The sequence below is a fragment of the Nocardia africana NBRC 100379 genome (assembly GCF_001612635.1).
Classification (GTDB): Bacteria; Actinomycetota; Actinomycetes; order Mycobacteriales; family Mycobacteriaceae; genus Nocardia; species Nocardia africana.
In genome coordinates, this window is record NZ_BDAV01000004.1 from 115101 (window position 1) to 230443 (window position 115343).

Consider the following 115343-nt stretch of genomic DNA (forward strand, 5'->3'; position numbering starts at 1 on the left):
CGAGCACGAACGACATGCGGACTCCTACCGGCGACGAAAACTGTAACCGGTTTCAGAATCTACACCGCACCACCGGTCAGCCACCGGGTAACGCGCTCGGCGATGTTCTCGGCCGTCAGTCCCAGCTCCTGGTGGATCTGGGCGCGCGAGCTGTGCTCGAGGAACTGCTGCGGCACCCCGAGTTCGCGGGTCGGCACGTCGAGTCCGGAATCGCGCAGCCGCGCGGAGACGGTGCAGCCGATGCCGCCGTGCAGGCCGCCGTCCTCCACGGTGACCACCATGCGATAGTTCTCGGCCAGTTTGACGACGGTGTCGGAGACCGGCAGCACCCAGCGCGGGTCCACCACCGTCACCGAAATCCCCCGATCCGCCAGCAGATCCGCCGCCGCGACCGCGGTGGCGCCGAGCGCGCCGACCGCCACGAGCAGGACGTCACCACGTACCGCCTGCGCCGAGGAGCCTTCCGGCATCCGCAGCACGTCGACACCGTCGAGCCGTTCCAGCGCCGAAACCTCCTCGACGACAGGGCCTTTCGGGAAACGCAGCGCGGTCGGGCCGTCGGCGACGGCCAACGCCTCGGCCAACTCCTCGCGCAGGGTCACCGCATCGCGCGGGGCGGCGACGCGAATGCCGGGCACGATGCCCAGCACCGACAGATCCCACATGCCATTGTGGCTGGCGCCGTCGTCGCCGGTGATGCCGGCGCGGTCCAGCACCAGCGTCACCGGCAGTTTCAGCAGCGCCACGTCCATCAGCAGCTGATCGAAGGCGCGGTTGAGGAAGGTCGAATAGATCGCGACCACCGGGTGCAGACCACCCAGCGCCAGTCCGGCGGCGGAGGTCATCGCATGCTGTTCGGCGATACCCACGTCGAACAGCCGGTCGGGGAACCGCTCACCGAACGGCGCCAGTCCCGTGGGGCCCGACATCGCGGCGGTGAGGGCGACGATGTCGTCGCGCTGTTCACCGTGGCGGATCAGTTCCTCGGAGAACACCGAGGTCCACCCGACGGTCTTGCCACCGGTCGGCTGTCCGGTCTCGGGGTCGATGGCGCCGATGGAATGCATCTGGTCGGCGACGTGGTCGACCGCGGGCTGATATCCGCGGCCCTTGAGCGTCACCGCGTGCACCACGACCGGGCCGCCGAAATCCTTGGCGCGGCGCAGCGCCGCCTCGAGCGCCACCGGATCGTGCCCGTCCACCGGGCCGACGTATTTGAGCCCGAGATCGCTGAACAGCTCCTGCGGGGCGACCGCGTCCTTGATCCCGGCCTTGAGCGCGTGCAGCATCGAATAGGCCGAGTTGCCGACGCGCGGAATGCCCTGGACGAACCGCTTGGTGGCGTCGAGCGCCTGCTCGTAGGCCGGTTGCATGCGCAGCGCGGTCAGCCGGTCGGCCAATCCGCCGATGGTCGGCGAATACGAGCGGCCGTTGTCGTTGACCACGATGATCAGCGACCGATCCGGTCCCGCGGCGATATTGTTCAACGCCTCCCAGCACATGCCGCCGGTGAGCGCGCCGTCACCGACGACCGCGACCACGTGGCGATCCTGCCCGGTCAGCGCGAATGCCTTGGCCAGACCGTCGGCGTAGGACAGCGACGCCGAGGCGTGCGAGGACTCCACCCAGTCGTGCTCGCTCTCGGCACGACTCGGGTAGCCGGACAGGCCGCCGTGCTTGCGCAGCCGATCGAATCCGTCCTTACGGCCGGTGAGGATCTTGTGCACATAAGCCTGATGGCCGGTGTCGAAGATGATCGGGTCGGCCGGGGAGTCGAAGACCCGGTGCAGGGCGATGGTCAATTCCACCACCCCCAGATTCGGACCCAGATGGCCGCCGGTGACCGCTACTTTGCGGACCAGGAACTCCCGAATCTCCTCGGCCAGCTCGCGCAGCTGCGGCACCGTCAGCCGGCGCAGGTCCTCGGGCGTATCGACCCGGGAAAGAACTCCCACCGTTCTCGCTCCCTCTCCGTGGCTCGTCTGTCTCGAACAGTCTACGGAGCCGCATCCGGGCCCGACGACGGGAACGACCGGCGAGCTGCGACATCCGATATCGGTGTGAGGCTCGACATAGATCAACCGCATTACAGTGGGTGACTGCCCGTCCCGCCCCGCAGGAAGGACGATATGACCGCTCAGCAGCAGAGAGACGCCACTGTCACCACATTCGGCCACGGCGTGGCGACGGCGACGCCCGATCGGATGCAGGTGTCGATTTCGGTCGAAACCCGGGCCGAGACGGTGGCGGCGGCCTACGGCCGGGCGGGTGAACGGACCGCCGCGGTCACCGGCGCGCTGCGCGCCGACGGTGTCGTCGCGAGCGATATCGCCACCACCGGCTTGTCCGTGCGGACCGAGACGACGTGGACCGACAACGAGGGTTCCCGCATCACCGGGTACGTGGCGACCACATCCCTGACCGTCAGCCTGCGCATCCCGAGCTCCGGCGCTACCTCCGAGGCCGCGGGCGGGTCGGCTACGGAGGTGGCCGAACCCGCGTCCGTGATCGCGCGGGCGGTCGCGGCCGGAGGCGACGACGTCCGCCTCGGCGGCCTGAACCTCACCGTGGCCGACCGGGGCGAATTGCTGGTGCGTGCGCGGGAGGCCGCCTGGGACGACGCCCTCGACCGCGCCCGCCGCTATGCCTCCCGCGCCGAGCGCACGCTCGGGCCGGTCCTGGAGATCACCGAAAACGTCGCGGCCCCACCGGAGCCCCGCGGCGGGATCGAATTCGTGGCCATGCGCTCCGCCCCGGCCGGCGCCCCGGTCCCTGTCGAGTACGGCGAGCACGAGGTCACCGCCGACCTGCGCGCCACCTGGCACTTGGATTGAGCCACATACGTTTTCACGCTGTATCGCCGTCCGGTCGAGCCCACCATCCTCCGGCGTGCCCCTTACGCCGGCTCGAGCAGGGCCAGACACTCCACATGATGCGTCGCGGGGAAGGCGTCGAAGGCTCGCAGTTCGCGCACCCGGTAGCCCGCCTCCCGGTAGAGACCTACGTCGCGGGCGAAAGCGGCTGGATCGCAACCGATATGAACGATGCGGGCGGGTGCTGCGGCAGTGAGCGGGGTGATGACCTGTTTTCCGGCGCCCGCACGGGGCGGGTCGAGGACGACGACCTCGGGCGCGCGGTTCTGGGCGGCAATCCAGCGTTCCACCCGATCGGCATCCAGGTGAACCGCGGGCAGGTCGCGCAGGGCGGCGGAGCCGTCCGCGACCGCCGAGCGGGCCGATTCGACGCCGAGCACCGTTCCGCCCGGACCTGCCTGCTCCGCCAGCCGGGCGGCGAAAACTCCTGCGCCGCAATACAAATCCCAGGCAGTGGCGCCGGGATCGAGTTCCGCCCAGCCTGCCACCACATCCGAATAGCGTTGCGCCGCGTCGCGATGCGGCTGCCAGAAGCCTGTCGCCGAAACGTCCCAGCGGCGTCCCGCCACGTATTGGACGGCTCGTCCGCTGCCGGACATCACCCGCTCGCGGCGGCGGGCATGGGCCGCGGCACGGCGCGCGGCGGTGGCGCGGCGGTCGCCTCCCCGGCGTGGCGGCGTGGCCGGCGGCGCGAGTTCCACCGTGTGCCGCATACCGTCCGCGTCCACCGCGATCACCAGTTCCGCACCGGGCGTCCACCTGCTCTCGGCGATGCCGTCCAGCGCGCCCGGAACCGGCTGCGGACAGCGCAGATCCGCGATCACGTCACTACTGCGATAGCGATGTACGCCCGCCCGGCCTTCGGCGTCGACCACCAGCCGGACCCGGGTCCGCCACCCGGTTTCGGGCGCGTCGCCGCCGGAGCCGAGCGGAAGCGGCTCCACGACGATGTCGGTGTCCCAGTGGGCGAGGCGCTGCAACTGCTCGCGGACCACGGATGCCTTCAGGCCACGCTGGGCCGCGGGGGTCGCGAAGGCGAAATCGCAGCACCCGGCGCCGCCGGGACCCGAGACCGGGCAATTCGGCGGCACGCGGTCGGAAGAAGTCTCCAGGATGTCGATCGCCTCGGCGCGGCAGAACGAGCCGCCGCGGTCCTCGGTCACCCGGGCGCGCACCAGTTCACCGGGCAGACCATGACGGACGAAGAGCACCCGGCCCTCGTGCCGGGCCACGCAGAAACCACCGTGGCCGGGTGGTCCCAGCCGCACCTGCACTGTGCGCCCGGACCAATCCGGCCCGGCACTCACGAACGATCCTCGTAACCGCGGCGAACCGAGCCCGGGGCATTGACCACTTCGGGGCGGCGTGCCTTGGCCGACGAACTCAGCTGCCACGGCACGCTCGTCACCATCACACCCGGCTCGAACAGCAACCGGCCCTTGAGCCGCAGCGCACTCTGGTTGTGCAGCAACTGTTCCCACCAGTGGCCGACCACGTATTCGGGGATGAAGACCGTCACCACATCGCGCGGCGAATCCTTGCGCACCCGCTTCACGTAATCGACCACCGGCTTGGTGATTTCGCGGTAGGGCGATTCGATCACCTTGAGCGGCACCGGAATATCGCTGTCGGCCCACTCCCGCACCAGCGCCCGGGTGTCGGGTTCGTCGACGTTGACGGTGACCGCCTCCAGCGTGTCCGGGCGGGTGGCCCGGGCGTAGGCGAGCGCGCGGCGCGTCGGCAGATGCAGTTTCGACACCAGCACGATCGAATGGGTGCGGCTGGGTAGAACGCCGGTGAACTCCTGCTCCTCGAGTTCGCGCCCGACGGTGTCGTAGTGGCGGCGGATCAGCCGCATCAGGCCGAAGATCGCGGCCATGGTGACGATCGCGATCCAGGCGCCGGCCAGGAATTTCGTGATGAGCACGATGATCAGCACGGCGCCGGTCATGGTCAGGCCGATGGCGTTGATGACGCGGGAGCGCAGCATCCGCCGGCGTACCGCCGGATCGGTTTCGGTGCGCAACAGCCGCGTCCAGTGCCGCAGCATGCCGGTCTGGCTCAGCACGAACGAGACGAACACCCCGACGATGTAGAGCTGGATCAGCCGCGTCACCTCGGCGCCGAACAGGACCACGAACGCGATCGCGGCGCCGGACAGGAACAGGATGCCGTTGCTGAACGCCAGCCGGTCGCCGCGGGTGTGCAGCTGCCGGGGCAGGAACCGGTCCTGCGCCAGGATCGAGCCGAGCACCGGGAAGCCGTTGAAGGCGGTGTTCGCGGCCAGCACCAGGATCAGGGCGGTGACGATGGTGATGTAGAAGAAGCCGAGCGGGAAACCGTCGAAGATCGTGTGCGCCAGCTGAGCGACCAGCGTCTTCTGTTCATAACCGGCCGGCGCCCCGACCAGATCGGACGAGTTCGCCGCGAAGACGACACCGAGCTTGCGCGCCATCAGGATGATGCCCATCAGCAGGGTGACGGCGATGACACCCAGCATCAGCAGCGTCGTGGCGGCATTGCGGGATTTCGGCTTGCGGAACGCGGGCACGCCGTTGCTGATCGCCTCCACGCCGGTCAGCGCCGCACATCCGGAGGAGAACGCGCGCGCGATCAGGAAGGTGAAGGCGATGCCCTGCAGATGTGACTCGTTGCCGTTGAGACCGAATCCGGAGGATTCGGCGTGCAGGTCGTCGCCGAAGACGAAGATCCGTACCGCCCCCCAGCCCAGCATCAGGAAGATCCCGATCATGAAGCCGTAGGTGGGAATCGAGAACGTGGTCCCCGATTCGCGCACCCCGCGCAGATTCATGGCGGTCAGCAGAACGATCGCCGCCACCGCGAACAGCACCTTGTGGGTGGACACGAACGGCACGGCGGACCCGATGTTCGACGCCGCCGAGGAGATCGACACCGCGACGGTGAGGACGTAGTCGACCATCAACGCACTGCCGACGGTGAGCCCGGCCATCGGGCCGAGATTGACCGTCGCGACCTCGTAGTCACCGCCACCGGACGGATAGGCGTGCACATTCTGCCGATAACTGGCGACCACGACCGCCATCACGGTCGCGACCGCCAGCCCGATCCACGGCGTGTAGACGTAGGCGGACAAACCCGCCGTGGAGAGCACGAGGAAGATCTCCTCGGGCGCGTACGCCACCGACGACAGGGCATCGGAGGCGAAGACGGGCAGCGCGATCCGCTTGGGCAGCAGGGTATGTCCCAGGGAATCGCTACGGAAAGGGCGGCCGACCACCATACGCTTGACGGCCGTCGTCAACTTGGACACTCGGCACAGCATAAGGGCAGGACCGGATGTGACATAGCGGGCGGTTCACTCGCGTTTCGGTCCCGGCCGATGGGGGAACATGCTGCGGGGAACCGTCAACGGGTACGGTTCCCTCGAGAGGGAACCAGACCGCACACCACGGTTTTCGGCGGAATTGGGGTTGACACGGTGTACGTAGTGATCATGGGGTGCGGCCGAGTCGGCTCCGCATTGGCACGCGCCCTGGTCCGGATCGGCCACGAGGTAGCCGTGATCGACCGGGATCCGGGCGCATTCCTGCGCCTGGGCAAGGACTTTCCCGGTGAGCGGGTCACCGGCGTCGGCTTCGATCGGGGTGTGCTGATCCGCGCGGGCATCGAGCGCGCGGGGGCGTTCGCCGCGGTGTCCAACGGCGACAACTCCAACATCATCTCCGCACGCGTGGCCCGCGAGACCTTCGGCGTGGAACGCGTCGTGGCCCGCATCTACGACGCCAAGCGCGCAGCGGTCTACGAGCGGCTCGGCATCCCCACCATCGCCACCGTGCCGTGGACCACCGACCGGTTCCTGCGCACGCTCACCGGCGACGAAACCACGGCCACCTGGCGCGATCCCACGGGCACCGGGTCGGTCACCGAACTCGTCCTGCACGAGGAATGGTACGGGCGTACCGTGCGGGATCTGGAAGACGCGGTACCGGTGCGGGTGGCCTTCCTGGTCCGCTTCGGGCAGGCGCTGCTGCCCACCAGCAAAACGGTGCTGCAGGCCGACGACACGGTCTACATCGCCGCCGTCTCCGACAAGGTCGGCGAGGCCGTGGCCGTCGCCGCCACCGCCCCTTCGAGCGAGGACAAGTCGTGAACGTAGCGATCGCGGGAGCAGGCGCCGTCGGCCGCTCCATCGCCCAGGAATTGCTGCGGGGCGGGCACCGGGTCACCCTGCTCGAGCGGCGGCTCGACCACATCGACCCGACGGTCGCCCCCTCGGCCACCTGGATGCACGGCGACGCCTGCGAACTCGAACTACTCGAGGAAGCGGGCCTGCAGGATTACGAGGTGGTGATCGCGGCCACCGGCGACGACAAGGCGAATCTCGTGTTCAGCCTGCTCGCCAAGACCGAATTCGGGGTGCGCCGCGTGGTCGCGCGGGTCAACGATCCGCGCAACGAATGGCTGTTCGACAGCTCCTGGGGTGTGGACGTCGCGGTCTCGACACCGCGGCTACTGGCCTCGCTCGCCGAGGAAGCGGTCTCGGTCGGCGACCTGGTCCGGCTGATGACGCTGCGCCAGGGCCAGGCGAATCTCGTCGAGATCACCCTGCCCACCGACACCGCGCTGGCCGGTCGCGCGGTCCGTACGCTCTCCCTGCCCCGCGACGTCGCTCTGGTGACGATCCTGCGCGGTGGCCGCGTGATCGTCCCCCAGCCCGACGATCCGCTGGAGGGCGAGGACGAGCTGCTGTTCGTTTCCACGGTGGAGGCCGAGGACGAATTGCGCCGCAGCCTGGCCGCGCAACCGGCGGGCGCGGCGCCCACCGGCGCGGAGCCGTCCGCCTCGATCTGAAGCCGCTCAGGCGGTTTCGGGGAGCAGCTGCGCGCGCAGCTTGGTCAGCGCGCGATGCTGCATGACCCGGACCACGCCGGGACTCGTGCCGATGGCCTCGGCGGTCTGCGCGGCCGTCCAGCCGAGCACGATCCGCATCACCAGCACCTCCCGATGGGCCGGCGCGAGGATCTTCATCAGCTCGCGGGTGGCTTGGCGCCGTTCCAGGTTGAGCGCCAGCTCCTCGGGCCCCGGTGCGGTGGAGGCGGTGTCGGGGAACTCGGCCACCGGATAGGACGGGTGCTGCTGGGCGCGGCGGAACGCGTCGGCCACCTTGTTGGCGGAGATGCCGTAGACGAACGCCAGGAACGATTTTCCTTGATCGCGATAACGCGGAATCGCGGTGACGGTCGCGATACAGATCTCCTGCGCGATGTCGTCCGCGGTGACGTGCGGGTTGTTGCTGCTTCCGACGCGCGCGGCGCAATAGCGGCGCACCAGCGGGTGCACAATCCGGATGATCTCGGTGACCGCGCGCTGGTCACCCGCGGCGGCCGGCCCGATGAGGCGGTCCAGTTCGGCGGCGGCGCGGCGGCTGTCGGAACCCGCGGGCGCCGATCTCGGCGACCGGACTCCCGCACCCTTCGCCGGGCCGGGGGCCGTCACCGTGTCGTTCTCGGTATCCACCGGGGATCCTCTCGCCGATCGCTACTGACTGACACGATCGTGCGCCGAATCCGGTTCGCGAAATAGATACCCCAGGGGTGGGTTCTGCCCACCCCATCGTTGTCCGCCCCCAGAATTGGGGGCATTACCCGACTCGGAGTCGGTTCGGTCCACCCGCCGCCGGGCGGCGAACTACTCGGTGGCCGACGAGGCCGGCATATGGCCGGCGCGACGCACCGCCCACACCGTGACCAGCAGGGCCACCGCGGTCAACGGCCAGCCCATCGCGATGCGGGCGGCGGCCAGCCAGCCGGTGCTGTCGGTGTCGTAGAAATGGTTCTGCACCAAGTAGCGGGCGCCGAAGACGAGCACCCACACCACCGTGGCCAGATCGTAGAGTCGCATCGCGCGCCGATCCGCACGCCAGCTGTGGCCGTGGCCGTTGAGCACACCCCAGATCACCCCGGCCAGCGGCCAGCGCACCAGCAACGACACCAGGAATACCCCGGCGTAGACCAGGCTCGCCCAGATGCCGAACAGGAAGTACCCCTTCGCCGCGCCGGTGCGGTGGGCGATGAAGGCGCACACCGCGACCCCGATGAATCCGGAGATCGCCGGCTGGATCGGTGAACGGCGGATCAGCCGCCAGATCAGGACACCGGCGGCGGTGGCCAGCGCCGCCCAGATGGCGGCCGTGAGGCCCCACAGCGTATTCGCGGGGACGAACACCACCACCGGCAGCGTGGAATAGATCAGTCCGCTGATACCACCGAGTTGCTCGAGCAGCGTCTGCTCGATCTCCTCTTCGCGGTCCTCACCGGTGTAGGAGTGGTCGCCCTCGCCGACGGCCGGATGCCGCGGTGCATCACCGCCGGACTCGCGCAGGCGGTGACGACCACGCCCCGCGACGGGGTTCGCGCGGAGTCCGGCCACGGCGGCCGGGTCGGCGCCCTCGTCGTTGTGGGGTATCGGCATACGTCAGGAATTCTCGCGGAGTTCGTAGTAGGGGTTGTACATCACCTTGGCGCCATCGCGTTCACCGATGCGGCCACGGACCAGGATACGGCGTCCCGATTCGACACCGGGTATGCGGCGCCTGCCGATCCACACCAGCGTCACCGCGTCGGTGCCGTCGAAGAATTCGGCCTCCACCGAGGCGCTGGCCGACTTCGGACAGGCCTCCACACTGCGCAATCGCCCCAGCATGGTGACCTCTTCGCCGCGTCGGCATTCCGCCGCCCTGCACGCGCCCGACGCTTCGGAGGTCTCCGCCAGCTCCTCCGCATCGAGTACGTCGAGATCGGCCGTCAGTCGACGCCCCAAACGCCGGAAATACCCGCTGTCGGGGCCTACCTTGCCCGCGGCACCGGAACCCGCCTTGTTTCCGCCTGTGAAAGGCATCTTGCAACACTTCCTGCACTACAGACGGCGTGGGTCACACGTCGTCGGTTTCCCACACGACCGGCTGATGGGCCGTACACCGCCACTGTAGATGCACCCGGACACCCGTGCCACGGGAGCCCGGCACCACCGTCACGGCGCTGACCGCACCGTTTGCTGGGTTCCCCGCCGATCCGCGCGCGAACCCTCGGATTCGAGTGGTCGACAACACGTTTTCCGAACCTCGCGCGGCGGGCCCGCCCGGTCCACCGGCTAGGCTGCCGCCCGTGTCAGAGCTATCCCGCTCCCGCGGTCCGCGCCCGGCCGTCGTCGTCGCCCTGCCGGGGACCGGATCCGATGCCGACTTCGCGCGACGCGCGTTCGAACCGGCTTGTGCCGCAATGGATCTGCCGTTCATCGCGGTGGAGCCGCAGCCGCGGGCCGTGGTCGCGAGCTGCCGGGCCGCGCTCGACGAGGCGGCACGCAGCGGGCCGGTGCTCGCCGCGGGGATCTCGCTGGGCGCCGCCATCGCGGTGGACTGGGCTGCCGCCCACCCGGAATCGGCGTTCGGGGTGGTCGCTGCCCTGCCGGCCTGGACCGGCTCCGACATCACGGGATGCCCGGCGGCGCTGAGCGCGGCGAGCACCGCGGCCCAGCTGCGCGCCGACGGCCTGGAGCCGGTGATCGAGCGGATGCGCGCGGGTAGTCCGGCCTGGCTGGGACGGGCGCTGACCCAGTCGTGGCGCACGCACTGGCCCGATCTGCCGGCGGCGCTCGAAGAGGCCGCGACCTATGCCTGGCCGGACACGGAATTACTTGCCGCCCTGCGCGTTCCGGCCACCGTCGTGGCGGCGGTCGACGATCCGGTGCACCCGCCGGCCATCGCCGAACAGTGGGCCCAGCTCATCCCGCGGGCGCGCCTGCACCGCATCACCCTCGACGAACTCGGCGCCGATCCGGGGATTCTCGGCGCTCGGGGCATCCCCGACCTGATCTCGCCCCGACTGCGCGCCTGACGACGCCCGGGCGCCCGGCGGTCTCGCGGGCGCCCGGAAGCGGTCAGTTGCGACCGAGTTGCTGCATCGCCGAACCTTCGGCGCCGCGGCGCGGCCCCTGCTGTTCGGCCGTGACCACCGGGAAGGTACCCGTCGCGGCCGCCTCCGCGGCGGCCGCCTGCGCGGCCAGCGCCTGCTGCTGCGCCTCGATCTGCTGCTGATGCGCCGCGATCAACTGGTCGGCGAGCTGCTGCGGCAGCACCACCGGCAACGGTTCCCGCACCGGCATCGGCTCGTCGCCGCGACGCACCACCGTTTCGGCGAGGATCGCGCGAGCCGCTTCGACCAGCGGGCCGCCCTCGTCGGCAGCGCCCGAGGGCCCCGCCGCCACCAGCCGGACCATCCAGCGATAGCCGTCGACGCCGATGAAACGCAGATCGGCGCCCTCGGTCACCGCATGCAGTTCGCGCCCCCACGGCCCGGTCTGCACCGAGACCTGCGCGCCGTCGGCCCGCAGCGATTCCGCCAGGTCCGCGGCGACGGTCCGCCACTGGCCCGGCGATTTCGGTGCCGCGTAGGCGGCCACGGTGAGACGGCCGTGCGGGGTCGCGAGATGGACCGCCTGCGGCGTCCCGTCGGGTGTCATCTCCACCTGCAACTGACCGCCGTCGGGGACCGGGAGGAGCACCGACCCCAGATCGAGATGCTGGTCGGAGATCTCGGCGAGGATGTCGGCCACCTCGTCGTAATCGAAGGGCCCGGTGCGGGGGGCGGAATCGTCGCTCTCGGCGGCGTCGCCGTCCTCGTCATATTCGTCGGCGTCGTATTCGTCGGCGTAGCCGGAGTCGTACCGGTCGGCGTCGTCGGCGAAGCCCTCGGTGCCGTCGTCGAAACCTTCCGGGTCGTACGCATCGTTCTCGGCGTATGCATCGGCACCGGCGTACGCGGAATCGTCCGCGTAACCGGCGGTTTCGGCGGGATCCTCAGCGTAGCCGGGAGACTCGGCGTACGAGTCACCGCTGTGCGCCCCGGACGACGGCCGGTAGGGGTCGGCGACCGCGAAACCGCCTGTGGCCGAGCCGGTTTCGGCGGTGTTGAAGCCGTGGCCGGCGTAGGGGTCCGGCACCGCCGGCTGCGGCTGCGCGGGCTCGCGATAGCCGGGAGCTTCGGCATTCACCGGGTGATGCCGGCCCGTCTGCGGGTGGCCGTACCCGGCGTCACCGGAATCCGGGCGCTGCTGTGCCGGCACGACCGGGTGCCGGCCGGTAGCCGGCGGCGCGGGCGTACCCGTCGGCTCCGAGGCGCGGCGCGGCGGACGCGGGGCTCCGGCGGGTGCGCCGGGCGGGACCGGCCGCCCCGGAGCACCCGGACCGCCCGGCGCCGGACGTCCGGGGCCCGGACCGGGAGGAAGCCGTGGCACCGAACCCGTCGGGGGCCCGGCCGGGTTGGCGCCGGGCGGAATACGCCGGACCGATCCCGTCACCGGACCAGCCGGTCCGGGCCCCGGAGGATTGCGCCACGTCGGGCCCGTGCCGGCCGGGGCGCCGGGATTGCGTTGCATCGCACCGGTGTCCATCGGGCCGCCGGGAATCCGCGGGGTGGGTCCGGTGCCGACCGGACCACCCGGGATCCGGGGCGTCGCACCGGTTCCCGCGGGACCGCCGGGAATGCGGGGGGTCGCACCGCTACCGACCGGGCCGCCGGGGACGCGCGGCGTGGCTCCGGTGCCGCCCGGACCACCGGGAACGCGGGGCATCGCCCCCGTACCCGCCGGGCGGCCCGGGACGCGCGGGATCGCGCCGGTTCCGCCCGCAGGCCGCGGCGGCAACTGACCGGAGGGGATGCGTGGAATGGGCCCGGTGTCGTCCATATCCCCCGGCACCGGCGGCAGGTCCGGCCCCGGTCCGCCCGGCACTCGCCGCGGCGGACGGCCCGCCGCCTCACCGCGGGCAGGAGTACCCGGACGCGCCGGCATTCGCGCGTGCGTGCCCGTCTCGTACGGGTCGGGCCGCGCACCGGGATACGGCGCCGCCGCCGGGAGTCCCGGCGTCCCGTATCCGGGCGGAGTCATACCGTGGTCCGGCTCCGCACGGCCGTGCCGTCCGGTGCGCCCGCTCGGAGCCTCCGTGCCCGGCCCGGCCGGGTAGTCCGGCTCGGAATAGCCGGTGCCGTAGGCGGATTCGCCGTAGCCTGCCTCGTCCCCCAGGTCCGGTGCCCGGTGCGTACCGGTCCGGTAGCCGCCCTCGGCGTATCCCTCGTCGTAATAGGAATCGCCGTAGCCGGTGTCGTCCCGCTCGGAGTCATGATCGGATCGATGATCTCCACGGCCGAACATGTTCATACCTCCCCTCCGGCGCGGCCCACCCCGCCGGATTGCGGCGACAGACTGTGGTGTCCGCCGCTCGACCCGTAACCGCCTGCGCCGCGCGATGTTTCGTCGAGCTGGTCGACCTCCACGAAATCCACCAGTTCCACACGCTGCACCAGCAATTGTGCGATCCGATCGCCACGATGCAACTGAATCGCCGTGCGCGGGTCGTGATTGATCAGGCAGACCTTGATCTCGCCCCGATACCCGGCATCGACGGTGCCCGGCGTGTTGACGATGGACAGGCCCGTCTTGGCGGCCAGCCCCGACCGGGGATGAATGAGGCCGACGGTGCCCACCGGCAACGCGACGGCGATTCCCGTGCCGACGAGAACCCGCTCGCCCGGCTCAAGAATGACGTCTTCGGTGGTGCACAAATCCACTCCGGCATCGCCCGGGTGCGCGCGTGTGGGCACCGGGACGCCGGGATCGAGCCGCAGCAGAGGTATGGGTGCAAGTCCGGTCACGTCCAGCGAGCCTACGCGTCCGGCGGCCGGGCCGTGGGAGCCGCCGGGCCCGGATGTGGCGGCGCCGAGCGGCCGCGGTCACGCACGGCCCGGACCGGCTCCCGCCGACAGCGAATATGTCGGCCTGACCTAGCATGATGTGGTGTCCGACCAGTCCCACGCAGTGCCTCCCCACGACTCCCCGGCGCGCGCGCACGCCGACAAGCCCGCCGCGGTCTACTCCGAACGGCTGTGGGTTCCGCTGTGGTGGTGGCCGGTGGCGCTGGCGGTGACCGGCCTGCTGGCCGCCGAAATCCATATGGGAGCGCCGGGGATCCGGGCGTGGCTGCCGTATGTGCTGCTGTTCCCGGTGCCCGTCTGGGCGCTGATCTGGGTGAGCCGTCACCGTGTGGAGGTGGCGGCGGATGCCGACGGCATCCTCGAATTGCGCGCGGACCGGGCCCACCTACCGGTAACGTATGTATCCCGGGCGGTGGCGGTACCGGCCAGCGCGAAGAGCGCGGCACTGGGTCGTCAGCTCGACCCGGCCGCCTTCGTCCAGCATCGCCCCTGGATCGGGCCCATGGTCCTGCTCGTCCTCGACGATCCGGACGACCCCGCTCCGTACTGGCTGATCAGCACGCGTAAACCCGAGCAGGTACTGGCCGCGCTCGGCGTGCCGAGCGCGGGCTGACGGGACCTGCCGGGCTGTTTGTCGTCGTTCTTTCAGTTACCCGCGGAACGAATCCGCTGCGGCCGCACGGATCCGCTCAGGCCGCGCAATCCATGCAGATCATCTGCCCGCCGGCCTCGCTGGCGAGTCTGCTGCGGTGATGAACCAGGAAGCAGCTCGAGCAGGTGAACTCGTCGGCCTGCTTCGGGATCACCCGGACCGAGAGCACCTCCTCGGACAGATCCGCGCCGGGAAGCTCGAACGACTCCGCGGTATCGGATTCGTCGATATCCACGACGGCGGACGCGGCCTCGTTGCGACGAGCCTTCAGCTCCTCGAGCGAGTCCTCCGACACCTCGTCGGATTCACTGCGCCTAGGTGCGTCATAGTCGGTTGCCATGTCGTCTTCCCCTCGTCCTTACTCCGTATATCCCGGACCGGCTCCGCCGAACGTCGATCCCTGTCGGAATCGCCCGGCAATGCCGCCCCGCCGTGGTGTACGTCACGTGTACACCGCTCGCCGCCCGGCCGGATCACCCTGACCCATACCGGATCGCGCTCGGTCAACGCAGGACATGCCCTGGTTGTTCCCGAAATCGCTTCCCTGATTCACATCAGCCGATTCGTATCGGGCCGCCAGACAATAGCGGACGCCGGGGCAAAAGTCGCAATCAAAACTCGAGCGAGCCGAAACCGACGGATAATCGTCACTCCGAGGGGCTGTTGAGGCGATACGCCACCGCTTCGTGCCCGGCGGTTCCCCGGCCCGTGACCCGATCGCGATTCGAACGGCCGCGCCGATCGTTACCATCCCGATATCCGGTACTGCCGTAGCCGTCTGTTTCCACCGCGGCGAATCGGCGCGCAGGTGTCCGCGTGCGCGACCGCGGCCCGCCAACTCGTAAGGTGTGCGTGTGGTTTCACTGATCACCGAAGGCAGCGCGGTCGACAACAAGGGCCGTCCGTTCCTGCGGCGCCGCTACCAGCCGTGGGTCGCACTCATCGCGGTTCTCGCCCTCATCTGCGCAATCGTGTGGATCAAGGCGCTGACCACCGCCGACACCGCCCATACCGCGATGGCCTGCAGTTCGCCGGCCCCCGCGTCGTCGGATCCCAACTCCCCGCAGCCCGCGCCGCTGGGCGAGGTGGTGTCACCGTCGCGGCTGCACGATGTGGAGCCGGCGCCGCTGGCCCAGGCCAAGGTGCGAGTGCTCAACGGTTCCGGCCAGCGCGGCCTGGCCGAGCACATCGCGTCCAAGCTCGGTGACTACGGCTTCGCCAGCCCGCCGCCTCCCGTCTTCGGCAACGATCCGGTCTACCTGAACGGCGACCTGGTCTGCACCGGCCAGATCCGCTACGGCGTGAGCGGTCGGCCCGCCGCGGCCGCCGTACAGCTCGTCGCGCCGTGCGCGGAGCTGGTCGAGGATCAGCGCACCGACGACACCGTCGACCTGGCCCTGGGCACCCTGTTCGGCAACGATCTGCAGCCGAGTACCGATGCCGAGGAAGTGCTGCGCGCCTTGAAGAATCCGGCGCCCAACGGCCCGGACGTCGATTCGGCGCTGCTGCAGGCCGCGCGCACCGCCCGCTGCTGAGCCCCGCTCACTCCTCCGGGATGGGCGCGGCGACGCCGAGGCGGTCGAACAGTTCGGCGAGTTCGTCGGCGATGCCCGGAGCGGCGGCGACGGTCAGCGCCCCCTGCGCGCCGGTGGAGTCCGCGCCGGGCAGCCGCAGGACCGCGCCCGCCTCGGCCGCGACCAGGGCTCCGGCGGCCCAGTCCCACGGATTGAGGCCGTGCTCGTAGTGGGCGTCCACGCGGCCCGCCGCCACCATGCAGAGGTCGAGGGCGGCCGAGCCGATCCGGCGGATGTCGCGGACCCGCGGCAGCAGCTGTGCCACGAGTTCGCCCTGCCGTTCCCGCCGCGCCGCGCCGTAGCCGAAGCCGGTGGCCACCAGAGCCAGCCGGACGGCGTCGATATCGTTGCAGCGCAACGTGATCGGCTCATCGTCGCCATGTGCCAGGGTGGCGCCCGCGCCCAGTCCGGCGCTGTAGGTGACTCCACCGGCCACGTCGACGACGGCACCGGCCAGGGAACGGCCGCCGCGCATCGCGGCCACCGACACCGCGTAGGCCGGAATGCCGTACACGAAGTTGACCGTGCCGTCGATCGGATCGACCACCCACACGATCTCGCCCGCGGCTCCGAGGCTGCCACCACCCTCTTCACCGAGGACTCGCTCGCCCGGGCGCGTCTCGGCCAGCAGCGACCGGATCAGCTGCTCCGTTTCGGTGTCGACCACGGTGACCGGATCGGTCGGCGTCGATTTGGTGCGGACCGAGCCGTCCTCGCCACGCCCCGCGCCGAAGACCTCGGGACGGCGTCGGCGGACGTGTGCCGCCGCGGTCTCGGCCAGATAGACTGAAACACGGCGTAATTCGGCGATTTCGGCAGGATCGAGGACGGGCGCTTCCGCGGTGTCGGCGGGTGAATTCGTCTCGGGCACGGTATCCATCCGACCATAGATCCGCCCGGACTCGCATCCGCGGTCGCGGCCATGGGCGCGTCGCGCGGTGTAACGTGCCGCTGGCACCTTCATCGGCCTAGACCACAGGGAACGAGGAGTTCGCGATGTCCGCTCGGGGGCAAGCATTCGGAATCGATATCGGGGGCAGCGGGGTGAAGGGCGCCGTCGTCGACCTCGCCACCGGCGACCTCGCCCACGAGCGCATCAAGATCTCCACGCCCCACCCGGCCACCCCCAACGCCATCGCCGAAACCGTCGCCAAACTCGTCACCCAGGCCGACTGGGACGGCCCGGTCGGGCTCACCCTGCCCAGCGTGGTGGTCAACGGCATCGCCCGCACGGCCGCCAACATCGACAAGAGCTGGATCGACACCGACGCGCGTCAGCTGTTCTCACTGGCGCTGGGCGGACGCGACGTCGTGGTGCTCAACGACGCCGACGCCGCCGGCCTGGCCGAGGACCGCTACGGCGCGGCCCGCAATATCGACGGCCTGGTGATGCTGCTGACCTTCGGCACCGGTATCGGCTCGGCGCTGCTGAACCACGGCGTCCTGGTTCCCAACACCGAACTGGGCCACATCCAGGTCCACGGCAAGGAGGCCGAGCACCGGGCCGCGTCGTCGGTGAAGGAACGAAAGAATCTGTCGTACAAGGAGTGGGCCGCCGAGGTGACCAAGGTACTGGTCACCCTGGAGGACCTGTTCTGGCCGACGGTCTTCGTCGCCGGCGGCGGGATCAGCCGCGATGCCGAGCACTGGATCCCGTTGCTGGCCAATCGGACTCCGGTCGCGGCCGCCCATCTGCGCAACACCGCGGGTATCGTGGGCGCCGCGATGGCCGTGGATAGCGGGATCGCGCCGTGAGCACTCGTTGCCGATAGTTACAATGGAACGAGACCGGCGGTGAGCCGGAAAACAACCCCGGCACGTAGAGCCGGGTTCAACCCCGACAGAACCGCTCCGCCGGATGATTACTCTGGCGTGACGCCGCACGAGACCGTCACGAAAGGGCGTACGTGGTAGCCACGAATACCCGACAGACCGCCGAATCGGCCGACGCTGCCGACTCCGCAGAAGGCACCGCAGCACGGCCGGTCCGCAAGGCTGCCGCGAAGAAGGCCCCAGCCAAGAAGGTCGCCGCGAAGAAGGCCCCCGCCAAGAAAGCGGGAGCCAAGGCTGCAAAGAAAGCCCCCGCCAAGAAGGCCACCACGAAGAAGGCGGCCCCCGGCGCGGACAACGAAGCCGACGAGCCCCTCGACGACGAGTCGCTGGAACTCGACGACCTCGGTGATCTGGAGGTCTCCGAGGACGATCTGAGCGACGAGGGCGAAGATCTCGTCGAAGAAGCCGCCGACGAAGAGGCCGAAGCCGAGGACGAGGAAGCCGACGAGCCCTCGGAGAAGGACAAGGCCTCCGGCGATTTCGTCTGGGACGAGGAGGAATCCGAGGCCCTGCGCCAGGCCCGCAAGGATGCCGAGCTCACCGCGTCCGCGGACTCCGTGCGCGCCTACCTCAAGCAGATCGGCAAGGTCGCGCTGCTGAACGCGGAGGAGGAGGTCGAACTCGCCAAGCGGATCGAGGCCGGTCTCTACGCCACCGAGAAGCTGCGCGAATTCGCCGACAAGGGCGAGAAGCTGCCGGTGGCCACCCGTCGCGACCTGCAGTGGATCATGCGCGACGGCAACCGCGCCAAGAACCACCTGCTCGAGGCCAACCTGCGTCTGGTCGTCTCGCTGGCCAAGCGCTACACCGGCCGCGGTATGGCGTTCCTGGACCTGATCCAGGAGGGCAACCTGGGTCTGATCCGCGCGGTGGAGAAGTTCGACTACACCAAGGGCTACAAGTTCTCCACGTACGCCACCTGGTGGATCCGGCAGGCCATCACCCGCGCGATGGCCGACCAGGCCCGCACCATCCGTATTCCGGTGCACATGGTCGAGGTCATCAACAAGCTGGGCCGCATCCAGCGCGAGCTGCTGCAGGACCTGGGCCGCGAGCCCACGCCCGAAGAGCTCGCCAAGGAAATGGACATCACGCCGGAGAAGGTCCTCGAGATCCAGCAGTACGCGCGTGAGCCCATCTCGCTGGACCAGACCATCGGTGACGAGGGCGATTCCCAGCTGGGCGACTTCATCGAGGATTCCGAGGCGGTCGTCGCGGTCGACGCGGTGAGTTTCACGCTGCTGCAGGATCAGCTGCAGTCGGTGCTGGAGACGCTGTCCGAGCGGGAGGCGGGCGTGGTCCGGCTGCGCTTCGGTCTCACCGACGGCCAGCCGCGCACTCTCGACGAGATCGGCCAGGTCTACGGGGTCACCCGTGAGCGCATCCGCCAGATCGAGTCGAAGACGATGAGCAAGCTGCGCCACCCCAGCCGCTCCCAGGTACTGCGCGACTACCTGGACTGATATCCACGCCACCGACGATGCCGCCGAGGTTCGACCTCGGCGGCATCGTCGTTATGTCCGGCGTACCGCCGCCACGGCCCCATAAGGTGGGCTGTCGTGGATCAGTTGGTGTTGGTTTTCGTGCTGGCGTTCGCGACGATCCTGGCGCAGCCGCTGGGCCGGCGGCTCGGTTTGGCGCCCGCGGTGCTGATGACGGTCTTCGGGCTCGTCATGGCGATGCTGCCGTTCGTGCCGAATATCGCGCTGGCGCCCGAACTGATTCTCCCGCTGGTCCTGCCGCCGCTGCTGTACGCCTCGGCGCGGCGCACCTCCTGGCAGCAGTTCGCGTCCAAGGCAGGTGCGATCCTGTTGCGGGCGGTCGGTCTGGTGGTGGCGACCGCGGCCGCGGTCGCCGCGATCTTCCACCTCTGGTATCCGGCGCTGCCGGTGGGCACGGCGTTCGCGCTGGGCGCGGTGGTGGCGCCGCCGGATCCGGTGGCGGTGAGCGCGATGGCGGATCGGCTGGGTCTGCCGCGGCGTCTGCTGGCGGTGCTCGAGGGTGAGGGCCTGTTCAACGACGTGACCGCGGTGGTGATCTACGACGTCGCGGTGCAGGCGGTGGTGACCGGGCAATTCTCCGCGTGGCGGACCGCGGCGGACTTCGTGCTCTCGGCGGTGGTGGCGGTGGCGGTCGGGCTCGCGCTCGGCTGGGCCGGCAGTGCCCTGATGCGGCGGCTCACAGAGGCGCCGTGGCAGGTTGCCCTCGGCTTGCTGCTCCCGTTCGCCGCCTACGGGCTGGCCGAGGCCGCACACGGTTCGGCGGTACTCGCGGTCCTGGTCTGCGCGCTGTATCTCACCGATGCCGCAACGGATTTCAGCGATGTCGGATACCGGATCGTCGGCGATTCGTTCTGGGATGTGATCGACATGCTGGTCACCGGATTCGCCTTCGGGCTGGTGGGCCTGGAACTGAGCACGGTGCTCGCCACCACCGGTCCGAACTGGCCGCGCCTGCTCGGCGGGGCGGCCGCGGTGGTCGGCGTGGTGGTCGCCCTGCGGCTGGTGTGGCTGCTGGCCAGTACGGCCCTGTTCCGCGGCTGGTGGCGGCGCCGGCGCGTGGACGAGCCGTACACCTGGCGCGAAGCCGTGGTCACCTGGTGGGCCGGCATGCGCGGCGTGGTGACCGTCGCGCTGGCACTGGCCCTGCCGCTGACCACCGATTCGGGCGCGGACTTCCCCGGCCGCACCGAGGTCTTGTTCATCGCGTTCGTCGTGGTCCTGTTCACGCTGCTGCTGCAGGGCCCCACGCTGCCCCTGGTGACGCGCTGGACCGGGGTGAAGGCCGATACCGAGGTCGAGCGAGCCATGGAGCGACGCCTGTGGACGCGGATCCTGCGCGCGGAACTGGCCCGGCTCGAGGAGATCGCCGACAACGAGGATCTGCCCGACGAGGTCTATCAACGGCTGCGCGACACCGTGGAACGCCGGCTGATGCGCGCCGACCCGGAAGCGGCCGAGGCCGCCGACGGCACCAAGGCCGTCGAACACGCCATGCGGCTCACCGGCAAATTGCGCACGATCAGCAACGACGTCCTCGACGCCGGGCGCGGGGAAGCCCTGGCCGCCCGCCGCGAACCGGGTATGCCGCCGGATCTGGTGGACCGGGTGATGCGCCGGCTGGATCTGCGCCCGCCGCCGCTGCTGTGAGATTGCGGGACCCGCGCGGCGGTCGAGTCCCCTGAACAGCTCCCGGCGATCGAGTTCCGGACCGCGGACACGCGACGCGAACTGGCCTCGCGATCCGGCAAACACCAGCTATTTTCCAGGACTAACGTTCGGGAAATTTACTACCTGCGAGTATCTCGCTAATGTGCGGACGGTCACCGGCATGGGGATGCGGTGACGCACTTTCAGCAAGGAGTCCGCATGCTTCAGATCGACCAGTTCACCTATGGGTGGTTGACACCCTCACTGGCCTACGTCATGTCCGTCATCGGTTCGTTGCTCGCGCTGCGCTGCATGGTGCGTGCGCGGGCCAACCCCGGACGCCGCGGATGGATCGTCACCGCGGCCGTCGCCCTGGGCGGAACAGGAGTGTGGGTGATGCACTTCATCGCGATGCTGGGTTTCTCGGTCCACGGCGCGACCATTCGCTACAACATCCCGATCACCTTGATCAGCGCCGCGATCGCGGTGGCCGTGGTGTGGATCGGCCTGTCGCTGGTGATCCGCCGGCAGGGCGACGCCTCGGCGCTGCTGACCGGCGGGGCCGTCACCGGGCTGGGTGTGGCCGCAATGCACTACGCCGGCATGTACGCGATGAAAACCGACGTCGCGATGCATTACGACCCTTGGCTGGTCCTGGTCTCCATCGTGATCGCGGTGGTGGCGGCGACCGCGGCGCTGTGGTTCGCTCTGCACGTCGAGGGGCTGCTCGCGACCATCGGTTCGGCGATGATCATGGGCGTCGCGGTCTGCGGCATGCACTACACCGGCATGTACGCCATGCAGGCCCATATGGCCGACAACATGCAGGCGCCGTCGGGCGCGCAGGCCAACGAACTGCTGACCCCGCTGATCATCGGCGTGAGCATGGTGACGCTGCTGCTGTTCCTGCAGGTCGGCATCACCGATATCCATGAACCGGATCTGTCGCGTATCCGGGGGCAGCGCGCGAGCCGGTACTGGCCCAGCAGCGCGGAGTCCGAATCTCCGGCGACGGGGTCGTTCGCTCGCGAGGAATACCCCGCGGAGGAGACACACCGGCACCGCCGGTAGCTGCCGCATCCCGCACAGCCCGGGCAATCCGGTGACCGCACAGCTCACCCGCGGGAAACCGCTTCGAGGCGAACGCGGGGCACCGGATTGCCCGGGTTGGCGGGCGGACCGGCCCGGCGCGGGCGACACTGGCATACGTGGCGTCCTCCGCATTGAATCACTCCCGGTCCCCGTGGACCCGGGTCCTCGACCTCGACACCGGTCGACGGCAACTGCTGGACTGGTGGCACGGCCCGGATCGGATCTACCGGGCCGGCAAGGCGGTCCACGACCACCTGGCCGGTGCGCCCGCCTCCTGCGCCTACGCGTTCACACTGTTCGTCACGTGGTGGACGCTGCGCGGGATCAGCGATTTCGCCGGGCATCGGCTGATCCTGTCCGCCTCGACGAATCTGCACAACATGCGCCGTGAGCCGGTGCAGGTGCTGGTCGCCTCGGCGTTCTGGACCGACGGCGGATTTCCGTGGTCGATCATCCTCGGCTTCCTGACGGTGATGGCCTTCGCCGAGCGCTGGCTGGGGACCTTGCGCTGGATCATGGTCTTCGCCTGCGGCCACGTCGGCGCCTCGATGATCGTCGTCACCGGCGTCGCCTTCGCGGTGCACCACCAGCTGATTCCGCTGCGCATCGCGGTGGCCTCCGATGTGGGGTCCTCCTACGGTTCCACCGCGGTGCTGGCCGCGCTGAGCTTCCATCTGCGCGGCACGCCCCGAACCGTGTGGGCGGCCGGGCTGCTGGCCTGGTTCGGCTTCGCCGCCTGGCACGGGCGCACCTTCACCGACTACGGCCATCTGACGGCGCTGTGCATCGGCTTCGTGGTCGCGGCGATCGCGGTGGCGTTGTCGCGACGGCTCGAACGGATCCGCGACCAGCGCGCCGCCAGCGCCGGCCGCGCACCGGGCGACACCGCGCCGCGGCCGATCGACCATCCCGCGCCCGCCCTGGTGAGCGAGAACGGCCCCTCAGCCGACGGCCGGAGCGAGCCGACGCTGCAGTGAGCGCACCACGGGTTCGACCACCCGCGCCGCGACCGGTCCGAGGATCGCCATCAGCAACACGTAGGCCGAGGCCAGCGCGGCCAGTTTGCCCGGTACCGCGCCGACCGAAACGGCAAGTCCCGCAATGACGATCGAGAATTCTCCGCGGGCCACCAACGCGGCGCCGGCGCGCGCACGACCTAGGCGGCCGATGCCTTGCCGCTTGGCCGCGAACCAGCCGGTTGCGATCTTGGTCAGCGTGGTGATCACGGCCAGCAACACCGCCCAGCCGAGGACCTGGGGGATCTTCTGCGGATCGGTGTTGAGGCCGAAGGCGACGAAGAAGATGGCGGCGAACAGATCCCGCAGCGGTTCCAGCAGTTTCGCGGCGCTCTGCGCGGTCGATCCCGAGATCGCGATGCCCAGCAGGAACGCGCCGACCGCGGCCGAGACGTTGAGCCCCGAGGCGATGCCGGCGACCAGCAGCGCCGCCCCCAGCAACTGCAGCAGGAAAACCTCACGATCCTTGCTGTCCACGATCGAGGACACGAAGCGCCCGTAGCGCAGCGCGATGACCAGCACGATCGCGATCACGAGCAGAGCGAGCGCCAATGACCGCAGTCCGGCCAGCCAGCCGACCCCGGCCAGGATGGTGGTCAGGATCGGCAGGTAGACCGCCATCGCCAGATCCTCGAACACCAGAACCGACAGCACGACCGGCGTCTCCCGGTTACCGAGCCGTCCGAGGTCGTTGAGCACCTTCGCGGCGATACCGGAGGACGAGATATAGGTGACGCCGGCCAGGGTGATCGCGCCGGTCGGTCCCCAGCCGAGCAGCAACGCCACCACCGCGCCGGGCGTGGCGTTCAGCGCGATGTCGAGCAGACCGGCCGGCCAGGATTTGCGCATGCCCGACATCAGTTCCGGCGCAGTGTATTCCAGGCCCAGCAGCAACAGCAGCAGCACGACGCCGATTTCGCCTGCGAGATGGCCGAATTCGGTGGCGGCCTTCACGGTCAGCACACCGCCGTCGCCGAAGGCCAGGCCGCCGAGGAGGTAGAGCGGGATCGGGGACATGCCGAAACGCCCTGCGACGCGCCCCAGGACACCGAGGGCGAACAGGACCGCTCCGAGCTCGAACAGGGCTAGTGCGGTCGACTCCACCGGCTCACCCGCCGGTCAGAATCTCGAGCGCCTCGTCGAGGCCCTGCGGGGTTCCGACCACGACCAGCAGGTCGCCCGCCACGAGCACGAAGTCCGGACCGGGCGAGGGATAGATCTGCCCGGCCCGCATCACGGCGACGATCGACGCCTTGGTGCGGGTGCGCAGGCGGGTGTCGCCGAGTGCACGCCCCGAATACGGGGATTCGTCACCGATCGGGAGCTGGCGGGTGGTGATGCCCGGCAGATCGCGATGATCGTCTTTGAGCTTCTCCACCAGCTGCGGCGCGCCGAGCAGATTGGCGAGTACGGCCGCTTCATCGACGGTCAGTGGCACCTGCGCGGCGCAGTCGTCGGGGTCGTCGTGTTTGGAGACGATGAGATCGATACCACCGTCACGATGCGCGACAACTCCGATCCGGCGCCCGGATCGCGCCTCGAAGTCCTTTCGGACGCCGATTCCGGGCAGCTGTGTCACATCGACGTTCACGAAATCCAGCCTAGATCAAGCACTTCGAGAGGCCGGCCACTGATCCGGGTCCGCGGTGAGTGCCGGAAATGTCCCTTTTTCATCAGGAGCATAGTAACTGGTGCCCACCACCGCCGTGACGGGAAGCGGGCCGTAGAGGTGTGGAAAGCGCATCGAGCCCGGATCGCCGGCGACGCCCGGCTCCCAGCGCAGCGGCGCGCTCAGGCAGGTGACGTCGATCCAGAGCAGCATCATATCGTCGCGCCCGGCGAACAACCGGTTCGCCGGCAGATGCACCTGGTGCGGCGCGGACAGATGCAGGAACCCCTCGGACTCGAGCGAGGGTGCCACACGTTCGCCGATTCGCTGCGCCTGCTCCCACTCCGCGGGCGTACAGAGATGAACCAGCATGCGCCCGTTGGTGTTTTCGGTATTCGCGGCGGCGGGGGCAACGTTGTCGGCAGTCACGGCTGCACCATACCCAGCGTGGCGCGCGCGACCCGCCGAACAGAACGAAGCGGACGTTTTGATTGAGCGGTTGATTGTCGGTGGGCGCGGGTAATCTGCGAACAGACAACTGGATCGGCCTTTTTCCGAAGTGTTGAACCACAGGTGGTGAACCGAGGTTCCCAAGGATGGCCATGGTGTTCGCCCACAGCGAAATACCTGGTCATGTTAGGGAAAACACATACAAACATCTTCGGGAACAAAGCCCCCGTCCCGAACGTCTGACAGAGTAGTCATCAGCCACTGCTGGGAAGTAGCGGTAGCGAGCCCGCGGAAGGGACCGCGGGCCCCACACCAGGCGAACGGCTTTCTGCGCCGGGAGCCAGGACGGAGGAGTCATGCCAGGAACACTGACAAGCACCCCACTGACTGCGGTCGATCGTTGCGACCGCTGCGGTGCGGCCGCGCGCGTGCGCGCGACACTTCCCGCCGGTGGCGAGTTGCTCTTCTGCCAGCACCACGCGAACGAGCACATGGAGCGCCTGCGCGAACTGGAGGCAGTCATCGATACCGAGTCCGCACCGGCACTGTAGGCCGGCTCCTCACGTCCCCTGTCAGCCAAGGGCGGCCTTCGGGCCGCCCTTTTTCGTGTCTCCGCTCACAGGGGTACGAGTCCGTCCAGCAGGCGGGCCAGTCCGTACTCGAAGGCGCCGTCGGGATCTCCGGGGGCCTGATACTGCTCCCCCACCGCGGTGCCCACCCGCTCCGCGAGGGGAAACGACTGCCCCGCCATCGCCTCGGCGAGCAGCGGCCCGTACGCCTCCCACCAGCGCGCATCGCTCATCTCGTCGGCGCCACGCCGGGCCGCGACCGCCGTGCGAGCATTGCCGGTCGCGAAATCGGACAGCACGGCGATGGTCCGGTCCATGTCGACATCGGACAGCCCCGATCCGTCCAGCGCACTCAACTGCCGTTCGTAGCGTCGTAGCCGCCCCGGCCCCAGATCCAGCCGCCACGGCGGCACCTCCAGGAGCCACGGGTGGGCGAGCAGTTCCGCGCGCACGCCGCGCGCGATGGCCGCCAGACGCTCACGCAGGGGCGCGGCCGGATCGATCGGCGCGTCCTCGTCGGCCACCCTGTCGACCATCGCGATGATCAGCGCCTGCTTGTCCGGGACGTAGGTGTAAAGGCTCATCGGCCCCAGCCCGAGTGCCGTGGCCACCGCACGGATGGACACCGCACCGTAGCCGTCGCGGTCGGCGATCCGGACCGCGGTGCGGATCACCTCGTCCACCTCGACCGTCTGCTTCGGCCCGCGTAACCCGGGGCGGGCCGGGAGTTCGCGGCGCCACAGCAGGGCGATCACCTGTCGCGCCCGGTCGGAGGCGGATTTCTGGGCCACAACACTCCTCAGGGAATCTCATTACACTGTACGGGGTTATAATACTCCGTACACTATACGTAGATAAGCGAGGGTCCTCTGCACACCACACACGCCACCTATCTGCCCGACCGCCATACGTTCGCCCTGTGGCATCGGGACGACCCGATGATCGACGCCCCGCCGTCCGGTGTGCGCGACACCGTCCGGCTCGCCGTGCCGGAGCCCGGCGGCACCGCGATCGGAGTGAGCGAGGTCACCTGCGCCGTGGTCGACGCCGATCAACTCGCCGCGGTCGAGGTGGGCCGCGCCGGTTCGTCACTGTCGGCCTGGCAGCGTGTCGCGCGAGAGGCGGGCGGGCCGGAGCTGTTGCCCGCCGCCGCCCACGCCGTCCCCAATGCCGCGGCCACCGCGATCGTCTCCGCCGACCGAGCGGTGCGGGCCTACCGCGAGACCGAGGACATCGTGCGGACGTTGCGCGAACCGCTGCGCGCGCGATTGCGGCCCTATCAGGCGCGCGGCATCTCCTGGCTGCACCGGACCACCGCCGAATACGGCGGCGCGGTGCTCGCCGACGAGATGGGACTGGGAAAGACCGTGCAGGCCATCGGCTTTCTGCTCGGACGCGCCGCGTCCGGCCCGCAGCTGGTGGTCTGCCCGACCTCGCTGGTCGGCAACTGGGTTCACGAGATCACCCGCTTCGCGCCCGGCCTGCGCCCGATCGCCTGGCGGGGTGGGGAACTCGTCGCGCCAGGGCCCGATGCGGTGCTCGTCACCGGATATCCGACGCTGCGCGGCCACGGACCTGCACTGGCCGACATCGACTGGGCCACCGCGATATTCGACGAGGCACAAGTGCTGAAGAATCCCCGCACGCAGGTGTCGCGGGCGGCGCGCGCCGTGCCGGCGCGGGCGCGGGTCGCCTTGACCGGTACGCCCGTGGAGAACCATCTCGACGAACTGTGGGCGTTGCTCAATCTGGTCACCCCCTCGGCGTTCACGCACAAGGCGCAGTTCCGGCGGCGCTACGTGCGTCCCATCGAGGAGGGTTCCACCGCGGCCGCGCAGCGCCTGCACGACACCATCGAGCCGATCGTGCTGGCCCGGCGGAAAATTCAGGTGGCCGCGACCTTGCCACCGAAGATCCGCACCGATCTGGTCTGCGATCTGACCGCGGAACAACGGCGCCTCTACGACGAGTTGCTCGACCGCGCCGAGACCGACGGATTCGGTGTGGGCGCCGAACGCAACGCGCGCGTGCTCGCCGCGCTGACCAGCCTGAAGCAGGTCTGCAACCACCCCGGGCTGATCACCGGCGATCTCGACGAGCTCACCGGGCGCAGCGGAAAATTCGACGTCTGCTCCGATATCCTCGCCAACAACCTCGAACTGGATTGCCCGACATTGGTTTTCACCCAATACCGGCGCACCGGGGAGTTACTGGCACGCCACTGCGCCGAGCGCTTCGGAGTCGAGGCGCCGGTCTTCCACGGCGGTCTGTCGCAGCGCGACCGCGGTGCGATCGTCACCGCTTTCCAGAGCACCGGCGGACCGCCGATCCTGATTTTGAGCCTGCGGGCCGCCGGAACCGGCCTGACCCTGACCCGCGCCGCGGACGTGGTGCACTACGACCGCTGGTGGAATCCCGCGGTCGAGGCGCAGGCCTCGGACCGCGCACACCGCATCGGGCAGACCCGCACGGTCACGATCACGACCCTCACCAGCGCCACCACCGTCGAGGAACATATCGCCGGCATGCACGATCGGAAATCCGCGCTGGCCGGACTCGGCGCCGGCGACGGACGGTCGGCGGTGGCCCGGCTGGCCCGGTTGGACGACGACCACCTCCTGGCCGTGTTGCGCCGGAAGCGAGGCAATTGACATGCCCGACAACGAATTCGGTTACACGCCGTGGGGTATGGGATGGGTGCGGCTGGCGGAGCCGATCCGGACGGCACGCCCCGAGCCGCTGCTGCCCCGCGCACGCAGTATCGCCCGCAACGGCGGCGTGAACCTGAAGATCGACGGCACCACGGTCTCGGCGCACATCCACCGCGGCGGACAGGCATCGGTGACCCTGCTGGAGATCGCCCCACTACCGGCATCCGCGGTGAACGCCATGGCCGAGCACATTCCCGCGCACCTGGTCCAGCTCACCGATGAGGTGTACGCCGCCCTCACCGCCGCCGGCCTGGCCCCGATACCGCGACTCGATGCGACCGACTGCTCGTGTTCGGCCCGCACCCCACGCTGCCTGCACCTGCTGGCCACCTGCTACGCCCTCGCCCGAGCGGTGGACGAGAACCCCTGGCTGTCATTGGATCTGCAGGGCTACCGGTCCGGGGGCGCCGAGGAGAGCACGGCGGACGCCCCGCCCGCGCGGTGGACGCCGCTCGATTCCCTGGACCCCGCAACGTTTTTCACCGGCGTACCGGCGGGTGAGCAGGTGCGCCGACGCTCCTGCACCGGTTAGGCGAGCGCCGCTGCCGCCCGACTGGGGCGGCCGCCGTCGTGCGGGCCCGCACAGTCCGGCCCGCACGACGGGATTCAGGCGTTGGTGCCGCCGTCGACAGTGAGGGTCGCACCGGTCAGCCGGGCGCCCGACGGACCGGCGAGGAAGGCTACGACCCCCGCGACGTCGTCGGCCTCACCGAAGCGGCCGAGCGCCGAATGCCGTAGCTGGTTCTCGGCGTGGGCCGACGCGGCCGGATTCATATCGGTGTCGGTCGAGCCCGGCTGGACCAGGTTGACCGTGATCCCGCGCGGGCCCAGCTCCCGCGCGAGGGCTCGGGTGAATCCGTTGAGCGCGGATTTGCTGAGGTTGTAGAGCGTCAGCCCCTCGAACAACGCGCGCTCGGACAGGTTCGAGCCGATGCTGATGATGCGCCCGCCGCGTTCCATGTACGCCAGGGCGGCCTGCGCCGCGACGAACGCGGCCCGGGCGTGGATGTGCAGCGCCTCGTCGATGTCGGCGACGGTGAAATCGGTGAACGGCTTGGCCGGGAAGATGCCCGCGTTGTTGACCAGGACGTCGACTCCGCCCAGTTCCGCGGCGGTGTGATGGACCGCCGCGGCGACCTGCCCGGCATCGGCACTGTCGGCTCGCACCGCGATCGCGCGCCGCCCGAGCGCCCGGATATCGGCGGCCACCTCCTCGGCCGCCTCGGCCGCGCCGCGGTACGTCAGCGCCACGTCCATGCCGTCGGCGGCCAGGCGCCGCGCGATCGCGGCGCCGATGCCCCGGCTACCTCCGGTCACGAGGGCCACGGTGGTCGACTCGCTCATCTGCACTCCAATTCTGTGTCGATCAATACAGAAATAGACAAGCAGGTCGGCCGGCGGTCCGTCAAGAGATATATTTAGTGATCGACACAGAAAGAGGATTCGATGGCCGAACGCGGACGACCGCGCGGATTCGATCGCGACATCGCGCTGCGGCGCGCCATGGAAGTGTTCTGGGAACACGGCTACGAGGGCGCCGCGATGAGCGACCTGACGTCGGCGATGGGGATCAATTCCCCCAGCCTGTACGCCGCCTTCGGATGCAAGGAGCAACTGTTCCGCGAGGCCGTCGAACTGTACGGCCGCACCGAAGGCGGGTACACCGCCCGCGCGCTCGACACCGCGCCGACCGCCCGCGCGGCCGTCGAGGCGATGCTGCGCGACAACGCGGCCGCCTACTGCGACCCCGCCACGCCGCGCGGATGTCTGGTGGTCGTCGCGGGCAATACGGCCGGGCCCCGCCACAGCGCCGTCCGCGATCTGCTCGCCGAGCGCCGCCGCCACACCACCGAAGCCGTGCGGCAGCGACTCGAGCGCGGCATCCACGACGGCGATCTACCGGCCGACACCGATTCCGAGGGTCTCGCCGACTTCTACACCGCCGTGCTGTTCGGGCTGTCGGTACAAGCGGGGGACGGGATGGACCTGCACCGGCTCGGCCGGACCATCGACCGGGCACTGCGGGCGTGGCCGGAATCCACGCCCGCCGACCAGGGCTGACGCGACTGGCCCGGCCCCCGAATAGCCTGCGGCCCAGGACTTTTGGCGGCGGCGTCGCGAGTACGGCTACATGCGCCGCAGCGCCGCGATGCGCTGGGACAGCTGATCGGCGGTCGCCAGCGCCGTCGGCGGCCCGCCGCATTCACGCCGGAGCTCGCCGTGGATCACCCCGTGCGGCTTACCGGTGCGGTGATGATGCATGGCGACCAGCGAATTGAGTTCGCGCCGCAACTCCCCCAGCCGGTCGGCGGTCGCGACGCGTTCGGCCGCGGCCGCCGCCGAGGGCCCGGCGTCGGGCGCCTCCGCCACCGAGACGGCGGCGCTGCGTTCGCGGATCTGGCGGGTCTGGCGGTCGCGCAGCAGGGCCCGCATCTGATCGGCGTCCAGTAGGCCCGGAATGCCGAGGTAGTCGGCCTCCTCGTCGCTACCGGAGAAGGTCGCGGTCCCGAACGAGTCGCCGTCGTAGATCACCTGATCCAGTTCGGCGTCGGCCGCCAGCGCGACGAAGGCGCGTTCCTCCTCGCCCGGCTCGTCCTTCTGCTTGTTCGCATCGATCAGCAGCTCGTCGTCGAGGGCGTTCTTCTCCCGATGCGGCTTGCCGATGACGTGGTCGCGCTGCACCTCGAGCTGCGCAGCCAGATCCAGCAGCACCGGCACCGACGGCAGGAAGACGCTCGCGGTCTCCCCGGGCCGGCGCGCACGCACGAAACGGCCGATGGCCTGGGCGAAATACAGCGGGGTCGAGGCGCTGGTGGCATAGACGCCGACGGCCAGGCGCGGCACGTCCACACCTTCGGACACCATGCGCACGGCGACCATCCACGGGTCGGTGTTGTTGCTGAACTCCCCGATCCGCTGGGAGGAAGTGGGGTCGTCGGAAAGGACCACCGCCGGTTTGCTGCCCGAAATATGTTCCAGCAGTTCGGCGTAATCGCGGGCCTTCTCCTGATCGGTCGCGATGACCAGCCCACCGGCGTCGGGCATGCCGGTGGCGCGCAGCTGCCGCAGCCGGGTGTCGGCGGCGGTCAGCACCTTCGACATCCAGTCGCCGGCCGGGTCCAGCGCGGTGCGCCAGGCCCGGGCGGTCTGTTCGGCGCTCAGCGGTTCGCCCAGCCGGGCGGAATACTCCTCGCCCGCGCTGTCACGCCACTGCGCCTCACCGGAATAGGCGAGGAAGACCACCGGCCGGACCACGCCGTCGGCCAGGGCCTCGGAGTAGCCGTAGGTGTAGTCGGCACTCGACCGCGGAAATCCGGATTCGTCCGGTTCGTAGTTGACGAACGGAATCTGCGAATCGTCACTGCGGAAGGGAGTACCGGTGAGCGCCAGGCGGCGGGTGGCGTCGCCGAACGCCTCGGCCACCGCATCACCCCAGCTCTTGGCGTCACCCGCGTGGTGGATCTCGTCGAGAATCACCAGAGTCCGGCGATTCTCGGTCCGCACCCGGTGCTTGAACGGATGCGAGGCGACCTGGGCGTAGGTGACCACGACGCCGTGGAAATCGCCCGAGGTGCCGCCGGTGCTGTTGGAGAAGTTCGAATCCAGCTGGATGCCGATCCGGGCCGCCGCCGCCGACCACTGATGCTTGAGGTGTTCGGTAGGCGCGACCACGGTGACCTGGTCGACTGTGCGGTCGGTGAGCAGTTCGGTCGCCAGCCGCAGCGCGAACGTGGTCTTACCCGCCCCGGGCGTGGCCACGGCCAGAAAGTCACGTGGTTTGGTCGTCAGATATCTGGTGAGTGCTCTGCGCTGCCATGCTCGTAACGAACCGCCACCACCCGAAGTCACTCGACAGAGAGTAGCGACCGGCACCGACACCTAGCCAATTCGACACCACCTCGTCTGTCACGAATCCGGCGGCGGCCCGGCTCACCTCGTAGATCAGCGCGGGCCTGTGCGGCAGAACACTGACGACACGTTCGCCGCCCGTTGCTGCCGTCGCGTCACCGGTGGGCAATGCTGTACTCACGATGTGTTCCGACCGACCGGCCTCGACCTCCGGCGCAGCGCGATCCTGGCAGCGGCTGCGCGGCCGAGTCGTGGCCGTACTCCGGCGCCTCTGGCAGGTGATCACGCGAGTCGCCGAGAAGGCGTGGAGCGATTCGATCTTCGCCAAATCGGCCGCCGCCGCGTTCTGGCAGACGCTGTCGCTGGCGCCGCTGCTGCTCGGACTGCTGGGCAGTATCGGTTACGTCGGCGGCCTGTTCGGCCCCGATACCGCCCACATCGTCGAGGGCAAGATCGTCAGCTTCAGCCGCAACCTGTTCAGCACCAACGTCGTCGACGAGATGATCGCGCCGACCGTGCGCGACGTGCTGCAGCGCGGTCGCGGTGCGGTGGTCTCCGTGGGGTTCGTGCTGTCGCTGTGGGCGGGGTCCTCGGCGATGGCGACCTTCGTCGATTCCATCGTCGCCGCGCACGGGCAAGCCGACGCCCGCCATCCGGTCTGGCAGCGCATCTTCGCGCTCGGGTTGTATCTGCTGTTCCTGGTGGCGGCCGTGTTCGTGCTGCCGCTCGTCGCGTTGGGCCCGACCCTGATCGGCCGCGCGCTGCCGCCGGACTGGCGAGAACCGGGGCTGCGCCTGATCGACACCTTCTACTATCCGGCGGCCGGACTGCTGCTGATTGTGGGTCTGACCACGTTGTACAAGCTTGCGCTGCACCGGTCGCTGCCGTGGCATCGGCTCTTCGGCGGGGCGCTGGTGGCCGGGGTCTTCTTCATGGCGGCCAGCGACATCCTGCGCCGCTATCTGACCTACGCGGCGCGCGCCGGCGTCAGCTACGGGGCGCTGGCGACGCCGATCGCCTTCCTGCTCTTCACGTTCTTCCTGGCCTTCGCGGTGATTCTGGGCGCGGAGTTCAACGCCACCGTGCAGGAGTTCTGGCCGGCCCGGGCGACCCGGTTCGAACAGCTCAAGCAGTGGTGGGCCCGGCGCAAACACCCGCACGACGGCCGCGGCGACGAGGACGAGACGGCAGGGACCGACGCGGAACCTCCCGCGGAGCCGCCGCGGACTCAGCCCGAGGACCCGCGAACCGCGACGCCGCACCATTCGGAGGACCCGACGTCGACCGCTGCGCCCGGCGACCCCGCCAGTGATTCGGTCCGGCGCGCCGACCCCCGCCCGCCGTCCGTCATCGATCCCGGCCGCATCCGTCCCGCCGGATAACCGGCGACGAGCGGGCCTGACAGATGATTCCGGTCAGTCCTTCTTCATCATTTCGTAGATGCGTTTGCAGTCCGGGCAGACCGGCGAGCCGGGCTTGGCCGAGCGCGTCACCGGGAACACTTCGCCGCACAGCGCCACCACATGGGTGCCCATGACAGCACTTTCGGCGATCTTGTCCTTCTTCACGTAGTGGAAGTATTTGGGAGTATCGCTGTCGGTCGTCTCGTCGGTGGTCGTATCCGGACGAACCAGGGTGTCGGTGCTCACCTCATCGATTCTGCCATCGCCGCGCGAGGGTGGTGAGCGGGTGTCGCGAACCTCATCGAACACCCGGGGCCCGGCGGTGCTTGCGCCCCGGACGGCGCGTGTGCATTCGATCATGCGGAGTGGAAGACTCGACGTATGCAGCGTGACGGCGACTCCTCCGACCTACCGCCCGAGTCCCGGACGTCGGGCCCGGGACGGGTCGGTTCGGAGCAGGGCGACACACGCGCGGGCGAAGCCACCGGCTCCGCCAACACCGCCGAGGGCCCGGACGTCTCGATGCCGGCCGACGATCCGCAGCCTTCGGGCGCGACGTTCGAGCGTCGGCCACCCGGTTCGATTCCCCGTCCCACGCGGGCCTCGACCGGATATTTCCCCGGTGAGGACAAGCATCCGGTGTTGATCACCGAGGCCGCGCCCTCACTGGACCAGCAGCACCACGACCGCGTGAAGCGCTACATGATCCTGATGGGTTTCCGCATTCCCTGCCTGGTGCTGGCGGCGGCCGCGTACGGCCTGTGGAGCAATGCGCTGATCTCGCTGGCCATCATCGGCGTCTCCATCCCGCTGCCCTGGATCGCCGTACTCATCGCGAACGACCGGCCGCCGCGCAGCAAGGACGAGCCCAGCCGCTGGGACGAGCGCCGTGCGGCGAAAGCGCTCGAATCGGGACAGCATCGTTCCATCGACGGCTGAACGACGCCGACGACCTGCCCCGACCCGGCGAACACGGCACCCCGGACCAGGTGGCAGAGTTCTCGTGTGCCTGCCGACCGGACCACCGCCTCTCTGCTGACCGCCCTCGCACCCGCACTGCGCGCCGCGCTGACCCGGGTCCGCTACGACGCCGACACCGTGCTGGAGGCCATCGGCGACGACGCCCACGCCGCCCTGGGACGCTCCGAACCGGTACCGGTGCGACGGGCCGCACGCGACGCCGGTGAGCTCGGCACGCTGATCCGGCTGCTGCTGCTCGGTGACGCCCTGCCCGAACGGGAGGTGGCCGCGGCCTTCGCGCCGCTCGACCTCGACCGGGCCGTCGCCGCGGGTCTGCTCGAGCGCGACGGCGACTCGATCCGCGCCGCCCTGGACCTGCGGCCCCTGGATCTGGGTTCGGGCACCCGCTGGGTGCTGTCGGATCTCGACGATTCGATGCGGCGCCGCACGCTCAGCGCCGATCACGTGCTGGGCGTGGGCCAGGCGTCGCTGTCACTGCTGCGCGCGACGCCGACCGAACCCGTCGGATCCGTCCTGGATCTCGGCACCGGCTGCGGTGTGCAGGCGGTGCACGCAGCGGGCTATGCGAAGACGGTGACCGGCACCGACGTCAGTAGCCGGGCGCTGTGGCTGGCCGAGGCGACCGCCGCGCTCAACGACCTCGACATCGAGTTCGTCGAGGGGTCGTGGTTCGAGCCGGTGGCCGGGCGCCGCTTCGATCAGGTAGTGGCCAATCCGCCGTTCGTGGTCGGCCCGGCGCGGATCGAGCACACCTACCGCGATTCGGGCCTGGCCCTCGACGGCGCCAGCGAACTGGTCGTCTCCCAGGCGCCCGGCCTGCTGAACCCGGGCGGTACCGCGGCGATGCTCGCCTCCTGGGTGCACACCGGCGGCGCGGACTGGCGGGCCCGGGTGGCGAGCTGGCTGCCCGACCACGGGGTCGACGCGTGGATCGTGCAACGCGATGTGGCCGACCCGGCACTGTATGTCGGCACGTGGCTGCGCGATGCCGGCCTCGATCCGCGCGATCCCGAGGCCCAGCGACGGGCCGCCCAGTGGCTGGCCGCCTTCGATGCGGCGGAGGTGCAAGGCATCGGCTTCGGCTTCGTCTACCTGCGCGCGATCGACGGGGCCACCGAAGTGCTCGCCGAGGATCTCACCCACGGTTTCGACGACCCACTCGGCGCGGAGGCACCGGCCTACTTCCGCCGCTCGGCGTGGCTGCGGACGGTCCTGGCGGACAACGACGTCGCCTGGCGGGCGCGGTTCACCGTGGATGCCGCCACCGCGCTCGAACGCGTACTGCTGCCGGGCGCCGAGGGCTGGCAGGAGCGCGTGGTCCGGCTGCATCGCGGTGACGGGCCCCGCTGGCAGCACGAGATCGACGACACGCTGGCGGCGCTGCTCGCGGGAATGCGGCCCGGCGGACTGCCGTTGGAAGAACTGGTCGAATTGCTCGCAATCGGCCACACCGGCGACACCGCCACACCGCAATTCCGAGCCGAGGCGTTGTCGGCGGTCACCGGACTGGTCCGGCACGGACTGATCACACCGGAAGAACTCGACGCGACCGCAACCGACGTCAGGCCCTCCCCCGTGTCCGCGGAGTTCCCTTCTTAAGAACTTCTCAGACGGAGGATGTGAAAGCCGCAGCTCAGCACGGTTTATCGGCGCCAAGGCGGGGAACTTTCCCAGTGTCGGGTCCGTTGTTCGGAGTGAGACACCACCGACAGGAGGCAAGTCATGACAAGCCCCGCCACCACTGGAGTGCGCGCCATCGATTCGGACCTCGACGCCCAGAGCCCCGCAGCCGACCTGGTACGTGTGTACCTGAACGGGATCGGTAAGACCGCGCTGCTCACGGCCGCCGACGAGGTCGAATTGGCCAAGCGCATCGAGGCGGGCCTCTATGCCCAACACCTGTTGGAGACCGGCAAGCGGCTCTCGGCGACCCGCAAGCGGGATCTGGCGATCCTGGTCCGCGACGGCCAGGCCGCCCGTCAGCATCTGCTGGAGGCCAACCTCCGCCTGGTCGTATCGCTGGCCAAGCGCTACACCGGCCGCGGTATGCCGCTGCTGGATCTGATCCAGGAAGGCAACCTGGGCCTGATCCGTGCGATGGAGAAGTTCGACTACGCCAAGGGTTTCAAGTTCTCCACCTACGCCACCTGGTGGATCCGTCAGGCCATCACCCGCGGTATGGCCGATCAGAGCCGCACCATCCGCCTCCCCGTGCATCTGGTGGAACAGGTCAACAAGCTGGCCCGGATCAAGCGGGAACTGCATCAGCAGCTCGGCCGCGAGGCCAGTGACGAGGAGCTGTCGGCCGAGTCGGGTATTCCGGTGGAGAAGATCGCCGATCTGCTCGACCACAGCCGCGACCCGGTGAGCCTGGACATGCCGGTCGGCAACGACGAGGAAGCCCCGCTGGGCGACTTCATCGAGGATTCGGAAGCGACCTCCGCCGAGAGCGCCGTCATCGCCGGGCTCATGCACCGCGACGTGCGCAGCGTGCTGGCCACCCTGGACGAGCGCGAACAGCAGGTCATCCGGCTGCGTTTCGGCCTCGACGACGGCCAGCCGCGCACCCTCGACCAGATCGGCAAACTGTTCGGTCTCTCGCGTGAGCGCGTGCGCCAGATCGAGCGCGAAGTCATGGCCAAGCTCCGCAAGGGTGAGCGGGCGGACCGCCTGCGCGCCTACGCCAGCTAGGTCACACAGACGCTGGGCCGCCCGGAATCCGGCCCAGCACCATCCCGGTGACCGGATAGCGTGGTCACCTCCGCTGCGCCGGCCGACGCCGGTGTGCCCTTCCCCCTCCGGGGCACATCCGTCGGCCGGCGTGCTGTATCGATCCGTCGCCCATCCCTGTCGCGAATCCCCTTGCCGCCTCGGCGAATCGGGTGATTATCCCGAATTGCGCAGGGCGGTGGCCAGGCCGTTCATGGTGAGCAGGATGCCGCGCTCGACCAATTCCGATTCGTCTCCCGCACGCCTGCGCCGCAGCAAATCCACCTGCATCTGGTTCAGCGGTTCCAGATACGGGAAGCGATTGCGAATGGATTCGGCCAGCGCCGGATTGTCCGAGAGCAACTGATCGCTGCCGGTGATCGCCGCGTGCACCTGCACCGTGCGGTCGAATTCCTCGCGGATCATGCCGAAGATGGTGGTGCGCAATGTCGTATCCTCGACCAGCTCGGCGTAGCTGGCGGCGATATCCATATCCGCCTTGGCCATCACCTGCGCCAGGTTGGACATCACGGTGCGGAAGAACGGCCACCGCCGATACAGGTCGCGCAGGGTCTGCCAACGATCGGAATCCGTACCGGCCCACTCCTGGATGGCGGAGCCGGTGCCGTACCAGCCCGGCAGCATGACCCGCGACTGGCTCCACGCCATCACCCAGGGAATGGCCCGTAGATCCGATACCGAATTGGTGGGTTTGCGCGACGCGGGCCGGCTGCCGAGATTGAGGTCGGCGACCTCCGCGATGGGCGTGGAAGCCCGGAAGTAGTCGACGAAGCCGGGCGTCCGATGCACCAGTCGCGCATAGGCCTCGCGCGCCGCGTCCGCGAGCTCCTCGAACACTTCGTAGGCCGCCTCGGCGCCGGACCCCAGACCCTCGACATCCAGCAGCGACGATTCCAGCGTGCCCGCGACCAGAGACTCCAGATTGCGGTGGGCCGAACCGGATTCGGCGTATTTGGTGGAGATCACCTCGCCCTGTTCGGTCAGGCGCAGCGAACCGCGCACCGCGCCCGCCGGTTGGGCGAGGATCGCGTCGTAGCTGCGGCCGCCGCCGCGGCCGACGGTCCCGCCCCGGCCGTGGAACAGCCGCAACCGGATTCCGGTCTTGCGGGCGGTTTCGACCAGATCGAGTTCGGCGCGGTACAGCGCCCAGTTCGCCGCCAGGTATCCGCCGTCCTTGTTGGAGTCGGAATAGCCGAGCATCACCTCCTGCGCCATCGCGCGGGCGGCGACCAGCCGGCGGTAGGCCGGAACCTCCAGTGCCGCGGCCAACGTCGCCGCGCCACCGCGCAGATCGTCGATCGTCTCGAACAGCGGAACCACGCCGACCGGGGAGTGAGGTGGGGTCTGATCGTCGCCGGGATCGAGAATTCCGGCCTCCTTCAACAGCAGCGCCGCCTCGAGCATGTCGCTCACCGAGGTGCACATACTGATGATGTAGTTGGGCACGGTATCGGGCCCGAGCGCGTCGATCGCGGCGCGGGCCGCGCGAACCACCCCGAGTTCCTTGGTGGCGAGTTCGCTGAGCCGGGCGTGCGGGCCCAGCAGCGGGCGGCGCGTACTCAATTCGTGTGCCAGCAGCTCGATTCGCTCCGGTTCGGAGAGGCTGCGGTAATCCGCGTGCACACCCGACCAGGCCAGCAGCTCGGCCACGACCTGCTCGTGCACCTCCGAGTTCTGGCGCATGTCCAAGCCCTGCAGGTGGAATCCGAACGTCTCCACCGCGCCGCGCAGCGCGGCCAGGCGGTCATCGGCCAGCAGGCCGTCCCCCGATTCGCGCATGGAGGCGTCGATGGTGTTCAGATCGTCCAGGAGCTGCGCCGGGCCCTCGTACGGAGCGGCGCGGTCGAGCTGCTCACCGGGCAGTTCGAGCACCGAGGGGAATTCGGCCGCCGAACCGAGCGCGCGCTGCGCGGTCGCGGCCACCCGAAGCCGAATGCCGCGGATCGCGCGACGGTACGGTTCGTCGGCGCGCTGCGGTGAATCGTCACCCGCGGCATCGGCCAGCCGGGACAGTTCCGGAGTGATCGCGACCAGCCGGATCGACTGCGACAGCGACTTCTCCAGGGCGACGAGCTCTTTCAGATAGTGGCCGAAGATCACCGTGGCAGCCCGTCGGGTAGCGCGTTCCACCACCTCGCCCGTCACGTTCGGGTTGCCGTCGCGGTCGCCGCCGATCCAGGAACCGGGCCGCAGGATCGGCCGGGCGAGCAGATCGTATCCGGGCCACCGCGCCCGCAGCGCCTCGCGGACCTCGGCGTTGATCCGCGGAATCACCTCGAGCAAGGTGAGGTCGTAGTAGCGCAGTCCGACCTCGATCTCGTCGGAGATCCGCAGCCGCGCGAGGCGGATCAGCGCGGTGCGCCACAGCGTGAGGATCTGGCGGCGGATGTCGTGGTCGATCGCGGCGTACTCGGGCTCGTCCTCGCGATACCGCGCCCGCTGCCGCATCAGTTCGGTGATGCGGGCCTGGACGTCGAAGACCGTGCGACGGCGCGTCTCGGTGGGGTGGGCGGTGATCACCGGCGAGACCAGCGCGTCGTCGAGTACCTCCGCGGCGACCGCGCCGTCGACGCGGGCATGGTCGAGGGCCCGATAGGTCGCGGCCAGGCTGGATTCCTGAGGTGCCTCGCCGGCGGCGACGTGGACCGCGCGGCGGCGGTCACGCTGCAGATCCTCGGCGAGGTTGGCCAGCAGCAGGAAATGGCTGAACGCCCGGATCAGGGGGATCGCCACCGGCAGCTCGGTATCGCGCAGCATCTCCGCGACCGCGCTGCGTTCCACTTCCGACCGCCGTACCCGGAAGGCCTCGACCCGCACCCGCTCCACGAGGTCGAACACCTCGGGGCCTTCGTGGTCGCGGATGGTCTCGCCCAGGATCGCGCCGAGAAACCGAATATCGTCCCGCAGGGGCGCCGTAGCGCTCTCGATCTGATCTTCGCGCATACGGCCAGTATCGACCATGCCGGCCGACCGGCCGCGGTGGCGCTGGTCACGGCGGGATGGCGGGCCGGGCGTGCGAGGACTCACACCAGGCGGCGCGGCCCGATGTCGAAGCGGCTCGGTTCCGGGCCGATCCGCACCCGCGCGTACAGGATCGCGGCGCCCTCCGGCGAGGCCAGCACCGGCTCCACCGACAATTCCCGCACCTCCGGCAGATCATCGCACAGCGCCGAAATGCGTTGTGCCAGTGCGGCCAACGCCTTCTTGTCCACCGGTTCGCCGATGGTGCGGCCCGATCCGGCCTGCCCGTCGAGCAGCGGGGCGGCGCGCGGCGCGTCGATCAGTTCCACCGCCTCGGCCTCGGTCAGGGGAAGGGCGCGGTAGGCGCGGTCGCCGAGCAGGTCGATGATGGTCCCGGAGAGACCGAATCCGATGACGGATCCGAACGACGGATCGTCCTGCACCCGCAGCACACACCCCACCCCCTTGGTCGCCATCTTCTGGATGTGCACGACCGCGTTGCCGGTCAGCTCCGCCAGATCGGTGTAGGCGCGCCGGACCGCGGTGTCGCGCCACAGATCGAGGCGGACACCGGTGAAATCGGGCCGGCTGCGCCACATTTCGCCGGTGGCCTTGGCGGCGACGGGATATCCCAATTCCGCGGCCGCCGCGACGGCGGACTCGGGATCACGGGTTTCCCGGAATTCCACCACTCGAATGCCGTAGCAGGCGAGCAGTTCCGCGGCCTCCAGATCGCCGAGCCACTCCCCGTCGGGATCGCGAGACATCCACTGCTCCACCAGCTCTCGCGCCCGCGCGACCTCGAGACCGTCCGGCCGCACGACCAGAGAAGCCGGGCGAGTCCGCCACGCCGCGTACCGCCGCACCCGCGCGAGCGCCCGTGCCGCGCGTTCCGGATCGGGGTAGGACGGAATGGAACCGCGGTCGACGATGCCGCCGGCGCCGCGCACGGTGAGCAGATTCGGCATGCCGTGATCGGCGACGAAAGTAGTCAGCACGGGCTTGCTGCCATCCTGCGCGCCCGCTCGAATCGCCTCGGCGAAGGCGGTCACCGCCGCCGGCACCGGCGGCGCGAAGATGACGATGACGGCGTCGACCTCGGCGGAATCCATCGCACTCGCGACGGCGGTCAGGTAGTCGGCGGGTTCGGCCTGCGGCCCCAGATCGGTCGGCTCCCCCACCTCCAGCCCCTCCCCGCGCGCCGCGTCCACCGCCAGCCAGCCCAGAGCGGCGCTGTTGCCGATCACCGCGAGCCGCGGGCCGTCCGGCAGCGGCTGATAGGCCAGCAGCATGGCACAGTCGAACAGTTCGGCGATCGTATCCACCTGCACGATTCCGGCCTGGGCGAACAGATCGCGCTCCACCGACCGTTCCAGACCGCTGACCGGCACATTGGCCGCGTTGCGGCCGCTGCTCACCGCCACCACCGGCTTGGTGCGGGCCACCCGGCGCGCGATGCGGGAGAACTTGCGCGGATTGCCGAACGTCTCCAGATACAGCAGCACGACGTCGGTGTCGGGATCGGTATCCCAATACTGCAACAGGTCGTTGCCCGATACGTCGGCGCGATTACCGGCCGAGACGAAGGTCGACAGACCCAGCTTGCGCGCGGCCGCCTCAGCCAGGATGGCCGCGCCCAGCGGTCCGGACTGGCAGAAGAATCCGACTCGGCCGCGCCCCGGCAGCACCGGTGCCAGTGTCGCGTTCAGCGAGACCGCCGGATCGCTGTTGGCGATACCGAGCGCACTCGGTCCCACCACGCGCATGCCGTGACGGCGGGCGGCGTCGACCAGATCGCGCTCGGCGTGGAAGCCGGCCGGCCCGGTTTCGGAGAATCCGGCGGTCAGCACGACCAGGCCTTTGACCCCCTTGGCCATACAGTCGTCGAGGACGGATTTGATCTCCTCGGCCGGTACGGCGACCACCGCCAGATCCAGTTCGTCGGGGATGTCGTGCACGGTCGGGTAGGCGCGCACACCGCGTACGGAGTTCCGGTTCGGATTCACCGGGTACACCGGGCCCTGGAACACCCCGGACAGCAGATTCGCCAGCACCGCCCCGCCGACCCGGCTCGCCGCCGGGGTGGCGCCGATGACCGCGATCGAGCGGGGGGCCAGCAGATTGCCGACACTGCGCGCCTCCGAGGCCCGCTCCCGCGAATCCCGCACCGACAACAGCGCTTCGGTGGGGTCGATGGCGAATTCGAGGTGCAACACCGACCCGTCGCGGCTGCGCTGCACCTGGTATCCGGCCTCCCGGAACACCGTGACCATGGTGTGGTTCTCGGCGAGCACCTCGGCGACGAAGGTCTCGATGTCGTTCTCGGCGGCCGCACCGGCCAGATGCTCGAGCAGAATCGATCCCAGTCCACGGCCCTGATGCTCGTCGGCGACGACGAACGCCACCTCCGCCGCACGGGGGCCTTCGCGGTCGGTGAGCAATTCGTAGCGGCCGACCGCGATGATCACCGACCCCAGCTCGATGACCAGCCCCACCCGGTTGTGGTAGTCCACGTGGGTGGTGCGGTACAGATCCTTCGGTGTCATCCGCGGATAGGGTCCGAAATACCGCAGGTAGCGGGTGCGATCGGACAGCGCCGCGTGGAAGGCCTGCATCGGCTCCGCGTCGGCGGGGGTGATCGGGCGCAGCCGGACCACACCGCCGTCGGCGGCGAGCACGTCGGCGAACCAATGCTGCGGAGGCGGCGGCGGATCGGCGGGAGTGCTCTCGGCGTCCGGTGTGGTGGCGGATGATTCAGTCACGGGGGTCCTCCGGGTCCAGGCCCAGCAATCCGTAGGTCGCGCGGCGGGTGGCGAGCACCGAGGTGTCGATCGCGCGCTGCGCGCGGTCGACAGTGGCGTCGCCGGTGTCGATCGCACCGCCCGGCCCCTCCCACGGGGTGTAGGTGGTGTCGCCGCCGTCGCCCATCGTGGTCGGCGCCGGCACGGTCGGGGCGTAGGCGCGCACCAGCTCACGCCAATCCTCGGGGATGACGGTCCCCGGATCGATCTCGCGATCCAGCGCTATCGCCAGCAGATGGGTCCACGCTCGCGGCACCACCCGGACCACCCCGTAACCGCCGCCCCCCACGGCCAGCCAGCGCCCTTCGGCATACCGGTCCGCGAGTTCACGCATGGCGCGAAACGCCGCGCGCTGGCCGTCGACAGTGAGTTCGAGGTCGGCGAGGGGGTCTTCGCGATGGCTGTCGACGCCGCACTGGCTGACCACCAGCTGCGGCCGGAACGCGGCCAGCGCGCCGGGCACCACGGCGTGAAATCCGCGCAGCCACTGCGCATCCCGGGTGCCGGGCAGGACGGCCAGGTTGATCGCGGTACCTTCCGCCGAGCCCGCGCCGATCTCCTCGGGCCAGCCGGTGTTGGGCCACAGCGTCGCCGGATGCTGATGCAGCGAAATCGTCAGCACGCGGGGATCGTCGTAGAAGGCGCGCTGCACGCCGTCGCCGTGGTGCACGTCGACGTCGACGTAGGCGATGCGGTCGAAGCCGTTGTCCAGCAGCCACGAAATGGCCACCGCCACATCGTTGTAGACGCAGAACCCCGATGCCGCGTCGGGCATGGCGTGATGCATGCCACCCCCGATGCTCACCGCCCGCCGGGTGCGGCCGGCCGCGATTTCCCCGGCGGCGGCGAGGGTTCCGCCGACGATCACCGAGGCCGCCTCGTGCATATGGGGGAAGACGGGATTGTCCATCGAGCCCAGCCCGTGCGGGGGTGCGGCCGGCGGTATGGCGCCCGGGAGTGCGGGAACGGCGTGGCGCACCGCGTCGAGATAGGCGGCGGTGTGGATGCGCAGCAGCTCACCGTCGCCGGCCGGGCCGGGCGCGAGGGTTTCGATGCCGTCGAGCAATCCGAGACTGCGCGCGAGTGCCATCGTGAATCGGAGCCGCGCCGGTTTCATCGGATGCTCCGGGGTCCAGGTGTAGTCGAGGAAGCGGTCGGTCCACACCACGGCGGCGTCGTCTGCCATAACGTCACGCTAGCCCACCGCGCCCCATCGCCGTGGCGTTGCTCGCACCGGCGCGGACACGGGAAGCAGACCACCCGAGTTGTCGTTGTCATGCAGTAGAAATGCAAGACGACACCGGGCGCGCCTGTCGCCCGCGCGCATCCGGTCGCGCGCGCAGGTATCGGCGATGTTCGTGCAGGACGTGCGAAATATGCTGAGGCCGATTGCGCAGCCGGGCGTGGGTAGAATTCGTGCCGACGAAGGGGTAACAGGTGAAGGATCTGGTGGACACCACGGAGATGTATCTCCGTACCATCTACGACCTCGAGGAGGAGGGCGTGGTGCCGCTGCGGGCGCGTATCGCCGAGCGCCTCGAGCAGAGCGGCCCGACGGTGAGTCAGACGGTCGCGCGGATGGAGCGCGACGGTCTGCTGATGGTCGCCGGTGACCGGCACCTCGAACTCACCGACAAGGGCCGCGCGATGGCCGTCGCGGTCATGCGTAAACACCGGCTGGCCGAACGGTTGCTGGTCGACGTGATCGGGTTGGACTGGCAGAACGTGCACGCCGAGGCCTGCCGCTGGGAGCACGTGATGAGCGAGGAGGTGGAACTGCGTCTGCTCGAGGTGCTCAACCACCCCACCACCTCGCCCTACGGCAACCCCATCCCCGGCTTGGACGAGCTCGGCGTCAACTCCATCCATTCCGGTGAGGAGACCCTGGTCCGGCTCTCCGATCTGCCGCCGGGCCAGGTTTCGGCGGTCGTCGTGCGCCGATTGTCGGAACATATCCAGGCCGATCCGGATGTGATCGGGCAGCTGCGGGAGGCGGGGGTGGTCCCCGACGCCCGCGTGACCGTCGAGACCAAGCCGGGTGTGGTGATCATCTCGGTGCCCGGGCACGTCGGTTTCGAACTGTCCGACGAGATGGCCCACGCGGTCCAGGTCAGGCTGGCCTGACGGATGAAACTTCTGGTGACCGGCGGTGCCGGATATGTCGGCGGAGTGTGCGCCCAGGTACTCGTTCAGGACGGCCACGAGGTCGTGGTGGTCGACGATCTGTCCACCGGCAACGCCGAGGGCGTGCCGGCCGGGGCGAAATTCGTCGACGGGGACATCGCGACCACGGGTGTCGAGCTGATCGAATCCGAATCCTTCGACGGTGTGCTGCATTTCGCGGCGCAGTCGCTGGTCGGTGAATCGGTGCAGCAGCCCGAGAAGTACTGGTACGGCAATGTGGTGAAGACACTGGCGCTGCTGGAGGCGATCCGCCGCACGCAGACCCCGCGGCTGGTGTTCTCCTCCACCGCGGCGGTCTATGGTGAGCCGGAACAGGTTCCGATTCTCGAATCCGCCCCGACCCGGCCGACCAACCCCTACGGTGCCTCGAAACTCGCGATCGACCACGCGATCACCTCGTACGCCGTGGCCCACGGTCTGGCCGCGACGAGCCTGCGGTATTTCAACGTCGCCGGCGCGTACGGCGGGCTCGGCGAGAACCGCGTCGTGGAAACCCATCTCATCCCGCTGATCCTGCAAACGGCTCTGGGGCATCGGGATTCGATTTCCGTCTTCGGCACCGACTACCCGACGCCGGACGGCACCGCGGTGCGCGACTACATCCACATTCGTGATCTCGCGAACGCCCATGCGCTGGCGCTGGCGCAGTCGCGGCCCGGAGAACATCGCATCTTCAACCTCGGCAGCGGAACGGGTTTCTCGGTGCGCGAAGTGATCTCGGCCTGCGAGCGTGTCGTCGGCCGGCCCATTCCGGCGGTGGACGCGCCGCGGCGCGCCGGTGATCCGGCGGTGCTGATCGCCTCGAGCGCCAAGGCGATCGATGAACTCGGCTGGCAGCCCGAACACAACGATCTCGACGAAATCGTCTCCGACGCTTGGGATTTCCTCACCTCGCTCGGCGACCGCGCGCACAGCGCTCGCTGACCCGCGCGGTCCCCGCGACCGCGGCCGGGCAGATGTCATCGCGACTCCGCTTCGGTAGGCGGTTCGCCGGGATCGGCGATGACGAGGTCGACACCGAGGCCGGCGGCGATATCGCGGCCGCTGACGGCGAGTTTGCGCACATCACCGGGGCGCATGCCGGTGCGTAGCGCCGCATCCAGCAGTCGCGCGATGCGGTGCGCCGGGTCGGCCTGCAGTGCCGCCTCGAACGCCACGCCTGCCAGCGGCCCGTCGCCGCGGGTGTAGGCGCTGTAGCCGAACAGGGTGGCCAGTTCGGCCCGGTCAGGTCCGGTGAGGCCACGGCAGGCCCGAGACCACAGCGCTTCGGCCGCGGCGGCATGTTCGCCCAGTGCCACCGCGAACAGTGAATCGCGCACCGCGGTGTCGCGCACCGCGACAGCCAGATCCGCGAGTTCGCGTGGATCGAGATCATCGCCTGATTCGACGGTGCTGATCTGCCACAACACCATGTCCAGGGCCGCGCGGCTGTACGAGCGCGGCTCACCGGCACGCAGTGCGCGCCGGAATCGCAGTCTGGCCGCCTCCGCGGCGCTGTCGATCGCCGCGTCGACCGCCATCCCCAGCCGCGTGTCCTCCGCGACCGCGACCGTGAGTTCGTCGCGCGAGCCCCGGATGGGACGGCCGTCGAGAACCTGGGCGAGCGCGACCGGCGAGGCCGCCGGATCCGCTTGTGTCCCGGCGGTGTCCGGATCGAGCACACTCCACCACTCCGCGCCCGGGGCGATCTCGGCCACGGCCCAGACTTCCGCGAGGAGTACGTCCTGGCTCTGCAGCGCGCCGTCGAGCACACGTACCAGGTCGCGATGCCGGGCCGCGCGCCGCCCGGCGCGGCCCGCTCGCGGTGCCGTCGCACGATCGTCGACGATCAGCGTCACCACACCGACGGCCTGTTCCTGACCACAGATGGCCGCCAGCTGGCCGGCCAGTCGCATCCAAGCCCCGCATCCGGCTACGTCGAGGTCGTGCCGGGCCACCGCTCCGAGATACACCGCGCCCGGATATTTCTGCGACCGCAGCAGCAGACATGCCACCAGCGAACGCTGCGGGCGAAATCCCAGCAGGGCAGGCACGGCCGCGATGAACTCCGCCGGTTCGCTCATGGTCAACGCCGTCGCCGCCCACCGCTGTCCGGCACGTGCGTCCCGGATGCCACGTTCCTCCACGTCGTCGGCTCGGTCACCGGACATGCCATCGTCGCCCGGGCCGGACGAGCCCGCTTCGTCGTCGCCGCCGAAACCGTCCCCGGCGCCGGGCAATGTCGAATCCGGTCCGGTGGATGCCGCGTTCTTCACGCTCGTAGCGGGTCGCGGCGACGTATCATCCTGCGGCGGTATCGGTTTCGCTGTCTCGCTACCGGGGTCCACCACGTCGTCCGCGGTATGCGGGGCAGCGTATTCCTCGTCACCGCTGTCGTTTCCGCGGATATTCGCACGCGGCCGAATTACCCGGCCGGCCGCGCAGTGCATTCGCCGCTGCGGCGTGATCGAGTCGCCGTCACAGCCGTACTCGGCGCCGACGCCCTCGCGCACGGCAGCGCATCGGGCGCCGGCACACGAGTCTCGCGGCAGGCCCGCACCTGTGCTGCTGTGAATGGTGCCGCACCGCAACGAAAACGGTTCCGTGCCGGCCGCCCCCGTTCCGCCCGCCGTGCGAACGATTCCGACCCGTGAGCGGCACACCCGGTTCGCGCATCCGGCGATGTACCGCGACGAAGGTGGCGACGCGGTGCCGCACTCATCAGCGGTAGTGGCTTCGGTCTCCGCGTCCTCGGCGTCTTCTGCGGCCTGCCCGACCTTCCTCGGATCGCCCGCGGTGGCTGAGGTGCTCTCCCGGCCCGGCACGCCCTCCCGCACCGTCGACTCGGGCAGCGCCGGGGTGCCGGGGCCGGTCGCGACTCGTATCGTGTGCGCCTGCGCCGAGGCCGCGTCGGCGTGCACAGCAGTGCTCGACGGCGAAGGTGTCCGCACGGCATCGGGGCGGTCGGCGCCGGACCGGCTGGGATCGCTGTGTGTGGTCATGGCAGCCACACTGCCCGAGCGTCACCGCAGAGCTACCGGCCTGAGCTGGGCTCTTATTTCGTCTGGGGAGCGCGTCGAGAATTGGGGATCGCGGCGGCGACACGCGGTGGAGCCGGGCGAGGATGTCGGTACCTGCTGTTACGGTTGCGCCGGGGAGAGCACACTCGCCGGCGTCCTCAGCGGGTGCGAACCTTGGCGACCGCGGCCGTGAAGACCTGGTCCAGGCCGGGCGTATCCGGCGCGCCGGCACCGAAAGTCATTGCCGCGGTTTCGATTCGGATGTCACCGACCTGCGCGAGTAGTGTCCGCAGCGCCGGATCGGCGGAGCTGCCGGGCGGCGAGCCGGTCACCGTCCGGCCGAAAGCCACGGTGTCGTCGGCATCGACCGGTGGAGGCGGCAACAACCGCGTGGTGATCGTGCGATCGATCGCCGCGTGCCGGGCGTGCACCGTGGCGCAGCGCGAAAGCTGGTCGCCCAGCCGGGACAACGGCTCGTTCGTACGGCTGAGCACGACGGTGATCGTGGCTCGCGTCCGATCATCGGTGCCGACGACCACGGCGGTCCGGCCGGGATCGGGGGGATCGGGTGCGCAGTCGGGCGGATCGACGCGTGCCCCCGGCGGAATCGCGGTGAGATCTGCGGCCGCCGCCGCGGCGCGATCACCGGACGCGACGACGGTCGTGTACCCCGCCGGAAATTGGTCTTGACCGGGCAGCATCGCCGTCAGATCACCGTCGATGTGCCGGGTGACCACACTCTGGCGCATCGCGGCCGGATGCCCGGACACCGTGGATCCGCACGCGGCGAGCACACAACTCAATGCCGCGTACCCGACGGTGTGGCCGAACCCGCGGCGCCTCCGCGAGGCCGGCGGATCCGGGACGCTCACTCCCCCACTATGGCCGATACCGCCGCCCCCGCGAATCTGCCACGCCGACCCGGCGGGAATACCCGCCGCCGATCCGGAGTTGTGTTCTCCGGTAGGGCATGAGCGTGGCCTACCTCCGCCGGGTACGCTCCGCGACCGCTAGTCTGCGGGGGTTACATCCCCCGGTGGACCGGCGGTTTCCGTCGGATGTCACCGCCCGCACGCCGACCGGTACGCGACCCCCGCGCGCGTATCCTGGACGGTGCGTGGTGGCGAGATCCGATACCGGACCACTACTGAAGACGACTGAGGCGGACAGGGCTTGACCAGGGAGTTTGGCAAATGAGCAGTATGTATGAGCTGGAGTTCCCCGCTCCGCAGCTGTCCTCGGCCGACGGCGAGGGTCCGGTGCTGGTGCACGGCCTGGAAGGCTTCACCGACGCGGGTCACGCGGTACGGCTGGCGACGACCCACCTGCGCGAAAGCCTCGAATCCGAGCTGGTGGCCTCGTTCGACGTCGACGAATTGCTCGACTATCGCTCGCGGCGGCCGTTGATGACGTTCAAGACCGACCACTTCTCGGACTACGCCGACCCGGAACTGAACCTGTGGGCGCTGCGCGATACCGCCGGCACCCCGTTCCTGCTGCTGTCGGGCATCGAACCCGACCTGCGCTGGGAGAAGTTCGTGACGGCGGTGCGCCTGCTGGCCGAACAGCTCGGCGTGCGGCGCAGCATCGGCCTGAGCGCCATCCCGATGGCGATTCCGCACACCCGGCCGCTGGGTGTCACCGCACACGCCAGCGACCGCGACCTCATCGGTGAACATCAGCGCTGGCCCGGAGAACTGCAGGTTCCCGGTAGCGCGTCGTCGCTGCTGGAGTACCGGATGGGTCAGCACGGCCACGAATCCATCGGATTCTCGGTGCACGTCCCGCACTATCTGGCGCAGACCGCGTATCCGGAAGCCGCGCAGACACTGTTGGAGAACGTCGCCGACAACGCCGGGCTGGAACTCCCGCTGGCGGCGCTCGGCGAGGCCGCGGCCCGCGTGCGCGAACAGGTCAACGAGCACATCGCCGGAAATGCCGAGGTGGAGACGGTGGTTCAGGCGCTCGAGCGGCAGTACGACAGCTTCGTCACCGCGCAGGAGCGCCGCTCCAGCCTGCTCGCCGGCGAGGCCGACCTGCCGACCGGTGAGGAACTGGGCGCGGAGTTCGAGCGCTTCCTCGCCGAGCAGACCGAATTCGGCGACGGCGACGACCCCCGGGACTGACCCGCACCCCATCGCCCGGCGCGCACGGTTCACCGCCGTGCCGCCGGGCGATGCGGTACCCGCGACCGTTCGTCGGTAACGTGGACGCACGTGCAGCTGTCCGAACTGGTTCCCGACCGTGCCGTGCCCGACGTGGATGCCGACTGGCTGTACGAAACCTTCGCCGAATGGACCTCGGCCCAGGGGCTGACGCTGTATCCGGCGCAGGAAGAGGCCCTACTCGAGCTGATGACCGGCGCGAACGTCATCCTCGCCACCCCCACCGGCTCCGGAAAATCGATGGTCGCTGTCGGCGCCCACTTCGCCGCGCTGAACCGCGGTGAGCGCAGCTACTACACCGCCCCGATCAAGGCACTGGTCAGCGAGAAGTTCTTCGCGCTGTGCGAGGTGTTCGGCGCGGACAAGGTCGGCATGGTCACCGGCGACGCCGCGGTGAATCCGACGGCCCCCATCATCTGCGCCACCGCCGAGATCCTCGCGAATCTCGCGCTGCGAGAAGGCGCGGACGCCGACATCGGCCAGGTGGTGATGGACGAATTCCATTTCTACGCCGATCCCGATCGCGGCTGGGCCTGGCAGGTGCCGCTGCTGGAACTGCCGCGCGCCCAATTCCTGCTCATGTCGGCCACGTTGGGTGAGGTGGACCATTTCGCCCGGGATCTGGAACGCCGCACCGGACGCTCCACCGCGATCGTCACCGGATCCGAGCGTCCGGTGCCGCTGCTGTTCTCCTATGTCCGCACCCCCATCACCGAAACCCTGGAAGAGCTGGTGACCACCAGCCAGGCGCCGGTCTACGTCGTGCACTTCACCCAGGCCGCCGCCTTGGAGCGCGCCCAGGCGCTGACGAGCGTGAACTTCGCGTCCAAGGCGGAAAAGGACGCGATCGCCCAGGCGCTGGGCGGCTTCCGGTTCGCGACCGGATTCGGCAAGACGCTGTCGCGGCTGATCCGCCACGGCATCGGCGTTCACCACGCCGGGATGTTGCCGAAGTATCGGCGGCTGGTGGAGCGGCTGGCCCAGGAGGGATTGCTGAAGGTCGTCTGCGGCACCGACACCCTCGGCGTGGGCATCAATGTGCCGATCCGCACGGTGTTGCTCACCGGATTGACGAAATTCGACGGGGTGCGCACGCGGCGGTTGAAGGCACGCGAATTCCATCAGATCGCGGGCCGGGCCGGGCGCGCCGGATACGACACCGTCGGCACGGTGGTGGTGCAGGCACCCGAGCACGAGGTGGAGAACGCCAGATTGGTCGCCAAGGCCGGCGACGATCCCAAGAAGCTGCGCAAAATCCAGCGGCGTAAACCGCCGGAGGGTTTCGTGTCCTGGTCGGAGGACACCTTCGACCGGCTCGTCGCCGCGCAGCCGGAACCGATGGTGTCGCGATTCCGGGTCACCAATTCGATGCTGCTCAATGTCATCGCCCGCCCCGGCAACTGTTTCGACGCGATGCGCCATCTGCTCGAGGACAATCACGAACCACGGCCTGCGCAGCGCAAACACATCCTGAAGGCGATCCGGCTCTACCGTGCGCTGCGCGATGCGGGCGTGGTCCAGCAACTCGACGAACCGGATGCCACCGGCCGCCGGGCGCGGCTCACCGTCGATCTGCAGCGCGACTTCGCGCTCGACCAGCCGCTGTCGCCGTTCGCGCTGGCCGCGCTGGAGCTGCTTGACAACTCCGCTCCCAGCTACACACTGGATGTGGTGTCGATCATCGAATCCACACTGGAGGATCCGCGCCAGTTGCTGCTCGCCCAGCAGCACCGGGCGCGGGGTGCGGCGATCGCCGAGATGAAGGCCGACGGCATCGAATACGACGAACGCATGGAGCTGATCGAGGAGATCACCTGGCCGAAACCGCTGGCCGAGCTGATCGAACCGGCCTTCGAAACCTATCGCGCCGGTCATCCGTGGGTCTCGGAATTCAGTCCCTCCCCCAAGTCCGTGGTCCGCGAAATGATCGAGCGCTCACTGACTTTCGCCGAACTGGTCTCCCAGTACGAGCTGGCGCGCTCGGAAGGCCTCGTGCTGCGCTATCTCGCCGACGCCTATCGCGCGCTGCGCCGGACCGTACCGGAATCGGCGCGCACCGAGGAACTCGAGGACATCACCGAATGGCTGGGTGAGCTTGTCCGCCAAGTCGATTCGAGTCTGCTCGACGAATGGGAGCAACTCACCAATCCGGGCGCCGAGACCGACGACGATCAACTCGCCTTCGGCGCCGACACCGTGCGGCCGATCACCGCGAACGAACGCGCGTTCCGGGTCATGGTGCGCAACAGCATGTTTCGCCGCGTCGAGCTGGCCGCACGGCAGCGCTGGGACGAACTCGACGAATTCGACGACGGCCCGGACTGGGCGAACGATCTGGCCGCGTATTTCGACGAATACGGCGCGATCGGCACCGGCCCGGACGCCCGCGGCCCGGCACTGTTCTCGGTCGAGACCGAACCCGGCTTCTGGCGGGTGCGCCAGGTGCTCGACGATCCGGCCGGTGATCACGGCTGGGCGCTCGAGGCCGTCGTGGACCTGGCCGAATCCGATGCGGCCGGCGAGGTGGTCTTCGACGAGATGACGGTGCGTGCGGGATGAGCGCGATCGTCCACGACCTCCGCCGCGATCCCGCGACGACGCTCGTACGCCGCCGAAAACCCGGTGCCGACGCGCTGATCTGATCCGGTCACCGTCCCCGGTACGGGCCGCGCTCGCCCGAGCGTGATCAAGCCGACCCTCGTTCCGGTTCGTTTCCCGTGCCCCCGCGCTGATACTCTCTCGCTCGCTGCCTGCAGCGGGAGGCTGCCCAGAAGAAAGAGAGTTCCCTTAGATTGATCGGTACAAACGCGCCCGAGTCGCCCTGTCTCGTCATCGACCTCGATCGGGTGCGCGGCAACTTCCACGCTTTCCGTGCGGCCTTCCCGTCGGCACGAATTCGCTTCGCTGTCAAGGCATCTCCGATGCCGGAGATCATCCGGCTGCTCGATTCCGAGGGCGCCGAATTCGACGTCGCCAGCATCGGCGAGATCGAGATGTGTGTGGCGCTGGGCGTCGACCCGGCAGCGCTGTGCTACGGCAATCCGATCAAGAAGGCCGCGCACATCGCCGCCGCCTACGCCGCCGGAGTGCGCCGGTTCGCCTTCGACACCGAGGACGACCTGGAGCGGATCGCCGAACTCGCGCCGGGCTCGGAGGTGGAGTGCCGGTTCCTGGCCTCGGCGCCGCAGTCGCAGACCCCGTTCGGCACCAAATTCGGCTGCGCCCCCGGTGAGGCGGTACGGCTGCTGGTGCGCGCCCGCGACCTGGGCCTGCAGGTCGCCGGCCCCTATTTCCACGTGGGCTCCCAGCAGCTGGATCCGGTGGCGTGGCAGATCGGCATCGAGCAGGCCGCGGCCATCACGGAAGCCCTGGCGGTCAAGGACATCCCGGTGGCGTCGGTGAATATCGGTGGGGGCCTGCCGATTTCGTACGCCGACCCGGCGCCGGAGCTGTCCGAACTGAGTGTGGTGATCGCCGAATCGGCGACGCGGCACCTTCCCGAGCACACCGACCTGGTGGTGGAACCCGGCCGCGCACTGGTGGGCAATGCCGGCGTGATCCACGCCGAGGTCGTGAACGTGCGTATCGCGCCGGACGGGCGGCGCTGGGTGTATCTCGACATCGGCCGCTACAACGGTATGGCCGAGACCGAGAACGAGTACATCGCCTACCGGATCGAAACCGATCGCGACGGTGACCCCGCCGACGAGGCGGTGATCGCGGGCCCGACCTGCGACGGAGACGATGTACTGTATCAACGCACGCGGGTCCTTCTGCCGACCACGCTGCGAGCCGGTGATCCCGTTCGGATCCTCGATACCGGCGCTTATACGGCGAGCTATTCGTCGGTGTCCTTCAACGGTTTTCCGCCTTTGACTGTGCATGTCATCGGCGCTGAGCGAGAGTGAGTTTGCCCATGACGGCAGAATTCACCGGCTGGCACGTGCTGGCCGAGTTCGGTGGTGTCGACGTAGCCCTCTGCGACGATCTCGAACGACTCGAAACAGCGCTTCGACAATCGTTGCTCGCCGCGGGAGTGACGATCTGCGAGGTGGTGCACAAGAAGTTCGAGCCGCACGGCGTGACGGTGCTGGCGCTGCTGTCGGAATCCCACGCGTCGATCCACACCTATCCGGAATCCGGCGACATCTTCGTCGACGTGTTCACCTGCGGCAGCATCGGCGCGGGCGCCACCAAGGCGGTCGAGTTGCTGCAGGATGCGCTGCAGCCGGAATCGGTGCATATGGAGGTCGTGCAGCGCGGGCATCAGGCGCGCCGGGTGCACGAGCCGGTCGGCGAGGGCCTGACCCGCGTCTGGGACCTGTCGGAGGTGATCGTGGACGCGCGAACCCCGTTCCAGCACATGGTGATCGCGCGCACGGCACAGGGCGTGTCACTGTTCTCCGACGACGACCGGCAGTCCACCGAGTTCTCCCAGCTGACCTATCACGAGGCGATGCTGGTCCCGGCCTACGCGCTGGCGGCCAAGCTGGACAACGTGCTCATCATCGGTTCCGGCGAAGGCGTGGCCAGCCAGATGTCGGTGGCGGCGGGCGCGACCCGGGTCGACCACGTCGATATCGACCGGATGGAGGTGGAGCTGTGCGCCCGGCATCTGCCCTACGGATACACCCCCGCCGATCTGGAGGCCGCGGTCCGCGGTGACGGCGCGATCCGGATGCACTACGCCGACGGCTGGGACTTCCTGGCCGAGGCCGAGTCCGCCGGAGTGCGCTACGACGTGATCGTCATCGACCTCCCCGACGAGCGGGTCGAAGACGCCCAGCACAACCGCCTCTACGAGGAGGAGTTCCTCACCCGATGTAAGGCGCTGCTGGCCGAGGGCGGCGTGCTGGCCGCTCAGGCGGGTTGCCCGACGATGTGGCGCAACGAGACGCTGAAGCGTTCGTGGCAGCGGTTCACCGATCTGTTCGCCACCGTGGTGCCCTACGGCAGCGACGAGCACGAGTGGACGTTCCTGTTCGGTGTCGCCGAGCGCCTCGACGACCCGGTCGCGGCGATGACCGAGAAGCTGTCGAAGCTGCCCTACCGCGCGGAGACGGTCGACGAACGCGCGCTGGTGCGCGGCGCCATCGAACCCTACGCGCTGCGGGAGATCGCCGCTCGAGCCTGATACGGCGGGCATTCGCGCGGGAATCGGCTTGCGTGGCAATCGAATACGAGAAGGACCGCCCGGGACGACCCCGGGCGGTCCTTCTCGGTAGCCGTCGCCACCGAGCCGGGCGCGCCCGCACACTCGCGCCTCGGGATCAGTGGCGCTGCGCCGACGCTCAGGCGCGCTCCTGGCGCCACTGGGCCGTGCGCTCGACGTAGCGGTCGAGATGGTGGGAGACGAACACTTCGGGCAGCCAGTCGTTGCCGGTGACCGTCGACGACCAGACGAAGGTCCGCACGGGTTGCTCGTATCCGATCAGCTCGATCGGGCGCAGATCGTATTCGGGGTCCTCGAAGGCTTCGATGATCCGCCAGTCGGCCGCGGTCAGCCCGCGCAGGACCAGCCCACCCGCCATTCGCCCCGGCTCGGCCACCAGTCCCGGGTAGAGCCGCTGCGGCAGGGCCGCGACCCGCCAGCCCCTGGCGACCGCGACGTCCATCTCGGGCGTGCGGCCCAGCAGCGCCTCGAGTACAGGACCGAATTGCAGGGTGCCGTAGGCGAACAGGTCCGGGCCCGGATCGTCGGGACGCGCGCGGCGTTGCGGCGCGGGCTTCTTCGCCGCGGTCATCGGATCACCTGCCCGGCATCTGCGGCGCGGCCCTCCGCGCGCCTATCCGTCGTTCCGTCGAACCATCCGTTCCTACTCGCACTCCCGTATCGCATCCCTCCACTGTGCCGAATGGCCCGGCGGCGAATCACACCGGGTAAACGTGACTCATGTCACATTTCATGTCGTCGCTGGTCACGGGTTGCCGAGAAGTCGCCACACCGAGAAAGCCTGCCCCGGGATGTCTATAGCTCTCGCACCGGCTATCCGACGGGCCGCACCGAATTTCCGGTGACCCGGGCGAAGAGATCCGCATCGTGGGAATTGACGATGGTGATCGCAGTGCCGTGCGCGCGGCCCAGTTCCACCAGTCGCCGCCGGTTCTCCAGATACGCGCCGCGCACGATCGAGCCCAGTTCGAACGACCACCAGAACAGCGGCGTCTTCGGCCCGGCCGGGTCGATCTCGCTCGCGACGTAGAACGCGTCACCGGCGTGCAGCAGCCAGCCCGATCCCGTGTCGACGGCGACCCCGACGTGGCCGCGCGTATGGCCGGGCAACGGGACGACCAGGATTTCCGGCGGCAGTCCCGGCAGATCGCGCACCGCGCGGAAACCGAACCATTCGTCGGTGCCGTCGAGTTCGTTGACCATCCAGCGCGGGCCGTGCGACCACTGAGCCGCGCGGTAGCGCAGCCGCTCCGACAGCGTCCTCCCCGCGGTCGCCGCGCGGAATTCGGGCCCGTGCACGTGAACCGTGGCCTCGGGGAAATCCGCCAGCCCCGCGGCGTGGTCGAGATCGAGGTGGGTGAGGATGATGTGGCGCACATCGGCAGGGTCGTAGCCCAGCGCCTGGATCTGCCGGATGGCGGTGTGATGCTCGGCCGGCCGGATGCCCAGCAGAAAGCGGCCGGGACCGACGAAGCGGCCGGGATCACGCACACAGTCGAGCCCGAATCCGGTATCCACCAGCACCAACCCGGTCCTGGTCTCGATGAGCAGGCAGTGGTCCACCATGCCCATGGCCATGGTGCCGCAGTTGAGATGATGAATCCGCACGCGACGAGCGTTCCAGACACCCACCGGCCGGTCAATCGGGATGGGAGACCATGGAATTTCTCATATCGGGCGTTGTGCCCGAATGATTTCCGCCAGCTGTTCGTAGTCCTCCACACGCGCGGTCGAACCCCGGAAAACCAGGCCCAGGGTGCGCCCCGGCGCCGGCGCGGCGAAACGAGCGATATCCAATGTGCCACGGGAGGTTTCGGCCGCCACGGCCATCTCGGGAATCAGCGTCACCCCCAGCCCTCCACCCACACACTGCACCACCGTCGTCAGCGAGGCCGCGCGGGTATCGCCGACCGGCCCCGGGCGCACGTCCTGCGACCGGCACAGATCCAGCGTCTGGTCACGCAAGCAGTGCCCCTCGTCGAGCAACAGCAGCGGCAGCTCGTCCAGGGCCGCGGGCGCGATGTCGGACCGCCCGGCCAGTTCGTGCCCGAGAGGTGTGACCAGGACGAATTCCTCGGTATAGAGCGGGATTTCGACCATGCCGGTTGCCTCGGAGGGCAGCGCCATCATCGCGACGTCGAGGACGCCGCTGCGCAATCCGTCGAGCAGCCGGGCGGTCTGGTCCTCGATGACGTGCGGCACCAGGGCGGGCAGCCGGCGCCGCAGTTCCGGCAGCAACGTGGGCAGCACATAGGGCGCGACGGTGGGGATGATGCCCATGCGCAGGGTGCCGCCGAGACCGTCGCCGGCCGCGGTGGCGACGAAGCGGTCGGCGGCCTCGAGCGTCGCCATCGCCTGCGGCAGCAACCGTTTGCCCGCGGCGGTCACCAGTACCCGGCGGGTGCTGCGCTCGATCAGCTGCAGGCCCAGTCCGTTTTCCAGTGATGCCAGCGCCTGCGATAACGTGGGTTGACTCACATTCAGATGAGCCGCGGCGGTCCCGAAGTGGCGATATTCCGCAATCGCCACGAACGCACGCAGCTGTGACAGGGTGGGCTGATAAGTCTGATCAGTCACGCCTATCAGTATAGTGCAACTAATCACCTTTACCTTTTACTGGGTTTTGGGCATGATCGACAGCGAAATGCTTCGACGGTGTCCCGCACAAGGGCGACCCGTCACCCGTGTCCCACTACGACGAAGGAGACAACATGGCTCTGCTGACCATCGGCGACCAGTTCCCCGCCTACAACCTGACGGCGGTCATCGGCGGTGACCTGTCGAAGGTGAACGCGCAGCAGCCCGACGACTACTTCACCCAGGTCTCGAGTGACGACTACGCCGGCAAGTGGCGCATCGTCTTCTTCTGGCCGAAGGACTTCACCTTCGTGTGCCCGACCGAGATCGCCGCCTTCGGCAAGCTGAACGACGAGTTCGCCGACCGCGACGCCCAGGTCCTGGGTGTGTCGGTCGACAACGAATTCGTGCACTTCCAGTGGCGCGCCCAGCACGAGGATCTCAAGACCCTGCCCTTCCCGATGCTGAGCGACCTCAAGCGTGAGCTCGTCACCGCGACCGGCGTGTTGAACGCCGACGGTGTCGCCGACCGCGCGACCTTCATCGTCGACCCGAACAACGAGGTCCAGTTCGTCTCCGTGACCGCCGGTTCGGTCGGCCGCAACGTCGACGAGGTGCTGCGCGTGCTCGACGCACTGCAGTCCGACGAGCTGTGCGCCTGCAACTGGAAGAAGGGCGACCCGACCATCGACGCCGGTGAACTGCTGTCCGCGAGCGTCTGATCACCGAAAAGGAAGTGCCTGCCCGTGTCTGTTGAAAACCTGAAGAATTCGCTTCCCGAATACGCCAAGGACCTCAAGCTCAACCTGTCGTCCATCGCGCGGTCTACCGTGCTGAACGAACAGCAGCTGTGGGGCACCCTGCTCGCCGCGGCGGCCGCCACCCGGTCGGCCACCACGCTGCGCGAGATCGGCGAGGAGGCCGCCGACACCCTGTCCGCGGAGGCCTACAACGCGGCACTGGGCGCCGCCTCGATCATGGGTATGAACAACGTGTTCTACCGGGGCCGGGCGTTCCTGGAAGGTCGTTACGACGACCTGCGCGCCGGCCTGCGCATGCAGATCATCGGCAATCCGGGCGTCGACAAGGCCGATTTCGAGCTCTGGTCGTTCGCGGTGTCGTCGATCAACGGCTGCCAGCACTGCCTGGAGGCGCACGAGCACACCCTGCGTGAGGCCGGTGTCTCGCGCGAGGTGATCTTCGAGGCGCTGCGCGTCGCCGCGATCGTCGCGGGCGTCGGCCAAGCCGTGCAGGCCAGCGAGACGCTGGCCGCCGCGGCGGTCTGAGGCACAGCCGAAACGCATTCCACCGGATGCCCCGTCCCGTCCATCGGGACGGGGCATCCCGTGTGTTGCCCCGGGTACGCTGGGAAACCATGAGCCAACGGGAAAGCGACGGCACACAGGTCGAGGTGGTTCGAGTCTTCACCGACGTCACAGGCCGGCTCGGTAACCCACTGGGCATCGTGCGCGCGGGGGCGGTGGCCGACGTCGATCATCAGTTGCTGGCGGCCCGAGTCGGCCACAGTGAGACCGTGGTCGTCGACGATCCGGTGTCCGGCCGCGCCCGGATGCGCATCTACACCCCCGCGCGGGAGCTGCCGTTCGCGGGACATCCGACGGTCGGCGCGGCATGGTGGCTGGCCGATCAGGGGCATCCTGTGAAGATCATCGACGTGCCCGCCGGTCCGGTCGAGATCCAGATGCTCGACGACGGCCTGGTCTGGATCCGCGCCCGCGCCGAATGGGCGCCCGAGTTCACCTTCGACGAGTTCTCCGACGCCGCCTTCCTCGACACGGTCGATCCGCGTCATTTCACCGACGGCCAGCACTACGTATGGGCCTGGACGAACGAGGCGCGCGGCGCCGTGCACGCGCGAATGTTCGCTCCCGCCATGGGAATCGCCGAGGACGAGGCGACGGGCGCGGCCGCGATCGCACTCACCGCGAAACTGCGCCGCAGCCTGATCATCACCCAGGGCGCGGGGTCACAGCTGTTCACCGAATGGGATTCCGACGGCTGGGTGCGCCTGGGCGGACGCGTCGTGGCCGATCATCCCGTGCTCATCTGATCCGGCTCCTCTGATCAGGCGACGGCGGCGATCAACATATAGGCGGTCCCGAGGTCCATCACCACGTGCGGGAACGCGCCGAGTGCGCCCGGCGCGCCTGCCGGATGCGAAATACTGTGCCGCACTGCGGTTCTCGTCCGCGGGAACAGCAGCAGTAGCCCGTCGAGCGCGAACAGGGCGGCCACGATCGAGGCGGGGACGACCGGCGGTCCGTCCGCACCGCCCACATCCGGATGCCCCGTACCGTGGTGGTGGCCGGCCATCACCCACAGCATCGCCGCGGCCGCGACCAGGTGGTAGACCACCGCCGGGAGGCGGAATTCGGCCCCGTCGCCACCGGCTGCCGCGCGCCAGTGCGCGATGCGCACAATCGACAGGCCCGCGTACACGACGATCATGGCGATGAGCACCCCGCGGATCGCATCGGGCGCGGCAGCCACGGGGAACAGCAGCATCGCGAGCATGACCAGGCACATCAACAGGTGCGCCGCATCGGATTCGTGTGCGTCGGCCTCGCCCGGCCACCGTCCCGGCGACCGGCCGCTCGATCGCCCCGGCGGCACCGGCACCGCCACGTGCCGCCCGGCAACGATCCCCGCTGCCGCGACGAACGCCACGATGACGCCCCAGCGCACCACCTCGTGCTCGGTCATGAAAGAGCCCACACCCCACCACCTTCCGCCGCGACGCGTTCGCCTTCGCACCATGCTCGCACGGCGCGGCGACGGACACGCCCGTCCGGCGGTCCGATGGCACCGAAGAGGCAGCCGACGGGCAGAGCGCGTGCTCAGCCCAGCGCGCGGCCTATCGCCGCCGCGAGCTCGGCGATCTGCTCGTCGGTCATGACGAACGCCGGTGAGATCTGCAGCGCGCCCTGTCCGGCGGCTCGGGTGGAAACCCCTTCGGCGCGTAGCGTTTTCACCATGGCCGGTCCTTCGGACGGGTCGGCGAGCTGCACCCCGGCCACCGCGCCCAGCCCACTGCGCACCTGCGCCACGCGGGGATGTCCGGCCAGCGGCGAGAGGTGTTCGTGCAGCAGCGATTCGATGTTCTTGCTGGCGTCGAGCAGATGTTCGCGTTCGATGATGTCGAGATTGGCCATGGCCGCGGCGGCCGATCCGGCGTGGCCTCCGTAGGTGTAGCCGTGGCGGAACCACACGCCACCACCGAAGAACGGCTCGGCCACCCGCGGCGCCACGAAGACCGCGCCCATCGGCAGATAGCCGGAGGTCAGACCCTTCGCGGTGGTCATCAGATCCGGTTCGAGCCCGAATCGGGTGGACGCGAACCACGATCCGCCGATCCGCCCGAAGCCGGTGACGACCTCGTCGGCGACGAAGAGGATGTCGTTGTCGCGGCACAGGCGGCGGACCTCGGTGAGATAACCCTCCGGCGGCAGATACACCCCGCCCGCCCCGATGATCGGCTCGCAGAAGAACGCCGCGATGCGCTCGGCGCCCACCTCGTCGATGAGCGCCCGCAGCGCCTGAGCCTGGTCGAACTCCACCGTGCGGGTATCGGCCATCAGCTCGCCGTAGCCCTCGTGATTGACCTCGATGCCGGCCAGCGCCGTTCCGGCGACGTGCATTCCGTGATAGGCCAGCCGGCGGCCGACCAGCAGCGTCTTGTCCGGACGGCCCTGCTCCCGCCAGAACCGGCGGGCGAGTTTGGCGGCGGTGTCGACCGAATCGGAGCCGCCGGAGGTGAACATGATCTTGCTGCCCGGCACCGGCGCCAGCTCCGACAACCGCTCGGCCAGCCGTTGCGTCACCGGCGCGGTGAGATCGCCGAAGTTCGAATAGTGTGCGAGCGTCGACAATTGCGACGCGACCGCGTCGGCGATCTCGCGGCGACCGTGACCGACGTTGGTGAACCACAGCCCCGCCGTCGCATCGAGATACCGCCGCCCGGCCTCGTCCCAGATGTAGGCGCCCTCACCGCGGGCGACCACGAAGGCGCCGTCGCGCTCCACCGCGCCCATATCCGCGAATCCGTGCCACAGCGCACCCATGCTCGGCTCCTCTTCCCGTCGTCCGATGGCGATGGGCATACCCGATCGCCCGCGCCGCCAGACTACCCGCGTGACACCGGGAGAGGCCGGGTCGCCCAGCCCGCGCAATCTACCGGCAACCGCGGGTCAGACCGGGACGGGCGCCTCGCGACGGTGGTGCAGCGACCCGAGCCACGCCACCGCGATCGCCAGCAGCGTGATCACCGCGGTCAGCATCACCACCCCGATCAGCAGCGACGGATAACCCTGCACCCGCGGGTCCAGGAACGGGTACGGATACCAGTCCACGATCTCGCCGCGGACCAGGCTGTAGCCGCAGTAGACGACGGGATAGATCAGCCACCCGCCGATCAACGCGGCCGAGACCCGCAGCCGCGCCGACACCAGAACCCAATCGGCGACGAGCACGACCGGCAGCATGCGATGCAGTGTGTCGTTGATCCACTTGTCGGTGAGCATCACATCGATGTTCGCCAGCAGCATCGCGTAGACCACCCCTGTGATCAGTAGATACAGCGTGGCCGCGCCGCGCACCACCTGCCAGCGCCGTGCCGCCGGATCCAGCAGACCGCCGATCAGCAGAACCACCACGCCGGCGAGAGTGGATTCGATGGTGAAGTAGCTGACGTAGTTGCCGAGCGAGAATCCGGGCGATCCACCCGCGCGAAGCGGAATCCACAGCAGCGCAACACTTCCCAGCACGCCGAACGCGATCCGCAGGATCCGGATCCATATCGGCGTTCCCGCACGGGCGATCATCGTACGATCCTCGCATACCGGTCGGCACGCCAGGCGATTTCACCACCGCCGCCCCGGTCACGGACACGGCCCCTCCAGCCGCCGGCGAAATCCGGCGGCACGGACAGTCTTCCGGGTCTAGACGGATCCGACGGGCGACGAACGCTGCCTCGTCGCGGACTCCACCGCAAACGGCCGGCGCAGCGTCTTCGACGCGGTCGTCACGACCGCGTGCACGCCCTCGCGAACCAGAGCGGCGATGCCCAGCAGCACCGACATCACGCGCAGTCCACGGACCCACATCGGTGTTCCGGAACCAGCAGTCATGACCCGATGGTGACATATCCGGCCTCCCGCCGGAACCAAGATCATCCGATAGCAACGATTCGGTTATCTTCACCGTCCGGTGCCCCGACCAGCGCGGGAACGGGCCGGACGGCCGGTTTCGCTACGCTGGTCGATGCAATGACCTCGACTGCCACCACCCGCGAGCTGCGCGCTCGCCTGGCCGACCTCTCCCTCCGCGACGAACACCGGTTGCGCCGACGGCTGGACAAGGCACACGGCGACGACGGCGAGATCGAACGGCTGGAGCGCGAGATCGCCGCCGCTCAGGCTCGTATCGAGACGCGCCGCGGCGCCGTCCCGGCGATCCGCTATCCCGAACAGCTGCCGGTCTCCGCCCATCGCGACGATATCGCCGCGGCGATCGCCGCCCATCAGGTCGTGGTGATCGCCGGTGAGACGGGCTCCGGGAAGACCACGCAGATCCCCAAGATCTGCCTCGAACTCGGACGTGGGATCCGCGGCACCATCGGCCACACCCAGCCGCGGCGGCTGGCGGCCCGCACGGTGGCCGAACGCATTGCCTCCGAACTCGATACCGAACTCGGCGACGTGGTCGGCTACACCGTGCGCTTCACCGATCAGGCGTCCGATCGCACCCTGATCAAATTGATGACCGACGGCATCCTGCTGGCCGAAATCCAGCGCGACCGGCTGCTGCGCCGCTACGACACGATCATCATCGACGAGGCGCACGAGCGCAGTCTCAATATCGACTTCCTGCTCGGCTACCTGAAGTCGCTGCTGCCGAAGCGTCCGGATCTCAAGGTGATCATCACCTCGGCGACCATCGACCCCGACCTGTTCGCCCGCCATTTCGCCGATCCGGGCTCCGGGGAGCCCGCGCCGATCGTCGAGGTGTCGGGGCGGTCCTATCCGGTCGAAATCCGGTATCGCCCGCTGGCTCCGGAGATGGCCGACACCGACGACGAGGACGATTTCGCGGAGGAGCCGGCGCCGCGTCGCGCCCGGCCGAGCGGGCGCGCCGGCGCCGGGGACGCTCGCGACCAGACCGATGCCATCGGCGACGCGGTCCGCGAACTGCTCGCCGAGGGCGACGGCGACGTGCTGGTCTTCCTGTCCGGTGAGCGCGAGATCCGCGATACCGCCGACACGCTGCGCGATCTGAAACTGCCGCGCACCGAGATCGTTCCGCTGTACGCGCGGTTGTCGGCGGCCGAACAGCATCGGGTCTTCCAGCCGCACACCGGACGTCGTGTGGTGCTGGCCACCAACGTGGCCGAGACCTCGCTCACCGTGCCGGGCATCCGCTACGTGGTGGATCCGGGCACCGCGCGCATCTCCCGCTATTCGATGCGCACCAAGGTGCAGCGCCTGCCGATCGAGCCGATCTCCCAGGCCTCCGCACGGCAGCGCTCCGGGCGCTGCGGACGCGTGGCCGACGGTATCTGCATCCGGCTCTACTCCGAGGAGGACTTCGAGGCGCGCCCGGCGTTCACCGAACCGGAGATTCTGCGCACGAACCTGGCCGCGGTCATCCTGCAGATGACCGCGCTGGGCTTGGGCGACATCGAGAGTTTTCCGTTCGTCGAGGCGCCGGACCGGCGGGCGATCCGCGACGGTATCGCGTTGCTGCTGGAGCTCGGCGCGCTCGGGCGTCCCTCCGAGGCGGCCGCACCCGCTCGCAACGGGCGCCGGCGCCGCGGCCGCGGCAGCGACGGCGCCACCGGGGGCCACGTGCGCGCGCCGGAGGGTGGGGACGAGCTGGCACTCACGGCGGTGGGACGGCAGATGGCCCAACTCCCGGTCGATCCACGGATGGCGCGCATGCTCGTCGCCGCCGAGGCGAACGGCTGCCTGTCCGAGGTGCTGGTCATCGTCGCCGCGCTGTCGATCCAGGACGTGCGGGAACGCCCGGCCGAATTCCAGCAGGCCGCCGACACCAAACATGCCCGGTTCAGCGTCGAGGGCTCGGATTTCCTCGCCTATCTGCGGTTGTGGGACTATCTGCGCGGACAGCGGAAATCGTTGTCGTCCAATCAGTTCCGGCGGCTGTGCCGCGACGAGTTCCTGCACTACCTGCGCATCCGGGAATGGCAGGATCTGCAGGGCCAGCTGCGCACCATCACGAAGAGCCTCGGCTGGTCGGCCGCGGAATCGATCGCGCCGCAACAGAATCCGGAAGCCCTGCCGTGGGACGCTGATGCGATCCATCGCGCCCTGCTGGCAGGCATGCTGTCGCATATCGGGGTCCGCGAGGCCGAATCGCGTGAGTTCCTCGGTGCGCGCGGCGCGAAGTTCATGATCTTCCCCGGTTCGGCCCTGGCGAAGAAGCCGCCGCGCTGGGTGATGGCGGCCGAACTGGTGGAGACCTCGCGACTGTGGGGCCGGATGGCCGCGCGGATCGAGCCCGAATGGGCCGAGCGGCTCGCCGGCGATCTGGTCAAACGCAACCACTCCGAACCGCACTGGTCCTCGCGGCGCGGCGCGGCGATGGCCTACGAGCGGGTCACCCTCTACGGCATTCCGCTGGTCACCCAGCGCCGCGTCGACTTCGGCCGCATCGACCCCCAGTTGTCGCGGGAACTGTTCATCCGGCACGCGCTGGTGCAGGGCGAATGGCAGACCCGGCACCGGTTCTTCCACCGCAATCGCGAACTGCTCGACGATGTGGCCGATCTGGAGCATCGCGCGCGTCGGCGCGACATCCTCGTCGACGACCAGGTGTTGTTCGATTTCTACGATCAGCGCATCCCCGCCGACGTGGTGTCGGTGCGGCATTTCGACAGCTGGTGGCGCAAGGCCGAGCGCGAGGATCCGCACCTGCTGGACTTCTCGGCCGCCACCGTGGTCAACGCGCAAGCGGCCCAGCTCGATCCGGCCGCCTACCCGGACAGCTGGCGGCAGGGCGAACTGAGTTTCCCGCTCACCTACCAGTTCGAGCCGGGGCAGGCCGACGACGGCGTGACCGTGCACATCCCGGTCGCTCAGCTCGCCCATGTGCGTGCCGTGGGCTTCGACTGGCTGGTACCCGGTATGCGCGAGGAACTCGCCGCCGCACTGATCAAGACGCTGCCGAAACAGCTGCGCCGCAGTGTGGTTCCCGCGCCGGACTTCGCGAAGGCCGCGTTGGCGCGGCTGACCCCGCGCGCGGAACCGCTGCGTACCGGACTGGCCCGTGAGCTGTCGGCACTGGCGTCGACCGCGATCGCACCGGCCGACCTCGATCCCGGCGCTCTGCCCGATCATTTGCGGATGACGTTCGCTGTCATCGGCCCGGACGGCGCGAACCTCGCCCGCGGCAAGAGCCTCGCCGCATTGAAAACTCAACTCGCCCAGCAGGTTTCGCAGTCGGTCGCGAAGGCGACGAGTGCGGCCGAGAAGGCGCCGGCGACGGTGTGGACGGCGCAGACGCTGGGCACCCTGCCGCAGACCGTTCGGCGTGAGGTCGGCGGCCAGACCATCACCGGCTATCCCGCCCTGGTTCGCGAGGGGGACGGGGTCGCGGTGCGAGTGTTGTCCTCGCCGGCGGCACAGCGCGCCGCGATGCGCACCGGCACCCGGGCGCTGCTGTTGCGCGAGATGCCGGCCGCGCACCGCTCGATCACCTCGGGGCTGTCGGCCGCCGATCGCCTCGCGCTGAGCCAGAACCCGTACAGATCGATGGACGCGCTGCTCGACGACTGCCGCGCGTGCGCCGCCGACGAACTGATCGCCGCACACGGTGGCCCGGTACGCAGCCCCGAACAGTTCACTCGGCTGGTCGAGCAGGTGCGACCGCAGTTCGCCGGTGCGGTCGCGCGCATCCTCGCGCTGGTGGTTCCGGTGCTGGCGGCCGCGCACCGGGTGCGCACCGCCTTGACCGACACCACCGATCGCGATATCGCCGACGATGTGGCCGGGCAGCTCGACGACCTGGTCTTCGCCGGTTTCGTCAGCGAATTCGGCAGCGCCCGGCTGCGCGAGATTCCGCGGTATCTGCACGCCGCCGAGGCACGACTGCTCGCGCTGCCCGCCTCGGCCGATCGCGATCGCCACGGCGCGGCCGAACTGGACCGGGTGCACAGCGCCTACGCGCGGTTGCTCGACCGTCTCCCGGAGGCCCGTCGCACGGCCGCCGACGTCACCGAGATCTGGTGGATGATCGAGGAACTGCGGGTGAGCCTGTTCGCCCAGCAGCTGGGCACGCCGTATCCGGTGTCCGCCAAGCGAATCATCAAGGTCATCGACGGCATCGGCGCGGCGCCCGCCGGCACCCGGCCCCGCTGATCAGTCGGCGCCGGCGGTCACCGATCGTTCGGCGCGGTGGCGGCGCAGATCGGCGATCTCGCGTTCGAAATCGTCGGCGGAGCTGAAGGACCGGTAGACCGAGGCGAAACGCAGGTAGGCGACCTCGTCGAGATCGCGCAACGGCCCGAGGATGGCCAGACCGACCTCGTGGCTCGGCACCTCCGGAGAGCCCTTCGCCCGCACCGCGTCCTCGACCTGCTGGGCGAGCAGGTTCAGCGCATCGTCGTCGACTTCACGCCCCTGGCAGGCCCGGCGGACGCCACGAATCACCTTCTCGCGGCTGAACGGTTCGGTGACACCGCTGCGCTTGACCACCGAGAGGATCGCGGTCTCGACCGTGGTGAAGCGGCGCCCGCACTGCGGACACGCGCGGCGGCGCCTGATCGCGCTGCCTTCCTCGGCCTCACGCGAGTCGACCACCCGCGAATCCGGGTGCCGACAGTACGGGCAATGCATCCGGGATCCTTCGTCGATGCCTGCGTCGGTTCGCGACGAGCTGCCTGCCCTCGACCTGTTCCGCCGATACAGCCGCACTCACCACGTATGTCCTGAGCGTCTTTCAGGATACCCGGACGGCGTTCGCCCCGGCCCATGCGGACCCGCGACCGGGACCGCTCACGCCGTCAGTTGCCACTGGCTCGTCAGGTCGGTGAGCAGATCCGGCAGCCGATTCAGCAATCGCCCAGCGGCGAGATCACCGGCGAAGGGCACCGACAGCACCTGGCGGGCCATTCCCGGAGCGGCCTGCATCCGTTCGTAGCACGGCACCAGATCTCCGGTGATGTAGGTCCAGCGCGGGTCGCGGTCGGCCCAGTTGAAGTCGGGTAACGGAGTCCGCAGCGTCATCGTGCGACCGTCGACCTGCGCTGATACGGTGGTCGGCGCGAACACACCCGGCGCGCGCACGCCGGGCACCGCCGGCTTCGCCGCCACGGTGCTCACGTAGGTCATCACCCGGCCCATCGCGCCCCGCCCACCCGACGTCACATCCCATTGATCGGCGATGATCCGATTCTGTTCGCGATCGGTCATCCGCATCAGCGCGTCGTTGTACCCGGCGACCGTTCCTGTGGCGAGCGAACGCCAGGCCTGCACCGCGTTGTCGTCGAGCACACCGGCGGCGTACATCTCCTCGATCGCGGGCAACCCGCCGGCGATATAGGCCTCGTGCATCGGCACCTGGTCCAGGAAGATGTGTTTCTGCATGATCATCAGGCGGGTCTGGAACCATGCCAGATCCTCGGCGGTGAGCCGCGGCCCCTCGGTCGCCAGCAGCCGGATGTCGGCGGGCAGCGCGGCGACCAGCGGCGCCGGTGTGGCGCGCAGCAGATCCGCGACCGCGTCGCCGAGCTGGTGGATACCCGGCACGCTGAGAATCGTTGCCACATCGCTCATGTCGAAGAAGCCGGAGGCGAACGAGCCGCCCGCGAGCCCGGCCAGTCCGGTCCAGTAGAACTCGGGGTGGGCGGTCGTCAGCCGGAGGTAGTTCACGTAGACCTGGGTGAAGGTGCGGGAATTCGCGGCCACTCCCCGGATCGGATCCCAACCGGCCAGGTCGATATCGGCATCGGCGGTCGCCACCGCCAGCCAATACTGGTGTAGCAGTGCCGCGTACCGCTGGGGTGCGACTCCGTCGGCGCGGGCTTGGTCCAGCGCCGTGTGCAGCTGCGAAATATTCAGCGGCAGATCGGGATTCAGCCCACCCGCGCTTTCCCCCGCCCCGTTCACCACGGGAATGTCCAGATATGCGGTGTAACCCGCCTCCGCGTGCACCGCGGGTGCCGCGGCACAGGCGATCACGAAACAGATGAGCGGTGCGGCCGCGCGTGCGAACAGTCGCGGCAGCGCCCGATGGAGGGTGTGCACCATGATGCCTCGTCCTCGAAGTTCATTGGCGGCGAATGTAGCCCCGATCACATTCCGAGCAGAGTAGCAACATGTTTCAGTACTGGATCAATAAATCCGGCCACGCGGATTCGCGTACATCCCAGGCCCACGACCACGGTTTATCGTGATGCCGGGACCACGAGTGTGCGTCCGGCGGCCACCTCGGTGCCGCGTAATCCGTTCAGCTCCACGATGCGGGCCACCGTGTCGCGCACCGGAACTCCCGGCGCCACCCGCTCCGCGAGGTCGGACATCGACTCCCCGGGCTGCACCTGGACGGTCTGCGTGGACGCCGGACTGTCCGTATCGCGCAGCTGCGCCACTCCCAGGAGCCCGCAGACCGCGGCGGCGGTGAGCAGGGCGGTCGCCGCGAGGGTCGCGAGTCCGATTCGCGCCTGTTCCACCCGCTGGATCGGATGCGGCCCGCGAGCAGGCAGGGCAGCCGGCACCCGGTCGTAGCCCGCGACGACATGCGGGCGGTACAGGCCGCGAGGACGCCGGAGGTCGGCCCGGGCGTGACGCCGGACCGGCCGCACAGTGCGGACGGGGGGACTGCCGGCCGAACCTGTCCGGCTGCCGATCGTGCTGAATTCATCGACCGCGGTACGCATCTGACGACCTCCATGACTGCTGCGACGAGCACTCGGTTGGATCACAGGGATATGAGAGTAGGGGCGTATTCGCTCATGTGTTCGAAGAACTGATGTTCGAATTCTTACCACGCCGGACCGACAAAGTCACCAGCCACGCCGACATGCGTCGAACAGATGTTTGAAACCTGGCCGCGGGCGGACTACATTCGAAACACGCGATCCGGCGGCGTCGGCAGAACCCGAAGCCGGCAGAACCCGACAGACACACGCCCCGGCAGACAGACGAACGGAGGACGGCGAGCGTGAGCGAACGTACGGTGGTCGGACACGAGGAGGCGGCCGGAAGCGGCACGGTCTCCCCCGACGGCGCCCCGGCGCCGGCCGGTGACACCGAAACCCCCGGTAACGGAGCGGATCTCACCGTCCGCCAGCGCAAGGTACTCGAGGTCATCCGGACCTCGGTGAACGAACGCGGCTATCCCCCGAGCATCCGCGAGATCGGCGATGCGGTCGGACTGACCTCCACCTCGTCGGTGGCACATCAGCTCCGGGCACTCGAGCGCAAGGGCTATCTGCGCCGCGATCCGAATCGTCCGCGCGCGGTCGACGTCCGCGGCCTGGACGAGACCGCCGTGCGGGCGGCCGGTGCCGCGCCGGTGCTGCGCGCGGTGGCGACCGAGACCTCCGAGGCGACCCCGGCGCCCACCTATGTGCCGGTGCTGGGCCGTATCGCCGCCGGTGGGCCGATCCTCGCGGAACAGGCCGTCGAGGACGTGTTCCCGCTGCCGCGCGAACTGGTCGGCGAGGGTTCGCTGTTCCTGCTGAAGGTCGTCGGCGAATCGATGGTCGACGCGGCGATCTGCGACGGTGACTGGGTGGTGGTCCGTCAGCAGAACGTCGCCGACAACGGCGATATCGTAGCCGCGATGATCGAGGGCGAGGCGACGGTCAAGACGTTCAAGCGCACCGGCAACCAGGTATGGCTGATGCCGCACAACCCGCTGTTCGATCCGATCGACGGTCACGACGCCCAGATTCTGGGCAAGGTCGTCACGGTGATCCGCAAGATCTGAGTGCGCGAGATCCGAGGGCGGTCGGCCGGCCGGCGCGCGGAACGGCGGCCGGCCGGGCGGGCGGTCCGTCAGCGCCGGAAGCGGTCGCGCAGTACGGGATCGTTTTCCCACCACAGACCACTCTGGACCGGAGCCTCCGCGGTCGCCGTCGTCGCCGCGGGTACGGTCCGTGCGCCCGCATCGGTCGGTGGGGTCGAGACTTCCTCGGCCGCATCGAGTTCGGCATCCATCCGCGCGGCGTTGCGGCGCTCGTCGGCGGCCCACGACCGCATCAGCGTCAGCAGGTAGGGCAGGCCGAGCACGTCGCCGAGTACCCAGATGATGCCCGCGCCGATGATCTGATCCATGCGCAGGTCCGGGCCCCACGTCCGGCCCACCTCGGTGTAGTAGTCCACCGCGACCAGCGGCCCCAACCACAGCACCAGCCCCAGCACGCCGTCCGCCAGTGACTCGAACACCGTGATCAACAACGAAAGGGCCTGCGAATAGCGGTGCGGGACCGGATCGGTCTGCAGCCGCGAATAGAAGTACAGGAATCCGACGGCGACCAACAGCAATCGGGTGAGCGCGTCGACCACCCCGTGCCGCAGCACGGCGTCGTACCACGGGGTCAGGATCAGCAGCCAGGGGGTGGCCAGGATGGCGATCGAGGAAACCAGCGGATAGGTCGCCACCCGCGCCGGCGCCGAGGCCAGCACGCGGTTCATCCTCGCTTGTCCGGACGAACCCAGCGAATCCCGCACCGCCGTCAGCGGCCGCCCGGTCGCCAGGCCGAACGGGACCACGTAGAGCAGCAGCAGGATCTGCAGTGCCCGCATCCAGAAGAGGGTGCCGGAGTACACGCCGATCACGCTGATGCCGGTCAGCAACCACACGCCGAGGCCGACCGCGCCGAACGCCCAGCTGCGTCCCGCCGACGCCGAGCGACCGCGCCGATCGGCGCGCCGGCGAGTCAGGCCGTAGCCGAGCCCCAGCGCGGCGGTCACCACGATCGTCGAGGTGTCCCAGCGCCATTCCTCGATGACGGACTGCACGGTCAGCGGCGTGTCGATCCATCCCACGGCAGCCAGTATCCACCCGATGTCCCGGGAGCGTTTGCGCCGGTCCGGCCGGGTGTCCGGTTAGTGCCGATTACCGGATTCGTGGGCGTGCGTGACACCCCGGGAGCGATGCGCGTGGCCGTGTGACTCGGCGCAGTGGCCACTCGGCCCGGCCCCGAGTTCGATCAGTTCGGGCTGTGCGTGATCCACCTGCAGCGTGGCGTGCTCGATGTGATGGTCGGCGGACAGCCACTGCGCCAGATCCTGACGCACCGCATGACAGTCGCGGCCGGGCTCGACCAGCACGTGCGCCGAGAGAGCCGGGGACCCCGACGTGATCTCCCAGATGTGCAGGTCGTGCACCTCGACCACCCCGTCACGGGCGGCCATGCCCACACCCACCGCCGCCGGATCGATATCGGCCGGGGCGGCCTCGAGGAAGATCCGGCTCGACGCGCGGACCAGGCCGATGCCCGCCTTGACCATCAGCGCGACGACCACTAGGGTCGCTATCGCATCCGCGCGTTCGAATCCGGTGACCATGATGATCACTCCGGCCACCGCCGTCGCCAGGAAGGCGTAGAGATCGGTGAGGATGTGCTGGAACGCGCCCTCCACATTCAGGCTGCTGCGATTGGCCCGCGAAATCATCCAGGTGGCCGCGAGATTCACGACCACGCCCACGAGCGCGGTGGCGAGCACGAGCCCTCCGGTGACCGACGGCGGCTGGATCAGGCGGCGGATCGCCTCGTAGCACAGCCAGGCCGACAACACCAGCAGCGTCAAGCCGTTGGCCTGCGCGGACAGGATTTCGACCCGCCTCCAGCCGAAGGTCATCCGCCCGGCCGGCGGACGCGCCGCGAGCCGAATCGCCCACAGCGCCAACGCGATCGAGGCGGCGTCGGTGAGCATGTGCGCGGCGTCCGACAGCAGAGCCAGCGAACCGGCCACCACACCGACGACCACCTCGCCGAGAAGGAACATCACGATGACCGCGAGCGCCCCGGCGAGCCAGCGCCGATCGCTGTCGGGACTGGCGTGCGCATGACTGTGCGCGTGCCCCCTGCCCGAGCCGTGTGTATGTCCGGCGCCCATGCCCGATACTCCTCTCCGTCGCTTCGCTCGTCATCATATGCATACATCGCTATGTGTGCAATAACCCCTGCTCCGAGCGCTAGGCGGCCCGGCGGGCGGGTACCCGCGCACCGATCTCTTTATCCGAACCGCCCGATCCGAACTCCCGAGTAGTGTCCGAAGACCGCGAGCATTCCGATAACTTTTGCGGCGCCCGTACTAAATGCGTCCCGCCGATTCTTTTCACATTCCGGGAACATTCACGATCGAAAACGCCCGAATAGCACCGGATTCACTACGGCCGGTCACACTACGGTACGGTATACACAATCCCAGTTGCTCCGTGTCAGTGCGAAAGGGCTCGATCATGGCCAAGAAAGTCACCGTCACACTCATCGATGATTACGACGGGAAGTCCAAAGCGGATGAGACCGTGCAGTTCTCGATCGACGGTGTGGCGTATGAAATCGACCTGTCGACATTGAATGCCGGGAAGTTGCGCGGCGCACTCGAGCCCTGGACGGAAAAGGCCCGCAAGGTCGGCCGCTTGAAGTCCGGGGGCGGCACCCGGACGAAGTCCGCGGCCGACCGCGAGCAGACGGTGGCGATCCGGGAATGGGCCAAGAAACACGGCTATAACGTCTCCGCGCGTGGCCGCATTTCCTCCGAGGTTGTCGCCGCCTATCACAAAGCGAGCAAGTAGCCGGCATCCGATCTTTCCGAGATCGCCCACCGTACCCACCGAGCGGGCCCGCACCATCACGCCACAGCCGTGAACTTGCGGGCCCGCTCGGCGCGGTAATCTGGTTCTCTGGTTCGGCGCCGCGCCGTACTCACAAGTCGCTGGGAGTAGTTCCGAGGCGGGGTTGGTGGCATGACAGGGGAAACCGGGGTGGGTGAACTGGCTCGGCGATGGCGCGTCGCGATCGCCGACACCGGTTTCGTTCCCATGTCCATGCGCGAGCTGGAGGGCCTGCTGGCGGGGTTGCTCCAGCAGCTCGTCGCGATTGTCGAGGCCGAACCGTTCGACGCGGCGCCCGCGGCGTCGATCGGCGCCGCGCTGGTGCGCGCCAATCTCACCGATCCGCAGGTCATGCCCCGCTCCGCCCGCGCGCTGACACCGCTGGCCACCACCGCGTTCCCCCCGGGCGATCGGGTGCTCGCCGTCCTGGGCGAGATGGCCCGCGGATATACCGAGGAGTTGCTCGCGACCCGGGCACGGCACCAGGAAATGTTGCACTCGGCGATGGCCGATGCCCGCAATGCCGCCGAGGCGCGATTCCGGGTGGTATTCGACAATGCCGCCATCGCCATCGGTATCGGTGACGCCGAGGGCCGGGTGGTCGACGTGAATCCGGCCATGGCCGCGATGCTGGGCGTGAGCCGCGAGTATCTGCTCGAACGCGGGGTCACCGATCTGATCCATCCGGACGACCGAGTGGAATTGCGCCGCCGCGTACTGGGCGAACTTTTCCACGCGGGCTCGGGCACGGTCCGTATGGAATTGCGCTATCCCCGGCCCGAAGGTGTCGACGGCTGGGCCGCATGGGCGATCACCCTGGTGCCCGCAACCGGCGGGCGCGCGGCCTACCTGCTGGTGGTCGGCGAGGACACCACACAACGGCGGGAATTGCAGGCCGAATTGCATCGCCAGGCCCGGCTGGACCCGCTCACCGGCCTGCCCAATCGGCGGCAATTGGTCGAAGTGCTCTCGGCCATCATCGCCGACGCCGACCCCGAGGACTGCATCGGCCTGTGTTTCATCGACCTCGACGGATTCAAATCGGTCAACGACACCTACGGCCACGGCGTGGGCGATCGACTGCTCGTCGCGGTCGCGGACCGGCTCTCGGCGGCCGTTCCGGCGATTCTGCTGGCCCGGGTGGGCGGCGACGAATTCGTCGGGCTGGTGCGGCCGACCTGTGATACCGAGCACATCGCCGCGGTCGCCCAGCGCCTGCTCGACGCGCTGGGCGAACCCATACCCGTCGACAACCACGATCTGATGATCTCGGCCTGTATCGGCGCGATCGTCACCCCTGTCACCGGCACCGATGCCGAGCGGCTGCTCGATGCCGCCGACGCCGGGCTGTATCGCGCGAAGGCCAGCGGACGTAACCGCTGGGTCCTTCATGCGACCGATGTCGCCGCCCGGGTGCGCGGCCTAGGATGAGCGGCGTGCAACCTCTGTTACCCGACTGGGCGGCCGACGACATCGACCCCCGGATTCCCAGCCCGGCGCGAGTTTACGACTACCTGCTCGGGGGATTCGCCAATTTCGAGGTGGATCGGTCGGTCGCCGCGCAAATGATCGAGGTCATTCCCGAGGTTCCGCGCACAGCGCGCGCGAATCGGGCATTTTTGCAGCGTGCGGTGGGTTTTCTCGCCGAGGCGGGTATCGACCAATTCCTCGATCTGGGCTCCGGAATTCCGACGGCGGGCAACGTGCACGAGATCGCGCAGCGCGTCGTCCCGGGCGCGCGGGTGGTCTATGTCGATATCGATCCGGTCGCGGTGACCATGAGCCGCAAGCTGCTGGCGGACAATCCGAACGCCACCGCGGTGCACGGGGATTTCACCGATATCGACGGGATACTGGAGCATCCGCAGGTCCGGGAGCTGCTGGATTTCGACCGGCCGGTCGCCGTCCTGCTGGTATCGATGCTGCATTTCGTCACCGACGACGCGCTGGCCGCGACGGTATTCGAGCGGCTGCGCGCCACCATCGCCCCCGGGAGTTATCTGGCGCTGTCGCATCTGACCAGCGAGGGACCGCCCGAACAGATGGACCGCATGCTCGCGGTGACCGAACGCGTCACCGGCCGGGGTGATCGCCTGCGCACCCGCGCCGAGATCATGGACCTGCTCGGCGATCTGGTCCTGGTCGAACCCGGCCTGGAATATCTGGCCCGATGGCGCCCGGATCCGGATGAGCCGCTGCCGGAGGTCCGGCCCCTCGACGGCTACGCGGGTGTCGCCCGCAAACCCTGATCCGAGCCGCTGACCGGCGAGCGCCCGCGCTGCCACCGGCGGAGCGCCCACAGCCCTTTCCGGCGCGGTCCGGCACCGTTGTGGCGTGGGACAGCCACCGGCTCACCGGTCGGGGCGGCCGGCGACCTTCCGTTCCGGCATGCGAGCACATCACCGCGTCGGACAATCGGCGGCTAACTCACAACCGTGCCCTCGGCGCTCCGGGAATTGTCACAAGGCATCTTCTGCGCGAAATCGATCCCGGTTACAAAGGAATTCCCGCCGGTGTGCTCGAAGAACCGGCCCGCGAGAAGTGTAAGAAGTTGGCTACCGAGGTTTTCGACACCGCCGTCGAGCTGCCGGTCGAGCGCAGCGCCGTCTGGGAGCTGCTCATCGACCCGCAGCTGTATTCGCGCATCTTCACCGGTATCGGCGCCTGTGAACGGCTCGAGACCGTCGCCGGCGCGCCGCTGTGGCAGCTGCGCATCGGCACCGCCGACACCGAGATCCGGACGCTGTCGTTGACGGTGCGGGTGGGCCCGCGCGGGGAGGCGTTCGAGTTGTACTGCGCGGCGACCGGAAGTTTCGCCTCCGTACGGCTGCGCGATATCGAGGGCGGCACGCGGGTCGTGGTCACCTGTTTCGCCGCCGGCCGGATACATCCGGCGGCCGCGCGCGCCTCGACCGCGGTCGCGCTGGCCTGGCTGGATGCCGGACTGCGGCGACTGCGCGAACTGGTCACGGCCGCCCCGACTTCGGTCGTGATCAATCGTGAGAACACCCCGCTGCGACGACGCGCGGACGTGGCTCGCCACATCCTCGGAACGGGCGTGGTGCACACCGCGCGGCCGGATCGCAGTGTCGGGCAGCTGCGCGGACTCGCCCGGTGGGGCTTCAATCTCGCCGGTGGCTACGCGGCCGCGGCGGCGCATTCCCCCGACCGCATCGCCGTCGTCGACGATCGGCGCAGCCGCACCTTCGCCGAGATCGACCGGCGCAGTACCGCATTGGCCGGCGGGATGGCCGGGCTGGGCCTGCGCACCGGTGACGCGATCGGCCTGCTCGCCCGCAATCACGCCGGCATGGTCGAAACCATGGTCGCGGCGGGCAAACTCGGCGTGGACACGATCCTGCTCAATGCGGGCCTGTCGGCCCGGCGGATCGAGGAAATCGTGCAGCGGCACCGGCTGGCGCACGTCTTCGTCGATGCCGAACTGGAAGAGCTGATCCACTATCTGCATTCCGACATCGCACGCATCGCCACCGACGACGGCGCACCCGGGCGCACCACCATCGAGGATCTGATCACCCAGGGCGACAAGGGTTTCGACAAACCCGCACGGCCGGGCCGGTTGATCGTGCTGACCTCCGGGACCAGCGGAACCCCCAAGGGTGCGCGCCGCCCGCACCCCAAGGGCTTCGCCACGGTGGCGGCTCTGCTGTCGCGCATTCCGTTGCGCATGAACGACACCATGCTCATCCCGGCGCCGCTGTTCCACACGTGGGGTCTGGCCGCCCTGCAGTTGAGTACGGCGCTGCGCGCGACCGTCGTCCTGCCGGCGCAGTTCGATGCCCGCGACACCCTGCGCCGGATAGCCGAAAACCGGGTCGGCACAGTCATTCTGGTGCCGACCATGGTGCAGCGGATCCTGGACCTGCCGACCCATGTGCGGGCCCGCTACGACACCTCCAGCCTGCGTATCGCGGCCAGTTGCGGTGCGCCGCTGGCCGGTGCCACCGTGCTGCGGTTCGCCGACAACTACGGCGACGTGCTCTACAACATCTACGGCTCGACCGAGGTGTCGTGGGCGACCATCGCCACCCCCGAGGATCTGCGGACCGCGCCGACCACCGCCGGGCGGCCGCCGCTCGGCACGAAAATCGCGGTGCTGGGCCCGGATCGCACGCCCGTGCCGATCGGCGCGACCGGACGCATCTACGTGGGCAACCACATGCTGTTCGACGGATACGTCAATTCGGCGCCGCCGGACGAGACCGACGGCATGCTCGATACCGGCGACCTGGGATATCTCGACGCCGACGGCCGGTTGTTCATCGCCGGCCGCGACGACGAGATGATCATCTCGGGTGGTGAGAACGTCTTCCCGCGGCCGGTGGAGGAGGCGCTGTCCCATCTGCCGCAGATCGCGGACGTGGCCGTGGTCGGGGTGCCGGACCACGAATTCGGGCAGCGGCTGGCCGCGTTCATCGTCAAGCGGGAGGGGTCGGGCCTGGACCCGGACATGATCCGCACCTACGTCCGCAACCGGCTGAGCAGGTTCTCGGTGCCGCGCGATGTCACCTTCCTGTCGGCGCTGCCCCGCGGGGAGACCGGCAAGGTGCTCAAGCGCCTGCTGATCGGCGGGAGCGCCGACCTGCCGGGGTCGTTCCAACCGGCGGCCGAGTTGTGATCGCTCACCAGGCCACCCCCCGATGGCCTCCTCATTTGTCACGAGGATGGGCGAAAGACGTCCATCGGGGTCTCGTTACGGTTACGTTATAAAGGCAGCGCAGTAAACGGGCGGGGAAGGAAGTTTTCGCCAATGTCTGGTGCCACGCCGGGTTCTGCGGCCTCGCCGGAATCTACCGCGCCCCGCGGGCCCGTCGCCGCATCGGGCGCTTCCGGCGACGCCACCGCCGGCTCGACGCGCCCCGGCTTGACCATGTCCGGTCAATTGCTGTCGTCGCCGTTGAAGGATGTGTGGTCGCTGTCGCGGCAGATGGTCGGCCACTTCGTCGAAAACGTCGCCCCCTGCGGCACCCTGCCCGGCGACGCCATCCACGGCGACATCACCACCATCACCCGCACCTGCCTCGAACTCGCCATCAGCCTCCTCGACGGCCGCGACATCCCCGAAAAAACCGAACGCCTCAAAGACGCCGCCGCCGCCTGGGCCCGCGAAGGCGTCCCCATCGACACCATCCACCACGCCATCCACGAAGGCTTCAAAATCGGCTTCGACCTCGTCGTCACCAACGCCACCACCAAAACCCGCACCAACACCAACACCACCAGCGGCAGCGGTGGCAGCGGAGACGGTGGCAGTGGCAGTGGCAGTGGCAGTGGCAGCGGCAGTGCCGGTGGCAGTGGCGGTGAACCCACACTCACCCTCACCCACACCGACTACACCAACCTCCTCCAAGGCGCCAAACTCCTCGTCGAAATCCTCGACACCATGACCACCGCCGTCTCCGGCGCCTACGTCCGCGAACTCCGCGCCGTCGTCTCCGAACACCACAACGCCGTCCACACCCTCACCTCAGCACTGCTCGGCGGCCACCCCACCAGCACCATGGCCCGCGAATGCGGCATCGAAATCGCCGACAACTACCACATCCTCGCCCTCCACATCCCCCCACACCCCGACCAAGCCAACCCCCACCTCGACCCCACCATCATCGCCCGCCGCAAACTCCGCCGCATCCAAGCCGCCCTCGCCACCACCACCCACACCACCACCCTCTCCCTCCTATCCACCGACGGCGGCACCCTCCTCATCCCCACCACCACACCCACCGACCTCGACACCCTCATCACCCACCTCTCCCACGCCGCCCGCGTCCCCATCACCGCCACCACCACAACCACCCCCACCACCGACATCCCCACCGCCACCGACCAAACCCACCAACTCCTCGACATGGTCACCCGCCTCCAATCAATCCCCGGCCTCTACCGCTTCGACGACCTCGCCCTCGAATACCAACTCACCCGCCCCGGACCCGGCCGCGACCACCTCGGCACCCTCCTCAACCCCCTCGACCACCACCCCGAACTCCTCACCACCCTCCAAACCCACATCGCCAACAACCTCAACCGCCAACGCACCGCCCGACTCCTCCACGTCCACACCAACACCGTCGACTACCGCCTCAAACGCATCGCCCAACTCACCGGATTCGACCCCACCCAAGCCAGCGGACTCTGGTACCTCCGCAGCGCCCTCGTCGCCCGCACCTACACCACCGCATGAGGCCCCACCACCGGATGACGCGTCGGTCGCCGCACCGCGGCGGCCGTCAGTGGGCGGGGTGTCTGCGAATTTCCGCGACGTAGGCGCGGGAGACGGTGCAGGTCAGTAGATCCAGCATGTCGACCAGGAAGCTGCGGTCGGCCACCGGATCGGTGGTTCCCTTGCCGCCGGCCGGGTCGATGCGATTCAAGGTCAATTTCACTCCGTCGTGAATCGCGTGCTGCACCGTATCGATCGGTATGCCGGCGCGCGCCCAGACCGCCGCGGCGTGTTCGAGCCGCCGCAGCGCCCGTGTCGCCCCGGTGGGCGCGTCGCCGAGCAGGATGAGCGCCAGTTCGAATCCCATCCGGATGACTATCGCGGGATCGGAATGCGGTGCGCTCCTGGCTTTTCCGGAATCGAATCCATCGCCCTCCGCGGATTCCGCATCCCAGGAGTCGTAGGCCGGCATCGCGCTCCTTCCGTGCGCCCGATCCCCATCGCACTGACGAAGGTAACGGTGGCGCGCGGTGATTACGAGCAGTCGGCGCGGGTTGGCCCAAACATCCGAACAACAGGGGTCCGCTGTTGTGAGATCTCCCAACAGCCGGTCGAATTCGGGCCATCCGTCCGCAATTCGGACGATGCCGTCCGGCATGCGAGACCGGTGGGATATTCCGGCGAATCCGTGCGTATTCACGACTCCGGCCGCGCTCGGCTGTCGCCGAAACCGTGATAGCCTGAACGTGATACATGCTAGCGTGATTATCACGCGAAGGAAAGCGATTGGGGCGGAAGAGATTTCGTCGGGCGTATGATCATCACGCAGCAGTGCCTCGTTTCGTCGACCTCCCGGGCCGCGCGTCGCGCCGATACGCTGGCACCCATGGGAGCTCGATTACGTACCGCGCGAAAATTGCTGCTGGGCCGCGAGATCGAACATATGATCAGCGTCGCGGGGGTGAATCAGGCGGAGGCCGCACGGATCATCGACACCAGTCAGAGCCGGATCGCGATGTTGATCAACGGCGCCAGCTCGATCACCGTCGGCGATCTCGAACGCCTCGCGGTCGCACTGGGTTTCACCGACCCCGGTTATCTCGACAGCCTCGAGGCGCTACGCCGGGACAACCACAAGCGCGGTTTCTGGAATACCGGCCATCGCCGCGCCTACCTCGAGGAATTGCGTCTGCTGGTGGACCTCGAGGCCCACGCCAGCCTGCTGCGGGTCACCGAGGCCGAGATCGTGCCCGGACTGATCCAATGCGAGTCCTATATCCGGGCCCTGCACGAACCCCCGCACGACGCGCAGACCGCGTCCACCGATCCCTGTGCGGTGACCGTGGAGGATTCGGTACGCGCGCGGCTGGCCCGCCAGGACATCCTCACCGGCCCCGATGCGCCGCGGTTCCACGCCGTGCTCTCCGAATCGTGCCTGCGCCGCGAATACGGCGGCCGCGCGGTGATGGCCGACCAACTGGAACACCTGCTCGAATTGTCGCATCGGCCCAACATCACCCTGCAGGTGCTGCCGTTCGCCGTTGCGACCCGGGGAGCGGGGATGGAGGACCGCTTCACCCTGGTGCGGGTCCCCTCCCCCGGCGCGGCGGGCGACCTGGACATGGCGATCGTGGAGAGCCAGGGCGACATTCGCTATATCGACGACAAACCCGCGGTACGCGCCCGGGAGACCGTCTGGGACCGATTATCCGCGGCCGCAGCCGATCCCGATCGGTCGCGGGCGTTCATCGACCGGATCGCGCGTTCGTTCCGACGCGAGAGCGTCACCGGGACGTGACCAACCGTCCGTAATCTGCAAAGCCTAAGGAGTGCCGGGCAGCTATGAGCGACAACGACTTTCCCTCACGCGACATCGACACGAGCCGGCCCTCGGCGGCGCGCATGTACCACTACTACCTGTCGGGACAGGCGCTGTTCGACGTCGACAAGGTGTTCGGCGAGCGGGTGTTCGCGCTGTTCCCGTACGCCGACGCCTGGGCTCGGCACAATCGCGAATTCCTGCGCCGCGCGGTCGATTTCATGGCGACGCTCGGAGTCCGGCAGTTCCTCGACATCGGCGCCGGCCTGCCGACGGCGGACAACACCCACGAGATCGCGCGCACCCACGAGCCGCGGAGCCGGGTCGTGTACGTGGACAACAACACCGAGGTGGTGGCGCGCTGGCTCGACCTGCTGCGCGGTACCGACGCTCTCGCCACCACCGCGGTCGTCGATGCCGATCTGCGGTGTCCCGACGATATTTTCGACCATCCCGAGACCCGGCGCCTCATCGATCCGGAACAGCCGCTCGGATTACTCATCGTCGGCGTCTGGCCGTTCGTTCCGGACAGCGACCGCCCGTACCGGCTGATGGCCCAGCTGCGGGACCGGCTTCCGCGCGGCAGCTGTGTGGCGATGAGCCATGTCGGTCTCGACGACGCATCAGAGGAGGTCAAACGCGGAATGGCCGCGGCGGCAGAGCTGTACAAGCAGACCTCGGATCCGTTGACCCTGCGCCGCCGTGACGATTTCGCCGCCTTCTACGACGGCCTCGAACTCCTGAATCCCGGGATCGTGCACGCCCCCGATTGGCGGCCCTCCGCACCGGTGGACATAACGGATCCGGCACGGCCGTGTAACTTCGCGGCCGTCGGCTACAAGCCTTAGCCGGCACGGTCGGCGCGGCGGTCCGCGCATCGGTGCGCCGGCGGCTTTACTCCGTAGAAAGGGCATCCGATGACGCGGCCACCGACCTTCACCGTCGATGAATTCCGAAAAGCCTCAGCCAGTTCCCCGCACCAGAACTGCGTGCGCGTCGCACGCAAACACGGATGGACCGCAGTCTGGGACGACAAGCGCGCCCCTGCCGCCACCACCGCCACCACGCCTGTGAGCAGCACCGAGATGCTGCTGCTGCCCGACGAACAGTTCGACAGCTACCAGGCCGGCATTCGCGACGGGCGCACCGAGCGATTACCGATCCTGCAGCTGCGGCGCCCCGACGGACGCTACGTGCTTCGTACCGAAACCGGCCGTCGCACAGCGGATGTGGAGCTGATCTTCGATCGAGCCGAGCTCGACGCCTTCCATCAGGGTGTGCGGACCCACGAATTCGATCTGCACAGATTCACCGAGCCGGCCCCCGACGACGCCGAATACGACACTCGCGCAACCGATCTCACGGCCGCGGTACCGGCCTAGCGGTTCGCACGTCTCCGGTGCCCGCCCCACGCGGGCACCGCTCCCTTCGAAAACCTCTGCGCCGCAGCATATCCGGGTCAGTCCGAGCCCCCGGCGGCGTTGTCGTCGAGGCGCACCCGTACCCGCACCCGGCCCTTCTCGTCCCGCGTCGCCACCGCATGGCCGCGACGGTCACCACCGTCCAGGTGCAGCGTGATGGGGCCGCCCTCGCCGGTGAAGTTGCGCCACCAGTTCTTGCGATCGGGCATCGCGACGGCGATGACGATCGAATCGCCGGAGCGCCGGTAGTTCACCGGTGTGCTGAACGTCTTACCCGACTTGCGCCCGACGTAGCTGATCTCGACGAACCCCTTCCGCATCAGCGGGCCGAGAACCGGCACCTCCGTCAGCGTGAGTACCACCGAATTGAAGCCGCGCACGGCCGATTTGACATCCACCTGTTGCCTCCTGACTGGCCCGACCGAGAGGGTTTCACTCTACCGGCGGCCGGTGACATCGCCAGGCGAGCGACGCCGCTCAGCCCACGCCCGGTCCGGAACCGATCTCGGCCCCGAGCGGGTGCCCTGCACGCCGCGGGGACCGGCCGTATCCCCGGCATCCCGCCGCACCGCGACCCCCGGCGACGGCGTCCGTCGCGCGGTCGGTGATCGGAGCGGGTGCCCGAGCGGGCGGCTCCTGCGCGGGCTGTGCCATCGCCGATCCGACGCCGATGCCGAGCGCCGGCCCGGACACCGCGCCCGGCGCGAAGGCGCCGACCACCGCGCCGAACCATGCGGGCCACGGCGAATTCGTGCGCACCATCGCCCACCAGACCCGGATGCCGTCGGCGGTCGCGTCGCAGAGGCGCAGATACGATGCGGCGACGTAACCGGCGGCGAGGATCAGTGCCGCACCGGCGGCGCAGTCGAGCAGATAGTGGTTCGCGGTACCGATCACCACCAGCGTGATGAGAATGGGATAGCCGGCACCGGCCCACCGGGTGAGCGGAGTCCGGCCGAAGCGGTACAGCATCAGCCCGCACCACAGTGCCCAGCCGACGTGCAGGCTCGGCATCGCGGCGAAATCGTTGGTCACCGACTCCAAGCCGCGCGGCGTGCTGGCATCGCCCTGCCACCAGCCCACCGAGGCGTGCAGCGCCATCACGTCGACGAAACCGTGGGACTCGTCCAGCAGTCGCGGCGGTGCGGTGGGCAAGGCCACGAATCCGATCAGGCCCGCGACGGTCGCGATGCCCAGCTGAGTGCGAGCCGCCCGGTATTGCTCACGATGCGCCCACCACATCCAGATCAGGACCGCCGGAGTCACGACGTAGTGGAGCGTGGCGTAGGCGAAGTCGGCCGGTATGGCGATCCAGGCGTGGCCGACGAAGATCCGGTTCAGCCACAGTTCCGGGTCCAGGCGCAGCCAGTCCTCGACCCGCAGCAGCGCGTGCGCATCGCGGCGGGCGTGATCGAGACCGCCGCCGACCAGCAGCCGGGCGCCGTCGTAGGCGAAATACACCACGACGACCAGCGCCACTTCCCGCAACCAGGCCCCCGCTCGCGCCGGAATCTGCGCGAGCGGACCCGAGATGGTTGTTGCAGCCACGACCCGACCTCCACGACGAGGGCTGACGTACAACGTACGGTACGTCGTACGGGAATATTACAATGGCGGCGAGACCGGATTTCTTCCCGACCGGAGACGTTGCCGTGACACCTGAGCCCGCCCGACGAACCCGAACCGGGGGCGACCGGCGCCGAGTACCGCGCCATACGCTGAGCGCCGAGGCGATCGTGGACGCCGCGCTGCGCATGCTCGACGACACCGACTGCGAGGGCATCTCCATGCGCGCCCTCGCCGCCGAACTGGGCGTCGGCACGATGACGCTCTACACCTACTTCCGCAGCAAGGACGAACTGCTGCAGGCCGCGCGCGATCAGGTGCTCGACAGCTTCCATCCCCCGGCCGTCTCAGGCGACTGGGCCGACCGCGTGCGGGCCTGCTGCCAGGCGCTGTACCGGCTGCTCGTGGAGCGCCCCGCGGTGCTTCGGGTACTCGCGGTGAAACCCGACGGCGACGGCGATTTCGCCGATACCGCCACGGCCGCACTGGAATTGGTGCTCTCCCAGTTACGGGCCGCCGGTCTCGGCCGTCAGGAGACCGCGCGCGGCTACGTGGTGCTGCTGCAATACACCTTCGGCTCGGCGCTGCGCCACGTGTTCGCTCCGGCGCGCCGCGCCGGCGAGACCATCCCGAGCCGCCTGCAGATGCTGGATCCGGTAGCCCATCCGACGATCGCCGATCTGATGCCGGAACTGGTGATCACGCACGGCGGCGGCGAGGAGCAGTATCTGTTCGGCCTGGATCTCATTCTCGACGGGTTGCGCAAGGCGGCCGCGGCGGAGCACTAGTCCCAGGCCTCTCACCTGGCCGCGACATCTCGTCTGGCGGCGGCCGGTCGATCGACAAGCGCAGGGCCAAGTCGATGATCACCGCCTCACGCGGTGCCGCGGCATCGCCGCGGGGTTCGTTCACCCACAGCACCGGCAGGCCGGCGCCGTCGTGGCAGGGCAGCGCCACGCGGCGCCGCGGCGCGACGACCACGACGCGGTGCAGTCGGAGCAGATGCAGCAGCGCCAGCGGCGGATCGAGCGCCGGCGCGGCCACCACGAAAGCCAGGCGCCGCGAATGGGGATGTCCGAGCACCGGACCGCAGCGGGGAAGCGCGTCGATCACCCTGTGTCCCAGGCTGTTCGGCATGGCGACCAGGCCGAACCGACCGCCGGTGACCAGATGTGGCCGGGGGCCGATCATGGTGACCGGCAGCCCGCGGTCCGCGTAGACCGCTCGGATGCCGTCCGGGCCGTGGACGTCGGCGAACATCATGAGCCCTCCCCGTCAGGTCGCGCGACCTCACCCGTCTCCCTCGTCGGCCCCTCAGCTCAACAGCCGCGACGCGGCCGGATCAGGGGCGAAAGTCCCGATGGAACGTGACCTTGGTCATCGACCACCGATTTGTAGGATTGCCGGAAAGTAGCAGGAGCTGCTTCGGAAATCGGGAGGCTCGATGATCGACCGGAACCGGACGGCGACACCCGTGCGTGGCCGCTGGGGCATGCTGGCGGTGCTGTGCGCGAGCCTGCTGCTCGTCGCCATGGACGCCACCGTGCTCAACGTCGCGCTGCCCTCGTTGATCGAGGACCTGCAACCGGGGGCGGTCGCCCAGCTGTGGATCGTCGACATCTACGGACTGGTTCTGGGCGGCCTGCTGATCACCTTCGGCGCGATCGGCGACCGGATCGGCCGCAAGCGGCTGTTCCTGACGGGATTCGCCCTGTTCGGCATCGCGTCGGTGGTCGCGGCCACCGCTCAGGTCACCGGTCAGCTGATCGGCGGGCGCGTGCTCCTGGCGGTGGGCGGCGCCATGGTGATGCCCTCGACGCTCTCGCTGATCCGCAACATCTTCGACGATCCCCACGAACGGACTCGCGCCATCGCGATCTGGGCGGCGATCGCCGGAGTCGGTGCGGCGGTGGGTCCGATCGTGGGCGGCGTCCTGGTCGAACACTTCGGCTGGGCGGCGGCGTTCTGGATCAACGTGCCGGTGGTGGTGCTCACGCTGGCGGCCGGAATCGGTTTGCTGCCCGAATACCGGGCGCCGTCGAGCACGCCCTTCGACTGGCCGAGTGTGCCGCTGTCGGTGCTCGGTATCGTCGGATTCGTCTGGGGTGTCAAACATCTCGCGCGCGGGGAGGACATCGTGGTCAACGTGTGCGTCCTGCTGGCGGGGCTCGCCATGCTGTTCTGGTTCGCGCGCCGGCAGTTGTGGCTGCCCGATCCGCTGCTCGACATCCGGTTGTTCCGGCGTCCGGTCTTCCTCGCCGCCGCCCTGGCGACACTGATGGCGATGATCGCGATCGGGGCCGCCCTGTTCCTGATTTCGTTGTGGCTGCAGTACATTCACGGCTACTCCCCCGCCGAAGCCGGTATCCGCACCGCGCCGGCCGCGGTGGCGACCCTCATCGGCTCGCTGACGACGCCGGCGCTGCTGCGCCGGACAGGGGTGCGCGGGGTGATGGTCACCAGCCTGCTCATCCTCGCCGCGGGCTTCGCGGTCCTGGCGATATCGCCCGAACCCACCAGCTACGGCGTGGTCGCGCTGGTCCTGGTCTGCCTGGGCATCGGCGACGGCATCGCGGTCACCGCCGCCGCGGCGGTGCTGGTGTCCTCGGTGCCGGCCGAACGCGCCGGCCAAGGCGGCGCGGTCGAGGAGACCAGCTACGAATTGGGCAATGGTCTCGGGGTGGCGCTGCTCGGCAGTGTGCACGGCGCGCTGTTCACCCACTACATGAGCGACGTCCCGCTGACCGGAGCCGACGGCGAGACGGCCCGCGAATCGGCCGGCGGCGCGATCGCGGTGGCCGGCGATATCGGCGGCGAACTCGGGACCCGAGTGCACGAGATGGCTTCGTCGGCCTTCGATTCCGCACTCACGGTGACCTCGTACGCGGCCGCCGGGGTGGTGGCGGCGGTCGCGGTCGTCACGGCGATACTGATTCCGCGGCACACCAGCGTCACACCTCGGCACTGACGGCGTTCAGCCGCTGCGCTTGCGGCGATGGCGGCGATGGGTGGTATCGCAGAGCGGATAGATTCCGGACCGGCGGCAGGTGCACACCGCGACCACGAACCGATCGCAGCGCACGACGCGGCCGTCGTCGGTCACCAACTCCACCGGCCCCTCGACGAGCGCCGGACCGTCCTTGGTGAGCGTGACCCGGGTACGGCGGACCGAACCGGACGTGGGGTCGTCATTCTCGATCGGCACGGATCACCACCAACTCCTCCTGCCGTGTTCCCGGTTCGATCAGGCGCTGTTGCTCCAGCCAGTGCGCGCGCCGGCTCAGGACCGGACCGAATTCGCAGGTTTCGCGCACGACGATCGCGGCCTTGAGCCCACCGTCGCGCAGTTGTCGTACGGTCAGATCCGGGTCGCACAGCGAGGAATGCACGATCAGCGCGATTCCCTTGGTGCGCAACAGCTCCGGCATCAGCCGGCACAGCGGGTCGAGCAGCGCCCGGCCGCTCGGCCCGCCCTCCCAGGCTCGTGCCCGGCCGCGTGCCGGAACCTCGGCGGGCCCCGGTACATAGGGCGGGTTCGCCAGCACCGCGTCGAAGGTGCGCCGGTGCAGCACCCGGCCGAAATCGCCGTGCAACAACTCCAGCGGCACCCCGTGCAACCTGCTGTTGAGCCACGCCGAGGCCAGCGCCCGGCGCGAGATGTCCACCGCCGTGACCGCGGACGCACCACTGCGTCCCGCCTCGATCGCCACGGCACCGGTGCCGGTGCACACGTCCACCACCTTGGCCCCCTCCGGGATGGCGGCGGCCCCCAGCGCTCTGATCAGCAATCCGGTATCGGCTGTCGGGGCGTAGACACCCGGTGCGCGGAACAATCTCATGATCGCCGAATACCCGCCTTCCGATGATCAACCCGCGCGGTCTCGCGGGATCGCCTCCGGGTCGCGCAGCGAGCTGCGCCCGGCCGACCAGCTGTCGAGCATGTGCCGGTCGATCGCGTTCTCCAGCAATGTCGTCGCCTGGATGCCGAAGACCATCGGTGCGATCAGCTCGGGCTCGCGGGCCGACAGATCTCCGATGACGTCGCGGCGCATCACCTGTTCGTGTACCGCGTCGGCTTCCACGTGTTCGGCGTAGAAACGCACACACGCCGGATGTGCGTCCAGCCGCCGCAACGTGTCGACCATGCGGCGCGAAGCGGGTGGCGAGCTGATCTCCACACTCGCGAAGTGCCCGACCAGCTCGCCGCGGAACTGCCGATGCAGGCCGAACAGCGACATCATGTTCACCAGCGCCAGCATCGGCGCGGGGACCGCGTCGAGGTAGTGCAGGTAGGTGTCGTCGAGGCCGGCGCCGGCCAGCAGATCGGCGAACAGCCGGGCGTGGACGTCCTCGCCCCGGCCGGCGCCGAACTCGTCGTATTCGACCGCGACCAGGGCGGCCTTCGCCTGTCCGCGCAGCCGGGGAATCACCCACGCGTAGGGATCGGCCTCCTTGTGGTGGTAGATCGAGCGGTGCGCGAAGTATTCGCACACCTGCCACCACTGGCCCTGCTCGTTCAGGAAGTGCCCGACCCCCGCGCCCTCGACCGGCTCGACGAGCAGTTCGTCTAGTTCGCCGTCGAGATCGTCGCCGCCGGGCACGTCGCGTCGCATCGCGGCCAGGAACCGGTCTTCGAGGTGGGCGCGCATGCGCAGCAACTTCGGGTCCCATTCCCACCGGGGGTCGACGGAATCGAAGCCGCGGTAATGCAATTCGTAACACACGTGCAACGCCAGCTGCAGGTCCTCACCGTACGGATCGGTGGTCGCGGTGTCGAAATCTACATGGCAGGCCGTGCCGCTGAGCAGGGCGCAGATGCCCGCGGAGAGTTCGCCGCGCGGCTGCGGTAGCGGCGGCGCGCCGGTATTGGCCGTCACCGGCGCCGGGGTGGGCCGATGCCGGGACGCCGAGAGGGGGCGGTGGCCGGGTGCTCGGCGCACGTCGGGGTGCGGAATCTCCATAGGCGCCGCATACCCGGTGCTCGGCGGCTCAATCGGCGGCCGGGGCCGGTTCGATCGGCGCCCCGGGGCCGGACAGGTTCGACCACGGATCGGCGGGTATGCGCGACACAGAGCATCCTGTCGCCCGTCGAAAGGAGCACATTGTGAACGACCCGACCGGTTCCCGAGCTCCCGGGGACGACCTGACCGCCATCGCGATCAGTTGCACGCTGAAGAAGTCGCCCGATCGATCCAGCAGCGAACTGATCGCCGAGCAGGTACTACGCGAACTGTCGAACCACGGCGTCACCGGCAAAACCGTGCGCGCGGTCGACCTGGATATCCGACCCGGTATCACCGCGGACGAGGGTGACGGGGATCAGTGGCCGCAACTGCGCGAACAGATCAGCGCCGCCGATATCGTGCTGATCGCCACGCCCACCTGGCTGGGCCATATGTCCTCGGTCGCTCAGCGCGTGCTCGAACGCCTCGACGCCGAACTGTCGGTCACCGACGACGAGAACCGGCCCGCCATGGTGGGCAAGGTGGGTATCGCCGCCGTCGTCGGCAACGAGGACGGCGCGCACAAGATCTGCGCCGATACGTTCCAGGCGCTCAACGACATCGGCTTCACCGTGCCCGCCCAGGGCTGCACGTACTGGAACGGCGAGGCCATGAGCGGCGTCGACTATCTGGACCTGGACAACACTCCCGAGGCCGTCGCGACGACCACCGCGGGCATGGCGCGCAATGCCGCGCATCTGGCGCGGACGCTGAAGGCCGCGCCGTACCCGGCCTATCCGTCGTCCTAGCGGCCGACCGTCGCGCATCGCGCGGCGAATCTCCACTCGTTCGAGGAGTCGACATGAACACCGACAACGCCGGACCGCGACTGCGTGCCGGCGAGCCTCCGATCCCGGAACCTGTTCCGCCGCAGCCGGTCCCGGATCCCACGCCCGAACATCCGGTCCCGGCCCCGGATCCGGATCCGCGTCCGCCTGTTCCGGAGCCCGACCCCGTTCCGGGCCGGCCGCCCGAACCGGGCCGGCCGATTCCGGGCCCGAGCCCCGATCCGATCCCCGGTCACCCGCCGCCCGACCCCGGCCGGCCGATCCCGCCGGAACCGATCCCCGAGCCACCACCGGACCCCGGCCGGCCCATCCCCGGTCCGGCGCCCGATCCCGGCCCGGACGTACCCGGCCGCGACCCGCGGCCGCCGGTTCCCCAGGCCGGTGTTTCACCGGCTGCCCGCCGGGCACCCGCCGGACATGACATCCGATGAGCAGACCCCTGGAACGCATGCGCAGGTCACCGCCGAGGATCTGCGGATGCTGCTGGAGGCGGGCAGCCCCGGCACCCGCCTGGTGCTGACGGAGGGCCGGGTCAAGCTCACCACCGACAGTGGTGAGGACGGACTGGAGTTGATCCGGCGTCCGGAGCTGGCCGACCGCATCGGCAACCACCCCGATCAGCACGAACTGGCCGAGCAGGCCGAACTACTCAACACGCTGATTCGCATGCAGGGCGCCTGAGCGCCCGCGCGAGCCTCGAGAAGGAGACGACATGAGCCGACCCGACCGAGAGCCCACCGTCCTGGTGGTGACCTCGCAGACCGGTGTGGAACGCGACGAGCTGCTGGAACCGCTGAAGCAGTTGCGCGACAACGGTATTCGCGTCACCCACGCCGCCCCGTCCACCGACGCGGTGCAGACCTTCGTCCACGACACCGAGGCCGACACCACCGTCGACCCGGACACCGATCTGGCCTCGGTATCGGTGAGCGATTTCGACGCGCTGGTGGTGCCCGGCGGCACCGTCAACGCCGACAAGTTGCGCACCACGAAGGAGGCCGTCGACCTGGCGCGCGGATTCGCCGACGCCGGCAAGACGATCGCCGCGATCTGTCACGGGCCGTGGCTGCTGGTGGAGGCCGATCTGATCCGCGGCAAGACCCTGACCTCGTATCCGTCGCTGCAGACCGATGTGCGCAACGCGGGCGGCCGGTGGGTCGACGAGCAGGTGGCCCGGACACAGGACGGCTGGACGCTGATCACCTCGCGCAATCCGCGCGACCTGGACGCGTTCTGTTCCGCGATCGAGACCGAAGTGGGCGCGAAGTGACGGTACGGCCATGGTGAAGGCCCCTGGTGCAGCGGAATTCGTGCCGGACACGACGGATCTCGCGCGTTTGCGCGAGGCCGCCTGCGGATGCCACGGTTGCGATCTGTACCGGCATGCCAGCCAGACCGTCTTCGGCGAGGGCCCGCCGCACGCCCCCATGGTGATGATCGGCGAGCAGCCCGGCGACCGTGAGGATCTGGCCGGACATCCGTTCGTCGGCCCCGCCGGGACACTGCTGAATCGCGCCCTCGCCGATGCCGGAATCGACCGCGACGCGGTGTATCTCACGAACGCGGTGAAACATTTCAAGTTCACCGAGCGCGGTAAGCGCCGCATCCATCAGAAGCCCGGGCGCACCGAGATCGTCGCGTGCACGCCCTGGCTGACGGCCGAACTCGACGCGATCCGCCCACGGCTGGTGGTCTGCCTGGGCGCGGTGGCGGCTCAGGCCTTCTTCGGCCCCGATTTCCGGATCACCCGCGACCGCGGGCGGTTGATCGCGCACGACGATCGCCGTGCCCTCGCCACCATCCACCCGGCCGCCGCGCTGCGCGCTCCCGATCGCGCGGAGGCCTACGACGGGCTGGTCGCCGACCTCACCGAGGCGGCCACCGCGCTGTCGGGAACGAGCTCTTAAAGGCGAAAACGCTTGTGGCACACCAGGGCCGGAGACAGGCAGCCGAGGTGCGTCAGCTCAGTTTCAAGGAGCGGCCGATGATCTCCTTCATGATTTCGGTGGTGCCGCCGTAGATGGTCTGCACGCGCGCGTCCATGTACGCCTTGGCGATCGGGTATTCGCGCATGTAGCCGTAACCGCCGTGCAGCTGCAGGCATTTGGTGATCAGGTCGAGCTGTTCCTCGGTGCTCCACCATTTGGCCATCGCGGCATCCTCGGCCGAGAGCGTGCCGGCGTTGAGGGCCTCGATGAAGCGGTCGACCAGCACACGCACCGCAGTGGTCTTGGTGGCCAGCTCGGCCAGGACGAAACGGGTGTTCTGCTGGGCGCCGATCGGTTTGCCGAACGCCTTGCGATCGCGCACGTACTGGATGGTGGTCTCCAGGCAGCCTTCCATCGCGGCGGCGGCCATCACGGCGATCGACATCCGCTCCTGCGGCAGGTTCTGCATCAGGTGGATGAAGCCCATGCCCTCGGTGCCGAGCAGGTTCCTGGCCGGAACCCGCACGTCGGTGAAGCTGAGCTCGGCGGTGTCCTGGGCCTTGAGACCGATCTTGTCGAGGTTGCGGCCGCGCTCGAAGCCGGGCATGCCGCGCTCGACGACGAGCAGTGAGAAGCCCATCGCCCCCTTGTCGGGATCGGTCTGCGCGACCACGATCACGATGTCGGAGTTGATGCCGTTGGTGATGAACGTCTTGGCGCCGTTGATCACCCAGTCGTCGCCGTCCTTCACCGCGCGGGTCTTGATGCCCTGCAGATCCGAACCGGTGCCGGGTTCGGTCATGGCGATCGCGGTGATGATCTCACCGGAGCAGAAACCGGGCAGCCAGCGCTGCTTCTGCTCGTCGTTGGCCAGCTCCAGCAGATAGGGCGCGATCACGTCGTTGTGCAGCGAGAAGCCCAGACCCGAGTACTGGCCCTTGGTGGTCTCCTCGGTGATCACCGCGTTGTAGCGGAAATCCTTCACGCCGCCGCCGCCGAACTCCTCGGGCACGGCCATGCCGAGGAACCCCTGCTTACCGGCTTCCAGCCACAGCTGCCGATCCACGACCCCGGCCTGCTCCCACTCGGCATGGTGCGGCGCGACGTGCTGATCCAGAAACTTACGGTAGGACTCCCGGAACAGATCGTGTTCGGGCTCGAAAAGGGTGCGCTCCACGCCAACCTCCTAGTGACCACATCGGCAACTCGCCTGCCACATACGGTACCCGGATGGGGAATCGCGGTTCACTTCAGATCCGAAAAAAGTCGCCTACCTGTGCGAAAAGCTCCGCAAGGTGGGACCTGCGCACCCTGAACGGGGGTAAACCTCTAGAGGCCGACGGCGCCGCGGACCCGCCCCCAGAGGGTGCGGCCGCGATCACGGTCGCGCTCGGCCAGCAGCGCGGTGATCTCCTCCTCCAGCGCCTTGCGCACCACCTGCTGCAATTCCTCCGCGGCGGCATCCAGATCGGTGGCGTCCTGCCACGGCGTGGTCTCGATGGGTGTGCCGATCGAGTAGTAGAACCGTTCGGGACGCGGCAGGACGGTCGGGCCGATTCCGCGCATGAGCGGCGGAGTGAGATTGCCGCGGATACCGAGCGCCTCGACGGTCCAGCGCAGCGGGCTCATCACCGGATGATCGCCGTCGAAGACCACGTCGAACACATCGTCGGCACCGATCATCGCGGTCGGCAGGATCGGCGCGCCGGCCTCGATCGCCATCCGCGCGAAGCCGGTGCGGCCCTCCCATTTCAGGTGATACTTCTCGCCCTTGCGGCGCATCGCCTCGCGGCCGCCGCCGGGGAACACGATGACCGCCTCGCCGTTGTCGAGCAGGGTGCGGCAATTGTCGCGGGAGCCACGCACGCTGCCGATCCGGTGCACGAGCTCGCGCACCGGCGGGACCCGCATCAGCACGTTCTCCGCCAGGCCACGCACCAGCCGGCCGGTGCGGTGGTAGATCTCGTGCACCAGCAGCGGCGCGTCCACGCCGCCGAGCAGCGTGTGGTTGCCGACGAACATGACCGGACCCGTCTCGGGAATGTTGTCCAGGCCGTGGAAGACCGGACTGTTCCACAGCCGCACCGGCGTCGACAGCGCGTCGAAGATCCGAAGATCGATGGCGGGCACCGTCATTCGCAACGGCGCACCGTCACTGAGCTGCCGTACGGACTCCACCGGCGAACGCTCGGCGGTGGAGTTCTCGGGCATGACGTCGACGGACGTGGGATCGTTCCCGGACATTTGCACCCTCCCTGCAGCCGTTCGGTGAAAGACGCGATTCTACCGAAAACGACTGTGGCACACAGACTACGAAAGCTTCAGTGCGAAGGCCCCGCTGCTTCCGCACTGCCGATGGTGCCCGCGTGCGCGTACTGCGACAGGGTCGGCGCGAGCGCCCGGGGGACCCGGGCCCGCACCCGCGTGCCACCCTCCTCGTGCGAGGAACTGATGATGCGGCCGTCGGAGTGGATGCGCGCGAGCAGATCACCACGAGTGTACGGGAGCAGAACACTCACCTCGACATCGAGTCCGCCGAGGATCTCCGCCAGCCGTTCGCGCAACTGGTCGATTCCGCGTCCGGTGCGGGCCGAGACGAACACCGCCCCCGGCAACTGCGCACGCAGATGCGCCAGCTGCGTCGCGTCCAGCGCGTCGATCTTGTTCACCACCAGCAGCTCCGGCGGTCCGGATCCCTCGCCCTGCTCACGCAGCACATCGGTGATCACCTCGCGCACGGCCTTGATCTGCTGATCGGGCAGCGCGTCGGAACCGTCGACCACGTGCAGCAGCAGATCGGCGCCGGTGACCTCCTCGAGGGTCGACCGGAACGCCTCCACCAGCTGGGTCGGCAGATGCCGGACGAAGCCGACGGTGTCGGTGAAGACCACCTCACGGCCGTCGTCGAGGGCGGCCCGGCGGGTGGTCGGATCCAGGGTGGCGAACAGCGCGTCCTGGACCAGGATGCCCGCGCCGGTCAGGGCGTTCATCAGGCTGGATTTGCCGGCATTGGTGTAGCCGACGATCGCCACCGCCGGAATGCCGCTGGAGCTGCGCCGCGACCGCTTGGTGTCGCGCGCGGTCTTCATCTCCTTGATCTCGCGGCGCAGCTTGGCCATCCGCTCGCGGATCCGGCGGCGATCGGTTTCGATCTTGGTCTCACCGGGGCCGCGGGTTCCCACACCGCCGCCCGCACCACCGGCCCGGCCACCGGCCTGCCGCGACATCGATTCACCCCAGCCGCGCAGTCGCGGCAGCATGTATTCCATCTGGGCCAGCGACACCTGCGCCTTGCCCTCGCGGGAGGTGGCGTGCTGGGCGAAGATGTCCAGAATCAGGGCGGTGCGGTCGATGACCTTCACCTTCACGACCTTCTCCAGCGCGGTCAGCTGCGCGGGGGTCAGCTCACCGTCACAGATCACCGTGTCGGCGCCGGTCTCGAGCACCACCGAGCGCAGCTCGTCGGCCTTACCCGAGCCGATGTAGGTGGCCGGATCGGGCTTGTCGCGGCGCTGGATCAGCGCGTCGAGCACCTGGGAGCCGGCGGTTTCGGCGAGCGCGGCCAATTCGGCCATGCTGGCCTCGGCCTGCGCGGCACTGCCCTCGGTCCACACGCCGACCAGCACGACCCGCTCCAGTCGCAGCTGCCGGTACTCGACCTCGGTGATGTCGGTGAGCTCGGTGGAGAGCCCGGCGACACGACGCAGCGCGCTGCGTTCGTCGAGTTGCAGTTCACCGACCGTGGGCTCGGCCGCCCAGCCGTTGCCGGTGTAGCCGCTGCCGTCGGTCGCATCGGCGTCGTAATCGATCACGCCGGTGTCGGCGTCGTCATCGCCGACGCTGTAGTCCTGGTCCGCGTAGCCGTCCGTCTCCGAGTCGAGCTGCTCGATCGGGGTGAACTCGTACGTTTGTGATTTCCTCATACACCTCCATGGTCCCACGCCACAACCACCGGGCGCACTCGGATATTTCCCGCTCTCGCCGCAGCGGCCCCGGTACGGCGCAGCTCACACGGATTCAGGCGCCGGCCCACCACTCCCCGGCGAGATGTCCCGAACCGACCAGCACCGAGGGCCCGCGCAACCACGCCTGCCCGTGATCGATGCCGACGGTGACGGCACCGCCGGGCACCCGGACCCGCACCTGCGCCGATTCCGCCGCCGGATCGACACCCGCACTCGTCAGTGCCGCGGCGGCCGCGGCGACCGTGCCGGTGCCGCAGGAACGGGTTTCGCCGACGCCGCGTTCGTAGACCCGCATGTCGACCGCGCCGTCCTCGCCGAGCGCGGTCAGGATCTCCACGTTCACGCCCTGCGGGAACAGCTCCGGATCGAAACCGGGCGGCACGGTGAGGTCGAGCGCGGCCAGTCCGTCCGCGGTGAGCGCGGGATCGACACAGGCCAGATGCGGATTGCCCACGTCGACTCCGACTCCGGGCAACGCGCTGCCACCGACGGTGGCGGTCGAATCGCCGAGCATCCGCACCCTGCCCATACCGACGGTGACCTCGCCGTGTACCTCGTCGAAGGAGTGCACGACCACCGAGCGCGCCCCCGATCGGGTGCCGACCACGAATTCGGTCTCGCGCTGCATTCCGGTGGCGAGCAGATAGTGGGCGAACACGCGAACGCCGTTGCCGCACATCTCCGCGATCGACCCGTCGGCGTTGCGATAGTCCATGAACCAGTCCGCCGCCGCGACACCGTCGGGCAGTTCGGCCAGCTCGCCGCGCTCCACCAGCGCCCCCGCCCGGGCGACGCGCAGCACACCGTCGGCGCCGATGCCCTGGCGCCGGTCACACAGCACGGCGACGGTACCGGGGGCCAGGCGCAGGCGGGCGTCGGAGTCGGGCAGCACCACGAAATCGTTCTGCGTCCCGTGGCCCTTGCCGAACTCGATATCGGCCGCGCCGGACATCGTCTGCTCCTGCTCGCTCATCGACGTCGATCCTCCACCCGTCCCGCACTACGCACCGGCCGCGCCGGCGCTCACCTTCGATACCGACACCCGGCGCTGCCGGGATATTTCGTACAGCACGACCGAGACGGCGCACGGTGTGACCGGCATCGCACCCGCCGGAATGCGCACCATTTCGTCGCATGCGTCGCGCCACCGCGCGTCGAGCTCGCCGTCGTCGGCGAACACCATGATCGTCGCATCCGTGAAGGTGTGCGCATCGACCGGCCGGTCCCCGGGCTCCGCGCCGACACCGACCAGCCGGGCCGGAACCGCCGCGCCTGCCCGCAATTCGGCGACGGCCGCCGGCCCGGGCACTCGCACCACCGGCACCGCGAACAACGCACCGGCCGAGGCGCGCACACACCGCGGGTCGTATTCGTCCGCGCCGGAACCGCTGATCACCACCGCGGCGGCGCCGAAGGCGTGCGCGGTGCGCAGCACACTGCCCAGCCGCAGCGCGGAGGCCGGGCGGTCGATCACGACCACCGGACGTGCCGGATCGAGGCGGACGGCCGACTCGTCCCGGCTGCGGGTGTGCGCCAGGGCCACCAGTTCCGGTGTGCCGGTATCGGGTTCGGCGAGTTCGTCGAGGGTGTCGCCGACCAGTCCGATGGCCGTCACCGCGTCGTTGTCGAGCACCTCGCGCGCCCATGCCGGCAGCGGCGCGCCGAGACGGTACAGCACCGCTTCCAGCGGCCAGCCGTTCGCCACCGCCGCGGTGATCGATTCGCGGCCGTGCACGAGGAAGCGGCCGTCGCGACGGCGGTGGGCGCGGTTGCCGAGATAGGCCCGCCACTGCCCCACGGAGGCAGTACGGGCGGTCGATGGGCGGGTCACTGCCTGATGGATTCCTGTTCGTCGCGCACATGGGCCAGTACCGCATCCGCCAGCCGCGGGTCGGCGCCGTCGACCCAGTGCACCCGCGGATCGCGGCGGAACCACGAGCGTTGCCTGCGCACGTAGCGGCGGGTGCCGATCAGTGTGCGCTCACGCGCGTGACTCAGGTCGTATTCGTTGTCGAGATGAGCCAGGACTTGTGCGTATCCGATCGCCCGGCGTGCCGTCAGGCCCCGGCGCAGGCCGCAGCCGATCAGTTCGCGCACCTCGTCGACGAGGCCGTGGGCGAACATGGTGTCGGTGCGCGTCTCGATGCGCGCGTCGAGTTCGGCGGTCTCGCGGTCGACGCCGATGATCGTGGTGTTCCATCGGGGCGTGCCACGTTGCGGCTGGGAGGCGGCGAACGGGCGGCCGGTGAGTTCGACGACCTCGAGCGCCCGGACGATCCGCCGGCCGTCGGTGGGCAGAATGGTCTGCGCCGCAACGGGATCGGCCGCACGCAGGGCGGCGTGGACGGCGGCGACCCCGTCGTGTTCGAGGACCGCCTCCCACTTCTCGCGGACGCGGATGTCGGTGGCCGGGAATTCCCACTCGTCGAGCAGCGCCTGCACATACATCATCGAACCGCCCACGATGATCGGCACCCGGCCGCGCGCCAGGATGTCCTCGACATCGGCGGAGGCCGCGGCCTGATACGCGGCGACGGTGGCCGTTTCGGTCACCTCCAGCACGTCGAGCTGATGGTGCGGAATACCGCGGCGCTGGTGCGGCGGCAGTTTGGCGGTGCCGATATCCATGCCGCGATACAGCTGCATGGCGTCGATATTGACGATCTCCCCGTCCAGGCGAACCGCCAATTCCAGTGCCAGATCGGACTTTCCGGTCGCGGTCGGCCCGATGACGGCGATGGGCGCCCTCATCGCTCACCCGCCGGATACCAGACCGAGACGTGATACCCCACACCGAACGGTGCTGCGCGATACAGGGTTTCGACCTTCGGATCGGCGGTGTCGATGCCGAACAGGCCGGCCAGCACCTGGAAACCGGGACGGCCCGCCACCTCGAGCTCGGCACACAATCGCGGGTCCAGGGCGCCGAGTGCCGCGCGGTCACCGGCGTCGAGGGCGGCGTCGATGCGCTGTTGTTCGCCCTCGGCACGGGGATCGAGATATCCGGGCGAGGTGGTGGACAGCGTCGCGGCGCCGTCGGCCACGATCAGCACACCCTGCGCACGCGGGTCGGCGTCCAGCTCACCGCGCAATCGTGCCCCCAGATCCACGCAGTGCGCCGGCTCGGCGCCGGGTTCGACCGGCAGCGCCCGTGCCTCGATGTCCTCGCCGTCCTCGGCCGCGATCCGGCCGCGCAGCCATGCGCCCACCAGCAGTGCGGTCGGCCAGTCGAACCGCGGCTCACCGCCGGGGTCCGCCGCCGACAACGCGACCCGCACGTCCGCGCCGAAGCCGCGGAAACTGCCCACACCGGTCGGCGGCTCGGTCCCGGCGCCGACGATGGTCCACTGCCGGGCCTGCCGAGCCAGCATCCGCCCCGCCGTCAGCACCGCCTCACGCATCTGCGGCACCTGCGCGGCCGGATGGGCGGAGTCGGTCAGCGGCGTCGCACCGCCCAGTTCGGGAATCAGCACGAGCGGCGAGGGAATCAGCGCGGCGACACGAAACACCCGTCAACGGTAGCGGCCGTCGGGAAAGGCCGGCCGAACCCGTCGCTCACCCCGGGCGAGCGTGTTCTCACCACCCTCAACCGTCACTCGGTGCACGCCACCGTTCGCAAGAGAGGGCAATTCTGTCTATTGGCTGGTTGAATGGGATCTGCTAGGGCGTAACCAGGCAGCCGTGACGCGCGGCAGGGATGAGGAGCGATGACCGACAACAGCGGAACCGAGAAGGCAGTGCATCCGGAAACCGGCGCGGCGCAGCAGTCCAGCAATCCCGCCGCGAAGCGTCCGACTCCGGCCGATGCCGCCCCGAAACCCGGCGCGGCGCCACGCCCGGGAGTACCCAAGCCGGGGGCGCCAAAACCTCCCGCGGCGCGGCGAGCCGAACCGGCGGCGAAACCGGCGGCCACGCATCACGTCAAACCGGCTCCGGTTCCCGGCCCCGTCCATGAGCATCCGCATCCGGTGGTCGTGCCGACCGTCACCGATCCCAGCGAGTGGGGCCGGGTCGACGACGACGGCACCGCCTGGGTCAAAACCGCCACCGGTGAACGGGTCGTCGGCTCGTGGCAGGCCGGTGACGCCGCCGAGGGCCTGGCGCATTTCGGGCGTCGCTTCGACGATCTGGCCACCGAGGTCGCGCTGCTCGAGGCTCGCCTGGCGGCCGGCACGGACGCCCGCAAGACCAAGGCCGCGGCCGTCGCGCTCGCCGAATCCCTGCCCACCGCGGCCGTGATCGGCGATGTGGACGGTCTGGCGCAGCGCCTGCAGGCGATCATCGAACATTCCGACGAGGCGGCCGCCCACGCCAAGGAGGAGAAGGAACGCACCCGGCACGAGCACACCGAGCGCAAGGAGGCGCTGTGCGCGGAGGCCGAGCAGATCGCCGCCGAATCCACCCAGTGGAAGGCGGCCGGTGACCGGCTGCGCGAAATCCTCGAGGAGTGGAAGTCGATCCGCGGGGTGGACCGCAAGGTCGACGATGCGCTGTGGCGGCGCTTCTCCAAGGCGCGCGAGGCGTTCAACCGCCGCCGGGGCGCGCACTTCGCCGAACTCGATCGCGAACGCGCCGCCGCCAAGGCTCGCAAGGAGGAGCTGTGCGCGCGCGCCGAGGAGCTGTCCGATTCCACCGACTGGGTGGGCACCGCCGCGGTCTTCCGGGATCTGCTGACCGAATGGAAGGCGGCCGGGCGCGCTCCCCGCGAGGCCGACGAGCAGTTGTGGCGGCGCTTCAAGAGCGCCCAGGACGTGTTCTTCGCCGCGCGCAATGCCGCCGCGTCCGAGCGCGATGCCGAATTCGAGCAGAACGCGGCGGCCAAGGAGGACCTGCTGCACCACTACGAGGACCGCATCCCCGAACACATCGAACCCGATTCCGCGACACTGGATTCCGCCCGCGCGGCCCTGCGTGAACTGCAGGAGCGGTGGGACGCGATCGGCAAGGTGCCGCGCGAGCGCATGCACGAACTCGAGGGCAGACTGCGGGCGCTGGAGAAGCGGGTGCGCGAGGCGGTGGACGCTCAGTGGCGGCGCACCGATCCCGAGGCGATGGCTCGCGCGGCGCAATTCCGCGAGCGGGTGGCTCAGTTCGAGGAGCAGGCAGCCAAGGCCGAGGCCGCGGGCCGCACGCGCGATGCCGAAAAGGCGCTCGAGCAGGCCAAGCAGTGGCGTGAATGGGCGGACGCGGCCGAGGGTGCGGTCAGCCGGCGCTGAGCCGTTCGTCGCAGGCCGGCGGTGTGGCGTTCGCCGCCGACCGGCCGGTGCGAGGCGTCGCCCTTCTGCCCCGCAGCAATCCGGACGAGGAGCCGAGCATGGATGTCCGCGAGATCAACCGAGGCGTCATCGAGCAGTTCCGGGCCGGCGGCCCGATCGAGGGGATGCACCGGGATCGTCTGGTGCTGCTCACCACCACCGGCCGCCGAACCGGCACGCCGCATACCACGCCGATGATGTTCCATCCCGACGGCGACCGGTTGCTCGTCGTCGCCTCGAACGTGGGCGCCCCGCGGCATCCGGACTGGTATCTGAATCTCGTCGCCGATCCGGCCGTGACGGTCGAGGTCGATCGGGAGACCTATCCGGCCACCGCCGTACCGTTGCAGGGCCCCGACTACGACCGGACGTGGGCGGAGCTCACCACGTTGTATCCGTTCTTCGCCGAGCACGCGCAGAAGACCGAGCGCACCATCCCCGTGGTAGCGCTGCGGCGGAACACGACCGCTTAGCGACACGACCGCCGGATCGGCTACTTGTCGTCGCCGAACAGCCGGCGTCGGTCCTGCTCTTCCTTTTCGGCGGCCGCGATGCGCCGGCGCTCCTCCGCCTCGAGCTGGAGCGCGGTCCGGCTCCACACCACGCGAATCCAGTGGAAGGTCAGCACGACGATCGCGATCGTGGCCAGAATCAGTCCGATGCCGGGTCCGGCGCCGTGGTAGTTGCCGAGGCCGGGAGTCTGACGGTGCCAGATCGAGAGCACCCCGAAGACGCTGCCCACCGCGGATCCGGCGACCGCCACCCAGGCCAGCGCCCAGCGGCGGGTGACCAGCGCCAGCGACGAGAACCCGATTCCGAAGATCACCACGAACCACTCGAAGACCCGCGACGGCAGCCCGATGTGTTCGTCCTGCGCGTGGTTGTCGAAGGCCAGCACATCCAGGCCGCGGGCGGCGCCGGCATGCGGCAGGATCAGCGACAGCAGCAGGACGAACACCGCGATCGCGACCACCATCGCGCGCGTCCCGGGATCGATCTCGCCGGCGATCTTGCGTTCGACGGCCTCGAGGTCGCCGCGGAACTGCTCGAAGACCTTCGACTCTACGGGATTCATGCTCTCCTCGTTCGGCTCGGTCGCATCGTCCGGCTCGTGCGCCGGTGGCTGGTGCGGGTGCTGCGACGACGCGTCACCGGACCCCTCCGGTGTGACATCGCGATCGGCATCATCGTTCCCGCGTTCGGCCATCGGTCAGGCTCCGCATCCGCTATCACAGCCGGCGGCCGCCGGAAGAGTCTCCGGCGCACCGATGCGCGGCAGTCCCAGGCCCACCCCGATCGGCGCGGTCTTGGGCAGCACACCGCGTTCGTGGGCATCGCCGGCCCGAGTGCGCCGGTGGGTGTGGACCGGACCGTCGGCGATCAGGTGGTGCGGTGCCGCCTCGGTGATGTCGACGGTGACGATATCGCCGGGCCGGATCGCCGCCTCGCCGGGCCGGAAGTGCACCAGCCGGCCGTCGCGCGCCCGGCCGCTCATCCGCGCGGTCGCCGCGTTCTTCTTACCGGCGCCCTCGGCGACCAGCAGTTCGACCTCGGTGCCGATCAGCGCGCGATTGGCTTCCAGTGAGATCTGTTCCTGCAGTTCGATCAGCCGGTCGTAGCGCTCCTGGACCACCGCCTTGGGCACCTGATCGGCCATGGTGGCCGCGGGCGTGCCGGGACGGATCGAATACTGGAAGGTGAAGGCGCTGGTGAACCGCGCCTGCCGCACCACGTCCAGGGTCTCCTGGAAATCCTCCTCGGTCTCACCGGGGAAGCCGACGATGATGTCGGTGGTGATCGCGGCGTGCGGCATCGCGGCCCGCACCTTCTCGATGATGCCGAGGTAGCGGTCCTTGCGATAGGACCGGCGCATCGCCTTGAGCACCCGGTCCGAACCCGACTGCAGCGGCATGTGCAGCTGCGGGCATACGTTCGGAGTCTGCGCCATCGCCTCGATGACGTCGTCGGTGAATTCCGCCGGATGCGGAGAGGTGAAACGCACCCGCTCGAGCCCGTCGATGCTGCCGCAGGCGCGCAGCAGTTTCGCGAAGGCGCCGCGATCGCGGTGGTCGGGCGCGAAATCGGCCGGATGTCCTTGCGGCAGTGCGGGTTCGGCGAAGTTCACGCCGTAGGAGTTGACGTTCTGCCCGAGCAGCGTCACCTCGAGTACACCCTGATCCACCAGCGCCTGCACCTCGGCCAGCACATCGCCGGGCCGCCGGTCGACCTCTTTGCCGCGCAGCGAGGGCACGATGCAGAACGTGCAGGTGTTGTTGCAGCCCACCGAGATCGACACCCAGCCGGCATAGGCGGATTCGCGGCGGGCGGGCAGCGTGGACGGGAACGCCTCCAGCGATTCCAGGATTTCGACCTGCGCCCGCTCGTTGTGGCGGGCGCGTTCGAGCAGCACCGGCAGCGACCCGATGTTGTGGGTGCCGAAGACGACGTCGACCCACGGCGCCTTGCGCACGACGGTGTCGCGGTCCTTCTGCGCCAGGCAGCCGCCGACCGCGATCTGCATACCGGGCCGCTCGGCCTTGATCGGCGCCAGATGTCCGAGCGTTCCGTACAGCTTGTTGTCGGCGTTCTCGCGCACGGCGCAGGTGTTGAACACCACCAGATCCGCGGTCTGCCCGCCCGTGGCCTTGGTGTATCCGGCGTCCTCGAGCAGGCCCGACAGCCGTTCGGAGTCGTGCACGTTCATCTGGCAGCCGTAGGTGCGCACCTCGTAGGTCCGCGGGGACTGCGGATCGGTGGCCGAACCGGGGGCGCGTCCCGCAGCCGAATGTGCTGCAACCTGCATGGACGAATTCACGGGTCCAGGGTAGACGCTGCGCGAAACCGGACGCCCACCCCGGTCGCCCGCGACCGGTCGGTGGTGACGCCGGTCACGCGCGCGGGCGCCCAGGTCACCACCGGGTTAAGCGCAGGCGGCGACGGCGCGACGCACGCGCCAAAAGTGCGCATTTCGCGCAGGACCGCTCTAGGGTCGACTGTCATGACCGATGCTGCCGACGCAACACCCGGCACCGCCAGCGCTGGGAACACCTCCGACCCGGGCGCGGCCGAGGCGGCCGCGGGAACCGCGACCGCGCCGCCGATGATCTCGATGCGCAACGTGGACAAGCACTTCGGTGATCTGCATGTGCTGCGCGATGTGAATCTGGAGGTGCCGCGGGGGCAGGTGGTGATCGTGCTCGGCCCGTCCGGGTCCGGCAAATCCACGTTGTGCCGCACCGTCAATCGGCTCGAGCCGATCGATTCCGGCACCATCGCCGTCGACGGCGTCGAATTGCCGGCCGAGGGCCGCGCCCTGGCGAAGTTGCGCGCCGACGTGGGCATGGTGTTCCAGTCGTTCAATCTGTTCGCGCACAAGACGATCCTGGACAACGTCATGCTCGGGCCGGTCAAGGTGCGCCGCATCGACAAGAAGCAGGCCCGCGCGCGGGCACTGGAACTGCTCGAGCGGGTGGGCATCGCCGATCAGGCCGACAAGTATCCGGCGCAACTGTCGGGCGGTCAGCAGCAGCGCGTGGCCATCGCCCGGGCCTTGGCGATGAATCCGAAGGTGATGCTGTTCGACGAGCCCACCTCCGCCCTGGATCCGGAAATGGTCAACGAGGTGCTGGAGGTGATGGTCGCACTGGCCAAGGAGGGCATGACGATGCTGGTGGTCACGCACGAGATGGGATTCGCCCGTCGCGCCGGAGACCGCGTGCTGTTCATGGCCGACGGCCGGATCGTCGAGGACGCGGCGCCCGAAACCTTCTTCACCGCACCCGCTTCCGAGCGGGCCAAGGATTTCTTGGGCAAAATCTTGAGCCATTGATCGTAATCCACGACCGCGGCGGGATCGATGACCGGCCCGCGCACCGCGGAGGACCCTTCACACTTCACGAGAGAGAAGGCATTCGATGAGGATCACCCGAGCGCTGCGATTCGGTATCGGCGCGCTGGCCATCGCGGTCGTCGCGACCGGATGCGGCGGCGGCAGCAACAAGACCGCCACCGAACACGCGTCGGAAGGCAAACTCACCATCGGCGTCAAATTCGATCAGCCGGGCCTGGGCCTGCGCAATCGGGACGGGTCGTTCTCCGGATTCGACGTGGACGTGGCGACCTACGTCGCCGGGAAACTCGGCGTGAGCCCGGACAAGATCACCTTCAAGGAGGCTCCCTCCGCGCAGCGTGAGACGCTGATCCAGAACGGGCAGGTGGATTATGTGGTCGCCACCTATTCGATCACCGATCAGCGCAAGCAGAAGGTCGACTTCGCCGGGCCCTATTACGTTGCGGGCCAATCGTTGCTGGTGCGCGCCGACAACACCGATATCACGGGCCCGGAATCGTTGAAGGGCGGCAAGAAACTCTGCTCGGTGAAGGGATCCACACCGGCGCAGAACATTCAGAAGAATTTCGCCAACGATGTGCAGTTGCAGGAATACGACACCTATTCGCTGTGTGTGGAGGCGCTGAAATCCGGTGCGGTGGACGCGGTCACCACCGACAACATCATCCTGGCCGGTTACGCCGCGCAATCTCCGGGCCAGTTGAAGGTGGTCGGGCAGCCGTTCACGACCGAGAACTACGGCATCGGCCTCAAGAAGGGCGACAAGGAATCTCGCGACAAGATCAACGATGCGATCGAGTCGATGATCAACGACGGCTCGTGGAAAGCGTCGCTGGAGAAGAACTTCGGCAACACCTTCCCGATCCCGTCGCCGCCGCAGGTCGACCGCTACTGATTCGGCGCGGGTTCCGGCGGCCCCCGGGACCCGGCCCGGCACAGAGAAGTAGGAGGGCGCGTCCACCGTGTTCGACTTGATCTCCCGATACGACAATCAGCTGTGGGACGCCTTCTGGGTGACCATCAAGCTGACCGTGTTCTCCGCGATCGGGGCGCTGATCATCGGCACCCTGGTGGCGGCGATGCGGGTGTCGCCGATTCCGGTGGCGCGGTGGATCGGTACCGCGTATGTGACCGTTTTCCGCAATACTCCGCTTACTTTGATCCTGGTTTTCTGCTCACTCGGTCTCTACACGACCCTGGGCATCAAGCTCGCGAGTGAGAGTTCGGGACTGGATTTCCTGCCCACCAACAATTTTCGTTTCGCCGTGCTCGGCCTGAGTGTGTACACGGCGTCGTTCGTGTGCGAATCGCTGCGCGCCGGAATCAACACCGTGCCGCTGGGGCAGTCCGAGGCGGGACGGTCGCTGGGCCTGACCTTCGGCCAGAACCTGCGACATGTGGTGTTACCGCAGGCCTTCCGGTCGGTGATCGCGCCGCTGGGCAGCGTGTTGATCGCGTTGACGAAGAATTCCACGATCGCGTCGGCGATCGGCGTGGCCGAGGCGGCGGCGCTGATGGCCTCCATGAACGAGACCGAGGCCGACATTCTCGCCATCGGCGCGATCTTCGCCCTCGGTTTCGTCATTCTCACGCTGCCCACCGGATTGCTGTTCGGCTGGCTGGCCAAGCGATTCGAGGTGAAGCGATGAGCGCGAACGCCTCTGTCCTCTACGACGTCCCCGGTCCGAAGGCGCGCCGACGGCATGCGCTGTATTCGGTGCTGGTGCTGGCGGCCCTGGTGGTGCTCGGCTGGCTGGTGTGGCGGGCGTTCGACGAGAAGGGCCAGCTCACCGCCGAGAAGTGGAAGCCGTTCGTGCAGTCGGAGGTCTGGCAGACCTACATCCTGCCCGGCTTGCGCGGCACCGTGGTGGCCGCCGCGCTGGCGATCGTGTTCGCGATGGTGATCGGCGTGATCTTCGGCTTGCTGCGCCTGTCCGATCGTCGCGTCGTGCGATGGGTGGCCGGGGTGATCGTCGAGGTGGCCCGGGCCATTCCGGTGCTGATCCTGATGATCTTCCTCTACAACTGGTTCGCCAAGGACAATCTGTTCGCCTCCGATCAGCTGGCGCTGGCGGCCGTGGTCATCGCCCTGACCGTGTACAACGGGTCGGTGATCGCCGAGATCGTGCGCTCGGGGATCCGGTCGCTGCCGCGCGGTCAGACCGAGGCGGCCCAGGCGCTGGGATTGCGCAAGGGCCAGATGATGCGGATGATTCTGCTGCCGCAGGCGGTGACGGCGATGCTGCCGGCGCTGATCTCGCAGATGGTCGTGGCGCTCAAGGACACCGCGCTCGGCTATCAGATCACCTATCAGGAAATCGTGCGCCAGGGCCAGCAGCTGGGTGCGGCCGAACAGAACACCGTCCCGGCGCTGATCGTGGTCGCCGTCATCATGATCGCCCTCAACTGGGCGCTGACCTTCCTCGCCACCAGGGTGGAGCAGCGGTTGCGGTCGCGCCGCCGGGGGCGGACCGTGCTGGGTGTGAATTCGGTGCTCACCGATGCCGCGCCGGGCGTGGATCTGTCGCTGAACCGGACCGCGTCCTCGTAACCGGCAGCCCGGCACACGCGGCGGATGTGAGGGCGCAGGCTGGAGTGTCGCCGACGTCCTCCGCGGGGAGGGTTGTGCTCGCACCGAGCGCAACCCTCGCACCCGAGGGCTGGATGTTCGATCCTGGACGCGCACCACCCCGGTCGCCGGGCCACGCCACTCACGGCGACCGGGGATGGGTGTCCACTCGGCGGCCTTCCCGCGGGTTATCTGGCCAGGAAATGCCAGCCGAGCCATGTCCACACGAGCACCGCGACGATGCGGGCGGTTCGGGTGCGGGTCAGAAAGCGCACGGTGTCGCCGAGGCCGGCGAACGACCGGCGACGCACACGGGCCGCTATCGCCGTGCTGATCACGAGGACGGCCAGGACCGCGAACCCCGTAATCACCAGTGCGCGATCGGTCATTTCCGCACCAGCCACCATCCGGCGCCCAACCAGATCAGCCAGCCGAGGAAGCGTCCCGGCCCGGCCTCCAGCGCGGGGCTGAGCAGTGTCGACAGGCTCGGATGGGCAGGGTCCGGCACGAGCAGTGCCGGCTGGGACAGCCACGCGTACAGTTCCCACACCAGGACGGCCGCGAGCAGGGTCGACCACACCACGACCGCGCGCCGGACCGGCGGCGTGAACGACATCCGCCGGGTTCCGAGACGAACAGCGCGGACGGCGACCACGACGGCGACACCGGCGACCAGCACCGTCGCGGCAACGCTGAACGGGCGGGTGAGCGACCCCGCCACCGCCACCCCGACCCAGACGGCCGCCGGACCGACGCGTCGCCATCCACTGCCACCCCGCACGTCGGTGGTCATCAGCGCAGCATAGGACCTGTGCTGGAGACCGGTCGAGCCACGCGGGCCACCGAGGCCGAATCACCGGCGCGCCGGGCACGATGCCGACCGCGGCCGAACAGTCGCGGGCCGATGCCAGTTGGTTACGGCGACAACGTTCTAAGACTCGACTGCCGAGCAAGCCCGCGACCCTCGCCGTCGTCTTTCGGATCGACGGGTATCGGCGCGGCAGGAGACGTCGCCGAGCACGGTCGCGTTGAAGCTCGTTCCGGCACGTCCGACCTGACGTGCTGAGCCATCGGCTCGCCAGGAAGTCGATGGGCGGGCGGCAGCGGCAGGATTACCCTGCTCGGGCGCGCGGGTGGCGACTTCGCACCGTTCACTGCGAGCGACGGGCAGGCTGCGGGGTTCAGTCCGGCGGGTAGCCGTGCGCGAGTTCGGCGCGTACGGCGGCGTAGGCGGTCGACTGGCGAAATCCCTGGCGGGCCAGCATGCCGATGAGGCGGTTGACCACCTTGTCCTCGGACAGGTTTCGCGGCATCGTGCGCAGTTTGCGACGTACCAGTTGCGCGGCTCGCTCCGCCTCGTCGTTATCGGACTCCGCCGCTACCGTATCCGCGTCGGCGCTGTCCTCGGCGACGACGGCCTTCTCGGTCCGGTTCGGCTGCACCGCAAAGGGTTGCGCGGCGGCGGCGGTTTCTTCCTTCACGACGGCATACGCCATGGACTGCGAGTAACCGCGGCGGGCGAGCATGCCGACCAGTCGCGCCACGGCCTTGTCCTGTGGGATGTCGCGGGACAGCGATGCGAGCCTTTTCCGTACCAGCTGCGCGGCGTGCTCGGCGTCGGGACCGCAGCTCTCGGTGGCAACTGCGGCGAGCTCGTCTTTGACCACGGCGTAGGCCAGGGACTGGTTATAGCCGCGCCGGGCGAGCATGCTGACCAGCCGGTTGGTCGTTTTGTCGGTGGGCAGGTCCGGCGGCAGGGTGGTGAGTTTGCGGCGGACCAGTTCGGCGGCGCGGGCGCTTTCGTCGGCGGGCGTGATGGCGGCCAGTGCGGGCTCGGCATCGGCGTCGGACACACCTTTACGTCGAAGTTCTTGCGCGAGAACCTTTTTCCCCTTGCCCGAGAAGGTGTGGCGGGAATGGACCCACTGTTCGGCGAAGGCCGCATCATCGATCAGCCCGACCTCGGCGAGGCGGTTCAGTGCCCGTTCGGCGACCTCGGGTGCGAACCCTTTGGCCGCCAGTTTGTCCGCCAGTTCTGCGCGGCTGCGCGCCCGATCGGTGAGCAGGCGCAGGCAGATGTCCTTGGCCTGGGCCTCGGTCCCCGCCTTCGATGCCGCGGATTGCGCAGCGTCGGAACGCTTCCCGCCGTCGGCGTCGGATCGACGCCGTGAACCCCGGCGCCCTCCCCCGTCGCCGCCGTCTCTGCGTGACCGCCTTCTCGACCCGCCGTCGTCTGCCCCATCATCCGATCGCGGATGCGCCACGGGGCTGTCGTCCGGAACGAACGAGCCGCTGTCGCCACCCTTCGACCGCCTCTCCGCCCGGTGGGCGCGGCCGGGCCGGCGATCCCCGTCGGCACGCTCGCCCCACCCTCGCTGCAGCGCGTCGACCTCAGCCTTCAGTGCGCGAATCCGTTTGCGCGCCTGGGAATCCCGCGTCGCGGAGCCATCACCGGAACGACCGGAGAGCGCGGCGTCGGTATTCGCCCGCATCCGCCCCTCGGACTCGGACCGAACCTCCGGCTCGACGCGAGGCGGAACCTCGGGCTCCAACGCGGACCGGTCCGTCCGCTCGGGTACGTCCGTCTCGCCGACCGGCGCACGCTGGGGCACCGGACCGTCATCGGAACGCCATACGCCGGCGGGCGAGTCCCCCGCTTCCGACTTCTGTCGTCGGCGACGGGTCGAACCACCCTGGCGGCGAACGGGTTTCGACCACGACTCGTCCCCCGGGTCGCCGGTGCGTCGGGAGCGGGATTCGATGTCTTCCAGTTGCCGTCGCAGGCGTTCGACGGCGTCGAGCCGAGAGGCGCCAGGGCCCGGGAGGGGTGTGGACCCCGGCGCTTCCCGGTGCGGCATCGGCTAGAAGTCGACGGGCGCCTCGGCGCCCGCGTCTGCGGTGACGTCGGCACCGATGCCGAGCTTCTCCTTGATCTTCTTCTCGATCTCGTCGCGCACGTCGGTGTTCTCCAGCAGGAACTTGCGGGCGTTCTCCTTGCCCTGGCCGAGCTGATCGCCCTCGTAGGTGTACCAGGAGCCGGACTTACGGATGAAGCCCTGATCGACACCCATATCGATGATCGAGCCCTCCTTGGAGATGCCGGCACCGTAGAGGATGTCGAATTCGGCCTGCTTGAACGGCGGCGACACCTTGTTCTTGACGACCTTGACGCGAGTGCGGTTACCCACCGCGTCACTGCCGTCCTTCAGCGTCTCGATGCGGCGCACATCCAGACGCACCGAGGCGTAGAACTTCAATGCCTTACCACCCGTGGTGGTTTCGGGCGAGCCGAACATCACGCCGATCTTCTCGCGCAGCTGGTTGATGAAGATGGCGGTGGTGCCGGAGTTGTTGAGCGCGCTGGTCATCTTGCGCAGCGCCTGGCTCATCAGGCGGGCCTGCAGACCGACGTGGCTGTCGCCCATCTCGCCCTCGATTTCCGCGCGCGGTACCAGCGCCGCGACGGAGTCGATGACGATGATGTCCAGCGCGCCGGAACGCACCAGCATGTCGGCGATCTCCAGCGCCTGCTCACCGGTGTCGGGCTGCGACACCAGCAGGGCGTCGGTGTCGACGCCGAGTTTGCGGGCGTATTCCGGATCCAGCGCGTGCTCGGCGTCGATGAAGGCCGCGAGTCCGCCGTTGGCCTGCGCGTTGGCGATGGCGTGCAGGGCGACCGTGGTCTTACCGGAGGATTCCGGACCGTAGATCTCCACGACGCGGCCACGCGGCAGACCGCCGATGCCCAGCGCCACATCCAGCGCGATCGAACCCGTCGGAATGACCGAGATGGGCTGATGCGCCTCCTCGCCCAGGCGCATGATCGCGCCCTTACCGAAGCTCTTCTCGACCTGCGCCAGAGCGAGCTCGAGCGCCTTGTCACGGTCGTAGGCCTGTGGTGCCATCGTCTGTTCCCCTTCTGACGGGTAAGTCTCGTTGTGTGGTTGGCCCCCACGCTAGAGGGCGGCACCGACAAGTTCTGTCGCCAAGCTTAGACGAACACGTGTTCGAGGCAAGCGACGCGCCCGCCGACACGCACAGCGGCCGCGCAGCCGCACCCCGCCCCGGCAATCGCCGCACCATCCGGCCGGTCACGCGGTCGCGATCCGGCCGCTACCCACCTCATCGGGTCGCCGTCGGCACCACCGCGATCCGGTCGGTATGCATCAACGCCTGCGCCTGTTTCAGCATCCGCAGTGTCGGGGTGACCTCGACGTCGACGATCCCGTCCAGAGCCCCCAGCCGCTCGATGAGGTAGCGGTACAGGTGCGAACTGTCGCGGCAGACGACGGAGGCGACCAGATTGGTCGGCCCGGTGGTGGCCGCCACGAACGCCGTTTCCGGATGGGTGGCGATCGCCCGGCCGACGGCGTCCAGTTCGGCCGGGCGCGTCCGCACCCACAGCGACGCCCGCACCGCGTATCCCATGCGCTCGACGGCGAAATCGAGATCGAAATACAGCACGCCCGCCGTCACCAGCTCGGACATCCGCCGCGCGACCCGGGTGGGACTCCAGCCGGTTTCGGCCGCCAGCCGGGCATAGGAGGCGCGCCCGTCGCGGGCCAGCAGCCCGAGCATCGCCTCGTCGGCCGCCGACAGGTCGGTCGGCGCGTCGGGCCCGCGCTGATCGTTCATCGCCGGCCGCGACCCCAGCTGCCGCAGCTGTTCGGCGGTCAGCAGGCGGCTGTACCGCGGCCACTCCTCCGCCAGCGGAAACCGGTGGATGATCTCGTAGGCCATCAACCCGGTGACCTGGCTGGCCCGCGGAAGAACGTTGAGCAGCAACGCGTCTCGCTGTTCGATCGAGCGCGGGCGGCTCACGCAGGTGACCTCCGAACCGGTCGACAGCAGCGCCACCCAGCTCACATCCGGCAGCCGCGCCAGCGATTCGGCCAGCCGCAGCGCCTTGTCCGGAGTGGACCGCACCCGCAGCATCCAGCGCGTATTTCCCAGTGGCATGGCATTGACCTGACCGGAGACGTGCAGGATGCCGCGTTGACGCATCGACCGATACCGGCGGGCCACGGTCTGCTCGGAGACACCGAGGATCGCGCCCAGGGTGGCGAACGGGATGCGGGCATCGGTGACCAGGCCGTGCACGATCTGCTTGTCGAGCGTATCGAGAACGGAGGATTCGAGTTCGTCTTCGGGGTTCACAGGCGGAATCTCACATCGACGGCCGGGTAGCTGGATGGATATTCAAACATCTCGCACGCTTGGCGTCGATATCGTTCGCACTACCCGGAGGTCGCCATGCGGAAATGGCTCCCCTTGTTCGCGGCGTGCCTCGGCACGCTGATGCTGCTCATCGACGTCACCATCGTCAACGTCGCGCTCCCCGACATCGCCGCCGATCTCGGCACCGGACTGTCGGGGCTGCAGTGGGTCGTCGACGGCTATGCGCTGGGCCTGGCCGCGCTGCTGCTGGTGCTGGGCTCGTTCGCCGACCGGTTCGGCGCCAAACCGACCTATCTCGCCGGCCTCGTGGTATTCGCGGCCGCCTCTCTGGCCTGCGGCCTGGCCCAGTCCTCGGCCCTGCTGGTGGCCGCGCGAGCCGTGCAGGGAGTGGGCGGTGCGGCCATGTTCGCGACCACGCTCTCGCTGCTGCACGCCACCTATACCGGCCGCGATCGCGGCACCGCGTTCGGCGCCTGGGGTGCGGTCGCGGGGGCGGCCGCCGGCGTCGGGGTGGTACTCGGCGGGGTGCTGACCGACCTGCTGTCGTGGCGATGGATCTTCCTGGTGAACCTGCCGATCGCGGCGGTCACCATCGCACTGTCGCTGTCCGCCTTCGGGCCGTCGCCGCGCCGGCCCGGCCGCAGCGTGGACGTCGCCGGAATGGCCGCCTTCGCCGTCGCGGCGACCGCGCTGACCTACGGCATCGTCCGGGGCGGGGAAGACGGGTGGGGCGACGGCGCGGCAGTCGGCGCGCTGATCCTCGGCGCGATCGCGATCGCCTGCTTCGTCCTCGTCGAATTCCGCAGCGCCACACCGATGTTCCCGCTCGCGTTGCTGCGCAATCGAGAGTTCGTGGCCACGCTGGTCGCGGCGGCGGGCTTCAATTTCGCCGCCTTCGCGAGCAGTCCCCTGATCTCGCTGTGGTTGCAGCAGCCGTTGCAGCTCAGCCCGCTGCGCGCCGGTCTGTCCATGCTGCCGATGGCGGCGACGGCGTTCGTGGTCTCGGGCGCGTTCGGGCGGTGGCTGCACGACGTGGCGCCCCGCTGGACCATCGGCGGCGGGCTGGTGATCACCGGCATCGGGGCGGGACTGCTGGGCGTGATCGACGCCGGATCGACCTGGAGCGCCCTACTTTTCGGCTATGTGGTGATCGGCATCGGCATCGGTGTGCTCGCGCCGCCGCTGGTGGCGGTGGCGATGGCCGCGGTGCCCCCGCAGCAGAGCGGCACCGCCGCCGGAGCGGTGAACACCGCTCGTCAACTGGGTCTTGCCCTCGGTGTCGCGGTACTCGGCACGGTATTCCGCAGCTCGGCTGGCGAAGGCCGGAACACGGTGTCGCAGTTCGTGTCCGGGCTGGACGCCGCCGTCGCGGTGGCAGCGGGTGTGGGCATCGTTCTCGGCATCATCGCCTTCGCCTTGTTCCGCCCCCGCGCCCGGACCGCCGCGACGGCGGAACCGGCCGCCGCCGAAATGCCGGTCGGCTGAATCGGCGCCGAATCCCGGAAAACGGCGCTCAGCCGGTCCTCCGTGATCTCGGTATCCATGTGCCCACCCTGCAACCTCGAGTAAGGTCGAGGTCAAGGTCGCTGTGACGCAGCCGACGGCTGCCGGTCACCAGCGGTTCTTCGGTACGTCGAATTCCGCGCACAGGGCTCGCCAGACCTCGCGGGGGTCGATACCGTCCTCGATCGCCTGGGCGCCGGTACGGCCGTTCATCGAGGGCAGGACATGATCGGCCAGCAGCAGGTCGCCGCGGGCGACGCCGAATTCGGTATGCAAGAGTTCCTGAAATTCAGTCAACCGCACCGTGCCGAGGGTACCGGTCGCGCGCGAACCGCCGGCGGCGGCGCGGTCAGCTCGCGCGAGCCCGAACCAGCGTGCGGTGACAGATCTCGA

The 115343-nt window shown here is 69.0% G+C and carries 108 protein-coding genes and 2 pseudogenes (2 of these 110 cut by a window edge); 51 read left to right on the forward strand and 59 right to left on the reverse strand.

Going from position 1 to position 115343, the window contains the following annotated elements; translation table 11 throughout:
• Both NA3_RS04470 and dxs read right to left on the reverse strand, forming a co-directional pair.
• Positions 1 to 16: the beginning of an enoyl-CoA hydratase gene (locus NA3_RS04470; RefSeq protein ID WP_030517206.1), read on the reverse strand. It extends 788 nt beyond the left edge of the window; 16 of the gene's 804 nt are visible here — the first part of the coding sequence; the start codon lies at positions 14 to 16; its stop codon lies off the left edge, out of view.
• 43 nt (positions 17 to 59) lie between these two features.
• Positions 60 to 1955 carry a 1-deoxy-D-xylulose-5-phosphate synthase gene (gene dxs, locus NA3_RS04475; RefSeq protein WP_062962295.1) on the reverse strand — a complete coding sequence of 632 codons (1896 nt, stop codon included), beginning with the start codon at positions 1953 to 1955 and terminating at the stop codon, positions 60 to 62.
• Positions 1956 to 2129: 174 nt separating this feature from the next.
• Between dxs and NA3_RS04480 the strand changes: the two genes are divergently transcribed.
• Positions 2130 to 2834 carry an SIMPL domain-containing protein gene (locus tag NA3_RS04480; protein ID WP_062962296.1) on the forward strand — a complete coding sequence of 235 codons (705 nt, stop codon included), beginning with the start codon at positions 2130 to 2132 and terminating at the stop codon, positions 2832 to 2834.
• A gap of 62 nt (positions 2835 to 2896) precedes the next feature.
• Here the strand turns inward: NA3_RS04480 and NA3_RS04485 are convergent, their stop codons facing one another.
• A complete protein-coding gene (locus NA3_RS04485) occupies positions 2897 to 4180 on the reverse strand; it encodes a class I SAM-dependent RNA methyltransferase (protein WP_062962297.1) in 1284 nt (427 codons plus the stop codon).
• Entirely contained in the window at positions 4177 to 6165 is a 1989-nt protein-coding gene (locus NA3_RS04490) for an APC family permease (RefSeq protein ID WP_062962400.1), read from the reverse strand. Before NA3_RS04490 ends, NA3_RS04485 begins: the two co-directional genes overlap by 4 nt.
• 168 nt (positions 6166 to 6333) lie before the next feature.
• Between NA3_RS04490 and NA3_RS04495 the strand changes: the two genes are divergently transcribed.
• Positions 6334 to 7005, forward strand: a complete 672-nt coding sequence (locus NA3_RS04495; RefSeq protein ID WP_062962298.1) for a potassium channel family protein — start codon at positions 6334 to 6336, stop codon at positions 7003 to 7005.
• On the forward strand, positions 7002 to 7706 hold the full coding sequence (locus NA3_RS04500) for a potassium channel family protein (RefSeq protein ID WP_062962299.1): 705 nt from the start codon (positions 7002 to 7004) through the stop codon (positions 7704 to 7706). The genes NA3_RS04495 and NA3_RS04500 overlap by 4 nt, the downstream gene beginning before the upstream one ends.
• Positions 7707 to 7712: 6 nt before the next feature.
• On the opposite strand, the gene NA3_RS04505 is transcribed toward NA3_RS04500, so the two are convergent.
• The 3 genes from NA3_RS04505 to NA3_RS04515 all read right to left on the reverse strand — a co-directional run bounded on the left by NA3_RS04505 (position 7713) and on the right by NA3_RS04515 (position 9752).
• Complete coding sequence (locus NA3_RS04505; RefSeq protein ID WP_308189495.1) at positions 7713 to 8372, reverse strand: sigma-70 family RNA polymerase sigma factor; 660 nt, start codon at positions 8370 to 8372, stop codon at positions 7713 to 7715.
• Between the two features lie 171 nt (positions 8373 to 8543).
• Positions 8544 to 9149 (reverse strand): DUF3159 domain-containing protein, encoded by a 606-nt coding sequence (locus tag NA3_RS04510; protein WP_062962401.1) that lies wholly within the window; start codon positions 9147 to 9149, stop codon positions 8544 to 8546.
• Positions 9150 to 9329: 180 nt separating this feature from the next.
• Positions 9330 to 9752 (reverse strand): OB-fold nucleic acid binding domain-containing protein, encoded by a 423-nt coding sequence (locus NA3_RS04515; protein WP_062962300.1) that lies wholly within the window; start codon positions 9750 to 9752, stop codon positions 9330 to 9332.
• A gap of 266 nt (positions 9753 to 10018) precedes the next feature.
• On the opposite strand from NA3_RS04515, the gene NA3_RS04520 reads away from it, so the two are divergent.
• Complete coding sequence (locus NA3_RS04520) at positions 10019 to 10747, forward strand: alpha/beta fold hydrolase (RefSeq protein WP_062962301.1); 729 nt, start codon at positions 10019 to 10021, stop codon at positions 10745 to 10747.
• A gap of 43 nt (positions 10748 to 10790) precedes the next feature.
• On the opposite strand, the pseudogene NA3_RS36655 reads toward NA3_RS04520, so the two are convergent.
• Positions 10791 to 11615 (reverse strand): annotated as a pseudogene (locus tag NA3_RS36655) (DUF3710 domain-containing protein); the annotation flags it as partial.
• 1448 nt (positions 11616 to 13063) lie between these two features.
• Complete coding sequence (gene dut / locus NA3_RS04530) at positions 13064 to 13561, reverse strand: dUTP diphosphatase (protein WP_062962302.1); 498 nt, start codon at positions 13559 to 13561, stop codon at positions 13064 to 13066.
• A 163-nt stretch (positions 13562 to 13724) separates the two neighbouring features.
• Between dut and NA3_RS04535 the strand changes: the two genes are divergently transcribed.
• Entirely contained in the window at positions 13725 to 14234 is a 510-nt protein-coding gene (locus NA3_RS04535; RefSeq protein WP_062962303.1) for a DUF3093 domain-containing protein, read from the forward strand.
• Positions 14235 to 14310: 76 nt separating this feature from the next.
• Here the strand turns inward: NA3_RS04535 and NA3_RS04540 are convergent, their stop codons facing one another.
• The gene (locus tag NA3_RS04540; RefSeq protein ID WP_025351469.1) at positions 14311 to 14613 is read right to left on the reverse strand and encodes a DUF4193 domain-containing protein; all 303 of its coding nucleotides are present in this window, start codon (positions 14611 to 14613) and stop codon (positions 14311 to 14313) included.
• 514 nt (positions 14614 to 15127) lie between these two features.
• Here NA3_RS04540 and cei point away from each other — a divergent pair.
• The gene (gene cei, locus NA3_RS04545) at positions 15128 to 15808 is read left to right on the forward strand and encodes an envelope integrity protein Cei (protein WP_062962402.1); all 681 of its coding nucleotides are present in this window, start codon (positions 15128 to 15130) and stop codon (positions 15806 to 15808) included.
• A gap of 7 nt (positions 15809 to 15815) precedes the next feature.
• On the opposite strand, the gene NA3_RS04550 is transcribed toward cei, so the two are convergent.
• Complete coding sequence (locus NA3_RS04550) at positions 15816 to 16727, reverse strand: inositol monophosphatase family protein (protein WP_062962304.1); 912 nt, start codon at positions 16725 to 16727, stop codon at positions 15816 to 15818.
• A gap of 116 nt (positions 16728 to 16843) precedes the next feature.
• Here NA3_RS04550 and ppgK point away from each other — a divergent pair, with 116 nt between their 5' ends.
• From ppgK to NA3_RS04575, 5 genes are all read left to right on the forward strand, one after another.
• Positions 16844 to 17602: a polyphosphate--glucose phosphotransferase gene (gene ppgK / locus NA3_RS04555; RefSeq protein ID WP_062962305.1), complete on the forward strand. Its 759-nt coding sequence runs from the start codon at positions 16844 to 16846 to the stop codon at positions 17600 to 17602.
• A gap of 152 nt (positions 17603 to 17754) precedes the next feature.
• Positions 17755 to 19143 (forward strand): RNA polymerase sigma factor, encoded by a 1389-nt coding sequence (locus NA3_RS04560; RefSeq protein ID WP_062962306.1) that lies wholly within the window; start codon positions 17755 to 17757, stop codon positions 19141 to 19143.
• A 96-nt stretch (positions 19144 to 19239) separates the two neighbouring features.
• On the forward strand, positions 19240 to 20829 hold the full coding sequence (locus NA3_RS04565; protein WP_062962307.1) for a Na+/H+ antiporter: 1590 nt from the start codon (positions 19240 to 19242) through the stop codon (positions 20827 to 20829).
• A gap of 219 nt (positions 20830 to 21048) precedes the next feature.
• Positions 21049 to 21900, forward strand: coding sequence for an MHYT domain-containing protein (locus NA3_RS04570; RefSeq protein ID WP_084491147.1), 852 nt, complete (start codon positions 21049 to 21051; stop codon positions 21898 to 21900).
• A gap of 137 nt (positions 21901 to 22037) precedes the next feature.
• Positions 22038 to 22898 (forward strand): rhomboid-like protein, encoded by an 861-nt coding sequence (locus tag NA3_RS04575; protein ID WP_063917289.1) that lies wholly within the window; start codon positions 22038 to 22040, stop codon positions 22896 to 22898.
• Here the strand turns inward: NA3_RS04575 and NA3_RS04580 are convergent.
• The 3 genes from NA3_RS04580 to NA3_RS04590 are packed head-to-tail and all read right to left on the reverse strand — an operon-like array spanning position 22863 to position 24918.
• Positions 22863 to 24041, reverse strand: a complete 1179-nt coding sequence (locus NA3_RS04580; RefSeq protein WP_062962308.1) for a cation:proton antiporter — start codon at positions 24039 to 24041, stop codon at positions 22863 to 22865. The genes NA3_RS04575 and NA3_RS04580 overlap by 36 nt on opposite strands.
• A 4-nt stretch (positions 24042 to 24045) precedes the next feature.
• Positions 24046 to 24528: a cation:proton antiporter regulatory subunit gene (locus NA3_RS04585; protein WP_062962309.1), complete on the reverse strand. Its 483-nt coding sequence runs from the start codon at positions 24526 to 24528 to the stop codon at positions 24046 to 24048.
• A gap of 15 nt (positions 24529 to 24543) precedes the next feature.
• The gene (locus tag NA3_RS04590) at positions 24544 to 24918 is read right to left on the reverse strand and encodes a DUF952 domain-containing protein (protein ID WP_062962403.1); all 375 of its coding nucleotides are present in this window, start codon (positions 24916 to 24918) and stop codon (positions 24544 to 24546) included.
• Between the two features lie 434 nt (positions 24919 to 25352).
• On the opposite strand from NA3_RS04590, the gene NA3_RS04595 reads away from it, so the two are divergent.
• The gene (locus NA3_RS04595; protein WP_030517230.1) at positions 25353 to 25547 is read left to right on the forward strand and encodes a DUF7455 domain-containing protein; all 195 of its coding nucleotides are present in this window, start codon (positions 25353 to 25355) and stop codon (positions 25545 to 25547) included.
• A gap of 65 nt (positions 25548 to 25612) precedes the next feature.
• Here NA3_RS04595 and NA3_RS04600 read toward each other — a convergent pair whose 3' ends face one another.
• Entirely contained in the window at positions 25613 to 26356 is a 744-nt protein-coding gene (locus tag NA3_RS04600; RefSeq protein ID WP_084491150.1) for a TetR/AcrR family transcriptional regulator, read from the reverse strand.
• Between the two features lie 147 nt (positions 26357 to 26503).
• Between NA3_RS04600 and NA3_RS04605 the strand changes: the two genes are divergently transcribed.
• Positions 26504 to 28216, forward strand: coding sequence for a DEAD/DEAH box helicase (locus NA3_RS04605; RefSeq protein ID WP_062962310.1), 1713 nt, complete (start codon positions 26504 to 26506; stop codon positions 28214 to 28216).
• A 1-nt stretch (position 28217) separates the two neighbouring features.
• Positions 28218 to 28808, forward strand: a complete 591-nt coding sequence (locus tag NA3_RS04610; protein ID WP_062962311.1) for an SWIM zinc finger family protein — start codon at positions 28218 to 28220, stop codon at positions 28806 to 28808.
• A 74-nt stretch (positions 28809 to 28882) separates the two neighbouring features.
• Here NA3_RS04610 and NA3_RS04615 read toward each other — a convergent pair whose 3' ends face one another.
• The gene (locus NA3_RS04615; RefSeq protein WP_062962312.1) at positions 28883 to 29620 is read right to left on the reverse strand and encodes an SDR family oxidoreductase; all 738 of its coding nucleotides are present in this window, start codon (positions 29618 to 29620) and stop codon (positions 28883 to 28885) included.
• Between the two features lie 102 nt (positions 29621 to 29722).
• Between NA3_RS04615 and NA3_RS04620 the strand changes: the two genes are divergently transcribed.
• Positions 29723 to 30337 carry a TetR/AcrR family transcriptional regulator gene (locus NA3_RS04620; protein ID WP_062962313.1) on the forward strand — a complete coding sequence of 205 codons (615 nt, stop codon included), beginning with the start codon at positions 29723 to 29725 and terminating at the stop codon, positions 30335 to 30337.
• A gap of 66 nt (positions 30338 to 30403) precedes the next feature.
• Here the strand turns inward: NA3_RS04620 and NA3_RS04625 are convergent, their stop codons facing one another.
• Positions 30404 to 32125 carry a DEAD/DEAH box helicase gene (locus NA3_RS04625; RefSeq protein ID WP_227995034.1) on the reverse strand — a complete coding sequence of 574 codons (1722 nt, stop codon included), beginning with the start codon at positions 32123 to 32125 and terminating at the stop codon, positions 30404 to 30406.
• A gap of 182 nt (positions 32126 to 32307) precedes the next feature.
• On the opposite strand from NA3_RS04625, the gene NA3_RS04630 reads away from it, so the two are divergent.
• Complete coding sequence (locus NA3_RS04630) at positions 32308 to 33507, forward strand: YihY/virulence factor BrkB family protein (RefSeq protein ID WP_084491154.1); 1200 nt, start codon at positions 32308 to 32310, stop codon at positions 33505 to 33507.
• 33 nt (positions 33508 to 33540) lie between these two features.
• Here NA3_RS04630 and NA3_RS04635 read toward each other — a convergent pair whose 3' ends face one another.
• A complete protein-coding gene (locus tag NA3_RS04635) occupies positions 33541 to 33774 on the reverse strand; it encodes a DUF3039 domain-containing protein (protein WP_062962406.1) in 234 nt (77 codons plus the stop codon).
• A 276-nt stretch (positions 33775 to 34050) separates the two neighbouring features.
• Between NA3_RS04635 and NA3_RS04640 the strand changes: the two genes are divergently transcribed.
• The 3 genes from NA3_RS04640 to NA3_RS04650 all read left to right on the forward strand — a co-directional run bounded on the left by NA3_RS04640 (position 34051) and on the right by NA3_RS04650 (position 37200).
• Entirely contained in the window at positions 34051 to 34467 is a 417-nt protein-coding gene (locus NA3_RS04640) for a DUF3099 domain-containing protein (RefSeq protein WP_084491208.1), read from the forward strand.
• 66 nt (positions 34468 to 34533) lie between these two features.
• Entirely contained in the window at positions 34534 to 36108 is a 1575-nt protein-coding gene (locus tag NA3_RS04645) for a DUF7782 domain-containing protein (RefSeq protein ID WP_084491157.1), read from the forward strand.
• Between the two features lie 123 nt (positions 36109 to 36231).
• Positions 36232 to 37200: a sigma-70 family RNA polymerase sigma factor gene (locus tag NA3_RS04650; protein WP_030517242.1), complete on the forward strand. Its 969-nt coding sequence runs from the start codon at positions 36232 to 36234 to the stop codon at positions 37198 to 37200.
• Between the two features lie 195 nt (positions 37201 to 37395).
• Here NA3_RS04650 and ppc read toward each other — a convergent pair whose 3' ends face one another.
• The 3 genes from ppc to NA3_RS04665 all read right to left on the reverse strand — a co-directional run bounded on the left by ppc (position 37396) and on the right by NA3_RS04665 (position 44187).
• Positions 37396 to 40182, reverse strand: coding sequence for a phosphoenolpyruvate carboxylase (gene ppc / locus NA3_RS04655; RefSeq protein ID WP_128145360.1), 2787 nt, complete (start codon positions 40180 to 40182; stop codon positions 37396 to 37398).
• A gap of 80 nt (positions 40183 to 40262) precedes the next feature.
• Entirely contained in the window at positions 40263 to 42962 is a 2700-nt protein-coding gene (locus tag NA3_RS04660) for a bifunctional acetate--CoA ligase family protein/GNAT family N-acetyltransferase (RefSeq protein WP_062962315.1), read from the reverse strand.
• Entirely contained in the window at positions 42955 to 44187 is a 1233-nt protein-coding gene (locus tag NA3_RS04665; RefSeq protein WP_062962316.1) for an acetoin utilization protein AcuC, read from the reverse strand. The genes NA3_RS04660 and NA3_RS04665 overlap by 8 nt, the downstream gene beginning before the upstream one ends.
• A 251-nt stretch (positions 44188 to 44438) precedes the next feature.
• On the opposite strand from NA3_RS04665, the gene NA3_RS04670 reads away from it, so the two are divergent.
• A complete protein-coding gene (locus NA3_RS04670) occupies positions 44439 to 45125 on the forward strand; it encodes an iron-dependent transcriptional repressor DtxR (protein WP_062962317.1) in 687 nt (228 codons plus the stop codon).
• Positions 45126 to 45128: 3 nt separating this feature from the next.
• Entirely contained in the window at positions 45129 to 46109 is a 981-nt protein-coding gene (gene galE, locus NA3_RS04675; protein ID WP_062962318.1) for a UDP-glucose 4-epimerase GalE, read from the forward strand.
• 35 nt (positions 46110 to 46144) lie between these two features.
• Here the strand turns inward: galE and NA3_RS37525 are convergent, their stop codons facing one another.
• Entirely contained in the window at positions 46145 to 47440 is a 1296-nt protein-coding gene (locus NA3_RS37525; RefSeq protein ID WP_167354956.1) for a DUF4192 domain-containing protein, read from the reverse strand.
• A gap of 902 nt (positions 47441 to 48342) precedes the next feature.
• Complete coding sequence (locus tag NA3_RS04685; RefSeq protein ID WP_062962320.1) at positions 48343 to 49056, reverse strand: DUF5642 family protein; 714 nt, start codon at positions 49054 to 49056, stop codon at positions 48343 to 48345.
• Between the two features lie 321 nt (positions 49057 to 49377).
• Here NA3_RS04685 and NA3_RS04690 point away from each other — a divergent pair, with 321 nt between their 5' ends.
• From NA3_RS04690 to speD, 4 genes are all read left to right on the forward strand, one after another.
• Complete coding sequence (locus NA3_RS04690; protein ID WP_062962321.1) at positions 49378 to 50310, forward strand: proteasome assembly chaperone family protein; 933 nt, start codon at positions 49378 to 49380, stop codon at positions 50308 to 50310.
• Positions 50311 to 50400: 90 nt separating this feature from the next.
• On the forward strand, positions 50401 to 52908 hold the full coding sequence (locus NA3_RS04695; protein WP_062962322.1) for a DEAD/DEAH box helicase: 2508 nt from the start codon (positions 50401 to 50403) through the stop codon (positions 52906 to 52908).
• A gap of 287 nt (positions 52909 to 53195) precedes the next feature.
• A complete protein-coding gene (locus NA3_RS04700) occupies positions 53196 to 54257 on the forward strand; it encodes a type III PLP-dependent enzyme (protein ID WP_062962323.1) in 1062 nt (353 codons plus the stop codon).
• Between the two features lie 8 nt (positions 54258 to 54265).
• Positions 54266 to 55483 carry an adenosylmethionine decarboxylase gene (gene speD / locus NA3_RS04705; RefSeq protein WP_062962324.1) on the forward strand — a complete coding sequence of 406 codons (1218 nt, stop codon included), beginning with the start codon at positions 54266 to 54268 and terminating at the stop codon, positions 55481 to 55483.
• A gap of 157 nt (positions 55484 to 55640) precedes the next feature.
• Here speD and NA3_RS04710 read toward each other — a convergent pair whose 3' ends face one another.
• The 3 genes from NA3_RS04710 to NA3_RS04720 all read right to left on the reverse strand — a co-directional run bounded on the left by NA3_RS04710 (position 55641) and on the right by NA3_RS04720 (position 58099).
• Positions 55641 to 56093, reverse strand: coding sequence for a gamma-glutamylcyclotransferase family protein (locus tag NA3_RS04710; protein ID WP_062962325.1), 453 nt, complete (start codon positions 56091 to 56093; stop codon positions 55641 to 55643).
• A gap of 242 nt (positions 56094 to 56335) precedes the next feature.
• Positions 56336 to 57130 (reverse strand): MBL fold metallo-hydrolase, encoded by a 795-nt coding sequence (locus NA3_RS04715; protein WP_062962326.1) that lies wholly within the window; start codon positions 57128 to 57130, stop codon positions 56336 to 56338.
• Between the two features lie 60 nt (positions 57131 to 57190).
• A complete protein-coding gene (locus NA3_RS04720) occupies positions 57191 to 58099 on the reverse strand; it encodes a hydrogen peroxide-inducible genes activator (protein ID WP_039779437.1) in 909 nt (302 codons plus the stop codon).
• Between the two features lie 134 nt (positions 58100 to 58233).
• Between NA3_RS04720 and NA3_RS04725 the strand changes: the two genes are divergently transcribed.
• From NA3_RS04725 to NA3_RS04735, 3 genes are all read left to right on the forward strand, one after another.
• Positions 58234 to 58821: a peroxiredoxin gene (locus NA3_RS04725; protein WP_062962408.1), complete on the forward strand. Its 588-nt coding sequence runs from the start codon at positions 58234 to 58236 to the stop codon at positions 58819 to 58821.
• A 24-nt stretch (positions 58822 to 58845) separates the two neighbouring features.
• Positions 58846 to 59385 (forward strand): alkylhydroperoxidase, AhpD family, encoded by a 540-nt coding sequence (gene ahpD, locus NA3_RS04730; protein WP_036503144.1) that lies wholly within the window; start codon positions 58846 to 58848, stop codon positions 59383 to 59385.
• Positions 59386 to 59474: 89 nt separating this feature from the next.
• The gene (locus NA3_RS04735; protein WP_062962409.1) at positions 59475 to 60170 is read left to right on the forward strand and encodes a PhzF family phenazine biosynthesis protein; all 696 of its coding nucleotides are present in this window, start codon (positions 59475 to 59477) and stop codon (positions 60168 to 60170) included.
• A 14-nt stretch (positions 60171 to 60184) separates the two neighbouring features.
• Here the strand turns inward: NA3_RS04735 and NA3_RS04740 are convergent, their stop codons facing one another.
• From NA3_RS04740 to NA3_RS36660, 4 genes are all read right to left on the reverse strand, one after another.
• A complete protein-coding gene (locus NA3_RS04740; protein WP_062962327.1) occupies positions 60185 to 60823 on the reverse strand; it encodes a DUF5134 domain-containing protein in 639 nt (212 codons plus the stop codon).
• 134 nt (positions 60824 to 60957) lie between these two features.
• The gene (locus NA3_RS04745) at positions 60958 to 62181 is read right to left on the reverse strand and encodes an aminotransferase family protein (RefSeq protein WP_062962328.1); all 1224 of its coding nucleotides are present in this window, start codon (positions 62179 to 62181) and stop codon (positions 60958 to 60960) included.
• Positions 62182 to 62307: 126 nt separating this feature from the next.
• Complete coding sequence (locus NA3_RS04750; protein ID WP_062962329.1) at positions 62308 to 62940, reverse strand: Pr6Pr family membrane protein; 633 nt, start codon at positions 62938 to 62940, stop codon at positions 62308 to 62310.
• 117 nt (positions 62941 to 63057) lie between these two features.
• Positions 63058 to 63246: a hypothetical protein gene (locus NA3_RS36660; RefSeq protein ID WP_128145361.1), complete on the reverse strand. Its 189-nt coding sequence runs from the start codon at positions 63244 to 63246 to the stop codon at positions 63058 to 63060.
• Positions 63247 to 63384: 138 nt separating this feature from the next.
• Between NA3_RS36660 and hrpA the strand changes: the two genes are divergently transcribed.
• The gene (gene hrpA / locus NA3_RS04755; RefSeq protein WP_062962330.1) at positions 63385 to 67494 is read left to right on the forward strand and encodes an ATP-dependent RNA helicase HrpA; all 4110 of its coding nucleotides are present in this window, start codon (positions 63385 to 63387) and stop codon (positions 67492 to 67494) included.
• On the opposite strand, the gene nrdR is transcribed toward hrpA, so the two are convergent.
• The 3 genes from nrdR to NA3_RS04770 all read right to left on the reverse strand — a co-directional run bounded on the left by nrdR (position 67495) and on the right by NA3_RS04770 (position 70013).
• Positions 67495 to 67971 carry a transcriptional regulator NrdR gene (nrdR, locus tag NA3_RS04760; protein WP_030517264.1) on the reverse strand — a complete coding sequence of 159 codons (477 nt, stop codon included), beginning with the start codon at positions 67969 to 67971 and terminating at the stop codon, positions 67495 to 67497.
• A gap of 159 nt (positions 67972 to 68130) precedes the next feature.
• Entirely contained in the window at positions 68131 to 69384 is a 1254-nt protein-coding gene (locus NA3_RS04765; protein WP_062962331.1) for a hypothetical protein, read from the reverse strand.
• A 137-nt stretch (positions 69385 to 69521) separates the two neighbouring features.
• Positions 69522 to 70013 (reverse strand): LysM peptidoglycan-binding domain-containing protein, encoded by a 492-nt coding sequence (locus NA3_RS04770; protein ID WP_062962332.1) that lies wholly within the window; start codon positions 70011 to 70013, stop codon positions 69522 to 69524.
• A 284-nt stretch (positions 70014 to 70297) separates the two neighbouring features.
• Between NA3_RS04770 and lexA the strand changes: the two genes are divergently transcribed.
• The gene (gene lexA / locus NA3_RS04775; RefSeq protein ID WP_062962333.1) at positions 70298 to 71068 is read left to right on the forward strand and encodes a transcriptional repressor LexA; all 771 of its coding nucleotides are present in this window, start codon (positions 70298 to 70300) and stop codon (positions 71066 to 71068) included.
• A 68-nt stretch (positions 71069 to 71136) separates the two neighbouring features.
• Here lexA and NA3_RS04780 read toward each other — a convergent pair whose 3' ends face one another.
• Positions 71137 to 72120: a cytochrome c oxidase assembly protein gene (locus NA3_RS04780; RefSeq protein ID WP_062962410.1), complete on the reverse strand. Its 984-nt coding sequence runs from the start codon at positions 72118 to 72120 to the stop codon at positions 71137 to 71139.
• 69 nt (positions 72121 to 72189) lie between these two features.
• Entirely contained in the window at positions 72190 to 73203 is a 1014-nt protein-coding gene (locus tag NA3_RS04785; protein ID WP_062962334.1) for a cation diffusion facilitator family transporter, read from the reverse strand.
• A 346-nt stretch (positions 73204 to 73549) separates the two neighbouring features.
• Here NA3_RS04785 and NA3_RS04790 point away from each other — a divergent pair, with 346 nt between their 5' ends.
• The 5 genes from NA3_RS04790 (at position 73550) to NA3_RS04810 (ending at position 80126) form a co-directional block, all read left to right on the forward strand.
• Positions 73550 to 73885: a histone-like nucleoid-structuring protein Lsr2 gene (locus tag NA3_RS04790; protein WP_030517270.1), complete on the forward strand. Its 336-nt coding sequence runs from the start codon at positions 73550 to 73552 to the stop codon at positions 73883 to 73885.
• A gap of 171 nt (positions 73886 to 74056) precedes the next feature.
• Entirely contained in the window at positions 74057 to 75355 is a 1299-nt protein-coding gene (locus tag NA3_RS04795) for a diguanylate cyclase domain-containing protein (protein ID WP_084491165.1), read from the forward strand.
• 5 nt (positions 75356 to 75360) lie between these two features.
• Positions 75361 to 76173 (forward strand): SAM-dependent methyltransferase, encoded by an 813-nt coding sequence (locus NA3_RS04800; protein WP_167354957.1) that lies wholly within the window; start codon positions 75361 to 75363, stop codon positions 76171 to 76173.
• Between the two features lie 266 nt (positions 76174 to 76439).
• Positions 76440 to 78563 (forward strand): AMP-binding protein, encoded by a 2124-nt coding sequence (locus NA3_RS04805; protein WP_439956167.1) that lies wholly within the window; start codon positions 76440 to 76442, stop codon positions 78561 to 78563.
• Positions 78564 to 78815: 252 nt separating this feature from the next.
• Complete coding sequence (locus NA3_RS04810; RefSeq protein ID WP_062962337.1) at positions 78816 to 80126, forward strand: PucR family transcriptional regulator; 1311 nt, start codon at positions 78816 to 78818, stop codon at positions 80124 to 80126.
• A gap of 46 nt (positions 80127 to 80172) precedes the next feature.
• Here NA3_RS04810 and NA3_RS04815 read toward each other — a convergent pair whose 3' ends face one another.
• Complete coding sequence (locus NA3_RS04815) at positions 80173 to 80577, reverse strand: RsbRD N-terminal domain-containing protein (protein ID WP_062962338.1); 405 nt, start codon at positions 80575 to 80577, stop codon at positions 80173 to 80175.
• Between the two features lie 414 nt (positions 80578 to 80991).
• Between NA3_RS04815 and NA3_RS04820 the strand changes: the two genes are divergently transcribed.
• From NA3_RS04820 to NA3_RS04830, 3 genes are all read left to right on the forward strand, one after another.
• Complete coding sequence (locus NA3_RS04820) at positions 80992 to 81903, forward strand: helix-turn-helix domain-containing protein (RefSeq protein ID WP_062962412.1); 912 nt, start codon at positions 80992 to 80994, stop codon at positions 81901 to 81903.
• 44 nt (positions 81904 to 81947) lie between these two features.
• Positions 81948 to 82772, forward strand: a complete 825-nt coding sequence (locus NA3_RS04825) for an SAM-dependent methyltransferase (RefSeq protein WP_062962339.1) — start codon at positions 81948 to 81950, stop codon at positions 82770 to 82772.
• 69 nt (positions 82773 to 82841) lie between these two features.
• The gene (locus tag NA3_RS04830; RefSeq protein WP_062962340.1) at positions 82842 to 83306 is read left to right on the forward strand and encodes a hypothetical protein; all 465 of its coding nucleotides are present in this window, start codon (positions 82842 to 82844) and stop codon (positions 83304 to 83306) included.
• Between the two features lie 77 nt (positions 83307 to 83383).
• Here the strand turns inward: NA3_RS04830 and NA3_RS04835 are convergent, their stop codons facing one another.
• Complete coding sequence (locus tag NA3_RS04835; RefSeq protein ID WP_062962341.1) at positions 83384 to 83743, reverse strand: PNPOx family protein; 360 nt, start codon at positions 83741 to 83743, stop codon at positions 83384 to 83386.
• 79 nt (positions 83744 to 83822) lie between these two features.
• Positions 83823 to 84893, reverse strand: a complete 1071-nt coding sequence (locus NA3_RS04840) for a phosphatase PAP2 family protein (protein ID WP_167354958.1) — start codon at positions 84891 to 84893, stop codon at positions 83823 to 83825.
• Positions 84894 to 84997: 104 nt separating this feature from the next.
• Here NA3_RS04840 and NA3_RS04845 point away from each other — a divergent pair, with 104 nt between their 5' ends.
• The gene (locus NA3_RS04845; RefSeq protein ID WP_167354959.1) at positions 84998 to 85699 is read left to right on the forward strand and encodes a TetR/AcrR family transcriptional regulator; all 702 of its coding nucleotides are present in this window, start codon (positions 84998 to 85000) and stop codon (positions 85697 to 85699) included.
• Here NA3_RS04845 and NA3_RS04850 read toward each other — a convergent pair.
• Positions 85656 to 86174, reverse strand: coding sequence for a hypothetical protein (locus NA3_RS04850; protein WP_062962344.1), 519 nt, complete (start codon positions 86172 to 86174; stop codon positions 85656 to 85658). The genes NA3_RS04845 and NA3_RS04850 overlap by 44 nt on opposite strands.
• A gap of 181 nt (positions 86175 to 86355) precedes the next feature.
• Here NA3_RS04850 and NA3_RS04855 point away from each other — a divergent pair, with 181 nt between their 5' ends.
• Entirely contained in the window at positions 86356 to 87879 is a 1524-nt protein-coding gene (locus NA3_RS04855) for an MFS transporter (protein ID WP_062962345.1), read from the forward strand.
• Positions 87880 to 87885: 6 nt separating this feature from the next.
• Here NA3_RS04855 and NA3_RS04860 read toward each other — a convergent pair whose 3' ends face one another.
• From NA3_RS04860 to NA3_RS04870, 3 genes are read right to left on the reverse strand one after another with little or no spacing between them, the layout of a single operon-like run.
• Complete coding sequence (locus NA3_RS04860) at positions 87886 to 88110, reverse strand: CDGSH iron-sulfur domain-containing protein (RefSeq protein ID WP_218021769.1); 225 nt, start codon at positions 88108 to 88110, stop codon at positions 87886 to 87888.
• Positions 88100 to 88750: a HemK2/MTQ2 family protein methyltransferase gene (locus tag NA3_RS04865; RefSeq protein ID WP_062962347.1), complete on the reverse strand. Its 651-nt coding sequence runs from the start codon at positions 88748 to 88750 to the stop codon at positions 88100 to 88102. The genes NA3_RS04860 and NA3_RS04865 overlap by 11 nt, the downstream gene beginning before the upstream one ends.
• 27 nt (positions 88751 to 88777) lie before the next feature.
• A complete protein-coding gene (locus NA3_RS04870; RefSeq protein ID WP_084491174.1) occupies positions 88778 to 89872 on the reverse strand; it encodes an iron-containing redox enzyme family protein in 1095 nt (364 codons plus the stop codon).
• Between the two features lie 143 nt (positions 89873 to 90015).
• Here NA3_RS04870 and NA3_RS04875 point away from each other — a divergent pair, with 143 nt between their 5' ends.
• The 4 genes from NA3_RS04875 to NA3_RS04895 all read left to right on the forward strand — a co-directional run bounded on the left by NA3_RS04875 (position 90016) and on the right by NA3_RS04895 (position 92609).
• Complete coding sequence (locus tag NA3_RS04875) at positions 90016 to 90663, forward strand: flavodoxin family protein (RefSeq protein WP_227995033.1); 648 nt, start codon at positions 90016 to 90018, stop codon at positions 90661 to 90663.
• A 456-nt stretch (positions 90664 to 91119) separates the two neighbouring features.
• On the forward strand, positions 91120 to 91383 hold the full coding sequence (locus tag NA3_RS04885) for a hypothetical protein (protein WP_062962349.1): 264 nt from the start codon (positions 91120 to 91122) through the stop codon (positions 91381 to 91383).
• A 31-nt stretch (positions 91384 to 91414) separates the two neighbouring features.
• Entirely contained in the window at positions 91415 to 91972 is a 558-nt protein-coding gene (locus NA3_RS04890) for a type 1 glutamine amidotransferase domain-containing protein (protein ID WP_062962350.1), read from the forward strand.
• 10 nt (positions 91973 to 91982) lie between these two features.
• The gene (locus NA3_RS04895; protein WP_062962351.1) at positions 91983 to 92609 is read left to right on the forward strand and encodes a UdgX family uracil-DNA binding protein; all 627 of its coding nucleotides are present in this window, start codon (positions 91983 to 91985) and stop codon (positions 92607 to 92609) included.
• Between the two features lie 52 nt (positions 92610 to 92661).
• On the opposite strand, the gene NA3_RS04900 is transcribed toward NA3_RS04895, so the two are convergent.
• The 7 genes from NA3_RS04900 to NA3_RS04930 all read right to left on the reverse strand — a co-directional run bounded on the left by NA3_RS04900 (position 92662) and on the right by NA3_RS04930 (position 100104).
• The gene (locus NA3_RS04900) at positions 92662 to 93807 is read right to left on the reverse strand and encodes an acyl-CoA dehydrogenase family protein (protein ID WP_062962352.1); all 1146 of its coding nucleotides are present in this window, start codon (positions 93805 to 93807) and stop codon (positions 92662 to 92664) included.
• A 152-nt stretch (positions 93808 to 93959) separates the two neighbouring features.
• Positions 93960 to 94874 (reverse strand): lysophospholipid acyltransferase family protein, encoded by a 915-nt coding sequence (locus tag NA3_RS04905; protein WP_227995032.1) that lies wholly within the window; start codon positions 94872 to 94874, stop codon positions 93960 to 93962.
• A 77-nt stretch (positions 94875 to 94951) separates the two neighbouring features.
• On the reverse strand, positions 94952 to 96553 hold the full coding sequence (hflX, locus tag NA3_RS04910; protein ID WP_084491180.1) for a GTPase HflX: 1602 nt from the start codon (positions 96551 to 96553) through the stop codon (positions 94952 to 94954).
• A 94-nt stretch (positions 96554 to 96647) separates the two neighbouring features.
• A complete protein-coding gene (gene dapF, locus NA3_RS04915; protein ID WP_062962417.1) occupies positions 96648 to 97529 on the reverse strand; it encodes a diaminopimelate epimerase in 882 nt (293 codons plus the stop codon).
• Between the two features lie 66 nt (positions 97530 to 97595).
• The gene (locus NA3_RS04920; protein ID WP_062962353.1) at positions 97596 to 98426 is read right to left on the reverse strand and encodes a TrmH family RNA methyltransferase; all 831 of its coding nucleotides are present in this window, start codon (positions 98424 to 98426) and stop codon (positions 97596 to 97598) included.
• Entirely contained in the window at positions 98423 to 99346 is a 924-nt protein-coding gene (gene miaA / locus NA3_RS04925) for a tRNA (adenosine(37)-N6)-dimethylallyltransferase MiaA (protein ID WP_062962354.1), read from the reverse strand. Before miaA ends, NA3_RS04920 begins: the two co-directional genes overlap by 4 nt.
• On the reverse strand, positions 99343 to 100104 hold the full coding sequence (locus NA3_RS04930) for a class III extradiol ring-cleavage dioxygenase family protein (protein ID WP_062962355.1): 762 nt from the start codon (positions 100102 to 100104) through the stop codon (positions 99343 to 99345). The genes miaA and NA3_RS04930 overlap by 4 nt, the downstream gene beginning before the upstream one ends.
• Before the next feature lie 198 nt (positions 100105 to 100302).
• Between NA3_RS04930 and NA3_RS04935 the strand changes: the two genes are divergently transcribed.
• Complete coding sequence (locus NA3_RS04935) at positions 100303 to 101811, forward strand: DUF349 domain-containing protein (protein ID WP_062962356.1); 1509 nt, start codon at positions 100303 to 100305, stop codon at positions 101809 to 101811.
• A 98-nt stretch (positions 101812 to 101909) separates the two neighbouring features.
• Complete coding sequence (locus NA3_RS04940; protein ID WP_062962418.1) at positions 101910 to 102323, forward strand: nitroreductase/quinone reductase family protein; 414 nt, start codon at positions 101910 to 101912, stop codon at positions 102321 to 102323.
• Positions 102324 to 102343: 20 nt separating this feature from the next.
• Here the strand turns inward: NA3_RS04940 and NA3_RS04945 are convergent, their stop codons facing one another.
• Positions 102344 to 103057, reverse strand: coding sequence for an Rv2732c family membrane protein (locus NA3_RS04945; protein ID WP_372464201.1), 714 nt, complete (start codon positions 103055 to 103057; stop codon positions 102344 to 102346).
• A gap of 3 nt (positions 103058 to 103060) precedes the next feature.
• On the reverse strand, positions 103061 to 104653 hold the full coding sequence (gene miaB / locus NA3_RS04950; protein WP_062962420.1) for a tRNA (N6-isopentenyl adenosine(37)-C2)-methylthiotransferase MiaB: 1593 nt from the start codon (positions 104651 to 104653) through the stop codon (positions 103061 to 103063).
• Positions 104654 to 104950: 297 nt separating this feature from the next.
• On the opposite strand from miaB, the gene NA3_RS04955 reads away from it, so the two are divergent.
• The 4 genes from NA3_RS04955 (at position 104951) to NA3_RS04970 (ending at position 108251) form a co-directional block, all read left to right on the forward strand.
• On the forward strand, positions 104951 to 105679 hold the full coding sequence (locus tag NA3_RS04955) for an amino acid ABC transporter ATP-binding protein (protein WP_062962421.1): 729 nt from the start codon (positions 104951 to 104953) through the stop codon (positions 105677 to 105679).
• Between the two features lie 85 nt (positions 105680 to 105764).
• Positions 105765 to 106595: a glutamate ABC transporter substrate-binding protein gene (locus tag NA3_RS04960; RefSeq protein ID WP_062962357.1), complete on the forward strand. Its 831-nt coding sequence runs from the start codon at positions 105765 to 105767 to the stop codon at positions 106593 to 106595.
• Between the two features lie 67 nt (positions 106596 to 106662).
• The gene (locus tag NA3_RS04965) at positions 106663 to 107349 is read left to right on the forward strand and encodes an amino acid ABC transporter permease (protein WP_062962358.1); all 687 of its coding nucleotides are present in this window, start codon (positions 106663 to 106665) and stop codon (positions 107347 to 107349) included.
• Positions 107346 to 108251, forward strand: coding sequence for an amino acid ABC transporter permease (locus NA3_RS04970; RefSeq protein WP_062962359.1), 906 nt, complete (start codon positions 107346 to 107348; stop codon positions 108249 to 108251). Before NA3_RS04965 ends, NA3_RS04970 begins: the two co-directional genes overlap by 4 nt.
• A gap of 206 nt (positions 108252 to 108457) precedes the next feature.
• Here NA3_RS04970 and NA3_RS04975 read toward each other — a convergent pair whose 3' ends face one another.
• The 6 genes and pseudogenes from NA3_RS04975 to NA3_RS04995 all read right to left on the reverse strand — a co-directional run bounded on the left by NA3_RS04975 (position 108458) and on the right by NA3_RS04995 (position 113426).
• Positions 108458 to 108658 carry a DUF6186 family protein gene (locus NA3_RS04975; RefSeq protein ID WP_062962360.1) on the reverse strand — a complete coding sequence of 67 codons (201 nt, stop codon included), beginning with the start codon at positions 108656 to 108658 and terminating at the stop codon, positions 108458 to 108460.
• Positions 108655 to 109062 (reverse strand): hypothetical protein, encoded by a 408-nt coding sequence (locus NA3_RS04980; RefSeq protein ID WP_062962361.1) that lies wholly within the window; start codon positions 109060 to 109062, stop codon positions 108655 to 108657. Before NA3_RS04980 ends, NA3_RS04975 begins: the two co-directional genes overlap by 4 nt.
• A gap of 388 nt (positions 109063 to 109450) precedes the next feature.
• Positions 109451 to 109765: a regulatory protein RecX gene (locus NA3_RS39430; protein ID WP_227995452.1), complete on the reverse strand. Its 315-nt coding sequence runs from the start codon at positions 109763 to 109765 to the stop codon at positions 109451 to 109453.
• A pseudogene (gene recX, locus NA3_RS39435) lies at positions 109760 to 110533 on the reverse strand (recombination regulator RecX); the annotation flags it as partial. The gene NA3_RS39430 and the pseudogene recX, both read right to left, overlap by 6 nt.
• Positions 110534 to 111130: 597 nt before the next feature.
• Positions 111131 to 112174 (reverse strand): recombinase RecA, encoded by a 1044-nt coding sequence (gene recA, locus NA3_RS04990; RefSeq protein WP_025351561.1) that lies wholly within the window; start codon positions 112172 to 112174, stop codon positions 111131 to 111133.
• 217 nt (positions 112175 to 112391) lie between these two features.
• Positions 112392 to 113426, reverse strand: coding sequence for an Lrp/AsnC family transcriptional regulator (locus NA3_RS04995; protein ID WP_063917293.1), 1035 nt, complete (start codon positions 113424 to 113426; stop codon positions 112392 to 112394).
• A gap of 96 nt (positions 113427 to 113522) precedes the next feature.
• Here NA3_RS04995 and NA3_RS05000 point away from each other — a divergent pair, with 96 nt between their 5' ends.
• Positions 113523 to 114932, forward strand: coding sequence for an MFS transporter (locus tag NA3_RS05000; RefSeq protein ID WP_062962363.1), 1410 nt, complete (start codon positions 113523 to 113525; stop codon positions 114930 to 114932).
• Positions 114933 to 115058: 126 nt separating this feature from the next.
• Here the strand turns inward: NA3_RS05000 and NA3_RS05005 are convergent, their stop codons facing one another.
• Positions 115059 to 115253 (reverse strand): DUF3046 domain-containing protein, encoded by a 195-nt coding sequence (locus NA3_RS05005; RefSeq protein WP_030513212.1) that lies wholly within the window; start codon positions 115251 to 115253, stop codon positions 115059 to 115061.
• Between the two features lie 46 nt (positions 115254 to 115299).
• Positions 115300 to 115343, reverse strand: partial view of a glycosyltransferase gene (locus NA3_RS05010; RefSeq protein ID WP_062962422.1) — the final stretch only. The gene runs 1120 nt beyond the window's last position; only the last 44 of its 1164 coding nucleotides appear in the window; the start codon falls outside the window, past its right edge — the gene reads right to left on this strand; the stop codon is at positions 115300 to 115302.

What these genes read in the sequence shown, in the direction of transcription:
- NA3_RS04480 (WP_062962296.1), top strand. Translation starts at nt 2,130, where the DNA reads ATGACCGCTCAGCAGCAGAGAGACGCCACTGTCACCACATTCGGCCAC.
- NA3_RS04515 (WP_062962300.1), bottom strand. Translation starts at nt 9,752, where the DNA reads ATGCCTTTCACAGGCGGAAACAAGGCGGGTTCCGGTGCCGCGGGCAAG.
- NA3_RS04540 (WP_025351469.1), bottom strand. Translation starts at nt 14,613, where the DNA reads ATGGCAACCGACTATGACGCACCTAGGCGCAGTGAATCCGACGAGGTG.
- NA3_RS04550 (WP_062962304.1), bottom strand. Translation starts at nt 16,727, where the DNA reads ATGGATACCGTGCCCGAGACGAATTCACCCGCCGACACCGCGGAAGCG.
- ppgK (WP_062962305.1), top strand. Translation starts at nt 16,844, where the DNA reads ATGTCCGCTCGGGGGCAAGCATTCGGAATCGATATCGGGGGCAGCGGG.
- NA3_RS04570 (WP_084491147.1), top strand. Translation starts at nt 21,049, where the DNA reads ATGCTTCAGATCGACCAGTTCACCTATGGGTGGTTGACACCCTCACTG.
- NA3_RS04590 (WP_062962403.1), bottom strand. Translation starts at nt 24,918, where the DNA reads ATGCTGGTTCATCTCTGTACGCCCGCGGAGTGGGAGCAGGCGCAGCGA.
- NA3_RS04595 (WP_030517230.1), top strand. Translation starts at nt 25,353, where the DNA reads ATGCCAGGAACACTGACAAGCACCCCACTGACTGCGGTCGATCGTTGC.
- NA3_RS04605 (WP_062962310.1), top strand. Translation starts at nt 26,504, where the DNA reads ATGATCGACGCCCCGCCGTCCGGTGTGCGCGACACCGTCCGGCTCGCC.
- NA3_RS04610 (WP_062962311.1), top strand. Translation starts at nt 28,218, where the DNA reads ATGCCCGACAACGAATTCGGTTACACGCCGTGGGGTATGGGATGGGTG.
- NA3_RS04615 (WP_062962312.1), bottom strand. Translation starts at nt 29,620, where the DNA reads ATGAGCGAGTCGACCACCGTGGCCCTCGTGACCGGAGGTAGCCGGGGC.
- NA3_RS04620 (WP_062962313.1), top strand. Translation starts at nt 29,723, where the DNA reads ATGGCCGAACGCGGACGACCGCGCGGATTCGATCGCGACATCGCGCTG.
- NA3_RS04630 (WP_084491154.1), top strand. Translation starts at nt 32,308, where the DNA reads ATGTGTTCCGACCGACCGGCCTCGACCTCCGGCGCAGCGCGATCCTGG.
- NA3_RS04640 (WP_084491208.1), top strand. Translation starts at nt 34,051, where the DNA reads ATGCCGGCCGACGATCCGCAGCCTTCGGGCGCGACGTTCGAGCGTCGG.
- NA3_RS04650 (WP_030517242.1), top strand. Translation starts at nt 36,232, where the DNA reads ATGACAAGCCCCGCCACCACTGGAGTGCGCGCCATCGATTCGGACCTC.
- ppc (WP_128145360.1), bottom strand. Translation starts at nt 40,182, where the DNA reads ATGCGCGAAGATCAGATCGAGAGCGCTACGGCGCCCCTGCGGGACGAT.
- NA3_RS04665 (WP_062962316.1), bottom strand. Translation starts at nt 44,187, where the DNA reads ATGGCAGACGACGCCGCCGTGGTGTGGACCGACCGCTTCCTCGACTAC.
- galE (WP_062962318.1), top strand. Translation starts at nt 45,129, where the DNA reads ATGAAACTTCTGGTGACCGGCGGTGCCGGATATGTCGGCGGAGTGTGC.
- NA3_RS04690 (WP_062962321.1), top strand. Translation starts at nt 49,378, where the DNA reads ATGAGCAGTATGTATGAGCTGGAGTTCCCCGCTCCGCAGCTGTCCTCG.
- speD (WP_062962324.1), top strand. Translation starts at nt 54,266, where the DNA reads ATGACGGCAGAATTCACCGGCTGGCACGTGCTGGCCGAGTTCGGTGGT.
- NA3_RS04710 (WP_062962325.1), bottom strand. Translation starts at nt 56,093, where the DNA reads ATGACCGCGGCGAAGAAGCCCGCGCCGCAACGCCGCGCGCGTCCCGAC.
- NA3_RS04725 (WP_062962408.1), top strand. Translation starts at nt 58,234, where the DNA reads ATGGCTCTGCTGACCATCGGCGACCAGTTCCCCGCCTACAACCTGACG.
- NA3_RS04735 (WP_062962409.1), top strand. Translation starts at nt 59,475, where the DNA reads ATGAGCCAACGGGAAAGCGACGGCACACAGGTCGAGGTGGTTCGAGTC.
- NA3_RS04740 (WP_062962327.1), bottom strand. Translation starts at nt 60,823, where the DNA reads ATGACCGAGCACGAGGTGGTGCGCTGGGGCGTCATCGTGGCGTTCGTC.
- NA3_RS04745 (WP_062962328.1), bottom strand. Translation starts at nt 62,181, where the DNA reads ATGGGTGCGCTGTGGCACGGATTCGCGGATATGGGCGCGGTGGAGCGC.
- NA3_RS04750 (WP_062962329.1), bottom strand. Translation starts at nt 62,940, where the DNA reads ATGATCGCCCGTGCGGGAACGCCGATATGGATCCGGATCCTGCGGATC.
- NA3_RS36660 (WP_128145361.1), bottom strand. Translation starts at nt 63,246, where the DNA reads ATGACTGCTGGTTCCGGAACACCGATGTGGGTCCGTGGACTGCGCGTG.
- hrpA (WP_062962330.1), top strand. Translation starts at nt 63,385, where the DNA reads ATGACCTCGACTGCCACCACCCGCGAGCTGCGCGCTCGCCTGGCCGAC.
- nrdR (WP_030517264.1), bottom strand. Translation starts at nt 67,971, where the DNA reads ATGCATTGCCCGTACTGTCGGCACCCGGATTCGCGGGTGGTCGACTCG.
- NA3_RS04765 (WP_062962331.1), bottom strand. Translation starts at nt 69,384, where the DNA reads ATGGTGCACACCCTCCATCGGGCGCTGCCGCGACTGTTCGCACGCGCG.
- NA3_RS04770 (WP_062962332.1), bottom strand. Translation starts at nt 70,013, where the DNA reads ATGCGTACCGCGGTCGATGAATTCAGCACGATCGGCAGCCGGACAGGT.
- NA3_RS04785 (WP_062962334.1), bottom strand. Translation starts at nt 73,203, where the DNA reads ATGGGCGCCGGACATACACACGGCTCGGGCAGGGGGCACGCGCACAGT.
- NA3_RS04790 (WP_030517270.1), top strand. Translation starts at nt 73,550, where the DNA reads ATGGCCAAGAAAGTCACCGTCACACTCATCGATGATTACGACGGGAAG.
- NA3_RS04795 (WP_084491165.1), top strand. Translation starts at nt 74,057, where the DNA reads ATGACAGGGGAAACCGGGGTGGGTGAACTGGCTCGGCGATGGCGCGTC.
- NA3_RS04810 (WP_062962337.1), top strand. Translation starts at nt 78,816, where the DNA reads ATGTCCGGTCAATTGCTGTCGTCGCCGTTGAAGGATGTGTGGTCGCTG.
- NA3_RS04815 (WP_062962338.1), bottom strand. Translation starts at nt 80,577, where the DNA reads ATGCCGGCCTACGACTCCTGGGATGCGGAATCCGCGGAGGGCGATGGA.
- NA3_RS04820 (WP_062962412.1), top strand. Translation starts at nt 80,992, where the DNA reads ATGGGAGCTCGATTACGTACCGCGCGAAAATTGCTGCTGGGCCGCGAG.
- NA3_RS04825 (WP_062962339.1), top strand. Translation starts at nt 81,948, where the DNA reads ATGAGCGACAACGACTTTCCCTCACGCGACATCGACACGAGCCGGCCC.
- NA3_RS04830 (WP_062962340.1), top strand. Translation starts at nt 82,842, where the DNA reads ATGACGCGGCCACCGACCTTCACCGTCGATGAATTCCGAAAAGCCTCA.
- NA3_RS04850 (WP_062962344.1), bottom strand. Translation starts at nt 86,174, where the DNA reads ATGATGTTCGCCGACGTCCACGGCCCGGACGGCATCCGAGCGGTCTAC.
- NA3_RS04855 (WP_062962345.1), top strand. Translation starts at nt 86,356, where the DNA reads ATGATCGACCGGAACCGGACGGCGACACCCGTGCGTGGCCGCTGGGGC.
- NA3_RS04865 (WP_062962347.1), bottom strand. Translation starts at nt 88,750, where the DNA reads ATGAGATTGTTCCGCGCACCGGGTGTCTACGCCCCGACAGCCGATACC.
- NA3_RS04870 (WP_084491174.1), bottom strand. Translation starts at nt 89,872, where the DNA reads ATGGAGATTCCGCACCCCGACGTGCGCCGAGCACCCGGCCACCGCCCC.
- NA3_RS04885 (WP_062962349.1), top strand. Translation starts at nt 91,120, where the DNA reads ATGACATCCGATGAGCAGACCCCTGGAACGCATGCGCAGGTCACCGCC.
- NA3_RS04890 (WP_062962350.1), top strand. Translation starts at nt 91,415, where the DNA reads ATGAGCCGACCCGACCGAGAGCCCACCGTCCTGGTGGTGACCTCGCAG.
- NA3_RS04895 (WP_062962351.1), top strand. Translation starts at nt 91,983, where the DNA reads ATGGTGAAGGCCCCTGGTGCAGCGGAATTCGTGCCGGACACGACGGAT.
- NA3_RS04905 (WP_227995032.1), bottom strand. Translation starts at nt 94,874, where the DNA reads ATGTCCGGGAACGATCCCACGTCCGTCGACGTCATGCCCGAGAACTCC.
- hflX (WP_084491180.1), bottom strand. Translation starts at nt 96,553, where the DNA reads ATGAGGAAATCACAAACGTACGAGTTCACCCCGATCGAGCAGCTCGAC.
- miaA (WP_062962354.1), bottom strand. Translation starts at nt 99,346, where the DNA reads ATGAGGGCGCCCATCGCCGTCATCGGGCCGACCGCGACCGGAAAGTCC.
- NA3_RS04935 (WP_062962356.1), top strand. Translation starts at nt 100,303, where the DNA reads ATGACCGACAACAGCGGAACCGAGAAGGCAGTGCATCCGGAAACCGGC.
- NA3_RS04940 (WP_062962418.1), top strand. Translation starts at nt 101,910, where the DNA reads ATGGATGTCCGCGAGATCAACCGAGGCGTCATCGAGCAGTTCCGGGCC.
- NA3_RS04945 (WP_372464201.1), bottom strand. Translation starts at nt 103,057, where the DNA reads ATGGCCGAACGCGGGAACGATGATGCCGATCGCGATGTCACACCGGAG.
- miaB (WP_062962420.1), bottom strand. Translation starts at nt 104,653, where the DNA reads ATGCAGGTTGCAGCACATTCGGCTGCGGGACGCGCCCCCGGTTCGGCC.
- NA3_RS04955 (WP_062962421.1), top strand. Translation starts at nt 104,951, where the DNA reads ATGATCTCGATGCGCAACGTGGACAAGCACTTCGGTGATCTGCATGTG.
- NA3_RS04960 (WP_062962357.1), top strand. Translation starts at nt 105,765, where the DNA reads ATGAGGATCACCCGAGCGCTGCGATTCGGTATCGGCGCGCTGGCCATC.
- NA3_RS04970 (WP_062962359.1), top strand. Translation starts at nt 107,346, where the DNA reads ATGAGCGCGAACGCCTCTGTCCTCTACGACGTCCCCGGTCCGAAGGCG.
- NA3_RS04975 (WP_062962360.1), bottom strand. Translation starts at nt 108,658, where the DNA reads ATGACCGATCGCGCACTGGTGATTACGGGGTTCGCGGTCCTGGCCGTC.
- NA3_RS04980 (WP_062962361.1), bottom strand. Translation starts at nt 109,062, where the DNA reads ATGACCACCGACGTGCGGGGTGGCAGTGGATGGCGACGCGTCGGTCCG.
- NA3_RS39430 (WP_227995452.1), bottom strand. Translation starts at nt 109,765, where the DNA reads ATGGCGTATGCCGTCGTGAAGGAAGAAACCGCCGCCGCCGCGCAACCC.
- recA (WP_025351561.1), bottom strand. Translation starts at nt 112,174, where the DNA reads ATGGCACCACAGGCCTACGACCGTGACAAGGCGCTCGAGCTCGCTCTG.
- NA3_RS05000 (WP_062962363.1), top strand. Translation starts at nt 113,523, where the DNA reads ATGCGGAAATGGCTCCCCTTGTTCGCGGCGTGCCTCGGCACGCTGATG.